The sequence below is a fragment of the Microbacterium sp. NPDC079356 genome, from assembly GCF_049545465.1.
Classification (GTDB): Bacteria; Actinomycetota; Actinomycetes; order Actinomycetales; family Microbacteriaceae; genus Microbacterium; species Microbacterium gawkjiense.
On the sequence record NZ_JBMWDN010000002.1, the window covers coordinates 169463 to 280814 of the forward strand.

The 111352-nt window shown below is 71.7% G+C and carries 106 protein-coding genes, 3 tRNA genes and 1 pseudogene (1 of these 110 only partly in view); 44 read left to right on the top strand and 66 right to left on the bottom strand.

What is annotated here, in order from left to right; genetic code table 11:
* Positions 1-685, top strand: partial view of a lactonase family protein gene (locus ACPEH0_RS05625; RefSeq protein WP_217530746.1) — the 3' portion only. It extends 350 nt beyond the left edge of the window; the window shows 685 of its 1035 coding nt (coding positions 351-1035); its start codon lies off the left edge, out of view; the stop codon is at positions 683-685.
* Positions 686-691: 6 nt separating this feature from the next.
* Here ACPEH0_RS05625 and ACPEH0_RS05630 read toward each other — a convergent pair whose 3' ends face one another.
* The 3 genes from ACPEH0_RS05630 to ACPEH0_RS05640 all read right to left on the bottom strand — a co-directional run bounded on the left by ACPEH0_RS05630 (position 692) and on the right by ACPEH0_RS05640 (position 3662).
* Positions 692-1249: an NYN domain-containing protein gene (locus tag ACPEH0_RS05630; protein WP_064002956.1), complete on the bottom strand. Its 558-nt coding sequence runs from the start codon at positions 1247-1249 to the stop codon at positions 692-694.
* Between the two features lie 68 nt (positions 1250-1317).
* Complete coding sequence (locus tag ACPEH0_RS05635) at positions 1318-3045, bottom strand: ABC1 kinase family protein (RefSeq protein WP_366213853.1); 1728 nt, start codon at positions 3043-3045, stop codon at positions 1318-1320.
* Positions 3046-3050: 5 nt separating this feature from the next.
* A complete protein-coding gene (locus ACPEH0_RS05640) occupies positions 3051-3662 on the bottom strand; it encodes a PadR family transcriptional regulator (RefSeq protein ID WP_064002954.1) in 612 nt (203 codons plus the stop codon).
* A 246-nt stretch (positions 3663-3908) separates the two neighbouring features.
* Between ACPEH0_RS05640 and ACPEH0_RS05645 the strand changes: the two genes are divergently transcribed.
* A complete protein-coding gene (locus tag ACPEH0_RS05645) occupies positions 3909-4931 on the top strand; it encodes a hypothetical protein (protein WP_217530740.1) in 1023 nt (340 codons plus the stop codon).
* Positions 4932-4998: 67 nt separating this feature from the next.
* On the opposite strand, the gene ACPEH0_RS05650 is transcribed toward ACPEH0_RS05645, so the two are convergent.
* A complete protein-coding gene (locus tag ACPEH0_RS05650) occupies positions 4999-6294 on the bottom strand; it encodes a M18 family aminopeptidase (RefSeq protein WP_366213852.1) in 1296 nt (431 codons plus the stop codon).
* Positions 6295-6394: 100 nt separating this feature from the next.
* On the opposite strand from ACPEH0_RS05650, the gene ligD reads away from it, so the two are divergent.
* A complete protein-coding gene (gene ligD / locus ACPEH0_RS05655; protein WP_366213851.1) occupies positions 6395-7627 on the top strand; it encodes a non-homologous end-joining DNA ligase in 1233 nt (410 codons plus the stop codon).
* Here ligD and ACPEH0_RS05660 read toward each other — a convergent pair.
* A complete protein-coding gene (locus ACPEH0_RS05660) occupies positions 7588-9201 on the bottom strand; it encodes a DHA2 family efflux MFS transporter permease subunit (RefSeq protein WP_366213850.1) in 1614 nt (537 codons plus the stop codon). The two genes, ligD and ACPEH0_RS05660, sit on opposite strands and share 40 nt — an antisense overlap.
* A 67-nt stretch (positions 9202-9268) precedes the next feature.
* A complete protein-coding gene (locus tag ACPEH0_RS05665; RefSeq protein WP_366213966.1) occupies positions 9269-9763 on the bottom strand; it encodes a metallophosphoesterase family protein in 495 nt (164 codons plus the stop codon).
* 115 nt (positions 9764-9878) lie between these two features.
* Between ACPEH0_RS05665 and ACPEH0_RS05670 the strand changes: the two genes are divergently transcribed.
* The gene (locus tag ACPEH0_RS05670) at positions 9879-10136 is read left to right on the top strand and encodes a hypothetical protein (protein WP_217530731.1); all 258 of its coding nucleotides are present in this window, start codon (positions 9879-9881) and stop codon (positions 10134-10136) included.
* 375 nt (positions 10137-10511) lie between these two features.
* Here the strand turns inward: ACPEH0_RS05670 and ACPEH0_RS05675 are convergent, their stop codons facing one another.
* The 5 genes from ACPEH0_RS05675 to ACPEH0_RS05695 form a co-directional block, all read right to left on the bottom strand.
* The gene (locus tag ACPEH0_RS05675) at positions 10512-10946 is read right to left on the bottom strand and encodes a hypothetical protein (RefSeq protein WP_217530727.1); all 435 of its coding nucleotides are present in this window, start codon (positions 10944-10946) and stop codon (positions 10512-10514) included.
* A gap of 307 nt (positions 10947-11253) precedes the next feature.
* A tRNA-Met gene (locus ACPEH0_RS05680) sits at positions 11254-11327 on the bottom strand.
* A gap of 23 nt (positions 11328-11350) precedes the next feature.
* Positions 11351-11422: transfer RNA gene (locus tag ACPEH0_RS05685), tRNA-Thr, on the bottom strand.
* A gap of 64 nt (positions 11423-11486) precedes the next feature.
* On the bottom strand, positions 11487-12830 hold the full coding sequence (locus tag ACPEH0_RS05690; RefSeq protein ID WP_363378781.1) for a M23 family metallopeptidase: 1344 nt from the start codon (positions 12828-12830) through the stop codon (positions 11487-11489).
* Positions 12831-13015: 185 nt separating this feature from the next.
* Positions 13016-13804 (bottom strand): inositol monophosphatase family protein, encoded by a 789-nt coding sequence (locus ACPEH0_RS05695; protein WP_253035627.1) that lies wholly within the window; start codon positions 13802-13804, stop codon positions 13016-13018.
* 31 nt (positions 13805-13835) lie between these two features.
* Here ACPEH0_RS05695 and ACPEH0_RS05700 point away from each other — a divergent pair, with 31 nt between their 5' ends.
* Positions 13836-15401 (top strand): phytoene desaturase family protein, encoded by a 1566-nt coding sequence (locus ACPEH0_RS05700; protein WP_366213849.1) that lies wholly within the window; start codon positions 13836-13838, stop codon positions 15399-15401.
* Between the two features lie 3 nt (positions 15402-15404).
* Here the strand turns inward: ACPEH0_RS05700 and ACPEH0_RS05705 are convergent, their stop codons facing one another.
* From ACPEH0_RS05705 to ACPEH0_RS05730, 6 genes are all read right to left on the bottom strand, one after another.
* Complete coding sequence (locus ACPEH0_RS05705; RefSeq protein WP_366213848.1) at positions 15405-16439, bottom strand: hypothetical protein; 1035 nt, start codon at positions 16437-16439, stop codon at positions 15405-15407.
* 115 nt (positions 16440-16554) lie between these two features.
* On the bottom strand, positions 16555-16896 hold the full coding sequence (locus ACPEH0_RS05710) for a hypothetical protein (protein WP_366213847.1): 342 nt from the start codon (positions 16894-16896) through the stop codon (positions 16555-16557).
* A gap of 226 nt (positions 16897-17122) precedes the next feature.
* A tRNA-Tyr gene (locus ACPEH0_RS05715) sits at positions 17123-17207 on the bottom strand.
* A gap of 87 nt (positions 17208-17294) precedes the next feature.
* Positions 17295-17783 carry an FBP domain-containing protein gene (locus tag ACPEH0_RS05720; protein ID WP_064002942.1) on the bottom strand — a complete coding sequence of 163 codons (489 nt, stop codon included), beginning with the start codon at positions 17781-17783 and terminating at the stop codon, positions 17295-17297.
* 43 nt (positions 17784-17826) lie between these two features.
* Positions 17827-18141, bottom strand: coding sequence for a hypothetical protein (locus tag ACPEH0_RS05725; protein WP_366213846.1), 315 nt, complete (start codon positions 18139-18141; stop codon positions 17827-17829).
* A gap of 51 nt (positions 18142-18192) precedes the next feature.
* Complete coding sequence (locus tag ACPEH0_RS05730) at positions 18193-19035, bottom strand: LysM peptidoglycan-binding domain-containing protein (protein ID WP_366213845.1); 843 nt, start codon at positions 19033-19035, stop codon at positions 18193-18195.
* Between the two features lie 64 nt (positions 19036-19099).
* On the opposite strand from ACPEH0_RS05730, the gene ACPEH0_RS05735 reads away from it, so the two are divergent.
* Complete coding sequence (locus ACPEH0_RS05735) at positions 19100-19591, top strand: YajQ family cyclic di-GMP-binding protein (RefSeq protein WP_217530714.1); 492 nt, start codon at positions 19100-19102, stop codon at positions 19589-19591.
* A 111-nt stretch (positions 19592-19702) separates the two neighbouring features.
* Positions 19703-20089, top strand: a complete 387-nt coding sequence (locus tag ACPEH0_RS05740) for a BLUF domain-containing protein (RefSeq protein ID WP_366213844.1) — start codon at positions 19703-19705, stop codon at positions 20087-20089.
* A gap of 58 nt (positions 20090-20147) precedes the next feature.
* Here the strand turns inward: ACPEH0_RS05740 and ACPEH0_RS05745 are convergent, their stop codons facing one another.
* Complete coding sequence (locus tag ACPEH0_RS05745) at positions 20148-21275, bottom strand: Gfo/Idh/MocA family protein (protein WP_217530712.1); 1128 nt, start codon at positions 21273-21275, stop codon at positions 20148-20150.
* On the bottom strand, positions 21272-22096 hold the full coding sequence (locus ACPEH0_RS05750; RefSeq protein ID WP_366213843.1) for a sugar phosphate isomerase/epimerase family protein: 825 nt from the start codon (positions 22094-22096) through the stop codon (positions 21272-21274). Before ACPEH0_RS05750 ends, ACPEH0_RS05745 begins: the two co-directional genes overlap by 4 nt.
* A 109-nt stretch (positions 22097-22205) precedes the next feature.
* Between ACPEH0_RS05750 and ACPEH0_RS05755 the strand changes: the two genes are divergently transcribed.
* Complete coding sequence (locus ACPEH0_RS05755; RefSeq protein WP_366213841.1) at positions 22206-22805, top strand: TetR/AcrR family transcriptional regulator; 600 nt, start codon at positions 22206-22208, stop codon at positions 22803-22805.
* A 217-nt stretch (positions 22806-23022) separates the two neighbouring features.
* Here the strand turns inward: ACPEH0_RS05755 and ACPEH0_RS05760 are convergent, their stop codons facing one another.
* The 4 genes from ACPEH0_RS05760 to ACPEH0_RS05775 all read right to left on the bottom strand — a co-directional run bounded on the left by ACPEH0_RS05760 (position 23023) and on the right by ACPEH0_RS05775 (position 27322).
* Positions 23023-24048 (bottom strand): alpha/beta hydrolase, encoded by a 1026-nt coding sequence (locus ACPEH0_RS05760; protein WP_366213840.1) that lies wholly within the window; start codon positions 24046-24048, stop codon positions 23023-23025.
* A gap of 7 nt (positions 24049-24055) precedes the next feature.
* Positions 24056-25429 carry an FAD-dependent oxidoreductase gene (locus tag ACPEH0_RS05765; protein WP_366213839.1) on the bottom strand — a complete coding sequence of 458 codons (1374 nt, stop codon included), beginning with the start codon at positions 25427-25429 and terminating at the stop codon, positions 24056-24058.
* A gap of 61 nt (positions 25430-25490) precedes the next feature.
* Complete coding sequence (locus ACPEH0_RS05770) at positions 25491-26552, bottom strand: polyprenyl synthetase family protein (protein ID WP_311285397.1); 1062 nt, start codon at positions 26550-26552, stop codon at positions 25491-25493.
* Positions 26553-26575: 23 nt separating this feature from the next.
* Entirely contained in the window at positions 26576-27322 is a 747-nt protein-coding gene (locus ACPEH0_RS05775; RefSeq protein ID WP_366213838.1) for a demethylmenaquinone methyltransferase, read from the bottom strand.
* A gap of 79 nt (positions 27323-27401) precedes the next feature.
* Here ACPEH0_RS05775 and ACPEH0_RS05780 point away from each other — a divergent pair, with 79 nt between their 5' ends.
* A complete protein-coding gene (locus ACPEH0_RS05780) occupies positions 27402-28646 on the top strand; it encodes an isochorismate synthase (protein WP_423719423.1) in 1245 nt (414 codons plus the stop codon).
* Between the two features lie 29 nt (positions 28647-28675).
* Here ACPEH0_RS05780 and ACPEH0_RS05785 read toward each other — a convergent pair whose 3' ends face one another.
* Together ACPEH0_RS05785 and ACPEH0_RS05790 are read right to left on the bottom strand one after the other, a co-directional pair.
* A complete protein-coding gene (locus ACPEH0_RS05785) occupies positions 28676-29368 on the bottom strand; it encodes an esterase/lipase family protein (protein ID WP_366213836.1) in 693 nt (230 codons plus the stop codon).
* On the bottom strand, positions 29365-30135 hold the full coding sequence (locus ACPEH0_RS05790; RefSeq protein ID WP_366213835.1) for an alpha/beta fold hydrolase: 771 nt from the start codon (positions 30133-30135) through the stop codon (positions 29365-29367). The genes ACPEH0_RS05785 and ACPEH0_RS05790 overlap by 4 nt, the downstream gene beginning before the upstream one ends.
* A 370-nt stretch (positions 30136-30505) precedes the next feature.
* Here ACPEH0_RS05790 and ACPEH0_RS05795 point away from each other — a divergent pair, with 370 nt between their 5' ends.
* A complete protein-coding gene (locus ACPEH0_RS05795; RefSeq protein WP_366213834.1) occupies positions 30506-31906 on the top strand; it encodes an HNH endonuclease signature motif containing protein in 1401 nt (466 codons plus the stop codon).
* Between the two features lie 197 nt (positions 31907-32103).
* Positions 32104-32892 (top strand): alpha/beta fold hydrolase, encoded by a 789-nt coding sequence (locus ACPEH0_RS05800; protein WP_311285388.1) that lies wholly within the window; start codon positions 32104-32106, stop codon positions 32890-32892.
* Between the two features lie 4 nt (positions 32893-32896).
* Here the strand turns inward: ACPEH0_RS05800 and ACPEH0_RS05805 are convergent, their stop codons facing one another.
* From ACPEH0_RS05805 to ACPEH0_RS05815, 3 genes are read right to left on the bottom strand one after another with little or no spacing between them, the layout of a single operon-like run.
* Entirely contained in the window at positions 32897-33754 is an 858-nt protein-coding gene (locus ACPEH0_RS05805) for a PPK2 family polyphosphate kinase (protein ID WP_366213832.1), read from the bottom strand.
* 56 nt (positions 33755-33810) lie between these two features.
* Positions 33811-35598: a 2-succinyl-5-enolpyruvyl-6-hydroxy-3-cyclohexene-1-carboxylic-acid synthase gene (gene menD, locus ACPEH0_RS05810; protein WP_366213831.1), complete on the bottom strand. Its 1788-nt coding sequence runs from the start codon at positions 35596-35598 to the stop codon at positions 33811-33813.
* A gap of 1 nt (position 35599) precedes the next feature.
* On the bottom strand, positions 35600-35995 hold the full coding sequence (locus ACPEH0_RS05815; RefSeq protein ID WP_253035346.1) for a PLD nuclease N-terminal domain-containing protein: 396 nt from the start codon (positions 35993-35995) through the stop codon (positions 35600-35602).
* A 77-nt stretch (positions 35996-36072) separates the two neighbouring features.
* On the opposite strand from ACPEH0_RS05815, the gene ACPEH0_RS05820 reads away from it, so the two are divergent.
* On the top strand, positions 36073-36330 hold the full coding sequence (locus ACPEH0_RS05820; protein WP_217530681.1) for a DUF4229 domain-containing protein: 258 nt from the start codon (positions 36073-36075) through the stop codon (positions 36328-36330).
* A 3-nt stretch (positions 36331-36333) separates the two neighbouring features.
* Here the strand turns inward: ACPEH0_RS05820 and ACPEH0_RS05825 are convergent, their stop codons facing one another.
* From ACPEH0_RS05825 to ACPEH0_RS05835, 3 genes are read right to left on the bottom strand one after another with little or no spacing between them, the layout of a single operon-like run.
* Positions 36334-37311: a 1,4-dihydroxy-2-naphthoate polyprenyltransferase gene (locus tag ACPEH0_RS05825; RefSeq protein WP_366213830.1), complete on the bottom strand. Its 978-nt coding sequence runs from the start codon at positions 37309-37311 to the stop codon at positions 36334-36336.
* A gap of 11 nt (positions 37312-37322) precedes the next feature.
* On the bottom strand, positions 37323-38477 hold the full coding sequence (locus tag ACPEH0_RS05830) for an AMP-binding protein (RefSeq protein ID WP_366213829.1): 1155 nt from the start codon (positions 38475-38477) through the stop codon (positions 37323-37325).
* 8 nt (positions 38478-38485) lie between these two features.
* A complete protein-coding gene (locus ACPEH0_RS05835) occupies positions 38486-39388 on the bottom strand; it encodes a 1,4-dihydroxy-2-naphthoyl-CoA synthase (protein WP_217530675.1) in 903 nt (300 codons plus the stop codon).
* Positions 39389-39483: 95 nt separating this feature from the next.
* On the opposite strand from ACPEH0_RS05835, the gene ACPEH0_RS05840 reads away from it, so the two are divergent.
* The 3 genes from ACPEH0_RS05840 to ACPEH0_RS05850 are packed head-to-tail and all read left to right on the top strand — an operon-like array spanning position 39484 to position 43211.
* Complete coding sequence (locus ACPEH0_RS05840) at positions 39484-40020, top strand: hypothetical protein (RefSeq protein ID WP_366213827.1); 537 nt, start codon at positions 39484-39486, stop codon at positions 40018-40020.
* Positions 40017-42755, top strand: a complete 2739-nt coding sequence (locus ACPEH0_RS05845) for an ABC transporter ATP-binding protein (RefSeq protein ID WP_366213826.1) — start codon at positions 40017-40019, stop codon at positions 42753-42755. Before ACPEH0_RS05840 ends, ACPEH0_RS05845 begins: the two co-directional genes overlap by 4 nt.
* A gap of 42 nt (positions 42756-42797) precedes the next feature.
* Positions 42798-43211: a glucose-6-phosphate dehydrogenase gene (locus ACPEH0_RS05850; protein WP_366213825.1), complete on the top strand. Its 414-nt coding sequence runs from the start codon at positions 42798-42800 to the stop codon at positions 43209-43211.
* Between the two features lie 7 nt (positions 43212-43218).
* Here the strand turns inward: ACPEH0_RS05850 and ACPEH0_RS05855 are convergent, their stop codons facing one another.
* Positions 43219-43974, bottom strand: a complete 756-nt coding sequence (locus ACPEH0_RS05855; protein ID WP_366213824.1) for a hypothetical protein — start codon at positions 43972-43974, stop codon at positions 43219-43221.
* 2 nt (positions 43975-43976) lie between these two features.
* Entirely contained in the window at positions 43977-44765 is a 789-nt protein-coding gene (locus ACPEH0_RS05860; protein WP_366213823.1) for a hypothetical protein, read from the bottom strand.
* A 44-nt stretch (positions 44766-44809) separates the two neighbouring features.
* On the opposite strand from ACPEH0_RS05860, the gene ACPEH0_RS05865 reads away from it, so the two are divergent.
* On the top strand, positions 44810-45616 hold the full coding sequence (locus ACPEH0_RS05865; RefSeq protein WP_366213822.1) for a zinc-ribbon domain-containing protein: 807 nt from the start codon (positions 44810-44812) through the stop codon (positions 45614-45616).
* 1 nt (position 45617) lies between these two features.
* Here the strand turns inward: ACPEH0_RS05865 and ACPEH0_RS05870 are convergent, their stop codons facing one another.
* From ACPEH0_RS05870 to ACPEH0_RS05880, 3 genes are all read right to left on the bottom strand, one after another.
* Positions 45618-46163 (bottom strand): hypothetical protein, encoded by a 546-nt coding sequence (locus ACPEH0_RS05870; protein ID WP_366213821.1) that lies wholly within the window; start codon positions 46161-46163, stop codon positions 45618-45620.
* 26 nt (positions 46164-46189) lie between these two features.
* A complete protein-coding gene (locus tag ACPEH0_RS05875; RefSeq protein WP_366213820.1) occupies positions 46190-47701 on the bottom strand; it encodes an alpha-N-arabinofuranosidase in 1512 nt (503 codons plus the stop codon).
* Positions 47702-47784: 83 nt separating this feature from the next.
* A complete protein-coding gene (locus tag ACPEH0_RS05880; protein ID WP_423719424.1) occupies positions 47785-48786 on the bottom strand; it encodes a LacI family DNA-binding transcriptional regulator in 1002 nt (333 codons plus the stop codon).
* A gap of 76 nt (positions 48787-48862) precedes the next feature.
* Here ACPEH0_RS05880 and ACPEH0_RS05885 point away from each other — a divergent pair, with 76 nt between their 5' ends.
* Positions 48863-49675: a DUF1206 domain-containing protein gene (locus tag ACPEH0_RS05885; protein ID WP_363378843.1), complete on the top strand. Its 813-nt coding sequence runs from the start codon at positions 48863-48865 to the stop codon at positions 49673-49675.
* A 21-nt stretch (positions 49676-49696) separates the two neighbouring features.
* Here the strand turns inward: ACPEH0_RS05885 and metH are convergent, their stop codons facing one another.
* A complete protein-coding gene (gene metH, locus ACPEH0_RS05890; RefSeq protein WP_366213818.1) occupies positions 49697-53323 on the bottom strand; it encodes a methionine synthase in 3627 nt (1208 codons plus the stop codon).
* Positions 53324-53409: 86 nt separating this feature from the next.
* On the opposite strand from metH, the gene ACPEH0_RS05895 reads away from it, so the two are divergent.
* Complete coding sequence (locus tag ACPEH0_RS05895) at positions 53410-54393, top strand: o-succinylbenzoate synthase (RefSeq protein ID WP_366213817.1); 984 nt, start codon at positions 53410-53412, stop codon at positions 54391-54393.
* 3 nt (positions 54394-54396) lie between these two features.
* Here ACPEH0_RS05895 and ACPEH0_RS05900 read toward each other — a convergent pair whose 3' ends face one another.
* A complete protein-coding gene (locus ACPEH0_RS05900) occupies positions 54397-54993 on the bottom strand; it encodes a TetR/AcrR family transcriptional regulator (protein WP_253036000.1) in 597 nt (198 codons plus the stop codon).
* A gap of 106 nt (positions 54994-55099) precedes the next feature.
* Between ACPEH0_RS05900 and ACPEH0_RS05905 the strand changes: the two genes are divergently transcribed.
* Both ACPEH0_RS05905 and ACPEH0_RS05910 read left to right on the top strand, forming a co-directional pair.
* A complete protein-coding gene (locus ACPEH0_RS05905; RefSeq protein WP_366213816.1) occupies positions 55100-57958 on the top strand; it encodes an MMPL family transporter in 2859 nt (952 codons plus the stop codon).
* Positions 57955-60258 (top strand): YhgE/Pip domain-containing protein, encoded by a 2304-nt coding sequence (locus tag ACPEH0_RS05910; protein ID WP_366213815.1) that lies wholly within the window; start codon positions 57955-57957, stop codon positions 60256-60258. Before ACPEH0_RS05905 ends, ACPEH0_RS05910 begins: the two co-directional genes overlap by 4 nt.
* Before the next feature lie 223 nt (positions 60259-60481).
* Here the strand turns inward: ACPEH0_RS05910 and ACPEH0_RS05915 are convergent, their stop codons facing one another.
* From ACPEH0_RS05915 to ACPEH0_RS05945, 7 genes are read right to left on the bottom strand one after another with little or no spacing between them, the layout of a single operon-like run.
* On the bottom strand, positions 60482-61351 hold the full coding sequence (locus ACPEH0_RS05915) for a metal-dependent hydrolase (RefSeq protein WP_217530647.1): 870 nt from the start codon (positions 61349-61351) through the stop codon (positions 60482-60484).
* 5 nt (positions 61352-61356) lie between these two features.
* A complete protein-coding gene (gene ccsB / locus ACPEH0_RS05920; RefSeq protein WP_366213813.1) occupies positions 61357-62385 on the bottom strand; it encodes a c-type cytochrome biogenesis protein CcsB in 1029 nt (342 codons plus the stop codon).
* Between the two features lie 27 nt (positions 62386-62412).
* On the bottom strand, positions 62413-64161 hold the full coding sequence (gene resB / locus ACPEH0_RS05925) for a cytochrome c biogenesis protein ResB (RefSeq protein ID WP_217530643.1): 1749 nt from the start codon (positions 64159-64161) through the stop codon (positions 62413-62415).
* A complete protein-coding gene (locus ACPEH0_RS05930) occupies positions 64142-64957 on the bottom strand; it encodes a cytochrome c biogenesis CcdA family protein (RefSeq protein ID WP_366213812.1) in 816 nt (271 codons plus the stop codon). Before ACPEH0_RS05930 ends, resB begins: the two co-directional genes overlap by 20 nt.
* The gene (locus ACPEH0_RS05935; RefSeq protein ID WP_366213811.1) at positions 64954-65553 is read right to left on the bottom strand and encodes a TlpA family protein disulfide reductase; all 600 of its coding nucleotides are present in this window, start codon (positions 65551-65553) and stop codon (positions 64954-64956) included. The genes ACPEH0_RS05930 and ACPEH0_RS05935 overlap by 4 nt, the downstream gene beginning before the upstream one ends.
* On the bottom strand, positions 65550-66179 hold the full coding sequence (locus tag ACPEH0_RS05940) for a histidine phosphatase family protein (protein WP_366213810.1): 630 nt from the start codon (positions 66177-66179) through the stop codon (positions 65550-65552). The genes ACPEH0_RS05935 and ACPEH0_RS05940 overlap by 4 nt, the downstream gene beginning before the upstream one ends.
* 24 nt (positions 66180-66203) lie before the next feature.
* Entirely contained in the window at positions 66204-66884 is a 681-nt protein-coding gene (locus ACPEH0_RS05945) for a DedA family protein (RefSeq protein ID WP_366213809.1), read from the bottom strand.
* 111 nt (positions 66885-66995) lie between these two features.
* Here ACPEH0_RS05945 and aspS point away from each other — a divergent pair, with 111 nt between their 5' ends.
* From aspS to ACPEH0_RS05975, 6 genes are all read left to right on the top strand, one after another.
* Positions 66996-68336 carry an aspartate--tRNA(Asn) ligase gene (gene aspS / locus ACPEH0_RS05950; RefSeq protein ID WP_363378865.1) on the top strand — a complete coding sequence of 447 codons (1341 nt, stop codon included), beginning with the start codon at positions 66996-66998 and terminating at the stop codon, positions 68334-68336.
* 87 nt (positions 68337-68423) lie between these two features.
* Entirely contained in the window at positions 68424-69587 is a 1164-nt protein-coding gene (locus ACPEH0_RS05955; RefSeq protein WP_359919913.1) for a mechanosensitive ion channel family protein, read from the top strand.
* Between the two features lie 136 nt (positions 69588-69723).
* Entirely contained in the window at positions 69724-70860 is a 1137-nt protein-coding gene (locus ACPEH0_RS05960) for an ABC transporter substrate-binding protein (protein ID WP_359919916.1), read from the top strand.
* Complete coding sequence (locus ACPEH0_RS05965; protein ID WP_423719425.1) at positions 70857-71801, top strand: ABC transporter permease; 945 nt, start codon at positions 70857-70859, stop codon at positions 71799-71801. Before ACPEH0_RS05960 ends, ACPEH0_RS05965 begins: the two co-directional genes overlap by 4 nt.
* Complete coding sequence (locus tag ACPEH0_RS05970) at positions 71798-72601, top strand: ABC transporter permease (protein ID WP_217530630.1); 804 nt, start codon at positions 71798-71800, stop codon at positions 72599-72601. Before ACPEH0_RS05965 ends, ACPEH0_RS05970 begins: the two co-directional genes overlap by 4 nt.
* Positions 72598-73704 carry an ABC transporter ATP-binding protein gene (locus ACPEH0_RS05975; protein ID WP_217530628.1) on the top strand — a complete coding sequence of 369 codons (1107 nt, stop codon included), beginning with the start codon at positions 72598-72600 and terminating at the stop codon, positions 73702-73704. Before ACPEH0_RS05970 ends, ACPEH0_RS05975 begins: the two co-directional genes overlap by 4 nt.
* Before the next feature lie 5 nt (positions 73705-73709).
* Here the strand turns inward: ACPEH0_RS05975 and ACPEH0_RS05980 are convergent, their stop codons facing one another.
* From ACPEH0_RS05980 to ACPEH0_RS06000, 5 genes are all read right to left on the bottom strand, one after another.
* On the bottom strand, positions 73710-74009 hold the full coding sequence (locus tag ACPEH0_RS05980) for a Dabb family protein (RefSeq protein WP_217530626.1): 300 nt from the start codon (positions 74007-74009) through the stop codon (positions 73710-73712).
* Positions 74006-74263 carry a glutaredoxin family protein gene (locus ACPEH0_RS05985; RefSeq protein WP_217530624.1) on the bottom strand — a complete coding sequence of 86 codons (258 nt, stop codon included), beginning with the start codon at positions 74261-74263 and terminating at the stop codon, positions 74006-74008. The genes ACPEH0_RS05980 and ACPEH0_RS05985 overlap by 4 nt, the downstream gene beginning before the upstream one ends.
* Before the next feature lie 96 nt (positions 74264-74359).
* Complete coding sequence (locus tag ACPEH0_RS05990; protein WP_003792170.1) at positions 74360-74458, bottom strand: 30S ribosomal protein bS22; 99 nt, start codon at positions 74456-74458, stop codon at positions 74360-74362.
* 81 nt (positions 74459-74539) lie between these two features.
* Positions 74540-74731 carry a helix-turn-helix domain-containing protein gene (locus tag ACPEH0_RS05995; protein WP_366213808.1) on the bottom strand — a complete coding sequence of 64 codons (192 nt, stop codon included), beginning with the start codon at positions 74729-74731 and terminating at the stop codon, positions 74540-74542.
* Positions 74732-74830: 99 nt separating this feature from the next.
* The gene (locus ACPEH0_RS06000; protein ID WP_217530622.1) at positions 74831-75235 is read right to left on the bottom strand and encodes an ArsR/SmtB family transcription factor; all 405 of its coding nucleotides are present in this window, start codon (positions 75233-75235) and stop codon (positions 74831-74833) included.
* 67 nt (positions 75236-75302) lie between these two features.
* Here ACPEH0_RS06000 and ACPEH0_RS06005 point away from each other — a divergent pair, with 67 nt between their 5' ends.
* The 3 genes from ACPEH0_RS06005 to ACPEH0_RS06015 are packed head-to-tail and all read left to right on the top strand — an operon-like array spanning position 75303 to position 78539.
* The gene (locus ACPEH0_RS06005) at positions 75303-76745 is read left to right on the top strand and encodes a TrkH family potassium uptake protein (protein ID WP_217530620.1); all 1443 of its coding nucleotides are present in this window, start codon (positions 75303-75305) and stop codon (positions 76743-76745) included.
* Positions 76738-77409 carry a potassium channel family protein gene (locus ACPEH0_RS06010; protein ID WP_217530617.1) on the top strand — a complete coding sequence of 224 codons (672 nt, stop codon included), beginning with the start codon at positions 76738-76740 and terminating at the stop codon, positions 77407-77409. The genes ACPEH0_RS06005 and ACPEH0_RS06010 overlap by 8 nt, the downstream gene beginning before the upstream one ends.
* Positions 77410-77438: 29 nt before the next feature.
* Positions 77439-78539 carry a hypothetical protein gene (locus ACPEH0_RS06015; protein ID WP_366213807.1) on the top strand — a complete coding sequence of 367 codons (1101 nt, stop codon included), beginning with the start codon at positions 77439-77441 and terminating at the stop codon, positions 78537-78539.
* Between the two features lie 28 nt (positions 78540-78567).
* On the opposite strand, the gene ACPEH0_RS06020 is transcribed toward ACPEH0_RS06015, so the two are convergent.
* Positions 78568-79065 (bottom strand): MarR family winged helix-turn-helix transcriptional regulator, encoded by a 498-nt coding sequence (locus tag ACPEH0_RS06020; protein WP_311285354.1) that lies wholly within the window; start codon positions 79063-79065, stop codon positions 78568-78570.
* Positions 79066-79129: 64 nt separating this feature from the next.
* On the opposite strand from ACPEH0_RS06020, the gene ACPEH0_RS06025 reads away from it, so the two are divergent.
* Positions 79130-80392, top strand: a complete 1263-nt coding sequence (locus tag ACPEH0_RS06025; RefSeq protein WP_366213806.1) for an MFS transporter — start codon at positions 79130-79132, stop codon at positions 80390-80392.
* 9 nt (positions 80393-80401) lie between these two features.
* Here ACPEH0_RS06025 and proC read toward each other — a convergent pair whose 3' ends face one another.
* Positions 80402-81235, bottom strand: coding sequence for a pyrroline-5-carboxylate reductase (proC, locus tag ACPEH0_RS06030; protein ID WP_217530610.1), 834 nt, complete (start codon positions 81233-81235; stop codon positions 80402-80404).
* A 42-nt stretch (positions 81236-81277) separates the two neighbouring features.
* On the opposite strand from proC, the gene ACPEH0_RS06035 reads away from it, so the two are divergent.
* Entirely contained in the window at positions 81278-82390 is a 1113-nt protein-coding gene (locus ACPEH0_RS06035; RefSeq protein ID WP_217530607.1) for an alpha/beta fold hydrolase, read from the top strand.
* A 15-nt stretch (positions 82391-82405) separates the two neighbouring features.
* On the opposite strand, the gene ACPEH0_RS06040 is transcribed toward ACPEH0_RS06035, so the two are convergent.
* On the bottom strand, positions 82406-82834 hold the full coding sequence (locus ACPEH0_RS06040; protein WP_217530991.1) for a nucleoside deaminase: 429 nt from the start codon (positions 82832-82834) through the stop codon (positions 82406-82408).
* 67 nt (positions 82835-82901) lie between these two features.
* Here ACPEH0_RS06040 and upp point away from each other — a divergent pair, with 67 nt between their 5' ends.
* Entirely contained in the window at positions 82902-83534 is a 633-nt protein-coding gene (gene upp / locus ACPEH0_RS06045; protein WP_217530605.1) for a uracil phosphoribosyltransferase, read from the top strand.
* Positions 83535-83545: 11 nt separating this feature from the next.
* Here upp and ACPEH0_RS06050 read toward each other — a convergent pair whose 3' ends face one another.
* Positions 83546-87049: a TM0106 family RecB-like putative nuclease gene (locus ACPEH0_RS06050; RefSeq protein WP_366213805.1), complete on the bottom strand. Its 3504-nt coding sequence runs from the start codon at positions 87047-87049 to the stop codon at positions 83546-83548.
* A gap of 100 nt (positions 87050-87149) precedes the next feature.
* On the opposite strand from ACPEH0_RS06050, the gene ACPEH0_RS06055 reads away from it, so the two are divergent.
* The gene (locus tag ACPEH0_RS06055) at positions 87150-89216 is read left to right on the top strand and encodes an NAD(+) synthase (RefSeq protein WP_217530601.1); all 2067 of its coding nucleotides are present in this window, start codon (positions 87150-87152) and stop codon (positions 89214-89216) included.
* A gap of 23 nt (positions 89217-89239) precedes the next feature.
* Positions 89240-89797 carry a nucleosidase gene (locus ACPEH0_RS06060; protein WP_366213804.1) on the top strand — a complete coding sequence of 186 codons (558 nt, stop codon included), beginning with the start codon at positions 89240-89242 and terminating at the stop codon, positions 89795-89797.
* Positions 89798-89809: 12 nt separating this feature from the next.
* Here the strand turns inward: ACPEH0_RS06060 and ACPEH0_RS06065 are convergent, their stop codons facing one another.
* From ACPEH0_RS06065 to ACPEH0_RS06085, 5 genes are all read right to left on the bottom strand, one after another.
* Entirely contained in the window at positions 89810-89989 is a 180-nt protein-coding gene (locus ACPEH0_RS06065; protein ID WP_366213803.1) for a hypothetical protein, read from the bottom strand.
* A gap of 25 nt (positions 89990-90014) precedes the next feature.
* Positions 90015-93017, bottom strand: coding sequence for an SMC family ATPase (locus ACPEH0_RS06070; RefSeq protein ID WP_366213802.1), 3003 nt, complete (start codon positions 93015-93017; stop codon positions 90015-90017).
* Entirely contained in the window at positions 93014-94162 is a 1149-nt protein-coding gene (locus ACPEH0_RS06075) for an exonuclease SbcCD subunit D (RefSeq protein WP_366213801.1), read from the bottom strand. Before ACPEH0_RS06075 ends, ACPEH0_RS06070 begins: the two co-directional genes overlap by 4 nt.
* Before the next feature lie 55 nt (positions 94163-94217).
* The gene (locus ACPEH0_RS06080) at positions 94218-95699 is read right to left on the bottom strand and encodes an MFS transporter (RefSeq protein WP_423719426.1); all 1482 of its coding nucleotides are present in this window, start codon (positions 95697-95699) and stop codon (positions 94218-94220) included.
* Between the two features lie 83 nt (positions 95700-95782).
* Positions 95783-96040 (bottom strand): hypothetical protein, encoded by a 258-nt coding sequence (locus tag ACPEH0_RS06085; RefSeq protein WP_423719427.1) that lies wholly within the window; start codon positions 96038-96040, stop codon positions 95783-95785.
* Positions 96041-96159: 119 nt separating this feature from the next.
* Here ACPEH0_RS06085 and ACPEH0_RS06090 point away from each other — a divergent pair, with 119 nt between their 5' ends.
* The gene (locus tag ACPEH0_RS06090; RefSeq protein ID WP_217529264.1) at positions 96160-96492 is read left to right on the top strand and encodes a hypothetical protein; all 333 of its coding nucleotides are present in this window, start codon (positions 96160-96162) and stop codon (positions 96490-96492) included.
* Positions 96493-96496: 4 nt separating this feature from the next.
* On the opposite strand, the gene ACPEH0_RS06095 is transcribed toward ACPEH0_RS06090, so the two are convergent.
* On the bottom strand, positions 96497-96796 hold the full coding sequence (locus tag ACPEH0_RS06095) for a GNAT family N-acetyltransferase (protein ID WP_217529267.1): 300 nt from the start codon (positions 96794-96796) through the stop codon (positions 96497-96499).
* Between the two features lie 423 nt (positions 96797-97219).
* Between ACPEH0_RS06095 and ACPEH0_RS06100 the strand changes: the two genes are divergently transcribed.
* From ACPEH0_RS06100 to ACPEH0_RS06110, 3 genes are all read left to right on the top strand, one after another.
* Positions 97220-97945 carry a winged helix-turn-helix domain-containing protein gene (locus tag ACPEH0_RS06100; protein ID WP_217529269.1) on the top strand — a complete coding sequence of 242 codons (726 nt, stop codon included), beginning with the start codon at positions 97220-97222 and terminating at the stop codon, positions 97943-97945.
* Positions 97946-98015: 70 nt separating this feature from the next.
* Positions 98016-98951 (top strand): DNA-3-methyladenine glycosylase family protein, encoded by a 936-nt coding sequence (locus tag ACPEH0_RS06105; RefSeq protein WP_217529961.1) that lies wholly within the window; start codon positions 98016-98018, stop codon positions 98949-98951.
* Between the two features lie 24 nt (positions 98952-98975).
* Positions 98976-99188 carry a hypothetical protein gene (locus tag ACPEH0_RS06110; protein WP_064003883.1) on the top strand — a complete coding sequence of 71 codons (213 nt, stop codon included), beginning with the start codon at positions 98976-98978 and terminating at the stop codon, positions 99186-99188.
* Here ACPEH0_RS06110 and ACPEH0_RS06115 read toward each other — a convergent pair.
* The 4 genes from ACPEH0_RS06115 to ACPEH0_RS06130 are packed head-to-tail and all read right to left on the bottom strand — an operon-like array spanning position 99185 to position 102915.
* Positions 99185-99940: an ABC transporter ATP-binding protein gene (locus ACPEH0_RS06115; protein WP_363378903.1), complete on the bottom strand. Its 756-nt coding sequence runs from the start codon at positions 99938-99940 to the stop codon at positions 99185-99187. The two genes, ACPEH0_RS06110 and ACPEH0_RS06115, sit on opposite strands and share 4 nt — an antisense overlap.
* A complete protein-coding gene (locus ACPEH0_RS06120) occupies positions 99937-100950 on the bottom strand; it encodes an iron chelate uptake ABC transporter family permease subunit (RefSeq protein WP_366213798.1) in 1014 nt (337 codons plus the stop codon). Before ACPEH0_RS06120 ends, ACPEH0_RS06115 begins: the two co-directional genes overlap by 4 nt.
* On the bottom strand, positions 100943-101932 hold the full coding sequence (locus ACPEH0_RS06125; protein WP_366213797.1) for an ABC transporter permease: 990 nt from the start codon (positions 101930-101932) through the stop codon (positions 100943-100945). The genes ACPEH0_RS06120 and ACPEH0_RS06125 overlap by 8 nt, the downstream gene beginning before the upstream one ends.
* A complete protein-coding gene (locus ACPEH0_RS06130; RefSeq protein ID WP_366213796.1) occupies positions 101929-102915 on the bottom strand; it encodes a siderophore ABC transporter substrate-binding protein in 987 nt (328 codons plus the stop codon). Before ACPEH0_RS06130 ends, ACPEH0_RS06125 begins: the two co-directional genes overlap by 4 nt.
* 110 nt (positions 102916-103025) lie before the next feature.
* On the opposite strand from ACPEH0_RS06130, the gene ACPEH0_RS06135 reads away from it, so the two are divergent.
* The gene (locus tag ACPEH0_RS06135) at positions 103026-103814 is read left to right on the top strand and encodes a siderophore-interacting protein (RefSeq protein WP_366213795.1); all 789 of its coding nucleotides are present in this window, start codon (positions 103026-103028) and stop codon (positions 103812-103814) included.
* Between the two features lie 408 nt (positions 103815-104222).
* The gene (locus ACPEH0_RS06140; RefSeq protein WP_366213794.1) at positions 104223-105392 is read left to right on the top strand and encodes an RtcB family protein; all 1170 of its coding nucleotides are present in this window, start codon (positions 104223-104225) and stop codon (positions 105390-105392) included.
* A 20-nt stretch (positions 105393-105412) separates the two neighbouring features.
* On the opposite strand, the pseudogene ACPEH0_RS06145 reads toward ACPEH0_RS06140, so the two are convergent.
* A pseudogene (locus ACPEH0_RS06145) lies at positions 105413-106189 on the bottom strand (aldo/keto reductase); the annotation flags it as partial.
* A gap of 116 nt (positions 106190-106305) precedes the next feature.
* Between ACPEH0_RS06145 and ACPEH0_RS06150 the strand changes: the two are divergent.
* The 3 genes from ACPEH0_RS06150 to ACPEH0_RS06160 are packed head-to-tail and all read left to right on the top strand — an operon-like array spanning position 106306 to position 109117.
* The gene (locus ACPEH0_RS06150; protein WP_366213793.1) at positions 106306-107577 is read left to right on the top strand and encodes a sensor histidine kinase; all 1272 of its coding nucleotides are present in this window, start codon (positions 106306-106308) and stop codon (positions 107575-107577) included.
* Positions 107565-108257, top strand: a complete 693-nt coding sequence (locus ACPEH0_RS06155; RefSeq protein ID WP_217529286.1) for a response regulator transcription factor — start codon at positions 107565-107567, stop codon at positions 108255-108257. The genes ACPEH0_RS06150 and ACPEH0_RS06155 overlap by 13 nt, the downstream gene beginning before the upstream one ends.
* Positions 108254-109117 (top strand): hypothetical protein, encoded by an 864-nt coding sequence (locus tag ACPEH0_RS06160; protein ID WP_366213792.1) that lies wholly within the window; start codon positions 108254-108256, stop codon positions 109115-109117. The genes ACPEH0_RS06155 and ACPEH0_RS06160 overlap by 4 nt, the downstream gene beginning before the upstream one ends.
* A gap of 83 nt (positions 109118-109200) precedes the next feature.
* Here the strand turns inward: ACPEH0_RS06160 and ACPEH0_RS06165 are convergent, their stop codons facing one another.
* Entirely contained in the window at positions 109201-109422 is a 222-nt protein-coding gene (locus ACPEH0_RS06165; protein ID WP_366213791.1) for a hypothetical protein, read from the bottom strand.
* Between the two features lie 122 nt (positions 109423-109544).
* On the opposite strand from ACPEH0_RS06165, the gene pgi reads away from it, so the two are divergent.
* Positions 109545-111227 carry a glucose-6-phosphate isomerase gene (gene pgi / locus ACPEH0_RS06170; RefSeq protein WP_366213790.1) on the top strand — a complete coding sequence of 561 codons (1683 nt, stop codon included), beginning with the start codon at positions 109545-109547 and terminating at the stop codon, positions 111225-111227.
* Positions 111228-111352 lie beyond the last annotated feature (125 nt).

The window sequence follows — 111352 nt, forward strand, 5'->3', positions numbered from 1 at the left end:
CGACGCGTACGGGGTGGTCAGCCCGCCCGCCGCCGAGGTCCGCTTCCCGCGACTGCACTCGGTGATCGCGAGCGGCGACGGCCGCCACACCTACTTCGTCTCGCTCGAGAGCGACCTCATCGCGCAGTTCTCGCTCGGCGACGACCTCGCGCTGACCCCGCTCGACCCGCCGGTGGCCGCAGCTCCGACCGGCAGCGGCCCGCGTCACCTCGCGTTCGGCGACGACGAGCAGACCCTGTACGTTCTGACGGAGTTCACCGGCGAAGTCCTGCGTTACCGGCGCGACCCGGCGGCGGGCACGCTCGAGCTGCTGTCGTCGACGCCCGCCCACGACCCGTCCGAGAAGCTCCGTCACAGCGTCATCGACGAGGACCCCCGCGAGAACCGCTACGTCTGGGGTGCCGACATCCACCTCACCGACGGCGTCGTGTGGGCCTCGGAGCGGACCGCGAGCACGCTGGCGGCCCTGCGCATCGCGCCGGACGGCTCCCTCTCCGAACCGACCGGCTTCGTCGTCACCGAGGACCAGCCGCGCGGCTTCGCCGTCAGCGACGACCGCACACTGCTCGTCGCGGCGGGCGAGCGCTCGACGACCGTCTCGCTCTACCGCGTCGACGGCGCGGACCTGCACCTGCAGGGCCGGTACGAGACCGGCCGCGGCGCGAACTGGGTCCGCTTCGCCTGAGCGCGCTCAGCGCAGGAACTGCTCCGGGTCGAACTCGGCGATCGGGATGATGCGCACGCGCGGCAGCTGAGCGTCGAACGCTCCGGCGTCGTACTCGAGGTCGAAGAAGCGGATGCCGGGGATCTGGGCGAAGCCGGCGTTGCGGAACTCCTCGAAGGCGAGCACGCCGACACGGCGCGAGCCGTCGGCGAGGACGCCGAGGTCGTCGACGAAGTCGCCGTCGTGGCTGACGAGGACGACGTCGTCGCCGTGGTCCTGCAGGGCGCGGAGGGTGCGCTGGATGGCGAGGTCGACGACCTTCTCGTCGGGGTCTCCCGACAGCGGCACGGGCTGGTAGCCGAGGGCGAGGAGCGCCTGCACGAACGACATCGGCAGGTTGATGGACGCGTTGAGGAAGAAGAGCCCGCGGGCATCCTGGTTCCAGCTGTCCGCGACGAACGAGAGGATGCGGTCCCACCGCGGCCGCTCATCGGGCTGCGGACGCCGGCCGAGGATCGATCCGCCCAGGGTGGCGTCGATGTTCTCCCCGTCGACGAGCACCCAGGTCCTGCGATTGCCGGCCATGCCGCCTCCTCCGCGCACCGCCACCAGCGGACCGGTGCGCCCGACTCATCCTAGGCGTCGGCGCCCGCTCACCAGCGGCGGCCGAAGACCCCCGCGAGCACGGCGTGCGCGAGCGGCAGGAGCGACCCCGTCATGAGGACACCGCCGAGCACCGGATCGTCGGGGCGGATCACCGCGCCCCCGACGAGGAGGCCGGCGAACAGCATGCCCGACAGGGTGCGACGGCCGAGTTGCTCGAGCCGCGCGACGCGACGCTCCAGCGCCGGGTCGGGCAGGGTGATGCGATGGTCCTCGACGCGGGTGATCAGGTCGTCGACGCGGTCCGGCAGGCGCGAAGCGGTCGTCAGCGAGGTCACCGCGCGCCGCAGCACGTCGGTCACGGCGTTGCGCCCCTCCTCCCGGACGAGGCGCGACGCATAGGGCTCGACGGCATCCCACAGGTTGAACGCGGGGTCGAGGGCGCTGCAGACACCCGAGGTCAGCGACATGGCGCGCACGATGAGCAGGAAGTTCTCCGGCAACTGGAACGGCAGCGTCCGCACGACGTCCTGGAACTCGATCGCGAACGCGCGGAACTCCCGCGGGTCGACCTCGCGCAGCTCGGCGAAACCCATCCCGCCGAAGCGCGCGAACAGCTGGGTCATGGCGCGCTCGAGCTCGCTCGTGTCGGCGCTCGGCAGCAGGACGCCGACATCGCGGATGCTCTGCACGAGGGCCACGCCGTCGCGCGCGGCGACGGCGATCATGAGGCGGCGGAGACCGGCGCGCAGGCTCGGCGGGACCTCGCCCATCATCCCGAAGTCGATGAACGTGAGCCGCCACGGCGGGGTCGCGGGACCCGCGGCATCCGTCGTCGGCATCGGCGTGACGAAGATGTTGCCCGGATGCGGGTCGGCGTGGAAGAACCCGTGCGTGAACACCTGGTCGAACATGACGGAGGCGAACACCTGCGCCACCTCGGCGGGATCGATGCCGGCGGCCCGGAGCGACTCGTGGTCGGTGATCTTGATGGCCGTGACGTCTTCGAGGGTCAGGGTGCGCCGCGAGGTGCGCTCCCAGACGACGGTGGGGACGCCGACGCGCGGGTCGCCGGCGAAGTCCGCCGCGAACCGCTCGCCGTTCGCGGCCTCGTGCAGGTAGTCGATCTCCTCGAGACTCGTCTCGGCGAACTCCTCGACGAGCTGCGGCGCGTCGACGCGGTCCGACACGATCCGTACGTGGCTCAGCCACCTGCCGACCCGGCGGAGTGCTGCGAGGTCGGTGTCGACGATGTCCTGGATGCCCGGGCGCTGCACCTTCACGACGACGGCGTCCAGCCCGGTCAGGGCTGCGTCCTCCGACGACAGTCGTGCGCGGTGAGCCTGGCCGAGGGATGCCGCGGCCACCGGCGCGGTCTCCATGGCGGCGAACGCGCGGTCGAGGGTGACCCCGAGCTGACCCTCGGCCTCCGCCTTGATGAGCGGGAACGGGACGGCGGGGACCTCGTCCTGCAGACCTTCGAGCTCCTTGGTGATCTCGGGCGGCAGCACGTCGAGGCGCGAGGACATGAACTGCCCGACCTTGATCATGAGACCGCCGAGGTCGATCGCGAGCGCGTGGAAGCGTCGGGCGATCCGCTGCATGCGCGCCGAACGGCCGCGCACGCCGATCCAGCCGAGACCGATCCGGGGAAGGAACAGCTCGAACCACCACGTGACCACGAGGGCCCTCGCGGCGAAACGGAGGATGCGGCGGTAGCGCGCCCGTGCGTCGCGGTCGTCGGGAAGGTCGTCGCCTTCCCGACGCCGTGCTGCCACGCGGGTCAGCCCTGCGCGAGCAGGGCGTAGAGCCGGCGGCGGGCCTCGTCGAGGATCTCGACGGCCTGTGCCACCTGCTCGGGAGAGCCGGAGCGCGCCACCTGCGCGGCGGCCTGGGCGAGCTCGACGCCCGCCTTGGGCAGCGCGGTTGCGCGGTGCGGGTGCTCCTTCTGCGGCGCGGCGGTCTCCCACGGGGCCGATCCCACGGCCTCCTCGGCGACCATCCGGCCGGCGTCCGTCAGCGAGTACGTCTTGCGACCGTTCGCCTCCTCGGCGACGATCAGGCCCTCGTCGGCGAGGAGCTGAAGGGTGGGGTAGACCGAGCCGGCGCTCGGCTTCCACGAGCCGCCGCTGCGCGAGTCGATCTCCTGGATGATCTGGTACCCGTGCATCGGCTTCTCGGCGAGGAGGGCGAGCACGGCGGTGCGGACGTCGCCGCGGCTCATCCGGGGCGATGCGGGACGCTGGTCGAACTGGGTGCGGAACTGTTCGAACGCTTCCATGAGATTCGCGCCGAGGCCGCTGAGGTCGAAGCCCTGGGACCCCGATCCGAAGCCGCGACCGCCGCCGCCGAAGCCGCCCGAACCGAAGCCCTGCGAGCCGAATGAGCTGTTCATGATGTCTCCTTCAGATGGTGACCGATACCCAACGATATATCGCTGACGGCAGCCAAGGGGCGGCGTCAGCAACTTCCCAGGGTTTGTGATCAGGCCTTTTTCGGACACCGTCGATGACGCGACTGTCCAGGTAACGTTCGGGTAACGCCCAGGAATGTGAGACAGAGTGGGCGACTCGTGCCCGCCCGAACGGACACGCGCGCTCCATCGGAGCGTGTTCTCGCTACACGGAACCTTTTCTTCTGCATGCCTACAGACACGCCATCCACCCCCACCCGCCGATCCATCCGCACGACCCGCACCGACGCACGCCGACTCCGGCGCCGTCCGGTCCTCGTCCTCACGACGTTGACCACCGCGTTCGCCATCGCCGCTAGCGCCACCGCCATGGCCCCCGCTCCGGCCACGGCACGTGCCGAATCGACCCCGGCGATCGCGCTGGCCTCGTTCACGAAGGCACTGCCCGACTCGATCACCGCCGGCGTCGCCACCTCGGTCCCCGCCTCGAAGATCCAGTCCACGCTCGACCGCGCCGACGACGCGGTCGCAGCCTCGAAGAAGGTCACCGCGGACATCGCGACCTCGAAGCTGGACGTCGGTACGGACGACACCACGGTCGAGACCGATGACCTCGCTCAGGCCGTCTCGGACCTCGAGAACGTCTCCGCCCTCCCGCTGCTGCTCGACACGCGCGACGCCACCGCCGCCGTCGAAGAGGCGGTCGCCGAGGTGAACGAGCAGACGGGCGCGCTCCAGGGCCGCCTGGACGCCGCCATCCAGAAGGAGAAGGAGCGTCTGGCCGAGGAGAAGCGCAAGGCCGAGGCTGCTGCGAAGGCCGCCGCCGAGAAGAAGGCCGCCGAAGAAGCTGCCGCGGCCGAGGCATCCCGGTCCAGCTCCTCCGGCTCGTCGTCGTCGGGCTCGTCGAGCTCCGCCGGCACGACCAAGCGCGCCGCCTCGGGCACGTCCGCCGGCGCCGCGCAGGCGACCGCGCGCAGCATGCTCGGAAACTACGGCTGGGGCGACGACCAGTTCTCGTGCCTCGTCTCCCTCTGGAACAAGGAGTCGAACTGGAACTACCAGGCGTACAACTCCTCGAGCGGCGCCTACGGCATCCCGCAGGCCCTGCCCGGCAGCAAGATGGGCAGCGCCGGCTCCGACTGGAAGACGAACCCGGCGACGCAGATCGCCTGGGGCCTCGGCTACATCGACGGCCGCTACGGCAGCCCCTGCGGCGCATGGGGCCACTCCCAGTCCAACGGCTGGTACTGACCCCCGCACGCCCCCGGATGCCGCGGGTCCCCGACACCACGTCGGCGGGCCCGCGGCATCCGCCGTTTCAGGAGGTGAAGACCGCCTCGGCGACACGGGCCAGGTCGTACAGGTCGGTGACGCCCGCGAGCTCGCGGGCCGAGTGCATCGACAGGATCGGGATGCCGACGTCGACCGTGGCGATGCCCAGTCGCGTCGCCGTGATCGGACCGATGGTCGAGCCGCACGGCACCGCGTTGTTCGAGACGAACTCCTGCGAGCCGACACCGGCGGTCTCGCACCAGCCGTGCCACGCGGCGGCCCCGGCGCCGTCGGTCGCGTAGCGCTGGTTCGCGTTGATCTTGAGGATCGGGCCGGAGCCCAGCCGCGGCTGGACGACGGGGTCGTGCTTCTCGGCGTAGTTGGGGTGCACCGCGTGACCGACATCGCTCGAGACGCACCACGACGACGCGAGGGCGCGCAGCTGCTGCTCGCGGTCGGCGCCGAGGCTCAGCTGGATCCGCTCGAGCACGTCGGCCAGGAAGGGCCCCGCGGCACCCGAGCGGGTGGCGGAGCCGACCTCCTCGTGGTCGAAGACGGCGAGCATCGCGATGCGCTCCCCGTCGAATCCGTTCGCCGCGCGCGCGAGCGCGACGACACCGGCGTGCACCGACGCCAGGTCGTCGAGCCGCCCCGAGGCGAAGAACGCATCGTCCTTGCCGAAGACCGCGCCGCGTGCGGCATCCGCCGTGACCACGTCGTATCCGCGGATGCGGGTCGCGTCGACGCCGGCCTGCGCCGCGAGCTCGCCGAGCAGATCCGACGAGTCGGCGTCACCCAGACCCCAGACCGGCTGGGTCTGCCGTTGCCGGTCGAGGGCGAGCCCGTCGTTGACCTCGCGGTCGAGGTGGATCGCGAGCTGCGGCAGGCGCAGGAGGGGTCCGGTCGCGGCGAGGACGCTCGTGCCGTCGTCGAGCACGAGGCGACCCGCGAGGCGCAGTTCACGGTCGAGCCACGAGTTCAGCAGCGGCCCGCCGTAGACCTCGACGCCGGCCTGCAGCCATCCGTGCGACCCGGTGGTGGGGCGCGGCTTGAGCTTCAGGGCGGGTGAGTCGCTGTGGGCCCCGAAGACGTGGACGCCGGTCGCGGCATCCGCTCTCTCCGGGACGATCCAGGCGAGCACCGCACCGTCGCGGACCACGAGGAACCGGCCACCGGGCTGCGCCGGCCAGGCCTCACGCTCGTCGAGCTCGCGGAAGCCGACCTCGCGCAGTCGACGGGCGACCTCGGCTGCGGCGTGGTAGCTCGACGGCGAGGCGGCGACGAAGTCGGCCAGGTCGGCGGCGTGGTCGAGTGCGGCCGTGCCGGACACGGGCGTGGACATGGGACCTCCAGGAGGGATGCCGGACGGGACCTCTCGATCGTAGACACAGCCGCGCCGCAACCCCGTGGCGGGGCCGGCGCGGGCGGGGTAAACCGGGCGCATGGCGAAGAAGGACGACGCGGTCACGCTCGAGGTCGACGGGCACGTGGTGCGGCTCTCGAGCCCCGACAAGGTGGTGTTCCCCGAGCCGGGGATCACCAAGCGCGACCTCGCCGACTACTACCTCGCCGTCGCCGACGGCGCGATCCGCGGCGTGGCCGACCGCCCGATGGCGCTGAAGCGCTTCGTGAAGGGCATCGGTCAGGAGGCGTTCTTCCAGAAGCGCGTGCCCGAGAACCGGCCGGACTTCGTGTCGTCCGCGACGCTCCGCTACGCCTCGGGGACGAGCGCCGAAGAGGCGGTGATCCGGGATGCCGCGGGCCTGGTCTGGGCGGTGGGGCTCGGATGCCTCGACCTCAACCCGCATCCGGTTCGCGCCGACGACCTCGACCACCCGGACGAACTCCGCATCGACCTCGACCCGATGCCCGGCGTGGACTGGACGCAGATCGTCGACGTCGCCTTCGTCGCGCGCGACGTGCTCGCCGACGTCGGGCTCGTGGGCTGGCCGAAGACGTCGGGTTCGCGCGGCATCCACATCCTGGTCCGCACCGACCGGGCCCACGATTATCCGCAGGTGCGACTGGCCGCGCAGGCGTTCGCGCGCGAAGTCGAGAACCGCGCGCCGGGGCTCGCGACGGCGCACTGGTGGAAGGAGGAGCGCGGCGAGAGCGTGTTCGTCGACTTCAACCAGAACGCGAAGGACCGCACGGTCGCCTCGGCCTACTCGGTGCGCCCGCTCCCCGACGCCCGCGTGTCGATGCCGGTCGACTGGGACGACCTGCGCGAGGTCCGCCCCGAGGCGTTCACGGTGCGCACGGTTCCCGCCCTGTTCGCCGAGCGCGGCGACGCGCACGCGGGCATCGACGACGCACCCGGTTCGCTGGGCCGACTGCTCGACCTCGCCGAGCGGCTCGGACCCGCCGAACGCGCGCCCCGGGGCGGCGACGGCACCGGGCGCCGCCAGTCGACGATGCCGCTCATCGAGATCTCGCGCGCCGCGACGAAGGACGAGGCCCTCGAAGGTCTCGAGCGGTGGAAGGCGCGGCATCCCGACGTCACCCGCCGCCTCTCCCCCGCCGACGTGCTCGTCGACGGCATGCGCGGATCGAGCTCGCTGTGGTACCGCGTCCGCGTCAACCTGCAGCACGTCCCCGAACCCGAACGGCCCCCGCAGGAGCCGCTCGAGGTCGACTACGACCCCTGGAGGCGCTCCGCCGGCCGCGACTCCTGAGACTCCTCGCGCCGGCGCCCCGACCCCAGGGCGAAGGTCGCGCCGAGGCCGATCGCCAAGAAGCCCGCGGCGGTCAGCGCCGAGGCGCGGGTGCCGTCCGAGAACGCGGTGCGCGCGGCATCCGCGATCTGCGCCTGCGCCGGGTCCGCCTCGAACCCGGCGATCGCGGCGCCGGCCGAATCGACGACGGCCGAGACGACGGTGTCGGCCTGCGCGGCGGGCACCCCGGCGTCGTCGAGGGATGCCGCGAGCACACCTCCGGTCGTCGTGAACAGCACGGTCCCGAGGATCGCGACGCCCAGCGCCGATCCGACCTGGCGCGCGGTGGACTGCATGCCCGACCCCTGGCCCGACTTCTCGACCGGGACATCCTGCAGGATGACGCCGGTGAGCTGCGCCGTCGCGAGTCCGACGCCGAACCCGTACACGGCGAGCGCCGGAATGAGCCAGCCCCAGGCGGCATCCGGTCCGATGATGAACCCGGCCCACGCGATGCCGACGATCTCGGCCAGGATGCCGACGCGTACCACGACGACCGCCGGGACCTTGCCGCTGAACGCGCCCGCGGCCCCGCTCGCGACGAACGAGCCGCCCGCCAGGGCGAGCAGCAGGAAGCCCACCTGCAGGGCGTCGAAGCCGAGGACGAACTGCAGCCACAGCGGCAGGGCGAGGATGAGTCCGAACTCGCCGAGCGAGACGACGAGGGCGGCGATGTTGCCGTTCCGGAACGAGGAGATGCTCAGCAGCGAGAAGTCGATGAGCGGGTCCTGGCCGCGGCGGGCACGGCGCAGGCCCCACCAGACGAAGAGCGCGAGCGCGACGAGGGTGATCGCGAAGGCGAACGGGATCGGCGAGATCGTCAACGGCCAGTCCCACCCGCCGATCGTCAGGCCGTCCTCGGCCGTCCACCACCCGAACGTGCGCCCCTCGATGAGACCGAAGACAAGCGAGCCGAAGAGGATGACGGACAGGAGCGCCCCGACGCCGTCGATCGACCGCTTGCGGGCCTCGCGGGATTCCGCGACGGTCAGCAGGACGCCGATCACGATGATGATCCCCAGCGGCACGTTGATGCCGAACGCCCACCGCCACGAGAACGCCGTCGTCAGCCAGCCGCCGAGCAGCGGCCCGACGGCGGCCATCCCGCCGATCGTGGAGCCCCAGACAGCGAAGGCGATGCCGCGCTCGCGGCCGCGGAAGGTCGAGTTGATGAGCGACAGGGTCGTCGGCAGGATCATGGCGCCGCCGATCCCCTGCACGAAACGGGCGAGGATCAGCAGCTCACCCGTCGGCGCGAAGCTCGCGAGCACCGACGACGCGGCGAAGATCGCGACGCCGAGCAGCATGATCCGCCGTCGCCCGAACCGGTCCGCGAAGGCGCCGAACAGCAGCAGCAGCGAGGCGAAGACGAGGGTGTAGACCTCCTGCACCCACTGCACCTCGGTCGAGCTGATCTTCAGCTCTTCGACGATCGAGGGCACCGCGACGTTCACGATCGTCGAGTCGACGATGATGAGCGAGACCGCGACGCTGATGAAGACGAGACCGAACCACCGCCGGGAGCCCTTCGCCATGAGATTTACCTCGCTTTTCTAGCAATCCGACAGCGATAGTACTCCTCCGGCGGCAGAGGGCACCTCGTCAGATGCTGTGGAGTCGGACAGAGCGGATGTCGCCGTCCGCGAGCTCCAGCGTCATGAAAGTGTGGTCGGGCTGCCGGCGGCGATCCGTCGGCGAACCGGGATTCAGTAGCCGCATGCCGCGCGGCGTCGTCGTGTCCCACGGGATGTGACTGTGGCCGAAGATCAGCACGTCGGCATCCGGGTACGCGGCGTCCATCCGTTCCTCCCGACGCTGCTTCTGTCCCGTCTCGTGCACGACCGCGATCCGCACGCCGTCGACCTCGCGGCGCGCGACCTCCGGCAGAACGGCGCGCAGGTCCTCGCCGTCGTTGTTGCCGAAGACCCCGAGGACGTCGCCGTGCTGCCGCAGGTCGTCGAGCACGGATGCCGCGACCCAGTCCCCGGCATGGACGATGAGATCTGCGGCATCCGCTTCTCGCAGCACTGCGTCGGGCAGGCGCCGGGCGCGGCCGGGGATGTGCGTGTCGGAGATCAGGAGCAGCCGGGTGGTCATCGCGGCAGGGTAGCCGAGGCGCCCGGTGGGCGACAGCCCCTGCGGACCGATGGCGAGGAAGCGCAGAGTGGATGCCCCGGTGCGACCGCCCGGGCACGCGAGGAAGGACCGCGACATGAGCACACCCGAGACCGGCGACAACGACGGCATCCGCCTCGACCCGGCCGATGCGCCGCTCGGCGACACGACCGTCGGCGACACCGCTGCGGCCGACGCGGAGTTCGAGGGGCGCCCCCTCGACGACGCCCCGGCGGAGGACCCCGAAGAGACGTATGCCGCGAGCGACATCCAGCCCGAATCGCAGGGTGAGGACCCCGTGGTCGTCGAACTGGGCGAGGAGGGCGAGGGCGACCTGTCGCCCGAGGACCTCTGACCCGTTCACGAATGCAAGGGATCCGGCCCGACACGCCGACGCCCGCCCCGGCGGAGCGGCGTGTCGCGCCAGATCTGTTGCATCTGCGTACGCGAGGCCGGTCAGGACTCGCGAGGACGCCGGCCGCGGGGCTGTCGACGAAGACGCGGGTGCTCCACACGAGCAGCACGCCCGTCACTGCGCGCGCCACGCCGCGACGATGCCGACCCGCTGCTCGTCCGCGAACAGCGCAACCGGTCCGACACGAGCACGCCGAGCCCGGCGCCCGCGTTGATGACGGTCTGCACGCGGTCCCGAAGACCGTGTTCCCGCCCGAGTTGGTGGTGCGGGCGTCCACCGCGGGCTGACCCCGGACACGACACCCCGAGTCTCTGCTCAGCTGGTGTCGGCGAGCTCGTCCACGAGCTGGTCCATCTCGTCGCCGCATGCCTGTTCCTCATCGGGTGGGCACATGACGATGCCTGCCCGCAACGTGTCCCGGTATGTCGTGTCCCCGATCCGGTAGGTGACCTCGACTCCTCGCCGGACGGACATCCTCGTGAGGTCGCCGCGATACCCGATCAGGATTTGATAGTGCCCCGACCCCGCGGGGATGCGTGCCCCGGCCGCCTCGAACGTGTCGCCATCGAGTCCCTCGACCGGCGGATAGGCGTCGAACGATTGCCAGATGCCGTTCTCGCCCAGAGGACCGGAGAGCAGCGTGCCGATCACAGTGACCTCGTCGGAGTCACCGATCGATCGGACCGACTCGATGACGACGTCGGAATCCTCGGGTGCGGCGAAGGTGTCGAAGCCGTCGGTGAACTCCATGGGCTGCCCCTTGGCCACATACACATAGGCGTGCGCCCCGTCCGGGACGTCCTCGAACAGAGGACCCGTCGGCGGGGAGCCGGCGCTGCATGCGGAGAGAACCGTGACCGTGAGGACCGTGGCCGCAACGGACAGCGACGATCGCCGGCTAACTATGTCGTCACCTCGCGCGTTCGATCACCCGCGCCGTGGCCGGGAAGACCCAGTGCTCGTGGAGCGCGCCCTGGCAGCATGCGGCGAGCATATCGGCCCGCGCACCCGGCACACGAGAACAACAAAACCCCCGGGTGGAGCCGGGGGTTTTGCGTAGCGGGAGCGGGGCTTGAACCCGCGACCTCACGATTATGAGTCGTGCGCTCTCACCAACTGAGCTACCCCGCCACGAGCATCCGAGAGATGCTGCGAGCCCCGAGTCAGGATTGAACTGACGACCCCTTCCTTACCATGGAAGTGCTCTGCCACTGAGCTATCGGGGCGTGCTGCCCGCACGCGGGCAACTAGAAGAGGATACCAGAGTCGCGGCATCCCCGATGTCACGGGTCAGCCCTCCGTGTGCTCCTCCAGCCACGGCATGGGGTCGATCCGGGTGGTGCCGCCGAGCAGCACCTCGAGGTGCAGGTGGGCACCCGTCGACTTGCCCGTGCTCCCCACCCGCCCGATAACGTCACCGGCGTCGACCGTCTCGCCGGGCGAGACCCGCAGCGATCCGTACTGCATGTGGCCGTACCGGGTCGAGACGAGCTTGCCGTCGATGATGTGGTCGATGACGACGGTGACGCCGTAGTCGCCGCCGGCCTCGGTCGCGATGCGGACGGTGCCCGCGGCGACGGCGTGGACTTCGGCGCCGGCGCCCGACGTGAGGTCCGTGCCGCGGTGCGGGCGCGAGAACTTCGACAGGTACGACTTCGAACCGAACTGCGCCGAGATCGGCACACCCACCGGGAACGGCCACTGCACGGCGGCCGTCTCGTCGTTCACCCACGTGCCGGCGAACTGCGTCACACCGGACTGGGCGGCCACGTCGGCCATGGACTCGATGTCGTACTCCCCCGACCGGGCGAGCGTCGTCTCACCGGCGTCTGAGCCGGCGACGTACGCCTGGATCTCGGGGGCGTCGGCGTCCGTGGCCTGGGCGGCGAGCGAGATGTCGCCGCTCACGTCCTGACCGAACGCACCGACGGCGGTGACGGGAGTGGTCGTCCCGATGGCGAGGAGACCGACGACACCCACGACGCTGATCGAGAAGGATGCCGCAGCAGCCCGCTTCAGCAGCACGCGACCACGTCGCGGGCGGCGCGGCTGCTCGGCCATGCGGACGCGGGTCGTGCGCCGTGCGTGCTCCTCGGCGTCGACGGCGGCCCGGGCGACCTGGACGGGCGTCTCACCGGTGAAGGAGAACACCTTCGCCGCCAACTCGAACTCGTCGACGGCGGGGCCCGCATCCTGCGGCGAGGTGTGGGTCGAGGACGCCGACGGCAGGACGATCGTCTCGTCGAGGAACTGGGGCACCCGCGGAGCTTCGGGGACGGGCGAAACGACCGTCGCCGTCCGCGGGGTGCGCGTACGGCGACGAAGAGGAAGGGTGGCGGCGGAGGTATCCGAGAGCGCCTCGGCGAGGGTCTCAGCGACGACCGACTCGACGATCGAGGGGGACGCGGACTCGCGGCTCGCGGATTCCGACTCGGCGACGGTGGACTCCGCCGACGCGGCGGCACGGTCGCGACGACGGCGCAGCGCCGGGGTCTCGCTCGCCTGGACCATTGCGATGACCTCGCCCATCGCCGCGACAGCCTGCGCCGCGGCGACCTCGGCCTCGCTCGCAGCCGGAGCGGCGGCGGCGCGGCGCCGAAGCTCCGCACGGGTCAGCGGCGTGGCGCCGGACACAGGGGAATGCCGGTCGCGATGCGTTGCGGGCGCGTCGGTGGGGGAGTTCTCGAAAGTCAAACGTGCGGGCTCTCGGGTAGAGCGGCGGGGGCCGCGGGCTGCAAGGTCAGAATCCTCCGCTCGGGCAGCGAAGGTAACGATCAGATAAACACGCTACACGACGGGGCTGAGAATGGCATGTCCGTTCACAACCCGATCGCAGCGACGATCCTGTGGAGGAGGTCCGGTCCGGCGGCGACCGTCATCTCGCGGCCGGGGAATCCGTCCGGCGCACCGGTTACGAGGCCGCCCGCCTCGGTCACCAGCAGCGCACCCGCGGCGTGGTCCCACGGATGCAGACCGCGCTCGAAATAGCCGTCCAGGCGCCCCGCCGCGACGTACGCGAGGTCGAGCGAGGCCGCGCCGGCACGGCGGAGGTCCCGCACGAGCGGCATGACCGCCGCGACGCGGGCGAGGTCGCCCTCGTGGTGCTTCGGGTCGTACCCGAATCCGGTCGCCACCAGCCCGCCGGCTTCGCCGACCTGCGACACCGCGAGGCGCTGCTCGCCCCGCCAGGCGCCGCCGCCGCGGACGGCGTGGAACGTCTCCCCCACCGCCGGGTTGTGCACGACGCCCGCGAGCGCCGTCCAGGTGGGCGGTGTCGGCTCACCGGAGACCGCGGCGATGCTGACGGCGTAGTGCGGCATCCCATAGGCGTAGTTCACCGTGCCGTCGATCGGGTCGACCACCCACGTGATGTCGGAGGTGCCCCGCTCGGCACCGGACTCCTCGCCGAGGAAGCCGTCGTCCGGGCGCTCGGCGGCGAGCCGCGCACGGATGAGCGCCTCGACCTCGCGGTCGGCCTCGGTCACGATGTCGGCGATCGCGGACTTCGTCGCGGCGATGGCCACACCTTCCTCGCGGCGCTGCCGGGCGAGGGCGCCGGCTTCGCGGGCGATGTCGAGGGCGAGGTCGGCGAGCGCAGCGGCATCCATCCCTCCACGCTACGCCGCTAGGTTGGGCACTATGAGCGCCAGCCGCGACGTCGTCATCATCGGCGGAGGCCACAACGCCCTCGTCGTCGCCGCGTACCTCGCCCGAGCAGGACGAACCGTCACGGTGCTGGAGCGACAGGACCACGTCGGCGGCGCCGCCGTGTCGGAACGGCCGTGGGCGGGCGTCGACGCGCGCCTCTCGCGCTACTCGTACCTCGTGAGCCTGCTCCCCCGCACCGTCATCGACGACCTGGGGCTGCGCATCCGCCTCGAACGCCGCCGCTACTCGTCGTACACGCCCCTGCCGGACGACCCGAGCCGCGGCATCCTCATCGACAACGCGGATGCCGCGGCCACCGCCGCGAGCTTCGCGCGGGCCACCGGCGACGCCGACGAAGCGGGCCGGTTCGCGCGCTTCTCGGAGCGTCTCGCCCCGCTCGGCGCGGCGCTGTTCCCCACCGTGACCGCGCCGCTGCAGCGGGAACGCGACGCCCGCGCGGCCGTCGGCGACGACGCCCTGTGGGAGGCCGTGACCGCCCGTCCGCTCGCGGAGTTCCTGCGCGACGGCCTGCAGACCGACGTCGCCCGCGGTATCGCCTTCACCGACGGACTGATCGGCACGTTCGCGCGCTCGGACGACACGTCCCTGCGCCAGAACCGGTGTTTCCTGTACCACGTCATCGGCGGCGGGACCGGGGACTGGGACGTCCCGGTCGGCGGCATGGGTGCGGTCAGCGGCGAGCTCGAGCGGGCCGCACGTGCTGCCGGCGCCGAGATCCGCACCGGCGCCGAGGTCATCGCGGCGTCGCCGGACGGCGAGGTCGTCCTCGCCGACGGCGAGCGGCTCGGTGCCCGCGTGCTCCTCAGCGGCGTCGGTGCGGCGGTCCTCGACCGCCTCCTCCGCGCGGGCGGCGCCGCGGGAACGGCATCCCCGACGCCCGAGGGCGCGCAGATCAAGGTCAACATGCTCCTCTCGCGACTCCCGCGTCTGCGCGACACGGCGGTGGATCCCCGCGCCGCGTTCGCGGGGACGTTCCACATCAACGAGACGCTGTCGCAGCTGGATGCCGCCTACGACCGGGCGGCAGGCGGCGGCATCCCGGATCCGCTGCCGGCCGAGATCTACTGCCATTCCCTGACCGACCCGTCGATCCTCGGGCCGGAGCTGCGCGCCTCGGGTGCGCAGACGCTGACCCTGTTCGGACTGCAGGTGCCGCACCGGCTCGTCACGGACGGCGCCGTCGACCGGGACGCCCTGTGGACCGCCGCGCAGCGTTCACTCGACGCGGTGCTCGCCGAACCGATCGTCGACGTGCTCCATCGGGCGCCGGACGGCTCGCCGTGCGTGGAGGCGCGGACGACGGCCGACCTCGAGCGGGATCTCGGGATGCTGGGCGGCGACATCTTCCACGGCGACCTGTCGTGGCCGTGGGCCGCGGACGACGAACCGCTCGAGACCCCCGCGGATCGGTGGGGGGTCTCGAGCGGTGTCGAGGGTGTTCTGCTGTGCGGGTCGAGCGCCCGGCGCGGCGGCGCCGTCAGCGGGATCGGCGGCCACAACGCCGCGATGGCGGCCCTGGAGATGCTGTCGCGCTGAGGCTCAGTGCTGCTGCGGCGGGACGGGCGGCGCCGGGGGCGCGTCGGGCGCGCCCGGGAGGGGCGGCACGGGCGGGACCTGCGGCGAGGGAGCATCCGGAGCAGCGGGCGCGTCCGGCGCGGATGCGGGCACCGGCGGAGCAGCGGGAGCTGCCGGGGCCGTCGGAGCCGCCTCGGGAGCCGACGCCCCGTCGGGCGTCGTGGCGCCGTAGGGCTGCTGCGGGTAGGTGGGCCACCCGGTGTAGTACGCGTTCCAGTCGGGGCTGCCGTCGGGCATGACCGGCAGGGGCGTGCGACCGTCGGCGTACGTGGGCCACGCCTGCGCGGGCGCCGTGGCCGACGCCGTGTACGCACCACCATCGGGCTGACCCGACGAGGCGTACGCCTGCGCGCCGTAGGGCGCCGCGACCTGCGGACGCTCCTTCTTCGGGGCGAAGAGGGCGTTCACGAGCGGGACGAGCGCCGTGCCCACGGCGGCGAGGATCGCGACCGACACGAGCACGCGCCAGTAGATCTCGCGGAACTCGATGAACTCCTCGAGCATCAGCGGGATGATCAGCATGACCGCGAGGATCACGACGAGGCCCATCGTCACGTAGGTGACGATGCTCGTGAAGGTGGTCTGGTAACGGGCGAAGGCCTTCGCGTAGAGGCGGATGTGCAGCAGCGCGCCCTGCAGGATCAGCAGGATCAGCAGGAACTTGAAGAAGCGCTCGGCGCCGACGCCGTAGTCGCCGGCGGCCTCCGGCATCCAGATCATGAACGCGCCGATGATGAGCGCGACGACCCACGACACGATACTCGCGAGAGCGAACCACGCGGGGCGACGGCTGGCGAGGGATGCCTCGAGGATCGAGATCCCGGCGAAGGCCGCGAGCAGCAGGATCGTCAGGAACGCTCGCCCGACGATGCCGTTCGAGTCGCCGAGGAGCACCCACACGACGCAGACGATCGCGGCGGCGATCAGGGCGCCGATCGCGACCCAGATCGCTGCGCGGAAGATCCTGTTCGAACGGGGGGCGGTGATCGGTTCGCTCATCCTCGACATCCCTTCGGCGGAGGCCTCCCCCGCACTCGCCCCCATCCTGTCAGACCGGCCGATGAGCAGGTCGGATGTCCACAGGGGTGGCGGCGCGCCACCGGGGTGTGGAGGATCACCCGGGGAGGACGACCACCGGCAGCTCGTCGGCGCTCACCTGGTCGATCTGCGCGACGTCGGCGTACGCCTCCACCACGCGGGGCGACCCCCACTCGGTGCGCCACACGGTGGCGCAGGGCCACAGGACGACGTTGTCGTGCGGGCCGATCCAGATCGTCGTGATCTCGATCTCGCGGCCGTCGGTGAGGATCAGCCGACTGGACTGGGTCTGCGCGCCGTCGAACTCATCCGGCTCGTCGGGGGTGTACGCGCTCAGCGGCATGTCGGTGAAGGCCCGCATCCACTCCGTGATGATCGCGGGGTCGCGCACCGTGAGCCGATCGACGGTGTCGGGCACGTCGGTCGAGGGGCACTCGAAGAACTCGATGGCGGCGACCTGGTCGGGGGCGACGGCGATCGAGCGTTCCGCGACCGGCGCGCATCCCGCGAACGCGACGGCGAGAGCGGCGGCTGTCGCGGCGGCGGCGCGGATCGACCGGTGCGTGGTGATCCTGCCCGCAGGCTATCGCGCGGCATCCCCCGCGGGAACGGGAAAGGGCTGCGGAGATCTCCGCAGCCCTTCGTGGTGGCGAGTGAGGGATTCGAACCCCCGAATGCAATGCAGTCTGATTTACAGTCAGATCCCTTTGGCCGCTTGGGTAACTCGCCAGATGCGCACCCGCCCGGCTTGTGCAGTCGACCGGAGGCGCGATCCCCTACTCTACCCTCCCCGCGGGCGTGACGAAAACCGCGGCGTCAGGCGGCCGACGCGACGCGCTCGACGAAGGATTCGAGGCGGTGGCGCGTGCCGTCGATGCGGCGATCCACGCTCGCCCGGATCTCGCTCGGAGCCAGCGGCCCCGCGATGCGGACGTTGTCGTGGCAGGTCAGGTCGGCGCACACGTAGGTGCCGACGCTGTCGCCGCGGTCACCGGCATCCCCGGTCCGTCGAGCGGTGAACATCGTGACCTGATTGCCCGGCTGCATCGTGTGGCAGATGTTGCACATGGCGGAGCGACCTTGCGTCGCGCCGTTCGCGGCGCGCAGCACGATGCCGGTCGGGTGCCCGTCGATCTCGGCGACGACGTAGCCGCGGCTGCGCGTCGTGGGATCGCGCCACGCGAGGAAGTCGAGGTGATCCCACTCGAGCAGCGGGAAGTCGTGGGGCGGCTCGAGGCGTTCCCGCTCGTCCTTCGTCGCATTCACCAGCACGTCGCGCAACTGGTCCTCTGTCAGCGGCCGCATCAGCCCATTGTACGAAGGGGCGGATGCCGCGGCTCCGCCGACGTCAGGCGCCGAGGCTCAGGATGAGCGAGGCGGTGCCGACGAGACCGATCCCCGCTGCCGTGCCGATCGCGGGCCACAGGAACCCGCGGCGGCGGATGGCAGCGAAGACGAGACCGACGATGCCGGTGAGCATCGCGACCGACCCGCCGCCGACCAGGAGGGCGAAGGCCGGGATCAGGAGCCAGCCGTACTGCTCGTCGACGGTCGCGGCGAGCAGCAGGACGAACAGGGTCGGCAGCACCGAGAGCACGACGAGCGCGACGGCGGCGATGCCCCACGCGCGCTGGGCGAGGAGTGGAACGGCGGGCGTGGTCACCCCGTCAGGCTACGGCTGGACGCGACGACGGATGCGGCGACGCGCGGAACGTCAGCCCTGCGCCGCGATCGTGCGGCTCGTCGGCCGCAACTGCACGCGGTCGCCGGGCTGCAGGACGTGCTCCGGTCCGCCCGCCTCGTTGAACGCCTGCACGGTGATCGCGTCGACACAGAAACGGTCGCCGATGCCGCGGTAGGTGTCCCCCGGCTGCACGGTGTAGAAGGTGGGCTTGCCGTCGACCTTCTCGACCGGGCCTTCGGCGTACTCACCCTTCCCGGTGTCGACGACCGTGCCCGACATGCTGACCGGGATCCGCCCTTCCGCGTTGGGCTCTGCGAGCGAGATGCGCGCGATCGCGTCGCAGTCCTGATGCGTGCGGTAGCCGCCCTTGGCCGCCTCGTTGAGCGCCAGCGCCTCGGGCTGCCCCTCGGCGAGGACGGCGAGGTAGTCGCCGGCGTAGATGTCGCCCGCACCGCCGAAGTTGTTCGCGCTGTTGAAGTCCGCGCTGGCGAGGCAGAAGCGCTCGACGATCGCCCAGTACGAGTCGCCCGAGACCACCCGGTAGACCGTCGCGAGGCCCTTCCCATTGGAGCGCTCGACCACGCCGGTCGCTCCAGGCGAGATGTCGCCGCGGTCCGTGCCCGCCGGCACGCCCAGGCACTTGCTCTCGGGCGCCGGGGTCGTCTCGACGGGCGTGGGAAGCGGCGCGAGCCGCGTTGGCGTTGGCGTGGGCGTGGGTGTCGCCGTCCGCGGCGGTGCCGCCGACGTGGACGGCGCCTCGGCGACCACCTCGTCGGTCGGGATCATCCCGATGACAGCGGGCGCAGCGAGAGCCAGCAGGCCCACCACCGACCCCACGGCGATACCGAGCATGATCTTCCCCCGACGATCCATACCTCGACGCTATCCGTCCCGGGTCACGGGCGCGCAACGATCCTCCGGCGGTACCCTCGAACGCATGGCCAGCGACAGCTCATTCGACATCGTCAGCAAGATCGATCGCCAGGAGGCGGACAACGCGCTCAACCAGGCGCGCAAGGAGGTCGAGCAGCGCTACGACTTCAAGGGCACCGGCGCCTCGATCGAGTGGAGCGGCGAGTCGATCCTCATCAAGGCGAACAGCGACGAGCGCGCCAAGGCGGTGCTCGACGTCTTCCAGTCGAAGCTGATCAAGCGCGGCATCTCGCTGAAGAGCCTCGACTCCGGCGAGCCCCAGCCCTCAGGCAAGGAGTTCCGCATCGTCTCGACCCTCAAGGAGGGCATCTCCTCCGAGGACGCGAAGAAGATCAGCAAGATGATCCGCGACGAGGGCCCCAAGTCGGTGAAGGCGCAGATCCAGGGCGACGAGCTGCGAGTGCAGTCGAAGTCCCGCGACGACCTGCAGGAAGTGCAGCGGATGCTGAAGGCCGCCGACCTCGACGTCGACCTCCAGTTCGTCAACTACCGCTGAGCACAGCGCCCGAGCACCACGGGAGCGCGGGCGGGTTGTCAAGCCCGCGCGAGCGTCGGAGCCCTCACCTAGCGTGGCAGGTCAGCACCACGAGCTTGTGAGGTCCCCGCTGTGCCTGAGCACCACCATCCCACCCCCGGCACGGTCTGGGCGCGCGTCGAGGACGGCTTCGTGACGGGGATGCTGCTGTACCGGAACGGCCGCTTCATCCAGATCCTCGAGGGCCCCGAACAGGCCGTCCGCGACACGATGGCGAAGATCGAACGGGACCCCCGCCACGACCACCTCCGGGTGCTGATCGACGAGTTCATCGACGAGCGCAACTTCGCCGAGTGGACCATGGGCTTCGAACCCATCACGACCCCGGACGCCGAGGCGCCGGAAGGCTTCCGTGACACGTTCGACGACCTCGAAGCGCACGGCGACCCGTCGGCCACCCTGCGGGCGGCACGCGAGTTGAGCCTCTGGTTCCGCGTCCGCGCGACTCAGCCGCGCTGACCGGACGACGAACGGCCCGGACCCCCTGAAGGGTCCGGGCCGTCGTCGCGTCAGCGGCTCAGAGCGTGCGGGCGAAGGGGTCGAAGTCGACCGGCACCGGCGGGACCGGTGCGACCGTGCTGTCGATCTCGAGGTACTGCCCGGTCTCGGCCGAGTCCTGCGCCGAGAGCAGCACGTCGAGCACGTGGAAGCCGAGCTCGCCGGTCGCGACGTGCGGCCGGTTCTCTGCCACGGCGCGCACCATGTCGAGCACGCCGAGGCCGCGGCCGACGACCGTGCCCTGCTGCTCGACCTCGATCCACTCCTGCTCGGTCTTCATACCGTCGCGGAACACACCGAGCGGCTTGACGTACGCCGTGCGCCCCTCGAAGCGGTTGGGGTCGGGCAGCACGATGGAGCCCTCGGTGCCGTGGATCTCCACGACGCCGTGACGCTCGAGCGCCGAGTCGAAGCTCAGCAGGTGCGTGCCGTGCTGGCCGCCCTCGAAGGTCGAGAGGACCTGCACCGACGAGGGCACCTCGACGGGGAAGGTCTCGCCCGCGCGGGGACCGGTGTGGATGTGACGCTCCGTGCGGAACCGCGACCCGCGCGCGGCGACGCCGGCGATGGGCCCCAGCAGGCTGACGAGGGCCGAGAAGTAGTACGGACCCATGTCGAGCAGCGGGCCGGCACCCTTCGCGAACAGGAACGCGGGCTCGGGATGCCACAGGTCGGGGCCCTGCGTCTGGAATGCGGTCTGCACGAACAGCGGGGTGCCGATGACACCCTCGGCGATCGCGCGCTTCGCGGTCTGGAAACCCGGGCCGAGGATCGTGTCGGGCGCCGAACCGACGCGGACACCCGCGGCCTCGGCATCCTTCAGCAGCTGACGAGCACCCTCGCGGTCGAGGCCCAGCGGCTTCTCGGTCCACACGTGCTTGCCGGCGGCGACCGCCTGCGCCGAGACCGCGATGTGCGACTCGGGGATCGTGAGGTTGACGACGAGCTCGACCTCGGGGTTGGCGAGGACGTCCTCGAGCGTGCCCCACGAGGGCACCCCGTGCTCCTCGGCCTTCGCCTTCGCGCGCTCGGGGATCAGGTCGCCGATCGCGACCACCTTCACGTCGGGGAACGACGTGAGGTTCTCGAGGTAGGTCTGGCTGATGACACCGGCACCGACGATGCCGACTCCGACGGGACCGGTCATGCGATGAACCCGCCGTCCTTCAGGAAGGCGTACGAGGCCGCGATGTCCTCGAAGACGTCGCCGGGAGCCTTGTCGTACTCGATGACGGCGAACTTGATGCCCGTGCCCGCCTGCAGCGACTCGGCGAGGGGCACGTCGCCCGTGCCGGCGCGCAGCTGCTCGAGCGAGTCGGAACCGAACGCGTCGGCGCCGGGCGCCCACGGGTTGGATGCCGGGGCGATGCCGTCCTTGACGTGCACGGCGACGAGCCGGTCGCCGAGGCTCTTCACGAGCGCCGGCACGTCCTGGCCGCCGGTGAGCGCCCAGAACAGGTCGAGCTCGATCTCGACGCGGTCGTCGGTCAGCTCGAGGAAGCGCTCGTAGGCGGTCTGACCGCCGAAGTCCGCCACGAACTCCTGCGCGTGGTTGTGGTATCCGACCGTCAGGCCGAACTCCGCGGCCTTCTCGGCGGCGCGGTTCATGCGCTCGGCGATGTCGGCGACACCCTCTTCGGTGAGCCAGCGCTCGGCGGGCACGAACGGGTCGATGACCGTCGTCATGCCGATCTTCGCGGCCGCCTCGAAGACGACCTCGGGAGCGGGGGTCGGGATCGAGCCGTCCGGGGTCCAGAGCTCGTCCGAGAGCAGCGGCGCGTGGCCGGTGGGAGAGGCGAGGCCGCTGGCGTCGAGGGCCGCGCGGATCTCGTCGGGACGCCGCACGAAATCGAACGCCTCCACGTTGCGCAGGCCGATCGCAGCCAGCTTGTCGAGCGATCCGGACATGTCCTCGCTGAACTCTTTCGCGAGTGTGTAGAGCTGGACAGAGGCGAGTGGCAGAGCCATGGGCCTTCCTTCGTACGTCGTTGTCGGATGCCGCGGGGCGGCGTGGCCACGACGATAGCAGAAAAACCTCCAGTTGGAGGTTTTTCGTCGACGGCCCTACTCTGTCCCCATGGGTCAGGACGACGAGGGCGTGATCGGCCGCCGCGGATCGCAGCCGAAGGGCGTCGCCCGGCGGCAGGAGATCCTCGATCGCGCGATCGAGGTCTTCCGCGAGCGCGGGGCGCACGGCACGTCGCTCCGCAAGATCGCCGAGGCCATCGGCGTCTCGCACGCCGCCCTGCTGCACTACTTCGACTCGCGCGAACAGCTGCTCGTCGCCGTCTACAAGCACGCCGAGGACAGTCGCGTCGACTCCCCCGACCTCCGCCCCGGCATCGACACCATGATCGAGGCGGCGATCAAGAACGTCGAGGTGCCCGGTCTCGTCACCCTGTACTCCACCCTGCTCGCCGCCTCGCTCGAGACGGACTCCGGCGTCGGGCGCGAGTTCTTCACGGCCCGTTTCACCGGGCTCCGCGCCACGATGACCGAGAGCCTGCAGCGACAGCAGGCCGAGGGCCTGGTGCGCGACGACGTCTCGGCCGAACACCTCGCGTCGCTTCTGATCGCGGCATCCGACGGTCTGCAGATCCAGTGGCTGCTCGATCCGGCGGTCGGGCTGGAATCGACCCTGCGCACCCTCGGCGCGCTCCTGCGCCCGCCCGCATGACCGGGCCGCACCTCACGCGCCGGCTCGTCGTCGTCCTCGGCTTCCTCTCGGCGGTCGGTCCGTTCGCGATCTCGGCGGCCACCGGCATCCTGTCGATCCCGCTCTTCATCGGCTGCGCCTTCGCCACCGGTCGGCGCGCTCATCACCCCCGTGGTGGGCCTGTGGGGCGAGGAGACCGCGGTGCCGATGGCGTGCGTCATGCTCGTCGGCGCGCTGCTCAGCCTGACGCTCGGGATCGCCTCGAACCGCGCGAGCGCCCGATCGCACCCGTCGTGAGCCACCTTTCGAGCGCACGGTAGGCCTGCTCGCGCGGGCCCGGACGCGACAGGAAGAGGTCGTGGATGCCGCCCTCGATCCGCGCGAGCGTGATGTCGCGCCCGATCCGGGTGGCGGCGCGGGCGATGTCGTCGACGACGAGCACCGAGTCGCTGCCGGTCATCTCGGCGTTCCACGCGAACGGATTCGTCGACGCGGTCGACAGCATCACGAGGGTCGGAACACCCACGTCGATGCCCGCCGACACCCGACGGTGCCCTTCGACGATCGCGGCGAGCCAGCCCGGGTGCGTCGGGAACCCGCGCTCGGGCCGCCACTCCCGCCGGTAGCCGCGGACGGGCAGCGCGCCCATCTCGGTCTGCGCGCGGGTGTAGAAGCCGAGGTCGACGACGGGGTGCGCACCCAACGGATCGACGCGCGCCCGCATCTGCACGAGGGGCGACAGCGCCTGGCGACCGAGGGTGCCGATCTGCAGCTCGAGCCACGGGCTGTTGAGGACCAGCCCCGCGAGGCGCCCGTGGTGCCGCGATGCCCAGAGCGTGGCGGTGAGGCCGCCCGTCGAATGCCCCATCATCACGAGCCGACGCCGCGACGGCGCACCCTCGAGGCCGTGGCCCATCGCTTCGAGGGCCGTGGCGATGTCGGCGTCGTACACCTCGAGCGACGTCACGAACCCGGGCGTCTGACCGGTGCGCAGGCTGCGGCCGTACTTGCGCAAGTCGAGCGCGTGGAAGCGCGCTCCGTGCGAAGTCCAGAACCGGGCGAGCTCGACCTGGAAGAAGTAGTCGGACCAGCCGTGCAGATAGAGGACGTCGACGTCGCGCAGCGGCCCCGTCAGCCGCGCGAGCGTCGGCGGCTCGAGGCGGACGAGCGTCGCGACGACCTCGCCCTCCTGGTCGGTGCCGAGGGGCAGCGTCAGGGACTGGAACGGACGCCCGAGGACATCTGTCTCCCACTCGCCGCTCATCGGAGCCTCACTCGCCGCGCGAGACCCGCACCATCTCGTCGCGGTCGACGACCTTGATCCGCTCGCGCTCGTGCGGTGCACCGAGGGTGACCTCGTGCTCGTCGAGCCGGTGCCAGCCGTCGAGGTCCGTCCATGCGACCTGCCGCTCGGCGAGGAGCGCGATGATCGCCTCGTCGGACGGGTCCTCGGGGGTCCACCACGACGCCTGGTCGTTGATGAGGTGGCGGATCGTCTCCATGGCGTCGGACTTCGTGTGACCGATGAGGCCGACCGGGCCGCGCTTGATCCAGCCGGTCGCGTACACGCCGGGGACCCGCTCGTTCGACCCCTTCTTCAGCACCTGACCCTCGTGGTTCGGGATCACACCGTGTCGCTTGTCGAACGGCACGTCCGGCAGCGGCGAACCGAAGTAGCCCACGGCACGGTAGACCTGGCCGACCGGGATCTCGCGGAGCTCGCCCGTGCCCTCGACCCCGCCGGAGCCGTCGGGACGGGTGCGCTCGGTGACGATCGCCGCGACGCGGCCGTCGGCATCCTTCTTGATCTCGACGGGACGCGCCCAGAAGTGCAGGTGCAGCCGGCGACTCGCCTCGCCGCCGGCGTTGTTGACGCTCGGCCGCTGGCGCCACGACTGCAGGACGCGGTCGATGACCATGACCTGCTTGTTCGAGGCGATTGCCGCCTTCGAGGCCTCGTCGTAGTCGAAGTCCTCGTCGTAGACGACCATGTCGACGTCGCGCAGCTCGCCGAGCTCGCGCAGCTCGAGCGGGGTGAATTTCACTTGCGCGGGACCGCGACGGCCGAACACGTGCACGTCGGTGACGGGTGAGGCCTTCAGACCCTCGTAGACGTTCGCGGGGATCTCGGTGGGCAGCAGGTCGTCGGCGTGCTTGGCGAGCACGCGCGCCACGTCGAGCGCGACGTTGCCGTTGCCGAGGACCGCGACGGATGCCGCATCCAGCGGCCACTCGCGCGGGAAGTCCGGGTGGCCGTCGTACCAGCTGACGAAATCCGCCGCGCCGAAGGAGCCCTCGGCGTCGATGCCGGGGATGTCGAGGTCGGCGTCCTTGATCGCGCCGGTCGCGAAGATGACGGCGTTGTAGTGCTTCTTCAGGTCGGCGAGGGTGATGTCCACGCCGAACCGGACGTTGCCGAAGATGCGGATGTCACCACGGTCGAGGACGTCGCGCAGGGCGTTGATGATGCCCTTGATGCGCGGGTGGTCGGGGGCGACGCCGTAGCGCACGAGGCCGTAGGGCGCCGGAAGGTGGTCGAAGAGGTCGATCGACACGTCGAACTTGCGCTCCGCCTTCAGGAGGATGTCCGCCGCGTAGATGCCGGCGGGTCCTGCGCCGACGATGGCCAGCCGGAGCTTGGTCATGGGTGTCCTTTCCGAGAGCCCGCGCGCGGGCGTGACGAAGAAGCGGCGGTTCCGCCGGTGATCAGCTGGAGCGGTCGACGACGACCTGCGCGAAGCGCGTGAGCGCCTCACGGACGAGGCCGTCCGGGAGGGGCGAGAGGGCGGCGACGGCGCGGTCCGACCATTCGTGCGCGAGACGGCGGGTGGCCTCGGTCGCGGGGTGGTCGCGCAGCTGCGCGAGCGGGGCGTCGAGGATGACGGGATCGGCGCCGTCGGAGATGCGGGCGACACCCTCGTCGATCGTGACCTTGAGCGCCTGCGAGGCCGGGTCGGTCGCACGGCCGAGGAGCAGGTAGGGCATCGTCGGCACGCCGGCGCGCAGGTCGGTGCCGGGGACCTTGCCGGTCTCCTCGGCGTCGGCCGACAGGTCGATGACGTCATCGAGCAGCTGGAAGGCGACACCCACGCGCTCGCCGAACTCGCGCACCGGCGCGGCGTACTCGTCGGAGGCGTCGGAGAAGACGACACCGGTCTCGGCGGCGGCGGCGATCAGCGAACCGGTCTTGTCGCTGAGCACCTGCAGGTAGAAGTCGACCGGGTCGTCGCCCGGCTGCGCCCCCACGGTCTCGTGCATCTGACCGAGCACGAGGCGCTCGAAGGTGTCGGCCTGCAGCCGGATGGCGCGCTCGCCCACCTGCGCCATGAGCTGGCTGGCCCGCGAGAAGAGCAGGTCGCCGGTGAGGATCGCGACGCTGTTGCCCCACACCGCGTGGGCGCTGGGAACGCCGCGGCGACGGTCGGCCTCGTCCATGACGTCGTCGTGGTACAGCGAGCCGAGGTGGGTCATCTCGAGAGCCGTCGCGCCCGCGAGGACGTCGTCGGTGACCCCGGAGCCGAGCTGCGCCGTGAGGATGGCGAGCATCGGCCGCATCCGCTTTCCGCCCGCCTCGTAGAGGTAGCGCGAGGTGACGTCGGCGAGCGAGTCCCCGACCTTCAGCTCACCGGCGAGGCGGGCTTCGACGAGGTCGAGCCCCTCTTCGACCGTGGCGAGCAGCTTGCGCATGCGCGGGCCCACGAAGATGCGCTCGGTGACGCCGAGACGGCTCGCGATCTGCGAGCCCGGAGTACCGGGACGGGGGGTCATGCCTCCAGCGTACCCGTCGCGCCTCAGGCCCGGCCCGGGGTTGCGGGCTTGCGCGCGCGGTGCAGTGCGACGATCCCGAAGCTCAGGTCGCGCCAGGCGACCTGCCCCCACCCGGCGGCGCGGATGCGGCCGGCCAGAGTGCGCTGATCGGGCCAGTCGCGGATCGACTCGTTGAGGTAGTCGTAGGCGTCGGCGTTCGAGCTGAACGCCCGCGCGACGACGGGCAGGACGCGGTCGTTGTAGAAGCGGTACAGCCCACGCATGAGCGCTGCCGGCGGGTGCGAGAACTCGCAGATGACGAGGCTCCCGCCGGGCTTGGTGACGCGGAGCAACTCGCGCAGCGCCTTTTCGGGGTCGTTGACGTTGCGCAGCCCGAACGAGATCGTCACGGTGTCGAACTCCTCGTCGCCGAACGGCAGGGCCGTCGCGTCCGCCTCGACGAAGGACAGGTTCGGGATGCCGCCGTGCCGCCGCTTGCCCTCGGCGATCATCCCCGCCGAGAAGTCGCCCGCGACGACCTCGGCACCCGAGCGGGCGAGCGAGACCGAGCTCGCGCCGGTGCCGGCGGCGAGGTCGAGGATCCTCTGCCCGCGCCGCGGTGCGATGGCGCGCGTCGTCGCGATGCGCCACAGCTTGTCGTTGCCGAGGCTGAGGATCGTGTTGGTGCGGTCGTAGCCCGCCGCGACCTCGTCGAACATGCCGCTGACGCGCGCGGGATCCTTGCCGAGGTCCGCGCGGGTGGACGGGGTGCGGGAGGGCTGTTCGGTCACGTGTCGAGCCTAATCGGGGCGGGATGCCGCGGGGCTGCGCGCGAGGCTCGGGTGGGTGCTGCCGGATTAGGCTGAGAGCGTGACTTCGACTGCGCTCGGCGCTCCCCGGCTGCGCGCCGTCACCCGCCGCATCGAGCCGGTCGACGACCCCCTCTCCTACGCCGCGCCCGACGACCCGACGGTCTGGTCGCGTCGCGGCGACATGCTCGTCGGCTGGGGCCGCGCCGCCGAGCTTCCGGCGGGAGAGTCCGCCGTCGCCTGGTGGCGGGCCGTCAGCGCCGCGGCCGAGGTCGACGACAAGGTACGGATGCCGGGGTCCGGCCTCGTCGCGTTCGGGGCCCTGCCGTTCGACCCCGCCCACAGCTCGTCGAGCGCAACGCTGACGGTGCCGAAGATGATCATCGGCCGTCGGGGCGACACGAGCTGGGTCACGCATGTCTTCACCGGCGGTGAGCCCGAGCGTCCCGAGCCGCAGTCCATCCCCTTCGGGCCGCATTGGTCGGCGGTCGTGGGGCCGGGGGCCTGCACACCCGACGGTTACCAGGCGGAGGTGCGGGCCGGGCTCGAGGCGATCGCCTCGGGCGAGGTCGCCAAGGTGGTGCTGGCGCGCGACCTGGTCGGGTCGGTGCCCGCCGGGTCGGACCTGCGACGACTCGTCCGCGCCCTCGCCTCGGCCTACCCCGACACGTGGACCTTCGCCGTCGACGGCGCGATCGGCGCGAGCCCCGAGACCCTCGTCACCGTCTCGGGCGGTACGGTCACGGCGCGTGTGCTGGCGGGGACCGCCGCGCGCGGTGCCGACGCCGACGCGGACACCGCGGCATCCGTCGCCCTCGCCACCAGTGCGAAAGACCTCGACGAGCACCGGTACGCGGTGCAGAGTGTGCTGACCGCGCTGCGCGAGCACACGACCGCGCTGGTGGCCGAGCCTGAGCCGTTCATGCTGAAACTGCCGAACGTGTGGCACCTCGCGACGGATGTCGAGGGCACGCTCTCGGGCCACGCGTCGGCGCTCGACCTCGTCGAGGTGCTGCACCCGACGGCGGCGGTCGCCGGAACTCCGACGCAGGCGGCGCTCGAGGTGATCCGTCGGGTCGAGCCGTTCGACCGCGGCCGCTACGCCGGGCCGGTCGGCTGGATCGACGCGAACGGCGACGGCGAGTGGGCCATCGCGTTGCGTTGCGCGCAGTTCGACGTGCACGGCGAGGGCGACATCGCGCTCATCGCCCACGCCGGCGCCGGCATCGTCGCGGGGAGCGACCCGGAGACCGAGATGCTCGAGACCCGGGTGAAGTTCCGCCCGATCGTCGACGCGCTCGCCTGAGGGCGGTCAGACGTCCGCGAGGAGAGGCCTTACTCTCCGGCCGATCGTGAATCCTCGGAGAGACCGATCAGCTCCGGGATGACGCGCGGGTGGGCGAGCACCCGGAAGTGGCCGCCCGTGTCGAGGCGCACGTTCTTCGCGGCGCCCGGGAGCTCACTGCCTTCCGGGATGTGCGGATCGAACCGGCCGTAGACCGACACGATGCGCCCGTTGACCTCGTGCTCCCGCGACAGAGCGAGGATCGTCGCGCTGCGGGGCGAGAAGATCCGCAGAGACGGGAGGACCATGAGTCGGCCGTACCGCGATCCGCCGAAGGGCGTCGCGACGGCGAGCATGCCGTCCACGCGGCCGGTGGGCGCGTCGACGACCATGGCGCGTTTGCCGACCAGTCCGCCCTTGCTGTGCGCGAGCAGCACGCAGCCGCGCAGGTCGTGCTCGGCGAGGTAGCCGACGACCCGGGCCGCGGCGTCGTCGACGGGTCGCCGGTTGCGCCGGAGCACCGGCAGGACGTGCACGGGATGCCCGCGGTCGTGCATCGCGCGGATGAGCGGCGTCATGAACCGCCAGGTCTCGTACCCGCCGGGGAGGATGACGATGGGCGTGAGCTCACCCGCCAGGAACTGTCGCGGATGGGTGCGCGTCAGGGTCGCGGCGACCTGCCAGCGCAGCGCGTAGAGGTAGTCGCGCGCCCACCACGCCGCGTTGCGGACGAGAGAGGTCATCGCGACTCCTGCCGTGCGCGGAACGCAACGATCGCGTCGGCGACCACTCGCGGGGCGCTGTGCTGGACGACGTGTCCACTGCCGGGGATCTCCGACGTCTCGGCATCCGCGGCACCGGCGGACAGCCGTCGACACCACGCCGCCCCCGCGATGGGGTCGCGCGCACCGCGGATCACGAGCAGAGGGCGTGCGAGCGCTCGCACCCGGTCCTCGATGCGGTAGGCGAGCATGTGGCGCAGTTGCCGCAGGTACCAGGGGATGCCGCACCGCACGTAGTCGCTGAGGACGAGCCAGTTCGCGAGCGGCGGCTCGCGGAAGATGTCGAGCGCCAGCGCGAGTGCCTGGGCTGTGGGTGTGCGGTGCCGGTCGTCGGCGACGGGACCCATCGCGACGACGTGCGTGACCAGTTCGGGACGCTGCGCGGCGAGTTCGATCACCCACTGACTGCCCATCGAGTGGCCGACCGCGACGACCGGCGGGAGTTCGAGGTGCGCGAGGAGGCGGGCGATCGCGGCGGCCATCGCCGGGACGTCGAGCTCCCGCGGGGGCTGAGGGAGCCCGCCGAACCCGGGCAGATCGACCGAGACGACGGCGTGGTCGTGCGCCAGCTCGGCGTGGAGGCGGCGCAGATAGCGGTGCGACATGCCGATGCCGTGCACCAGGAGGTACGTGTGCGCCGCGTCGGCGCGCGGCGAGAGGACGACGCGGAAGGTGGTGCCGCCGACCGTGACCTCCTGGATCGACGGCCCGTCTGGACGTGCCCTCACGCGATGCCTTTCGTCGCCGGAGAGGTTCACGGTAACCCGGTGCGGGAGATGTGGTGCGGGGGTTGACCTGGCGGTGTGGGGTTGGGTGTGGGGCGGGTGCCCGGCGGGTGGGGATTCGGAGGGTGGGCGCGGATTCGGATGCGGTGGCGGCCTCCGGTCCGAATCCGGTGACAGTGTCCGAATCCGGCGCGATTACGGAGTGCGCTGACGGTTGGATGCCGAGGCTGCGCCGGTACGGAGGGTGCGAGAGCTCTGCCGCACATCGAATCCGCGAAGAATGAGAGGACTCTCATTTCTAGGTTGTGCATAACGTGAGTTCTGGGCCCGGTTTGCCGAGATGGATGTCGGTGGCCCCTGGCAGAGTGCAGGTATGACGGATGCGGCGGAAACCCCCGGTGGCGAGGACTATCTCGCCGCCCTGGCGGGCATCGTCGCTGAGGTTGGCGACGTTGCTGTCGAACTCGCTCGGGTGCAGGTCCGGGAGCTTCGGGCGCTGGCTGCGGCGGGCCAGTTGGCGGAAGCGCAGACCGCGCAACGCAACGCGCGTGTGCAGGTCCACGACATGGCGTTGCGATCGATCGCGGCGGAGGTCGGCGGCGTCATGCGTTTCACCGACCGGACCGTGCAACGGCGGATCGGTGAAGCACGGACCCTGATCGAAGGGTTTCCCGCGACGGTCGAGGCGTGGGAGCAGGGGCGTCTCGTCCGCGGGCACGCGATCGCGATCGTGGAGACCGGGACGAGTCTGCCGGCGGAGATGTGGTCCGAGTTCGAACAGCTCGCGATCAGCCGATGCGAGAAGGACACCCCGAACCGTGTGCGAGGAGAGCTCGAGATCCTCGCCCACCGGATGCATCCCCGCTCGTTCGCGGAGCGGCACGAGGATGCCGCCGCGACGCGGTGCGTCCGGATCGTGCCGGGAAGGGACGGAATGTCCGACGTGGTCGCGACCGTCTCGACGGTGATCGCCGAGGGCATCCACGACCGACTCACCCAGCAAGCGAGGGCGATCATCGACACCCGCGACGAGCGCGCCGCTGCGCACGGCGGGGATGGTGTCGCGTTCGGGGAAGCAGCCACGGCGCACAGCGACAGCGACGATGCCGCAGCCATCGTCGCCACTGACCAGCGCTCCATCGACCAGGTCCGGGCGGACGTGTTCGCGGATTTGCTCCTCGCGGGAACACCAGCGCTCGACGACACCCGCGACACCACCGCCGGTCCGCTGGGCGCGATCCGCGCACGTGTGCAGGTACTCATCCCCGCAGCGACACTCACCGGCGAGGACGACGGGCCCTGCGACCTGACCGGGCGGTCCCCCATCGACCCCGCGACCGCCCGCACCCTCGCGGGCGGCACCCACACCTGGGAGCGGCTGTTCCACGACCCCACCACCGGGGTCACCGTCTCAACCGACTCCTACCGTGTCCCCTCCGGGATGCGCCGGTTCCTGCAAGCCCGGGACCAGCACTGCCGGTTCCCCGGATGCCGCGTCGCGGCGATCCGGTGTGAGGTCGATCACACGCACGATCACGCCCTCGGCGGACGGACAGAACTATCGAACCTCGCCCATTTGTGCCAACGGCATCACTCGATGAAGCAGTTCACCGCGTGGAGAGTGCGACAACTCAAGGGTGGCGTCCTGGAATGGACCTCACCCCTCGGCAGGACCTATCGCGAAGACGCACCCACCCCGGCCGTCGCCTTCACCCCTGCCGCACCACCACCACCACCACCACCGACCACACCAGCGGAACCCGCACCCTTCTGACGCCCGCCCCCAACGGCGACCAGGTCGGATACGTCACCACCGCTTACGACGGCGAACTCACGAGCGACGCCACCCCCGACGGCGACGAGCTGTTCGAGATCGCCTGGTTCCCCCGCGACGCGATCCCCACCCTCCCCCGCCGCGACTGGATCGACCGCGTCATCGGCGACGTCCGCGACGATCTGTAGGGTGCCGCCATGACGACCGACATCCGCGACGACCGCACCGTCGTCCTCCTGCACGGCTGGCCGGGACTCCCCTCCGACTACGACGCGGTCATCGCCGACCTGACCGACCTCCGCACCCTCACCCCCGACCTCCTCGGCATGGGGACCGGGTTCGACGGCATCCCGAGCGTCGAGGCATCCACCGCCGAATCGCACGCCGAACGCGTCCTCGGGCAGCTCGACGACGCCGGGATCACGAGCGGCGTCATCATCGCCGGCTACGACATCGGCAGCCGCATCGCCCAAGCCGCCCTCCGCGCAGACCCGAGCCGGTTCCACGGCGCCGTCCTCACCCCGGCCTACCCGGGCGTCGGCGACCGCGCCGCATCCCCCGCCCTCGCCTCCGTGTTCTGGTACCAGCACTTCCACCGCGACCCCGTCGCCACCCAGCTCATCGACGGCGACGAACGCGCCGTCCGCACCTACCTCACCCACACCTGGAACAGTTGGCGAGCGGATGCCGCACCCCCGCCGCACCTCGACGAGATCATCGCCGCCTACGCACGGCCGGGCGCGTTCGCCGCCAGCCTGCAGTGGTACGTCGCCAACCGCGGCTACACCGCCGACACGGCCCCCGTCACCGTTCCGACGACGATGCTGTGGCCCGGCGCCGACCCGCTGTTCTCGACCGACTGGACCGACAGGCTGCCCGACCACTTCACCGACGTCCGCCTCGACGTCATCCCTAGATGCGGGCACTTCATCCCTGTCGAGCGGCCCGACGCCGTCGTCCGCGCCATCCGCTCGCACCTCGACTGACCGCTCAGGTCGCCGCGAGCCGCGCCTTCTCGACCTCGACGTCGAAGTCCGCCGCCGGCCACTGCGGATCGATCCGCTCCAAGACCTCGATCAGCAGCGCCTGCACCGCCAACCGGGCGTACCACTTGTGGTTCGCCGGCACCACCAACCACGGCGCACGATCCGTCGACGTCCGATCGAACACCGCCTGATACGCGTCCATGTACGCCGGCCACAGCTCCCGCTCGTCGACGTCGCCGGGGTTGTACTTCCAGTGCTTGTCCGGCCGCTCGAGCCGCTCCGTCAGACGCGCCTTCTGCTCATCGCCTGAGATGTGCAGCATGACCTTCACGAGGTGCACACCGCGCTCCGCCAGCCGGTCCTCGAAGTCGACGATGGCGCCATACCGTCGCTGGATCTCCTCGGGAGCCGCGAGCTGCCGCACCCGGCCGATCAGCACGTCCTCGTAATGCGACCGGTCGAACACCCCGATGTACCCGGGCTCGGGAACCTCCCGCTCGATCCGCCACAGGAAGTCGTGCGCCAGCTCCTCGGGCGTCGGCTTCTTGAACGCCTTCAGATGCACGCCCTGCGGATCCGTCGCCCCGATCACGTGCCGGACGATCCCGCCCTTGCCCGCCGAATCCATCGCCTGCAGCACGAGCAGCACCGACGGCGCATCCGACTGTGTGCGACTCTGCGCGTACAGCCGCTCCTGCAACTGATCGAACTCCTCCGCCGCGGCGGCGAGATCCGCCTGCCCCGACTTCTTGTCGCCGTCGTACCCGGGCGTCGACGCCGGGTCGACGTCGGCGAGGCGGAACCCCGCCCCCACCCGCAACAGCGTCGACGGTGACCCGGTCCAGTGATCGTCAGCACTCATGCGGCATATCCTGCCCTGCCGGAGACCTGCGCGCGACGGTCTTGCGGATGCGGCGGCTACCGCGTCAGCGGGACCTCGATGATCTGGCGTCCCCCGGGCGGCGACGTCAACGCCTGGTCGAGCGCGCCGCGCGTCGTCACCCGGCGGTACTCCCACCCGTACGCGCGGGCGATCTCTTCGACACGTGCCGTCTGCGGCGTGAACTGCACCCGGTCGAACGCCTCGGCACCGGCGATCCCGGCAACCTCCAGACCGTCGAAGATCGTCCCGCCGCCGTCGTTGCCGACGATGACCTGGATCCGCGGCTCCCCCTCGGCCGGAGGATGCAGCAGCGCCCCCACGTCGTGCAGGAACGCCAGGTCGCCCAGCAGCACCCGCGTGACCCCCGGCGTCGCACCGCGCTGCGAGGCGGCCGCGATCCCGAGCCCTGTCGCGACCGTGCCGTCGATGCCGGCGAGCCCGCGGTTCGCGTGCACCGGCACCTTCTTGCCGCCGAGGATCTCGTCCGCCACCCGGACCAGCCGCGACGACCCGAACAGCAGCCGGTCGTGCGGCCACGTGGCCCGCCACACGGCATCCACCAGAACCGCCCGATCGACGGGCGCGCGGATCGCGCCGAGCTCGGCGGAGATCGCCCCCAACCGCTCGGCCGGCACCGCCGACGACAGCGCATCGGCATCGGGCGCGGCGGGACTGAGGTCGACGATCTGCTCCCGCGACGCCCTCATCCACGCTCCAAGCCACTCCCGGTCCGCGGCCGCCGACGGAGCGGTCACGCCGTCCACGGCGACCGTCGTGCCGTTGAGGTTCAGCTGCTCGCCCGGACCGCGCACCGCGAGCACCTCGACGTCCGCGCGACTCAGCAGCCGGGCGACCTCGCGGCTCAGCGTCGGGTGCCCGAACACGACCGCCCGTTCGACGCGGCCGCCGAGCTCGGGGTCGGACAGCAGCCGCCGGTACCCGTGCACGAGATGCCGACCGAACCGCGCGCCGCTCACGATCTCGGCGATGAGCGGGTACCCGCCCTCGTGCGCCAACTGCTCGGCATCAGTTCCCGCATCGGCGCCCGCGACGACGACCGTCCGCGGCCCCGCCGCGAGCACGACCGGCTCCGCACCGGCGACCTGGAGCGCCGCACCGACGCCCCCGCCGCCCTGGTAGTGGGCGCCCCACTCCGTTTCGGCGGTCTCGTCGGCGGCGTCCGCAGGGTCGGATGCCGCGACGACACCGGTCGACGACGGCAGCCACTCCGGCAGCGCACCGGCGAGCGGATCGCGGAACGGGACGTTGAGGTGCACGGGCCCGGCGACGCGGGATCCGGCGCCCACCGCGGCATCCCACCCCTCGTCGGCGGCGGCGCGGAACGGCGCCACCTCGTCGCCGTCGATCGCGTCCGCGAGCGCCTCGGCGACCGGCAGGTCGGATTCGAGTCGGACGAAGCCCGAGAACATCCCCGGCTGGCGCGTGGCCTGGTTCGCGCCGACCCCGCGCAGCTCGGGCGGGCGGTCCGCGGTCAGCAGCAGCAGCGGCACACCGGAGTGGTGCGCTTCGAGCACGGCGGGGAGGAGGTTCGCGACCGCGGTGCCGGACGTGCAGATCACGGCCGCCGGCATCCGGTCCTCGCGTCCGATGCCGACCGCGGTGAACCCGGCGACGCGCTCATCGATGCGGACGTGCAGCCGGATGAGGCCGCGCGACTCGAGTTCGGCCGCGACCAGCGCGAGGGCCTGCGACCGGGAGCCCGGCGAGAGGACGACGTGGCGCAGCCCGCGCTCGATCAACCGGCCGAGCAGCGCCGCCGCAGCGTCGGTCGCGGGCGCGCGGCCGGATCCGTCGCGCGTCATGTCAGGAACGCGACCCGCGCGACTGCTCGTCGGAGTCGTCGTCCGCCGGCGGGTCGACGGGGCGCTCGCGCGGGTCGGGCGCCTCGGAGTCGAGGGCGGCGAGCTCCTCCTCGAGGCGGCGGATGCGCTCGTCCTGATCGCTCGTGGTGTTGAGGCGACCGAGGAAGTCGGGGTCGTCGTCGGGGGCGCGGAAGACCACCCGGTTCGACGAAGCGCGCGAGCGACCGATGACGAACCAGAGGATGCCGCCCACGACCGGCAGCAGGATCACGATGAGCAGCCAGATCGGCTTGCTGACCCCGCGGTGACGGGTCGGGGACTGCACGGCGCAATCGACGATGCTGTAGACCCAGAACGCGGCCAGCAGCAGCGCCAGAACGAGGTACACGCGCGCCATTCCTCCATCCTAGGCGCGCGCCCGCGGCCCGAGGCGGCCGGGGCGAACCCCCGGGTGCACGGCCGTAGAATGGCGGTATGCGCGCCCGGTCAGCCTTCGTCTACGCGCTGCTGCGGCTGCTCGCCTTCTTCGTCCCGTTCGGGATCATGATGCTCTTCCCGGTGCTGCGCGAGCAGTACTGGCTCGCGGCGATCTTCGCGGCCCTGATCGGACTGAGCCTCTCGATGCTCTTCCTGCGTCGCCCTCTCGACGAGGTCTCGACCGGCATCGCCGAGACCCGCGCGGCGCGCAAGCGTGCCGCGGGCGACGAAGCCGTCGAGGACGCCGCGAACTGACGCTCAGGCGACGTACGCCCAGAGGATGAACGCGCTCCACGCGAGCGACGCGAGCGAGCTGAGCTGCAGCGCGACGATGAGCTCCCGCGGGGTGCGGTACGTCCAGACGATGAGCGTCGCCGACAGCGTCGCGAGCAGCACGATGAGCGACAGCCACGCCACCGGGTAGAAGACCGCCAGCACCGGCACGATGGCGAACGGCACGAGCATGAACACGGTGTAGAGCACCTGCGACGCGCGCTTGCCGATGAGCACGGTCAGCGTGCGCTTGCCGGCGACGCGGTCCTGATCGATGTCGCGCAGGTTGTTCGTCACGAGCACACCGCACGCGAGGGCGCCGACGGCGATCGAGGGCACCCAGGACTCCTGCGGCACGGACCCCGCCTGCACGAGCGTCGTCCCGATGACCGCGACGGGGCCGAAGAAGACGAAGACGAACAGCTCGCCGAGGCCGAAGTAGCCGTACGGACGCTTGCCGCCGGTGTAGAACCACGCCGCGACGATGCAGACCGCGCCCACGGCGAGCAGCCACCAGAACTGCGTGCGGATGACGATCGCGAGGCCCGTGACGGCCGCGATCCCGAAGAAGAGGAGAGCCGCGATCAGGACGGCGCGGGGCGCGACGCGTCCCGAGGCGGTGAGGCGGGTGGGGCCGACCCGGTGGTCGTCGGTGCCGCGGACGCCGTCGCTGTAGTCGTTCGCGAAGTTGACCGCGATCTGCAGCGACACGGCCACCACGAGGCAGCTCAGCGCGAGCACCCAGTGGAACCCGGCGCCGACGGCGATCGCCGCACCCGTGCCGACGAGGATCGGGCTGATCGCGAGCGGCAGGGTGCGCAGTCGCGCGGCGCCGATCCAGTCGCGCGCCGTCACCGGGGCGGGCTTCGGCGGGGCGGACGAGACGCGCGCCTTCGCCGGGTTGCCGCGCGAACCGGAGCGCTTCGCGGCGGGCTTACGGGAGGTCTTTCGGGATGCGGCCACGAGCAAGGATCCTATTCGTCCTCCGCCAGCAGCCGTCGGAGCAGTGCCCGGTCGGGCTTGCCGCTCGTCGTCAACGGCACCGCGCCGAGCACGAGCAGCTCGCGCGGTCGCGCCGGCGCACCGATCGCCGCGGCGACGACGCGGCGCGCCTCGTCGAGCACGTCGGGCTCGGTTCGGTCGGCGAGCGCCGCCCGCGAGAGGACGACGACGGATGCCGCGCCCCACCGCTCGTCCGTCGTCGGCACGATCACGGCGCCCTCGAGCCCCGGCACGGTGCGCACGGCCTGCTCGACCCGGTCGAGCGAGACGTTCACCCCGCCGGAGACGATGACGTTGTCGCGGCGCCCCGTCACCCGCAGCACGCCGTCCTCGACGGACCCGGTGTCGCCCGTGCGGTACCAGCGGGTCCCGTCCGCGTCGCGCACGAACACCTCGGCAGTGAGCTCGGGCTCGCCGAGGTAGCCGTCGGCGAGCGTCGGGCCGCTCAGCTGCACCTCGCCGTCTGCGATCCGCATGCGCACGCCCTCGAGCGGCCGCCCGTCGTAGACGCAGCCGCCGCTCGTCTCGGTCGACCCGTAGGTGCGGACGACCCGGGCGCCGAGGGCCGCGGCCCGTTCGGAGAGCGCGGGCGGTAGGGCCTGCCCGCCGACGAGCACGGCCTCGAACGAGGCGAACGCGCGGGCGACCGCGGCATCCCTCTCCCCCGCCTCGACCAGCGTCTGCACCTGCGCCGGCACGAGTGACGTGTACGTCGGGATGCGGCGCCCGCCCTCGCTCGCGGCCATCGCCGATGCGGCGGCGGTGAAGGTCTGCGCCGTGAACGAGCCTGCGAGGATCGCCGGGTCGCGCCCGGCGACGAGCGCGCGCACCATGACCTGCACGCCGGCGACGTAGGTCGCGGGCAGGGCGAGCAGCCAGGCGCCGCTGCCGATCCGCTCGGCGGTCGCGAGCGCCGACGAGGTCAGCGCCGACCGGCTGAGCGCGACCGACTTGGGGTAGCCCGTCGATCCGCTCGTCGTGACGACGACGGCCGTGCCCGCGGGGACGTCGGTCGGAAGATCGGATGCCGCGCCGAGCGCGACCGCGGGCCCCGCACCGAGCACCGCGGAGCGCAGCGCGCGCAGCACGTCGCGGGGATCGGCGGAGTCGAGCGGGCGCAGCTGCATCGCGGGACTCAGAAGTGGTACGGGTACGGCGACCAGTCCGGGTCGCGCTTCTCGAGGAACGCGTCGCGGCCCTCGACGGCCTCGTCGGTACCGTAGGCGAGCCGCGTCGCCTCACCGGCGAACACCTGCTGGCCGACCATCCCGTCGTCGATCGCATTGAACGCGAACTTCAGCATGCGGATCGCGGTCGGCGACTTGCCGAGGATCGTCCGGGCCATCGAGATCGCCTCGCGCTCGAGGTCGGCGTGCGGCACGACGCGGTTGACGGCGCCCATCTCGTACGCGCGCTGCGCCGAGTACTCCTCGGCGAGGAAGAACACCTCGCGCGCGACCTTCTGGCCGACCTGACGCGCCATGTACGCCGAGCCGTAGCCCGCGTCGAACGACCCGACATCCGCATCGGTCTGCTTGAAACGCGCGTGTTCGGCGCTGGCGATCGAGAGGTCGCAGACGATGTGCAGCGAGTGCCCGCCGCCGGCCGCCCAGCCGGGGATGACGGCGATGACGACCTTCGGCATGAACCGGATGAGGCGCTGCACCTCGAGGATGTGCAGGCGTCCCGCCCGCGCGGGGTCGTGGACCGCCCTCTCGTCATCTGAGTACTTGTAACCGTCGCGACCGCGGATGCGCTGGTCGCCGCCGGAGCAGAACGCCCACCCGCCGTCCTTCGGGCTCGGACCGTTGCCGGTCAGCAGCACGACGCCGATCCTCGGGTCCTGCCGCGCCGTGTCGAGGGCGCGGTACAGCTCGTCGACGGTGTGCGGGCGGAAGGCGTTGCGCACCTCCGGCCGGTCGAACGCGATACGCGCGATCCGCCCGTCCGTCGAGACGTGCGCGGTGATGTCGGTGTAGGCCTCGGCGCCGGGCGCCGCAGTCCACTCCGCCGGGTCGAAGAGCTCGGAGACGGTCACCCGGCCAGCCTACGCGCGGGGCCGAGCCGAGCGGATGCCGCGCAGCGTCACACGCGCCGTCGCGAGGAGCCCCACACCCCTACCCTGGAGCGGTGATGTCCCGTGCCCTCCCCACCCTCGCCGCCGCCGTGCTGGCGCTCACCCTGTCCGCCTGCGCGCCCGCCGCGCCGAAGGCCGATCCCGGCTCGCCGTCGCCGACGCCGTCCACCGCGACGTGCACCGCCGACTCCGGGGTGACCGTCATCGTCGATGGCGGGAACCTGCCGGGCGCGGACGAGGTCGCGCTCGACACGTGCGTGCCGGCCGACGAGCCGATCGCCGCGACCGACGCCCTCGCCGCCGCCGGGGTCGAGCTCGAGGGGACGACCGAGTACGGTGACGCCATCGTCTGCCGCGTGAACGGCCTGCCCGCAGCCGACGAGCCCGTCGGATCGACCGAGGACCCCGACTACGTCGAGTCCTGCGAGAGCATGCCCGCCGGCTTCGCGTACTGGGGTCTGTGGGTGCGCCCGTCCGCCGACGCGGAGTGGGGCTTCGCGCAGGAGGGCATCGCGACCCTGCAGCTCTCCCCTGGCGAGAGCCTCGAACTGCTCTTCTCGCTCGACGGCGAACCGGCGGCGCCGACGCCGTGACCGTCCGACCCGGACCGCTGCGGGCCGCGACCGCCGTCGCGGCCGGGTTCGTCGTGGTCCGGGTGCTGTACCGCGTCCTGTTCGGCGGTGCCGACGGCGGCGGGACGCTCCTCCTCGACCTGCCGTCCTGGCGCCTGCCCGCGCCGTTCGCGCATGTCGAGGTGCTCGGCCCGGTGACCGCCGGCGGGATCGCGGAGGCCGCGGCATCCGCTCTGCCCATCGCGGTGCCGCTCCTGATCGTCGGCGCGCTCGTCGCGGTGCTCGACGTGCCGCGACTTCTCGCGCGCGGCGCACGTCGCGGCCCGGTGCAGGGCCTCGCCCGCGCCCTCGCGCTCGCGTGGGCGACGCTCCCGGCGCTGGCCGACGCGGTGCGCGCCGCGCGACGGGCCGCGCGCCTTCGCGGCGAGCGCGCCGGCGTGCGGCTGCTCGCCCCGATGCTCGAGCGCACGCTCGAGCGGGCCGTCGCCCTCGGGACGGCGCTGGAGCTGCGCGGCTACGCCGGCTCGGGCGCGGTCGTGCAGGCCGACCCGGTCGTGCACCTCGACGGCGCCGCGTGGGGCTTCGGCGACCGGACGGTCGCGGCCGTCGACCGGCTCGACCTGACCGCCGGCACGCTCACCCTCGTCGTCGGTCCCACGGGCGCCGGCAAGAGCACCCTCCTGCGCGGACTCGCCGGTCTGCACTCGACGACCGACGGCGGATGGAGCGCCGGGACGATCGACGTGGTCGGGATGCCGCGCGCCGCGCGGCTGCCGAGGGACACCGCCCGGTCCGTCGGGGTCGTGCTGCAGGACCCGCGTCAGGGGTTCGCCGCCGAGAGCGTCCGCGACGAGATCGGACTGGCGCTCGACCTGCGCGGCGCGGCGACCCCCGAGATCGATGCGCGGGTCGCCGAGGTCGCGGAGCGCGTCGGGGTGACGGCGCTCCTCGACCGCCGCGTGCGCGAACTGTCAGCCGGCGAGACGACCCTCGTCGCGATCGCGGCCGCGGTCGTCGACGCCCCGGCACTGCTGCTCGTCGACGAGCCGCTCGCGGATCTCGACACCGCCGCCCGCGCCCGGATCGTCGCGCTGCTCACGGATCTCGCTCGCCGGTCGGGCGTGTGCGTCGTCGTCGCCGAGCACCGCGCGGACGAGTTCGCGGGCGTCGCGGACGGCGTCGTCGGCGTCGGGCGGCGGGAGGAGGTGCCGCTGCCCCGTGCGGGCGCGCGGCAGGTCGGGGCGACCGTCCTCGAGGCACACGCGGTGACCGTCCGCCACGGCCCGCGGACCGCGGTCGACGCCGCGGACCTCCGCGTCGCGGCGGGCGAAATCGTCGCCGTGCAGGGACCGAACGGCGCGGGCAAGTCGAGTCTCCTCACGGCGCTCGCCCTCGGCGCGCCGGGAGTCAGGGCGACGGGCCGCGTCGCGCTCGTGCCCGACGGCTCGGACGACCTCTTCGTGCGCGACACGGTCGAGGCCGAGTGCCGTCATGCCGACCGTCGGGCCCGCACGACCGGCACCGCCGCGGTGTTCTTCGGCCTGATCGGGGTGCCCGCGGAGTCCCCCGCGGCAACGGCGCTGAGCCGGCGGCATCCGCTCGATCTGTCCGCCGGCCAGCGACGGTGTCTCGCGATCGCGATTCAGAGCGCCCGGCGGCCCGCGGCCCTGCTCGTCGACGAGCCGACGCGCGGCCTCGACCCCGCCGCCCGCGCGCTCGTCGCCGCGGCGCTCGTGCGGACAGCCGCTTCGAGTGCCGCGGTCGTGTTCGCGACGCACGACGCGGAGCTCGCGGGCGTGCTGGCCGATCGCGCGGTGCGGATCGACGGCGGCGTGCTGCGCCCGGGCGGCCTGCCGTCGGATTCGGAGATCGTCGCGGGATTCGGATCGAACGTGCCCCCGGCATCCGAATCCCGCGACGTCGTCCGAATCCGCAGCCACGCGGATGCCGCGCCCGCCCGCCCGCGCTCGCGCGGCCTCGTCCTGCTCGCCGCCAACCTGCTTGCGGCCGGCGCGTTCGCGTGGCCGCTCGTCGCGGCCGCGCTACCGTCGCAGGCGCAGGCCGCGGCGCCCGTCATCGCCCTCGCGCTCGCCCCTCTCGCGGTCGTGCTCGTCGCGACGGCGGTCGACGCGTCGATCCGCTCGGCCCACACGCTGGCGCTGCTGGCGACGCTCGCCGCGATCGGCGGCGCGATCCGGCTCGCGTCGACCGGGGTCGGCGGCGTCGAGGCGCTGTTCGTCCTGCTGATCCTCGCCGGCCGCGCCTACGGCGCACGGTTCGGGATGCTGCTGGGCGCCGCGTCGCTGCTGCTGTCGTCGCTCGTGTGGGGCGGGGTCGGGCCGTGGCTGCCGTTCCAGATGTTCGCGTGCGGCTGGGTGGCGGCAGGCGCCGCTCTCCTGCCGGCGCGGGTGCGGGGGCGCGGCGAAGTCGTGATGCTGGCGGGGTACGGGGTGATCGCGTCGTACCTGTTCGGCCTGGTCATGAACCTCTGGTTCTGGCCGTTCGCCGTCGGGGCGGGGACGTCGATCTCCTACGTCCCCGGCGCGCCGCTGACCGAGAACCTCGCGAGCTTCCTGCTCTACTCGCTCGTCACTTCGACGGCAGGATGGGACACCGTGCGCGCGGTCACCACCGTCGTCGGGATCGCGCTCGGGGGACGCCCCCTGCTGCGCTCGCTGCGCCGCGTGAAGCCGGTCTCGGCGCCCGTCGCAGTGCCCGGGACGCCCGAACCCGTCGCCGTCGTGCGAAGCTTGTAGGGCGGCCCTCACCCCCGACGAGCGCCGCGGAGGGACCCCCGCATGAAGATCACGAGATCATCCGATTGGCGGGACGCTCTTCCGTTCGAGACGCCCGTGCTCGCGGCCGAGGCCGTGCCCGGCGAACCGACCCGCTGCGTGAGCTGCCCCGCCGGCAGCGAGCCGCGCGACCGCACCGAACTGTGGGTCGTGAAGCACCGGCATCCCAACAATCACGCCGGCTTCGTGCGGTACTACTGCGCCGAGCACGCCCCGAAGACCGCCCCGCCGCCCCCGCCGTCGATCGCGAGCCCCGGGCGGGCCCGCGGTTCGGCGGCCAAGGCAGGGCCCGAGCGCACCGTCGCCCCCAAGCGGCCCGCGGCGTCGCTCGACGTGGTGCGGGCGATGTGCCCGGACTGCTTCGTCGAGGTCTCCGCGACCGGCGTGTGCGGGATGTGCGGCCAGCAGGTCGCCTGACCGCGGATCAGGGCTCGGTGGGCGCGGTGTTCGACAGCCACCACTCCTCGAGGTCGTCGACCGCCGCGAGCGACAGCAGACCCGAGCGTGTGGACGGAAGACCGATGATCTCACCCTTCTCGCCCTCGGCGGCGACGGAGAGGCTCCGGAACAGCAGGACGTCGGCGCCGTCGACGGTCAGTCGGAGGTGCGGCTCGTCGCCGTCGTACAGCTCCCATCGGCGACGGTCGTCGTCCGTCGATGCGACGACGTCGTCGCACGCGGCGATCAGGCCCACGAACGGTGCGGCAGCGGCATCCGCCGCCGAGGGGAACCGCCAGGTCGACGCGGCATAGGCGAACTCCGCGCCGGTCGTCATGTCGACCCGCACGCGAGCCGAGGTCTGGCGGAGCGCCCCCGCCGCGAACATGTCATCGAAGGGTGCCGACAACGCCGGGGAGTCCCCGATCACGGGCGAGCAGACTGTCGTCGCGCCCTCCGAGGTCCCCTCCGGGGCACACGCTCCCTCGCCTCGCTCGTATCCCGCCAGGGTCCACTCCATCGACGCCACCTCATCGACGCCCGGCAGCCCGCCCGTCGAGTTCGCGACCGGAAGATCGACGCTGCGTTCGCGCGTGCAGGATGCGGGCTCCACGGGCGGGCGGTCGACCGTCCGTGTCGGCGTCGGCGACGTTTCGGATTCCAGCTCCGCCGTCGAGACGCACCCGGTGAGCGCGAGGACGGCGACGGCGGCGATGACGGACAGCCCCCGGAACAGCTGCATGGTCACCCTCGAGGCTCGCGGCTCAACGCTGCGGCAGCCTGCGCCTGCCACCACTCCTCGGCCGCGTTCACGCTCGCTTCCGGGAGCAGCGACGATTCCGTGGCGGTCAGCCCCGCATCCTCGCCCTCCGTGGTGACCGGCCGCGCGCTGCGGACGACGAAGACATCCCGGCCCTTGACCGACGCCACGACCGCGGGTTCGGTCCCCTCGAAGACCCGCACTCGACCGTCGCCGGCCTGCGACCCTCCGCACGCGGCGAGCGCGTCGAGGATCGGCGCGGCCTGAGCCTCCGCGGGCGTCGCGAACCGCCACGCCTGCATCCCGAGGACCATGTACTCCTCGGCCGTCGTGCGCCCTTCCACGTAGCCGGCGATCTGGCGCTCCGCCCCGGCGGCGAACATGTACTCGACGGGAACGCTGGAAACGGCCCGCGACACGTCGTCGAGCGGGGCATCCGGCGCGGCGCAGGTCTCGACGGTGCCGACCGGCTGCGTGGAGACCGGCGCGCAGGCGCCCTCTCCCCTCACGGTGTCGTCGCCGGACACCATCCACCCCGCCATCGGGTCCGCCGGCTCGATCACACCGAGCACCTCGTCGAGGGTGATGAGCATCGTCGTGTCGCCGGCCCATTCCGCGCACCGCGGCGGCTCGGTGACCTCCTCCGCCGCCGCGGCGGGTGTCCGCTCGGCGGTGGGTGTCGGGGTCTGCTCCGACTCGAGGCTCGCCGTCGACACGCACCCGGTGAGAGCGACCGAGGCGAGCAGCACGAACGCGAGGCGGAGGGGACGCATCCTCGCAGTATGCCGTGTCCGAGCCCCCGCCTACCGTCGGCACGGTGACGGAACCGGTGCGGTGGTGGTGGCAGCGGCGCCAGTTCTCGCGCGGCGTCGACGTGCCCTACCCCGTCGGCACCTACCGGTCGGCGTGGGCCGCCTACCCCGAGCTCGTGCGGCAGTACCACCCCGACCTCAACGAGGGGATCTCGCTGTCGCAGATCCCGCCCGCTGCCGACGTGCTGCTGTGCTGGGAGTGCACGGCCGGCCACCGGTTCGCCGCGACACCCACCGAGCAGCGTGAGCGGCCGGGACGCGTCCGGCGGCGGTCGGCTTGGTGCCCCGAGTGCACCGCCCTCGCGGCGCCGCGACCGGTGAAGGCGGTACCGAAGCGTGCGGTGTCGACCGTTTGCGAGAAGACCCCCGACCTGCCCGTTGGCGAGCCGTTCGTCAGCGCGTGCGCGCCGCGACCGTCATCCGCTGCCGAAGGGCGACTGCGCCTGCAGCTCACCGAAGCCCTGCTCTTCACCGAGGGGATGACGGCGGTGCGCGTCGGGCGACCGTTCTTCCGGCACCGCGAGGTGTGGCCCGACATCCTGCTGCCCGAACTGCGAGTCGCGATCGAGTACGACACTCCGGGCCGTCACGGGCTCGAGCACGTGGGGCGGCGGGAGGCATCCGATCGTCGGAAAGACGCCCTGCTGCGCGCCGCGCGCTGGGAGGTCGTGCGGGTGCGCACCGGCGGGCTCGAGCCCCTCGGCCCGCACGATGTCGTACTGCGGACGGCGGGCACGAAGACGGTTCCGGCGATCATCGACGCGCTGCGTGGGATCCGCGGCGACCTGGTCGTCGACGCCTACCGGCGCTGAGTCAGGTCGGCTCGTCCCAACTGATCACCCGGGCGTTGCCGAGCGGCACCGTGCCCGGTGCGAGCACCTGCGGGATGCCATGGAACCACGCCCCGCTCACGCCTCGCCGCACCATCTCCTCGAGCCACGCACGGTTGGCCGGCGGAACCTCGGTCGCCGTGATGAACGATGCCGGGTGGAACGGCGCCACCTCCGACACGTCGATCGGATCCCCCGTCGAAGTGACCGTCCGGTCGAGAACGACGGTGCCCGCGGGCAGGTCGTCGACCGGAATCGCCCAGAACTCCGCGCGCGGAAGCTCCTTGCCGCGGATCTCCCGCCACGTCCGCCAGATCGCGTGCGGGTGCACCGGGCTGAGGAACACGACCTCGGTCCACGTGCGCGCGAGCCCCGGGATCTCCGTCGCCCGCAGCCGCTGCCGCTCCGGAGTGTCGTCGTACTTCGCTATCGCCTGCGCATACCCCGCCGGGTCGAGCGCCGCCAGATCGGATGCCGGGACGAGCGCGTCCCCGACGAGGTCGACCCGCTGGTGGAAGACGAGGTTCACGACACCACGTTGCGACGACCCCCGTCTCAGGCGAGCGCGACCGCCGTCCACGACACCGGGGGCAGCGTGATCGTCAGGGTGCCGCCGTCGAGGGCGGCGGAGTCGTTCGCGCGCGGCGCGACGCGCTCCCGGTCGTCGAGCGTGTTCTTCGCGTACACGTCGTCGTCCGAGAGCGTGTGCGTCTCGGCGATCGAGGTGGCACCGAGGCCCGACACGTCGACGGTGACCTCGATCGACTCGGTCGTGCTGCGGTTGACGAGGAACACGGCGCTCCGCCCCGTGGCGTCTTCGTGCGTGGCGACGGCGTCGACGAGCGGCACCTCGCCGAACACGGCGGTCTCGTACGACGGCGCGTCGACGAGCACCCGCATCGCCTCGCCCTGCGCGAGGCGCGACGTGAGCGAGAACGGGAAGAACGTCGTCTGGCGCCACGCCGGTCCGCCCGGCTCGGTCATGATCGGCGCGATGACGTTCACGAGCTGCGCGAGCGAGGCGCTCGCGACGCGGTCGGCGTGCTTGAGCAGCGAGATCATGAGGCTGCCGAACACCACGGCATCCACCACCGAGTAGACGTCCTCGAGCAGGCGCGGCGCGACCGGCCAGTTGTCGATGCCGTCGATCTTCTCGACGTTCTCCCACCGCGACAGGTACCAGACGTTCCACTCGTCGAACGAGATGTCGATCCTCTTCGACGACCGCTTGACGGCCGCGACGTGGTCGGCGGTCGCGACGACCGACTCGATGAAGCGGTCCATGTCGACCGCCGAGGCGAGGAAGCTGCCGATGTCGCCGTCCTTCTCCTCGTAGTAGGCGTGGCACGAGATCAGGTCGACGTCGTCGTACGTGTGCGTCAGGACGACCCGCTCCCATTCGCCGAACGTCGGCATCGTCGCACCCGACGAGCCGCAGACGACGAGCTGGATCGACGGGTCGAGCTGCCGCATCCCCTTCGCGGTGCGGGACGCGAGCTTGCCGTAGTCCTCCGCCGAGCGGTGACCCAGCTGCCAAGGGCCGTCCATCTCGTTGCCGAGGCACCACATGCGCACGTCGAAGGGCTCGGTCGCACCGTTCGCGACGCGCTGGTCGCTGAGGGTCGTGCCCGAGCGGATGTTGCAGTACTCGAGCAGGTCGATCGCCTCGAGCGTGCCGCGCGTGCCGAGGTTCACGGCCATCATCAGGTCGCTGCCGACCTTGTCGAGCCACGACGAGAATTCGTGCAGGCCGACCTCGTTGGTCTCGGTCGAGTGCCAGGCCAGGTCGAGGCGGCGCGGGCGCTCGGCGACGGGACCGACCGAGTCCTCCCAGCGGAAGCCCGACACGAAGTTGCCGCCCGGGTAGCGGATCGTGTCGACCCCGAGCTCCTTGACGAGGTCGATGACGTCGGTGCGGAACCCCTCGGCATCCGCCGTCTCATGACCCGGCTCGAAGATGCCGTCGTAGATGTGCCGGCCGAGGTGCTCGACGAAGCCGCCGAAGATCTTGCGGCGGACCTCCCCGATGGGGGCTGCGGCGTCGACGATGAGGCGTGCAGAGGTCATGTAGGGCTCTCTTGGTCAGACCGGTAAACGTTGTAATTCATGATGACGGCGCGGATGCCGGTCGTCAAGGTCTCGGTCGAGCGTCAGCGCGCCGGCGCGGACTCCCGCACGCGCAGCTCGAAGGGTGCCGACACCACGCGCGCTTCGCCCGCGGCATCCCCCACCCGGCCCAGCAGCGTGTCGACCGCGGTCTGCGCGATCCACCGCCGACCCGGGTCGATCGTCGTGAGCGACGGAATCGCGTACGCCGCCTCGTCGAGGTCGTCGAACCCCACGACGGCCACCTCGTCGGGCACGCGTCGCCCCGCCTCCTGCAGCGCGCGGATCGCACCGAGCGCGAGGGTGTCGTTCAGTCCGAACACCGCGTCGAAGTCCACGCCGCGCGCGAGCAGGTCGCGGACGGCGTCGGCGCCGCCCGCCCGGTCCCAGAACCGGGTCTCGACGACGAGCTCGAGATCGAGGGGGACGTCGGCGTCCGCGAGCGCGGCGCGGTATCCCCGCAGGCGCAGCCCCGCCGCGCCTGCGTCGTCGTGCGCGCCGAGCACGGCGATGCGCTGACGGCCCGCGGTCAGAAGATGCGCCGTCGCCGCCTGCGCCGCCTCGGTGTTGCGCATGGTCACGTGATCGATGGCCGCCTCGTAGACCCGTTCGCCGAGCAGCACCGTCGGGTACGTCCGCGGGCGGTCGGCGAGGTCGGATGCCTCCAGGCCCAGCGGACTGAGGATGAGCCCGTCCGTCAGCCCGAGCCGGGGACTGCGCAGCAGCTCGCGTTCCCGGTCGCGCTCCCCGCCGGTCTGCTCGACGAGCACGACGACGCCGCGCTCCTCGGCGCGGGCGATGACCATCCCCGCGAGCTCGGCGAAGTAGCTGAACGAGAGATCCGGCACGGCGAGGGCGATGACGCCCGTCCGTCCGCTGCGGAGGCTCCGGGCGGTCAGGTTGGGGGTGTACCCGAGCTCCGCGATCGCCCGCTGCACCTTCTCCCGCGTCGACGCCCGCACATGAGGGTGGCCGTTGATGACGTTCGACACCGTCTTGATCGAGACGCCGGCCAGCCGCGCCACGTCGTGCACCGTCGGTGTCATCCGCCCTCCCGCGCGTCACTGTACAGCGGAGCGCAACCCCTGCGTGGCCGGCGGTCGCAATCCCTAGGCTGACGCCATGACCTCGACAGCCAAGAGCGCGGCCCACGACGCCAAGAACAGCCGGGCGGTCCACGTCCTCGCCCGGGCGGGCTTCGCCGCGAGCGGGATCGTCCACATCCTCATCGGCGTGATCGCCATCTCGATCGCCCTCGGCGGCGCCGGCGGACAGGAGGCCGACCAGTCGGGCGCCCTCGCGCAGCTCGCCGCAGCCCCGGGCGGCGTCTTCCTGCTGTGGGCCGTCACGATCGGGCTGGCCGCCCTCGGGCTGTGGCATCTGCTGAGCGCCGTCCTCGACCGCAGCGCCGACTCCGGCAAGGACCGCGCCGTGCACATCGTCAAGAACGGCGCGAAGGGGCTCGTCTACCTCGCCCTCGCCGTCACGGCGGGCACGTTCGCCGTCGGCGGGTCGTCGAGCTCTTCGGGCTCGACGACCTCGCTCACCGCGGGCCTGCTCTCGACGCCCGGCGGTGTGTTCCTCGTCGTCGCCATCGGGATCGTGCTGATCGCCATCGCGGGGTACCTCGTGGTCAAGGGCGTCACGCGTCGATTCGAGCGCGACCTGAGCGTGCCGGGCGGGACCGCGGGCCGCGGCGTGCGGATCCTCGGCACCGTCGGCTACATCGCCCGCGGCGTCGCGATGGCGGGTGTCGGCGTCCTGTTCCTCTTCGCCGCGGCGACCAACGACCCCGAGAAGTCCAGTGGACTCGACGGAGCCCTGCGCACGATCGCCGACCTCCCCGCCGGCAAGATCCTGCTCGTCCTCGTGGGCGCCGGCTGGATCGCGTACGGCGTCTACGCCTTCTTCCGCGCCCGCTACACGCGCCTGTGAGGCCCGCTCACCGGGCGCCCGTCAGACCGAGAAGTACTTCGCCTCGGGGTGGTGGAACACGAAGGCATCCGTCGACTGCTCGGGATGCAGCTGCAGTTCCTCGCTGAGCTCGACCCCCATCCGTTCGGGATGCAGCAGCTCGACGACCTTCCGCCGGTCCTCCATGTCGGGGCACGCCGGGTACCCCAGCGAGAAGCGCGCGCCGCGGTACTCGAGCTTGAACAGCCCGGCCGTGTCGGCGGGATCCTCGCCGGCGAAGCCGAGCTCGGCACGGATGCGGGCGTGCCAGAACTCGGCGAGCGCCTCGGTCAGCTGCATCACGAGCCCGTTGAGCTCGTAGTAGTCGCGGTACCGGTCCTCGGCGAACAGCTTCGCGGTGACCTGATCGATCCGGGCTCCCGCCGTCACGAGCTGCACGGGCAGCACGTCGACCTGCCCCGACTCGCGGGAGCGCACGAAGTCCGCGAGGCAGAGGTGCCGGTCGCGCCGCTGGCGCGGGAACGAGAACCGCAGCCGCTCAGTGCCGACCTCGCCCCCAGACCCGCCGTCGGGGGCGAGCAACCCCGGCACCCCGAGGCGACCGGCGGCATCCGCGCCGTGGTGCAGCACGACGACGTCGTCGCCCTCGCTGACGACGGGGAAGTAGCCGTAGGCGACCGACGCGTCGAGCATGCCCTCGGCGAGGATGCGGTCGAGCCAGTACCGCAGCCGCGGCCGCCCCTCGGTCTCGACGAGCTGCTCGTACGTGAGGCCGTCGTCGCCGCGCCCGGGCTTCAGCCCCCACTGTCCCATGAACGTCGCGCGTTCGTCGAGGAAGGCGGCGTAGTCGGCGAGCGCGACACCGCGCACGATCCGGGTGCCCCAGAACGGCGGGGCCGGGACGGGGTTGTCGGATGCCACGTCCGACCGCCCGGGCATCGCCTCGGGCTCGGTCAGGGTGAGCTTCGACCCCGCGGAGTGGAGGCGTTTCTTCAGCGGCGGGAGGCCGACGGATGCCGGGTCCGCCCCGCGCGCGATCTTCACGAGGGGCTCCATGAGCGCGAGGCCCTCGAAGGCATCCTTCGCGTAGCGGACCTCGCCCGGGAAGATCCCGGCGAGGTCGTCCTCGACGTAGGCGCGGGTCAGCGCCGCGCCGCCGAGGATCACCGGCCACCGGCGGGCGAGCCCGCGCGAGGCGAGCTCCTCGAGGTTCTCCTTCATGACGACCGTGGACTTCACGAGCAGGCCGCTCATGCCGATGACGTCGGCGTCGTGCTCCTCGGCGGCGGCGATGATGTCGGCGATGGGCTGCTTGATGCCGAGGTTCACGACGGTGTAGCCGTTGTTGGTCAGGATGATGTCGACGAGGTTCTTGCCGATGTCGTGCACGTCGCCGCGGACGGTCGCGAGCACGATCGTGCCCTTGCCCGACGCGTCGGTGCGCTCCATGTGGGGTTCGAGCAGCGCGACGGCGGTCTTCATCACCTCGGCGGACTGCAGGACGAACGGCAGCTGCATCTGGCCGGCGCCGAACCGCTCGCCGACGACCTTCATTCCCTCGAGCAGGTGGTCGTTGATGATCTCGAGCGGGGCGATGCCGCCCTCGCGCGCGAGGTCGAGGTCGTCCTCGAGGCCCTTCAGCTCTCCGTCGATGATGCGACGCTCGAGCCGCTCCCCCACGGGCAGGGCGGCGAGCTCGGCGGCGCGCTGGTCGCGCAGGGCGGTGGTGTCGACCCCGGCGAACATGTCGAGCATGACGGCGAGCGGATCGTAGGTGACGTTCCCCTCGGCATCCGTCTCGCGCCGGTCCCACACGAGGTCGAGCGCGACTTTCCTCTGCTCCTCGGGGATCGAGGCGAGCGGCACGATCTTGGCCGCATCGACGATCGCCGACGTGAGACCCGCCTGCGTCGCCTCGTGCAGGAAGACCGAGTTGAGCACCGACCGCGCCGCCGGGTTGAGCCCGAACGACACGTTCGAGACGCCGAGGGTCGTGTTGATGCCCGGGTACTTCTCGACGAGTCCGCGGATCGCCTCGATCGTCTCGATCGCGTCGCGCCGCGTCTCCTCCTGACCGGTCGCGATCGGGAAGGTGAGACAGTCCACGACGATGTCCGAGACCCGCATCCCCCACTCGCCGACCAGCTCGTCGACGAGCCGCGACGCGATGCGCAGCTTGTCGACGGCGGTGCGCGCCTGCCCCTGCTCGTCGATCGTGAGGGCGATGACCGCGCTGCCGTGCTCCTTCACGAGCGGCATGATCCGCCCGAACCGGCTGGTGGGCCCGTCGCCGTCCTCGTAGTTCACCGAGTTCACGACCGGACGCCCGCCGATCAGTTCGAGACCCGCCTGCAGGACAGCGGGCTCGGTGGAGTCGATGACGAGCGGAAGAGTGGATGCCGAGGCGAACCGCGACACGATCTCGCGCACGTCCGCGACCCCCTCGCGACCGACGTAGTCGACGCAGACGTCGAGCAGGTGCGCGCCGACGCGGATCTGGTTCCGCGCGATCTCGACGCAGTCGTCCCACCGCCCCTCGAGCATCGCCTCGCGGAAGGCCTTCGACCCGTTCGCGTTCGTGCGCTCCCCGATCGCGAGGTAGGCGGTGTCCTGGTCGAACGGCACGTGCTGGTACAGCGACGCGACCCCCGGCTCGGTCACGGGCGACCGCGGTGCGGGCGCGGCGACCGGGCGCAGGCGCTCGACGACGGCGGCCATGTGCTCGGGGGTCGTGCCGCAGCATCCGCCGACCAGTCCCAGCCCGAACTCGCGGACGAACTGCTCGTGCGCCGTCGCGAGCTCGTCCGGGGTGAGCGGGTAGTGCGCCCCGTCGGCGGTCAGCACCGGGAGTCCGGCGTTCGGCATGCACACGACCGGCACCGTCGCGTGCTTCGACAGGTGCCGCAGGTGCTCGCTCATCTCGGTGGGACCGGTCGCGCAGTTGAGACCGATCGCGTCGACACCGAGGGGCTCGAGCGCCGTGAGCGCCGCACCGATCTCCGACCCCATGAGCATCGTGCCGGTCGTCTCGACCGTCACCTCGACGAGGATCGGCAGACGGATGCCGCGACTCACGATCGCCTGCTTGCAACCGTTGACGGCGGCCTTGGTCTGCAGGAGGTCCTGCGACGTCTCGATCAGCAGCGCGTCGGCGCCCCCGTCGATGAGGCCCTCCGCCTGCAGCGCGAAGGTCTGCTTGAGGTGGTCGTAGGTCGTGTGACCGAGGCTCGGGAGCTTCGTGCCGGGGCCCAGGGATCCGAGCACCCAGCGGAGGCGGCCGTCGCGCGCCTCGGCGGCGTCGACGCGTTCCCGCGCGATGCGCGCCCCGGCGGCGGCGAGCTCGTGGATGCGGTCGTCGATGCCGTAGTCCGACAGGTTCGACCAGTTCGCCCCGAACGTGTTGGTCTCGATGGCGTCGATCCCGGTGGCGAGGTACTCGTCGTGGATGGCGGCGATCATGTCGGGGCGCGAGACGTTGAGGATCTCGTTGCACCCCTCGAGCTGCCGGTAGTCCTCGAGCGTCGGGTCGTGCCGCTGCAGCATCGTGCCCATCGCGCCGTCGGCGATCACGACCCGCTCGGCGAGCGCGTCCAGTAGCGCCTGCGCCCGGGCGGGGCGCGGGACGGACTCGACGTCGAGCGGGTGACGGAGGGCGAGGGGGCTGCTCACCCGCGCGAGTCTACTTCCGGCGCGGCATCGCGGACCCGCCCGCCGACCACGGGCGTCACGACCGCGACGAGGGCCAGGATGGGGGCATGCACCTGCCTCCGCTGGCCGACCTGCGCGCGAGCGCGCGGGTGGTCGCCCTCCCGCTCCACACCCGCTTCCGCGGCATCGACGTCCGCGAGGCGCTGCTGCTCGAGGGACCGGAGGGGTGGGCCGAGTTCTCGCCCTTCCTCGAGTACGACGACCGCGAGTCGGCGGCGTGGCTCGAGGCCGCGATCGAGTACGGCTGGGAGCGCACGCCCGCGGCGGTGCGCGACACGGTCCCGGTGAACGCGACGGTGCCGGCGGTGGCCGCGGCATCCGTCCCCGAGGTGCTCGCCCGGTTCGACGGATGCCGCACCGCGAAGGTCAAGGTCGCCGAGCCCGGGCAGACCCTCGCCGACGACGTGGCGCGCGTGCGGGAGGTGCGCGCCGCGATGGGACCCGAGGGCCGCATCCGCATCGACGCCAACGGCGCGTGGAACGTCGACGAGGCCGAGCACGCCGTGCACGCCCTCGCCGGCTTCGACCTCGAGTACGTCGAGCAGCCGTGCGCGACGGTGCCCGAGCTCGCCGAGCTGCGCACCCGCATCCGCTGGATGGACATCCCGATCGCCGCCGACGAGAGCGTGCGCAAGGCGGACGACCCGGTCGCCGTCGCCCGCGCGGGCGCGGCGGACCTCCTCGTGATCAAGGTGCAGCCCCTCGGCGGCGTGCGTCGTGCGCTCGAGATCGTCGCCGAGGCGGGGCTGCCGGCCGTCGTCTCGAGCGCCCTCGACACCTCGGTGGGCCTGGCGATGGGCACGGCCCTCGCCGCGGCCCTGCCCGACCTCGCCTTCGACTGCGGGCTGGGCACCGCGTCGCTGCTCGCCGCCGACGTCGCGGCGGAGCCGCTGCGGCCGCGGTCCGGCGCGCTGCCGGTCGGTCGCGTCACCCCCGACGCCGCGCTGCTCGACGGCCACGCCGCAGAGCCCGAGCGGCGGGACTGGTGGCTCGCTCGCCTCGAGCGCTGCCACGCGATCCTCGCCGAGTAGGCGTCAGGCCTCGCCGACCAGCAGCGGCACGAGCTGCTCGAGGCGCGACTGCATCGCCCGGTTCGCCTGGCGCTCCGACAGCCGCTCGAGGGCCGCCTGCACGCTGCACTGCTCCGACACGTCCAGCAGCAGCGACGCCGCGTCGGCCACCGGCATCCGCAGCGGCAGTCCGTGGCGCTCGCTCACGTCGCGGACGATCGTCTCGATGCGGCCCAGCATCTGCGCCCGCCACGCCAGGAACGCCTCCGCCAGTCGCGGGTCGCGCAGCGCCTGCGTCCGCACCTCGCTGAGCAGCTGCGGCTCCATGCGTTCCGCAAGCGACATGTCGGCGATCTGGCGGACGAGGTCGAGCGGGCTGTCGGTGCCGGAGAGCCGCCGGACACGCACCGACACCTCGTCGAGCTTGTCCTCCGAGAGGCGGGTGATGAGGGCGAGGAACAGCTCGTCCTTGGACTCGAAGTTCGAGTAGAACGCGCCGCGGGTGAACCCGGCGCGCTCGCAGATCGCCTCGACGGATGCCGCATCCAGTCCGACCTCGGCGAACACCTCGTGCGCGGCCTCGAGCAGGCGCGCTCGCGTGTTCTCTCGGCTTCGCGTCATCTCACACCCACCCCTCAGGCTCGGCACCGGAATGCGGGTCTACGATACACATGTGTATCGGATACAGCGCTGTATCGAACCCGTCCGACTCTGACCAGGAGCGCCCGTGTCCACCATCCTCTTCACCCTCGGCCGATGGGCTTACCGCCACTCTTGGCGCGTGCTCATCGCGTGGCTCGTCCTGCTCGGGATCGTCGGCGGCGGTGTGGCCCTCTTCGCCAAGAGCACCGACAACTCCTTCACGATCCCGGGCACCGAGGCGCAGCAGGGTCTCGAGCTGCTCAACCGCACGTTCCCGCAGGCGAGCGGCGCGAGCGCGCAGCTCATCGTCGTCGCGCCCGCGGGTGACACCGTCGAGGACCAGCCGCTCCGGGGAGAGATCGACGACCTGGTGACGACGCTCGGCGACATCGACGGCGTCACCTCGGCGACCTCGCCGTTCGACGAGATGGTCGACGGCCTCGTCTCCGACGACGCCCGCGCGGCGCTCGTCCAGATGCAGTTCGACGGTCAGTCCACCGAGGTGTCCGACGCGACGATCGCCGCGGTCGAGAAGGCCGCGACCGACTTCCACGACCAGCTGCCCGCCGGGGCGCAGTCGGCGCTCGGCGGAGACCTGTTCGCTGCGTCGATCCCCGCCCTCTCGATCGTCGAGGTGATCGGTGTGCTCGTCGCGCTCTTCGTCCTCATCGTGACGTTCCGCTCGTTCGCCGTCGCCTGGTTCCCCCTCGTCAGCGCGCTCATCGGCGTCGCCCTCGCGATCGCCCTCATCTTCCTCTCGACCGCCGTCACGACGATCTCGTCGACCACCCCCATGCTCGCCGTGATGCTCGGGCTCGCGGTGGGCATCGACTACGCCCTGTTCATCGTGTCGCGCCACCAGGATCAGGTGCGCGCCGGCATGGACCCCGAGGAGTCCGCCGCCCGCGCCGTGGGCACCGCTGGCTCGGCGGTCATGTTCGCCGGCGTGACGGTCATGATCGCCCTCGTGGGCCTCAGCATCGCCGGCATCCCGTTCCTGTCGACCATGGGCATCGCCGCCGCCGTCGCCGTGGCGGTGGCCGTCGCGGTCGCCGTCAGCCTGACACCGGCCCTCCTCGGGTTCGCGAAGGGCCGCGTGGTCGGCTGGGGCGGACGGGTGCTGCAGCGCGGCGTCCCGACGCGACGCCGGAAGAAGGAGGCCGACGAGACCGAGGCCGACACGACGGATGCCGCGCCCGCGGCCCCGGCCGTCATGCCGCCCAACCGCTGGGTGATGCTCGTGACGCGGCATCCGATCATCGCGACGGTCGCCGTCATCGTCGGACTCGGCGTGATGGCGATCCCCTCGGCGAGCCTGCACCTCGCCCTGCCCAACGCGGGCGTCCAGCCGCCGTCGAGCCAGGCGCGTCAGGCCTACGACCTGAACGCGGAGTACTTCGGCGCGGGGTCGAACGGCCCCCTCGTCATGACCGGGACGATCGTGACCTCCACCGATCCGCTCGGCCTCATGGAAGACCTGAAGAAGGAGGTCGAGGCGATCCCCGGCGTCGAGCGGGTCGCGCTCGCCACGCCGAACGGGACCGCCGACACGGGCCTCATCCAGATCGTTCCGACGACGGCTCCCGACGATCCCGCGACCGCCGACCTCGTGCGCGAACTGCGGTCTCACCACGACGAGTGGGAGAAGGAGTACGGCGTCGACCTCAAGGTGACCGGCTACACCGCCGTCGGCATCGACGTCTCCGATCGTCTGGGCGCGGCCCTGCTGCCCTTCGGGGTCTTCGTCGTCGGGCTCTCCTTCATCCTCCTGATGATCGTCTTCCGGTCCATCTGGGTGCCGCTCAAGGCGACCCTGGGCTACCTGCTGTCGATCCTCGCCGCCTTCGGCGCGGTCGCCGCGGTGTTCGAGTGGGGCTGGCTCGCCGACCTCCTCCACGTCACGCGGACGGGCCCCGTCATCAGCTTCATGCCGATCATCCTCATGGGCGTGCTCTTCGGCCTGGCGATGGACTACGAGGTCTTCCTCGTCTCGCGCATGCGGGAGGACTTCGTCCACGCCGTGCGCGCCCGCGGGGGCCGCGCCGACCGCGCGACCGCCGTCGCCGCCGTCCGCTCCGGCTTCACCGCCTCGGCGCGCGTCGTCGTGGCCGCGGCCGTCATCATGTTCGCCGTCTTCGCGGCGTTCGTCCCCGAAGGCGACAGCTCGATCAAACCGATCGCCCTCGGGCTGGCCGTCGGCATCGCCGTCGACGCCTTCCTCGTGCGCATGACCCTCACCCCCGCCGTCATGGCCCTGCTGGGCGAGAAGGCGTGGTGGATGCCGCGCTGGCTCGAACGCCTGCTTCCCAAGGTCGACATCGAGGGCGAGGCGGTCGAGCACGAGCGCAGCCACGCCGACTGGCCCGAGCCGGACTACCGCGGCGCTCTGGCGGCCGACGACCTCGAGGTCCGCGCTGAGACCGCCGACACCGACCTCGTGCTGTTCTCCGGCGCGAGCGTCCGGCTCGACGACGGCGGCACGCTCCTCGTGACCGCCGACGACCCGCACGTCTCGCGGGCGTTCCTGCTGACCGTCGCCGGGCGCATCGAGCCGGCGGCCGGACTGCTCCGGGTCTCCGGGCACCTGCTGCCCGGGCGCGCGCCGTGGGTCCGCGCCCACGTCTCGGTCGCCGACCTCGCCGGCGCCGACGCCCCCCTCAGCGAGCTGCGCAGCGCCCTCGCCGGGCGCACGCGCTTCGTCGTGATCGCCGGGCTCGACACCCTGACCGGGGCATCCCGCGATCAGGCCGCCGCGCTCCTCCGCGACGCCGCCAACGCGGTCGCCGCGAAGGCCGGTGCGCTGACGATCGTCGCCTCGGCGCGCGACCTCGACGCGGCGCGGGCCCTCCTCCGCGACGCCTACCGGCCGAGGCCCGAGCTCCTGCGCCTCACCGCCCCCACCCTCCGCACGACCGACGCCGACACCCAGGTGATCCCCTCATGACTCTCCCCTTCGAACGCGCACAGACCCGACGGCCCGTCTCGTGGCTCACGCTGCTCGGCGTGCTCCTGCTGCCGGCCGTGATCGGCGGCATCCTCGTCGCGGCGCTCTACAACCCGACCGAGCGGCTCGACGCGATGAACACCGCCATCGTCAACAACGACGAGCCGGTGGAGGTGAACGGGCAGACGACACCCCTCGGGCGCCTCCTGACGGCCGGACTCGTCGAAGGCTCCGACGACCTCGACAGCAACCTGACGTGGACGATCTCCAACGAGGACGACGCCACGGAGGGCCTCGAGGACGGCACGTACGACGCGATCGTCACCATCCCGGAGAACTTCTCGGCCGCCGCCACCTCGACCGCCCCCGGCGGCACGCCCGAGCGCGCGACGATCGAGCTGACGCCCTCCCCCGACGCGCGCATCGTCGACGACGCCATCACCAACCAGGTGACGAGCACCGCGGCATCCGTCCTCGGCGAACAGCTGACCACGACCTACCTCGAGAACGTGTTCCTCGGCTTCACCACCCTGAACGAGCAGCTCGGCAAGGCCGCCGACGGTGCGACCCAGCTCGCCGACGGCGCGACGAGCGCCGCCGACGGTGCCACGCAGCTCGCCGACGGCGCGACGACCGCGGCCGACGGCGGCTACTCGCTCGCCGACGGCGTGCGGCAGCTGTCGTCCGGCGCGTCCGGCATCGCGTCGGGCGCGGGGGCGCTCTCCACCGGCGCGAGCGGCATCGCCGACGGCGCCCGCGGCCTCACCGACGGGGCCGGTACCGCGGCGGACGGCATCGACCGGCTCGCGGACGGCGCCGACCAGCTCGCGGACGGCGCGGCGAAGACCTCGACGGGCCTCGACGAGTGGGCCGCCGGTGCGCGGCCGATCGCCTCCGGCACGCAGGAACTCGCCGACGGGCTCACGAAGGCGGCCGAGCAGACCGCGGCCATCCCCGCGGTCCCGAGCGGCATCGTCGACGGGATCAAGGCGCTCACCGCCGACGGCGCGCAGAACCGCGAGGCGGTCACGGCCGCCGTCGAGGCGATCTCGGCCGCCGCCGAGGCCTGCGATCCCGCGGTGGCGGGGGCCGAGTTGTGCGATTCGCTGACGGATGCCGCGGCCCAGGCGACGACGGCGCTCCCCGGCCTGCAGGCCACCGTCGGCGACGCGGAGCAGCTCGCGAAGGACATCGACACCCTCGCGAACTTCGGACCGACCCTGACGCAGGGGCTGCAGACCTCCGCCGCCGCGGCCCAGCAGCTCGCGACCGGGATGGGGCAGCTCGCCGACGGCGCCGATCAGCTCGCCGGCGGGGCGGGCCAACTGTCCACCGGAGCCGCCGGGCTCGCCGACGGGGCAGGGCAAGCCGCGACGGGTGTGCGCCAGCTCGCGGGCGGCGCCGACCAGCTGGCGGGCGGCGCAGACCAGCTCGCTTCGGGCGCGGGGCAGCTGTCGACCGGGGCTCAGGCCCTCGCCAGCGGCGCGGGGACCGCCGCCGACGGAACGGACCAGCTCGCCGACGGCGTCGGCGCGCTGGCGACCGGGGCCGGCGAGCTGTCGACCGGCGTCGGCAAGCTCGCCGACGGCACCGGTGACCTCGCCGGCGGCCTCGACCAGGCGGTCGACGGCGTACCCTCCTACACCGACGCGCAGGCGAAGGACCTCGCCGCGGTCGTGGCCGAGCCCGTCGTCGCCGACGGCACCGGCACGTCGCTGTTCGGGGCCTCGGCCGTCCCGCTCCTCGCGACGCTCGCCCTCTGGTTCGGCGGCCTCGCGTCCTTCGTCGTGCTGCAGGCGATCCCGCGCACGGCGCTCTCGTCGCGGCGGTCGTCCGCGGCGCTCGCGCTGCGCGCGCTCGCCCCGGGCGCCGCGGTCGGCGCGCTGCAGGGCGTGCTCGTCGCGGGTGTCGTCCAGCTCGCCGCCGGGTACGACCTCGGCGCGTGGGCGCTGTTCGCGGCGATGTGCGTCCTCGCCGGTGTCGCGTTCGCCGCGGTGAACCACGCGCTGGTCGCCCTCCTCGGCGGCATCGGGCGCTGGGTCTCGGTGCTCGTGGGTGTCCTTGCGGTTGCGACGGGCATCGTCTCCACCGTTCCGGGCACGCTCCTCGACGTGGCCGGGCTCCTGCCGACGGCCCCCGCCTACACGGCGATGCTGGCCGCATTGACGGATGCCGGGGGCGGCGCCCCCGCAGCGATCGCCCTCGTCGTCTGGACGGTGCTCGCAATCGCCGCGAGCGTGCTCGCCGTCACACGCCACCGCTCCACGTCCGCCCGCGCGGTGCTCGCCCAGCCCGCCTGAGCGGCGGCGCCGGCCCGCGCGCCTGCCACTGCCACTGCGACTGCGACTGCGAGCCTCCTCGCTCACATCCGCCGAATCACCAACGGGCTGCCGAATCACCACCGGATTGCGGGCAGGCCGGTGGTGATTCGGCGCTCGAGTGGTGATTCGGCGCACAGGCCGGCTCGAGCGCGCGGAGCGCGGGGCGCGGGCGCGGGCGCGGGGCGCGGGCGCGACGCGCGGGTCAGTGGGCGAGGCGGATGCCGGTGGTCATCGTCAGCTCGACGCCACCGGGGACCTCGGCCGAGGCCAGGGCGACCGTGATGGCCTCGACCTCGGCGAGCGAGGTCAGGTGCGTGCCGCCGCACGGCAGCTCGACGGCACCTTCGGGCAGCTCGCAGCGCCACGTGCGCCGACCGGCGAGGGTGCGATCCTCGCGATGGACGCCGATGGCTCCGGGCGTCTCGGCCCAGCCGGCGAGCGTCGCGTTCGCGCGCTCCTCGACGGCGCGCAGGTCGTCGAGCGCAGCGGGGTCGAAGCCCTTCCGGCGCAGCGACTTGCCGATGCGGTAGACGTCGGTCGAGCCGTACGCCGTGATGCGGGACGTCTGGATCGCGAGCATGTCGAACGCGGGGTGACCCGCGGCATCCGTCGGGGCGTCCTTCTTCCAGGCGTCCGCGAGGGCTGCGTCGAGGGCGAGGGATGCCAGGTGGCAGGCGGTGTGCCCGGCGGACAGCGCAGCGCGCAGCTCGGGATCGACGTACGCCTCTACGCTCTCGCCGACGGCGGGGGCAGGCGCGTCGACGACGTGGACGACGACGAACGTCCAGCCCTCGGCGCCCATGCGCACCGGGAGGTCCGAACCGATGACGAGGTCGCCCTCGCGGACTCCCCCGGTCAGGGCGGTGACGACGGGGAACTCGCCGGACGAGCTTCGCAGCACGCCGACGTCGGCGGGCTGATCGGGCCAGGCGGTGTCGACGGGGTGGAACGGAGTGCGATCGAGGACGATGCCCGTCCGCCCGTCGGCGAGTAGCACCGCGTGCACGACGGTCGCCGTTCCGGTGACGTCCCCGTCGGGGTAGGTCACGACGGTGGCGGGGATCTGCGTCACGAGGCTCAGCTGGACAGGCCGCTGTAGGAGTGCAGGCCCTTGAAGAACTGGTTCACGATCGTGAAGTTGAACAGCACCGACGTGAAGCCCACGATCGACAGCCACGCCGACCGGGTGCCGCGCCAGCCGCGCGTCGCGCGGGCGTGGATGTACCCGGCGTAGACGACCCAGATCACGAAGGTCCAGACCTCCTTCGTGTCGAAGCCCCAGTAGCGGCCCCACGCTTCATTGGCCCAGATGGCGCCGGCGATGAGGGTGAAGGTCCAGAGCACGAACCCGATGATCGCGAAGCGGTAGGCGAGGGATTCGAGGACGTCGGCGCTCGGCAGGGTGCGCAGGAACGGCAGGCGGGTGCGGGGCGCGGCATCCGACCCCACCGCGGCCAGCGCGAGGCGCTCGCGGCGCGACTGCAGCAACTGCACGACCGAGAGCGCGAACGCGATCGCGAAGAACGCCGACGCCAGCGACGCGACGAAGACGTGGATGACGAGCCAGACGCTCTTGAGCGGGTCGGACAGCGGCACGACCTCGACGTAGTACGCGAGGGCGGCGCCGCCGAGGAGGACGACGATGAGGCCGTTGATGAACGCGCCGAGGAAGCGCAGGTCGTACCTGACGAGCACCGTGAGGAAGACGGCGACGACGAGGAGCGTGCCGGTAAGGGCGAACTCGTAGTTGTTCGACCACGGCACCCGGCCCGCCGCGATGCCGCGCGTCACGTCGGCGCCGAGGTGGAACAGCCACGCGATCGTGGTGAGCACGACACCCAGTCGCGCGAACAGGTAGCGTCCGCGCTGCGACGGCGCGGCCTCGAGCGCGATCTTCGCGGCGGCCTCCTCCGCGCGGATCTCGTCGATCGTCTGCCCGCCGCCGGCGGCGACGAGCGCGCGCGCCTGCGTCTTGGCCTTGGCGTCCTGGGCGGCGATCGCGAGCTCGGACCGGCGCGCGAGGTCGACGGTGAAGGCGAGGAAGCCGAGCGTGTAGATCGCGATCGCGGTCCACAACAGCAGGACGGAGATGTCATCGAACGACATGGGGTCCTCCAGAGGAGATGGGTGGTTTCAGTCTACGTTCGCCGGGCTGACCGGGGCGGATGCCGGTTGCTCACCCAACGCGGTGCCGTGGCGGCGGGCGAGGTCGGCGACCGCGACGGCGATGGCCGGGTCCTCGCCGCGGGCCAAGCCCGCGTACTCGATGCGCACCTCGTCGTCGCCGACCGGGGTCGCCTTCACCCACATCCGGCGGCGCGGCACGAACAGCGCCGTGAACAGCCCGAGCATGGCGAGGATCGCGAACACGAGCACCCACGTGGCGCTCGAGTCGTTGTTGATCGACAGCGAGACGTACCGCTTGACCGACTCGGGTGCGCCGGCGCTGCGCTCATCCTCGAAGGTCACCGTGCCGCGGCCGCCGGGCAGGTCGATCGTCTGCCCGGGTGAGAGCTCGAGCGAGGGGGCGTCGGCGTTGCGGCCCGCGATCTCGGTCATGCCGCCGGTGTCGAGCGCGTACACCGAGCGCGGCGTGCCGTCGTCGATGCCGAGGTCACCCTCGTACACGAAGAAGGTCAGCCGCGGGTCGAGGAGGTCGCCGTACGCCGACGTCAGCGCACCGGTGTCGAGCTCGGCGACCGTCGGGTAGAAGAAGCCGACCATGCCGAGCTGCTCGCCGCCCGTGTCGGGGATCTTCACGACGCCCTGCGAGGTCATCGTCGCGCTCTGCGGCAGGAACGGGACCGACTCGCTGAACACGACGTCGCCGGCGCCGTTGCGCACCGTGATCGTCGGCGCGTAGCCGTTGCCCATGAGGTAGACCCGGTCGCCAGCCATCGTGATCGGGTGGTTCACCTCGATCACCTGGTCTTCGGGGTCCTGACCCGGGAAGCGGGTCGTGACGTGGGCGGCGAAGTCGCCCGCCTGCCCCGAGCCGGGCGCGTAGGTCACGTCGAACCGATCGAGGGTGATCGAGTACGGCGTCAGCGCCTCGGTGTCGACGAACCGGCCGGGGTTGAACGACGTGTAGCCGAGGCCGAGCGAGTTGACAAAGCCGTCGCCCTCGGTGATCACGGTCTGCCCCGTGTAGGTGAAGCCGCCGCCGATGCCGACGGACAGGAGCACGCCGACGAGGGCGCCGTGGAAGATCAGGTTGCCCGTCTCGCGCAGGTAGCCGCGCTCGGCCGAGACCGAGGCGACGCCGTTCCGGTCGTAGCGCTCGACGCGGTAGCGGGCCGAGCGCAGCTGCGCCTCGGCGAGGTCGACGGCGTGCGCGGCGTGCCCCGCGGCATCCTTTCCCTCGGGCACCGCGACCGTCGTCTCGCTGTGGTCGGCGAGCCGCGAGAGCCGCACGGGGGTCCGCGGCGGGCGGGCCCGCAGCGCCTTCCAGTGGTGCTTCGTGCGCGGGAGGACGCATCCGATCAGCGAGATGAACAGCAGGATGTAGATCGCCGAGAACCACACCGAAATGTACACGTCGAACAGCTGCAGCGCGTCGAACGTCGGGTACAGATCGGGGTTCGTGGCGCGCCACTGCGTGACGCCGTTCGGGTCGGCGCTGCGCTGGGGCACGAGCGATCCGGGGATTGCGGCGATCGCGAGCAGCAGCAGGAGGACGAGGGCCGTCCGCATGCTCGTCAGTTGACGCCAGCCCCACCGGAGCCACCCGACGAAACCCAGCGCGGGCTGGGTGATGCCGTCGGACTCCTCGCGCCCGCGCACGGCGGGGTCGAGGCGGTCCTCGGTGCGGTCGAGGTGGTCGCCCGGTCGGAGCGGGCCGTCGACGACGTCGGCGCGCGGGTCAGAGGAACGTCGGGACACCGGCCACCACCCCCTGGAACGAGGCCATCAGGGTCGTCCAGATCCCCGTCACCATGAGGAGGCCGAGGAGGACGAGCATCGCACCGCCGATGATGTTGACGACGCGGATGTGGCGGCGGATGAACGCGACCGACCGCGTCGCCCACGACGCACCGAGGGCGAGCAGGACGAAGGGGATGCCGAGGCCCAGCGAGTACGCGACGGCGAGCAGACCCGCGCGCGTCGGATCGGCCTGGCTGTAGGCCATGCTCAGGATCGTCGCGAGGGTCGGGCCGATGCACGGCGCCCAGCCGACGCCCATCGCCACCCCGAGCAGCGGCGCCCCGACGAGTCCGAGGTTCTGCGTGAGCGGCGGACGGTAGGTGCGCTGGGCGAGCCCGAACACCCCGACGAAGATCAGGCCCATGACGATCACCACGGCGCCGAGCACCCGCGTGATGACCTCTTCGTACTGCAGGAAGAGGCGTCCGAGGCTTCCCGCGAACACTCCCATCGACAGGAACACGACGGTGAACCCGGCGATGAACAGCAGCACGCCGACGACGAGTCGGCCACGTCCGATGGCGGGGCGGGCGGGTGCCGCGGTCGCCGTGGCGACGCCGGTGCCGGATGCCGCGGCCCGGGCCACCGGCATCCGTCGTCCCTCCTTCGGGGTCATCGCGCCGCCGAGGAAGCCGAGATAGCCGGGGACGAGCGGGAGGACGCAGGGCGAGAGGAACGAGACCAGACCGGCGAGCGCGGCGATCAGGATCGCGATCCAGAGCGCCCCGTCAGCGACGACCGCGCCGGGGTTCACGGCGTCTCCGCCAGGGTGTCCTCGACGAGGTCGCGGAGGGTCGTGGCATCCGGCAGCTCGCCGAACACGCGCGCGGCCACGCGCCCCTCGCGGTCGACGACGAGGGTCGTCGGCGCCGCCTGCAGCGAGGTCCACTCGGCGAACGCGAGCTTCAGGTCGACGTCGCCGCGGGCGAGGATCGACGGGTAGGTGATGCCGTAGGTCTCGTCGAACGAGGTGGCCTGCTCGGGGCCGTCGTAGATGTTGACGCCGAGGAACTGGGCGCCGTCGGCCTTCGTGCCCTGGAACGTCTCCTCGAGGACGGGCGCCTCGGCGCGGCAGGGGCCGCAGGCGGCGTACCAGAAGTTCAGCACGACGACGTCGCCCGCGAAGTCGTCGCTCGAGATCGTCGACCCGTCGACGGCGGTCCCCGAGAACGAGAGCGCCTCGCCGCGCTTGTCGGCGGGGATCGTCTCGACCCGCCCGTCGCTGGAGATGAAACCCTGCGTGTTGCCTTCGCGGTAGAGGTTCGCGAGGTCGTCGTTCTGCCCCGAGCAGGCGGCCAGGCCGGTGGTGAGCGCGATCGCCGCGACGGCGGCGAGGATGCGGCGCCTCATACGGCACCCACGTCCACGGCGCCAGCGGTCGGGGCGGGCTCGACGTAGTCGACCTCGCGCCACACGTCGCCCGCGAGCTCGAAGCTCGTGATGCTCGACAGGTCGCACCGGCGTCGGCGCGGGTCGTGCCGCAGCGGCAGGCCCGCGACCGAGAGGTGCGTGATCCAGATCGGCAGCTGGTGCGAGACGATGACGGCGTCGCCCGACGGGGTCCGGTTCCACGCGTCGCGCATCGCGGCCTGCATGCGCTCGACCACGTCGAGGTAGGCCTCGCCCCAGCTGGGGAGGGCGGGGGTGCGCAGGTGCCACCAGTTGAGCGGGTTGCGCAGGGCACGCTGCATCCGCTCGCCCTCGAAGACGTTCGTCGGCTCGAGGACGCGGGCGTCGATGACGGGCGTGAGGCCGAACAGCTCCGCGATCGGCGCCGCGGACTCGCGTGTCCGTTCGAGGGGCGAGGACACGAGCGACGTGACCGGTCGCCCCTGCGCCTTGAGGTGCTCGGCGGCGGAGCGTGCCATGTCGCGGCCGTCGTCGCTCAGATGGAAACCCGGGAGGCGTCCGTACAGCACGCGCTCGGGGTTATGGACCTCCCCGTGGCGCACGAGATGAAGGCGGGCGGCGGGCACCCCCCCAGTATACGTGCGGCCCTCCTATGCGGGGCCTGAGTGCCGGTCGCGCACGGCGGCGCGGATGCGGACGAACAGGAACCACGCCACCAGCAGGACGACGATGACGATGACGATGTTCTGGAACACCCCCGCGTACTGCTCGACGATGTGCCAGTTCTCGCCGAGGAAGAAGCCTGCGAGCACGAAGATCGAGTTCCAGATGAGGCTGCCCGCCGCGGTGAGGAGGCCGAACTTCCACCAGGGCATCTTCGAGACGCCCGCCGGGATCGAGATGAGGCTGCGGAAGAGGGGCACCATCCGGCCGAAGAAGACGGCCGCGGACCCATGACGGTCGAACCAGGCGACCGTCTTCGTGACGTCCTCGCCCTTCATGAGCGGCATCTTCTCGGCGACGCGCGTGAGGCGCTCGGCGCCGAGCACGCGGCCGAGCCCATACAGGAGGTAGGCGCCGGCGACCGACCCGAACGTTGTCCAGCCGATCGCCTCGGCGAGGGTGAACGAGCCGCGCGACGCGGCGAGACCGGCGACCGGCAGCACCGCTTCGCTCGGGATCGGCGGGAACAGGCTCTCGAGACCGACCGCGATCGCCGCGCCGATCGGACCGATCGTCTCCATCAGCGTCACGAGCCAGTCGGCCAGCGCGGAGAGCCAGGAGCCGCCGCCGGAGCCGGAGCCGGACGCGGCGTTAAACATGTCGGTCATCGGGTGCTCTCTCGCGCTCGGTGATCGGATGCCCGGCCGGGCCCCCTGTGGTGCTCCAGCCTAGGCGGGCGGGCATGGGCGCCGGCTGGGTGCCGCGTAGACTCGTCCCTCGTGAGTGAACGCACCCTCGTCCAGCAGCTGCAGTCCCGTGAAGACGGTCCCGTCTCGGTCTCCGGATGGGTCGAGACCGTCCGTGATCAGAAGAAGGTGCAGTTCGTCATCCTCCGCGACGAGACCGGCGCGGTGCAGCTCGTGAACCCCGCGACCCGTCCGGCCGAGGACGGCACGGAGCAGGATGCCACGGCCCTGGCGCTCACCGACCTGATCTCGAACCTGTCGACCGGCACCTTCCTGACCGCGGCGGGCGAGCTCAAGCACGACGAGCGGGTCAAGCTCGGCGGTGTCGAGATCAAGATCAGCGGACTCGAGATCGCGGCCGCCGCCCTCCCCGAGACGCCGATCGCGGCCGACTCGGGTCTCGACAAGCGCATGGACTGGCGCTTCATCGACCTGCGCCAGCGCCGCAACAACCTGGTGTTCCGGGTGCAGACGACCCTCGAGCACGCGATGCGCTCGTACTGGATCGAGCGCGACTACATCGAGGTCCACTCCCCCAAGCTCATGGCGTCGCCCTCGGAGTCCAACGCCGAGCTGTTCGAGGTTCCCTACTTCGAGGAGAAGACGGCCTACCTCGCGCAGAGCCCGCAGTTCTTCAAGCAGATGGCCCAGGTCGCCGGCTTCGGCAAGATCTTCGAGATCGCCCCCGCGTTCCGCGCCGACCCCTCCTTCACCTCGCGCCACGCGACCGAGTTCACCTCGATCGACGCCGAGATCAGCTGGATCGACTCGCACGAGGACGTCGCCCGCATGCAGGAGGAGCTCCTGCAGACCGCGATCCGCGCCGTCGCCGAGAAGCACGGCGACGAGATCAAGGCGCTCTTCGACATCGACGTGGTCGTCCCCGAGCTGCCGTTCCCCCGCATCCCGCTCGCCGAGGCGCGCGAGATCGTCGCCGCCCGCGGCTACGAGATCCCCCGCACCGACGGCGACCTCGACCCCGAGGGCGAGCGTCAGATCGCCGCGCACGTGCAGGAGACCTACGGTCACCAGTTCGTGTTCATCACCGACTACCACCCCGAGATCCGCGCGTTCTACCACATGCGCGACGACGAGACCGGGCTGACGAAGTCGTACGACCTGCTCTTCAACGGCGTCGAGATCACGACCGGCGCGCAGCGCGAGCACCGCGTCGACGTCCTCATCGAGCAGGCGAAGGAGAAGGGTCTCGACCCCGAGCACCTCGACTTCTACCTCGACTTCTTCCGCTTCGGCGCCCCGCCCCACGGCGGCTTCGGCATGGGCCTGGCCCGTGTCCTCATGCTGCTGCTCGGGCAGGACTCGATCCGCGAGGTCACCTACCTCTTCCGCGGACCCACCCGTCTGGCGCCGTAAGGCGAGACCCGCACGTTCGGCAAGCGCTCGGCTTCGGCCGGGCGCTCGTCGTATCGTGGCTGATTCCCCGATGGAAGGATCAGCTGCATGTGGGATGGATGGATGGACTTCGCGATCGCGACCCTCGTCGGGATCGCGGTCGGGATCGTCGTCGCCGTCGTCGCGACGATCGTGCTGGCGATCGTCGCGCGCCGTCGCCGGTGGGCGGGGGTCCTGAGCCGGCAGTCCCGGGCACCGTTCCGGATGCTGCTGCTCGTCGTCGCCCTCTGGGCCGCCGTGCGTGCGGCGTTCCCCGATGACACGTGGCGCGGCATCCTGGATCAGCTCCTCACGATCCTCATCATCGCGGCGAGCGCGTGGCTGCTGGCCTCGCTCGTCGTGGTCGCCACCGACGTCGCGCTCGGTCGCTACCGCATCGATGTGCCCGACAACCGGGTGGCCCGCCGCATCCGCACCCAGACCCTCGTCGTGCGACGCCTCGCCATCGCGATCATCGTCATCATGGGCATCGGGGCGGTCCTTCTGACCTTCGACGCGGTCCGGGCGATCGGGGCGAGTGTGCTCGCGTCGGCGGGGATCGCGTCGATCGTCGCGGGCCTCGCCGCACAGTCCGTCCTCGCGAACGTCTTCGCGGGGCTGCAGATCGTCTTCAGCGATGCGCTGCGTGTCGACGACGTCGTCGTCGCCGACGGCGAGTGGGGGCGCGTGGGCGAGATCACCCTCAGCTACGTCGTGCTCGATCTGTGGGACGACCGCCGCCTCGTCCTGCCGTGCACCTACTTCACGACGACCCCGTTCGAGAACTGGACCCGGAGGGGCTCGGAGCTCCTCGGCGCCGTCGAGATGGACCTCGACTGGAACGTCTCCCCCGACCGGATGCGGGAGCACCTGCACGACGTCGTGGGGGCGACCGAGCTCTGGGACGGGCGCACGGCCGTGCTGCAGGTGACCGACGCGGTCGCCGGCTACGTGCGCGTCCGCATCCTCGTGACGGCGAAAGACGCTCCGACGCTCTTCGACCTGCGCTGCCTGGTCCGCGAGGCGATGGTCACCTGGGTGCAGCGCACCCTGCCCGACGCCGTGCCCGTGCAGCGGGTGCGGATGACGGATACCGCCGGTGCGGCACCGGCCGACGACCCCGCGGCACGCCCCCACGACGGTCTTTTCACGGGCAGCGTCGAGGCCGAGCGCCGCGCATCGACCTTCACGAACGCGATCCAGATCGTGCGCGAGTCCGACGCCGAGCGCTGAACGGGCATCCGTCGCCTGGGCGTCACCGTCCGTTCATCCGCCGTGGGCCCGCCATCCATCCGGCGGTCGTAGCTTCCCCTCGTCCCCCCGTGCGCCGCGCTCATCAGCGCGCGCAGGATCACCCGAGAGGAACCGCATGTCCCGTCCCTTCCCGCGCCGCGCGTCCGTCGCCGTCGGCCTCACCACCATCGCCGCGCTGTCACTGGCGGCCTGCGCCGGCAGCCCCGACGCCGAGAACGCCGCCGGCGAGACGTCGGTGGCCGCCACCGCGACGAGCGTCACCGACTTCGGCTCGTTCGCCGACCTGGAGGCCGCGGCCAAGGCCGAGGGCAACCTGAACGTCATCGCGCTCCCCCGCGACTGGGCGAACTACGGCGAGATCCTCGACCTCTTCGCCGAGCGCTACCCCGAGATCACGATCAACGAGCAGTCGCCCGACATCTCGAGCGCCGAGGAGATCACCGCCGCCGAGACGAACGAGGGCCTCGACACCGCTCCAGACGTCTTCGACCTGGGCCTCACCGTCGCCCTGCAGAACACCGACCGCTTCGCCCCCTACAAGGTGCAGACGTGGGACGAGATCCCCGACGCGCTCAAGGAGCCGACGGGTCTGTTCGTGGGCGACTACGGCGGGTACATGTCGGTCGGCTACGACTCGGCGAAGTTCGACGCCCCCGCCGAGCTCGACGACCTGCTCGGCGACGGGTTCCGCGGCTCGGTCGCCATCAACGGCGACCCCACGCAGGCGGGCGCGGCCTTCGCCGCCGTGGGCCTGGCCGCCGTGCAATCGGGCGGGACGCTCGACGACTTCCAGCCCGGCATCGACTTCTTCAGCGAGCTGAACAAGGCCGGCAACATGCTCAAGCTCGACGTCACGAGCGCCACGGTCGCGAGCGGCGAGACCCCCGTCGTCTTCGACTGGGACTACCTCAACGCCGCGCACAAGGCCGACGTCCCCACCTGGGAGACGGTGGTCTTCGACGGTGTGGGCTACGCCGGGTACTACAACCAGGCCATCAACGTCGACGCCCCGAACCCGGCCGCCGCTCGGCTCTGGCAGGAGTTCCTCTACAGCGACGAGGTGCAGAACCTGTGGCTGAAGGGCGGGGCGCGCCCCGTCCGCATGGAGGCGATGACGGATGCCGGCACGATCGACGCCGAGCTGGCCGCCGCGCTCCCCGAAGCCCCGGCCGAGACCGTCGTACCGACCGAGGCGCAGTCGACCGACGCGGGCGAGCTGCTGGGCGCGAACTGGGCCGCCGCGGTCCAGTGACCGCCACGGCACCGGCGGGGATCCCGGCGACGGGCGTCCCGCACGGCGCCCCCGAGGGGTCGGAGCAGCACGCTCCGGCCCCTCGCGGGCGGCGCCGCATCGACTGGTCGTGGCTCGGCCTCGTGCCGTTCGCCGTCTACCTGGCGGCCTTCCTCGTCCTGCCCACCGTCCTCGCCCTCGCGACCGGGTTCGTCGACGGGGCGGGAGCCCTCACGGGGGACAACCTCGCGGCGCTCGTCGATCCGGTCGTCCTCGCCACCTTCGCGAACTCGACCTGGGTGTCCCTCCTGACCGCCCTGATCGGCGCGGTGATCGGCGCCCTCGTCTGCCTCGCGATGCTGGGGCTCCCCGAGACCGGGATCGTGCGGACGACGGTGGATGCGGCATCCGGGGTCCTCGCGCAGTTCGGCGGCGTGATGCTCGCCTTCGTCCTCATCGCGACCATCGGGACGCAGGGCGTCGTGACCCGCCTGCTCAGCGACCTCTTCGGGCTGCACATCTTCGCCGGCGGGGCGTGGATCTACGCGCTGCCGGGGCTCATCCCGGCCTACATCATCTTCCAGGTGCCCCTCATGGTCATCACCTTCATGCCGGCGCTGTCGGCGCTCAAACCCCAGTGGCTCGAGGCGCACCTCACCCTCGGCGGCACCCGGCGCGGGTTCTGGCCGCAGATCGGGATGCCGGTCCTCGCCCCGTCCTTCCTCGCCAGCTTCCTGCTGCTGTTCGCGAACGCGTTCTCGTCGTATGCGACGGCGGCCGCCCTCGCCAGCCAGGGTTCGCAGATCGTCCCGCTGCAGATCCGTACCGCCCTCACGAGCGAGACCGTGCTCGGACGCGAGAACCTCGCCGGTGCGCTCGCCCTGGGGATGATCGTCGTGGTCGCCGTCGTCATGGTCGCGTACACCCTCATCCAGCGCCGCGCCGCCCGGTGGCAGTCGTGAGCCGCGCGACCCTCGCCCCGTCGGCGGCGACGCGCTGGGCGATCGGGCTCCTCGTCGGGGCGGTCTTCGCCGTCCCCTTCGTCGCGACGGCCCTGTTCACCCTGACCGCCGCCGACGGCTCGCTCACCCTCGACCGCTGGGCGGCCCTGTTCGACCCGGCGCTCTCGGCGAAGTACCGGCCGGTGTGGACGGGCCTCGTCAACTCGCTCATCCTCGCAGCGGTGACGGTGGCGATCGTCCTGCTGGTGTTCGCGCCGACGATGGTGCTGGTGAACCTGCGGTTCCCGCGCCTGCGCCGCGCTTTCGAGTTCCTCGCCCTCCTTCCCATCACGATCCCCGCGATCGTCCTCGTGGTCGGCTTGGCCCCCATCTACCTGGAGATCGGCCGCACCTTCGGGACGGGCGCCTGGACCCTCGCCTTCGCCTACGGGGTGCTCGTCCTGCCGTTCGCGTACCGCTCGATCCAGGCCGCGATCGACGCCGTCGACCTCGCGACGCTGACCGAGGCCGCCCGCACCCTCGGCGCGGGGTGGGGCACCGTGCTGGTGCGCGTGGTCGCTCCGAACCTGCGACAGGGGCTGCTCGCGGCATCCCTCATCTCCGTCGCGGTCGTCCTCGGCGAGTTCACCATCGCCTCGCTGCTGAACCGGCAGGTGCTGCAGACCGGGCTCGTCGTCATCAACAAGCAGGATGCCTGGGCCTCCGCGATCTTCACGCTGCTGGCCCTCGCGTTCGCCTTCGTCCTGCTCCTCGTCATCGGCCGCGCGGGACGCGTCGGCACCGGAAGGAAGACCCCGTGACCCTCGAATCCGCCCCCACCGCCCGGATCCTCCCCCGCACCGCCGACAACACCCTGCTCGCCGGCGCGAGCGAGGGGACGCGGGTCGAGCTGCGCGGCATCGTGAAGGACTACGGCCCGACCCGCGTGCTGCACGGCGTCGACCTGGACGTCGCTCCCGGCGAGTTCGTGTCGTTGCTGGGGCCGTCCGGATGCGGCAAGACCACCGCGCTGCGTGTCATCGCCGGTCTGGAGGACGCGACCGGCGGGATCGTCGCGTTCGGCGGAACGGACGTCTCACGGACGCCGACGAACAAGCGCGACATCGGGATGGTGTTCCAGGCGTACTCGCTCTTCCCGCACCTGCGCGTCGTCGACAACGTCGCCTTCGGGCTGCGCCGGCGGCGCGTCGACACCGCCACCGCGCGCCGCCGATCGGGCGAGGCGCTCGAGCTCGTCGGCCTCGACCACCTCGCCGACCGCTTCCCGCACCAGCTCTCCGGCGGACAGCAGCAGCGCGTCGCCCTCGCTCGCGCCTTGGTGACCGAGCCGCGGGTGCTCCTCCTCGACGAGCCGCTCTCGGCGCTCGACGCCAAGGTGCGGGTCCAGCTCCGCGACGAGATCCGCCGCATCCAGCTGCGCCTCGGGATCACGACCGTGTTCGTCACGCACGACCAGGAGGAGGCGCTCGCGGTCTCGGACCGCATCGCCGTCATGGCAGCGGGCCGCATCGCGCAGATCGGCACCCCCGAGGACCTGTACCTCCGACCCGCCACCCCCGAGGTCGCCGGGTTCGTCGGGCTCTCCAGCGCCGTCCCGGGGACCGCCGCGGCCCGAGCGGTCGAGGTCTGGGGCACGTCCGTCCCGATCCTCGGCGACGCTCCCGACGGCCCCGTCGAGGCGCTCATCCGTCCCGAGAACGTGCGCCTGGTGGGCGCGGGCGAGGGCATCAGCGCCGTCGTCGAGGAGAGCACGTTCCTCGGCAGCATCCGCCGCACCCTGGTACGCACCGACGACGGCGCGCTGGTGCGGCTGCAGCATCCCGCCGACGACCGACTCGAGTACGGCGAACGGGTCCGCATCGCCGTGGCGCCGGTACCGGTGCCCGTCCGGCCCCGCGGCTGAGGCTCTCAGACCTCGAAGTCGACGGCCATGCGTCCGCCGGCGACGCTGCGGATGTACGCGGCGACCTCCTGATGCGCGGGATGCGTCTGGTACGCCTCGAGCGCGTCGAGGTCGTCGACGTCCATCACGAGCGAGACGTCGGCGTTCGCCTCGGGGACGGCGACGTTGGTCCCCACGCTGAGGGAGCGGATGACGGGCACGGCGGTCTCGAGACTCCGCAGCAGGCGCACCACCTCGGCGGCGTGCTCGGCACGGGTGTCCGCGTCGGTGGCCGCCATCTTCCAGATCACGACGTGGCGGATCATGCGGAGGCCTTCTCGACGAGCGCAGCGCGCAGCCGGTCGGCGGACACGCGCCAGTGCGCGTGCAGGTCGCCGTCGATGAGGACCACGGGGATCTTCTCCCACCATGTCGCGTACAGGGCCGGGTCGTCGGTGATCGACAGCTCCTCGACGTCGACCCGCCCCTCGGGGAGCTCGGCGACGACAGCGTCGACGATCTCGCGGGCGACGTCGCAGAGGTGGCAGTCGGGTTTGGAGATGAGGGTGAGTGCGGTCACGGCATCCATTCTCCCCCGCTCATCCACGCCGCGGACGCAACACGAAGCGCCCCGACGTCCGGCGGACCGGACGGGGGCGCTTGTGTGCGATGCCGCTTACTTCTTGTTGCGGCGCTGGTGGCGAGTCTTGCGAAGCAGCTTGCGGTGCTTCTTCTTCGCCATGCGCTTGCGGCGCTTCTTGATGACTGAACCCACGGTAAACCTCACTAAGTCGGGGTCTGGACGCGCGGTGTCGGCGTCCGGGAACGGCAAGACGGAAAAATGCCTCGGATCAGTCTAGCCGACGTCGGCGATGGGACGTTGCAGAGCGGCTGTGACCGCGTTTTCGGGCACCCGGTAGCTGCGACCGAAGCGCACGGCGGGGAGTTCCCCCGAGTGGACGAGGCGATAGACGGTCATCTTCGAGACGCGCATGAGGTCGGCGACCTCCGCGACTGTGAGAAAGCGCACATCCGAGATGTCCGACATCGTGTCCCCTTTGTGGTTATCAGCCCCCGTGAATCCCTCCACATTAGGGGGTGGATGAGACGCGTGTAAACCTGTGTGACTCGTGGGGCGGAAGGCGGGTCAGCGGCCCGGCAGTTTGTTGAACACGCTCGTCACGGCATGCTTCGCCGCGGCGGCCGCGCGACCCACGACCTCGGCGGCATGCGCTGCGCCGTCCGGCAGGGCGTGCGCCGCCGGCGCGTCGTCCTCGTCGACCGCGAAGAACGGGAACAGCCAGTCGTCCACGGCGTCCAGCGGCGCGGGCGACAGGCTGTAGTAGCGGTGCTGGCCCTCTTCGCGCACGGAGACGAGGGATGCCTCCCGCAGTACCTTCAGGTGCTTCGAGACCGTCGGCTGGCTGACCCCGAGGGCGGAGACGATCTGCGAGACGCTGGTCCCCTTCTCCCCCGACGCCCCTCGTTCACGGAGCAGCTGGAGGATGTCCCGACGGGTCCCGTCGGCGATCACGTCGAAGATGTCCGCCATGGCATTAGGTTAGCCCGCCCGCGCGCGGGAGTACCATGACAACGATCCGAACGAGGAAGGGGCGCGAATGACGGGCCTTGCCGTCGATGAGCGCGCCCCCCGGCGCGGACCGGCGTGGCATCGCCGCGCGTTCTCCGCGATGCGCGATCTCGCGACCGCGTCGCCCTCGCGCTTCGCCGTGCTCATCTTCTCGGTTCTCATCCTGCTGTTCACAGCGATCTTCTCGCTGCCGGTGATGGCCTCGGACGGGCAGGTGACGCCCCTGCCCGACGCCCTGTTCACGGCGGTCTCCACGATCTGCGTCACGGGCCTCGCGACCGTCGACATGGCCACGCACTGGTCGCCCCTCGGTCAGGTGGTGGTCTTCATCGGTGTCAACGTCGGCGCCCTCGGCGTCCTGACCCTCGCCTCGATCCTCGGCCTCGTGATCTCCAAGCGTCTGGGGCTCCGCGCCAAGCTGCTCGCCGCCGGCGACAGCAACCCGATGCGCGCCCACGGCGGGCCGGTCAACGAGGGCCAGGCCGTCCGGCTCGGCGAGGTGGGTCAGCTGCTGGCGACCGTCGCCCTGTCCACCCTCGTCATCGAGGCCGCCCTCGCCGTCCTGCTGTACCCCATGCTGCTCGCCAGCGGCATCGACCCCCTGACCGCACTGTGGGAGGCCCCGTACTACGCGGCCATGGCGTTCACGAACACGGGCTTCGCGCCCAACTCCGAGGGCCTGGCGCCGTTCGCGCAGAACTACCTGCTGCTCAGCGTCCTCATGGCGGGCGTCTTCCTCGGCTCGATCGGCTTCCCGGTCATCTACGCCCTCTGGAAGCATCACTGGCACGTCCGTCGGTGGTCGATCCACGTCAAGCTGACGCTCATCACGACGGTCGTCCTGTTCTTTGCGGGCGCGATCGCGTTCGTGATCCTGGAGTACGGCAACCCCCAGACCTTCGGGACGATGGATGCCTGGGACACGACGTTCCAGGCCCTGTTCCTGTCCGCGATGACCCGTTCCGGCGGCTTCTCGATCATCGACATCGGCGAGCTGCACGAATCCTCGATCGTCGTCGGGTCGATGCTCATGTTCGTCGGCGGCGGATCCGCCTCGACGGCGGGCGGCATCAAGGTCACAACCCTCGCCGTCCTCGCCCTCGCGGTGTGGTCCGAGGCGAAGGGCCGGCCGAGCGTCTCGGCGTTCGGGCGCCGCATCCCGAGCGACGTCCAGCGCGTCGCCCTCTCGGTCGTCGCGTGGGGCGCGACGATCGTGGCGCTGTCGACCATCACGATCGCGCACCTGACGAAGGCGCCCCTCGACGAGGTCCTCTTCGACGTCGTGTCGGGCTTCGCCACCGTGGGGCTGTCGACCGGGCTGACGCAGGAGCTCCCCGACCCCGCCGTCTTCGTCATGGCGCTGACGATGTTCATGGGCCGCGTTGGTACAGTGACACTCGCCGCGGCGGTGGCCGCGACCAGCCGAACGCAGCACTACGCGCTGCCCGTGGAAAGGCCCATCGTTGGTTGAGCAGTTGCGCAGCGATTCGCCCGTCCTCGTCATCGGACTCGGTCGCTTCGGCGCCGCGTGCGCGGGCGAACTCGACCGCCTCGACCGCGACGTCCTCGCGATCGACGACAACCTCGACCTCGTGCAGAAATGGTCCGAGCGCGTCACGCACGCCGTCCAGGCCGATGCGCGCAACATCGAGGCGCTGAAGCAGATCGGTGCGCAGGACTTCCAGGTCGCCGTCGTGGCCGTGGGGTCCTTGATCGAGGCATCCGTCCTCATCACGGCCAACCTCGTCGACCTGAAGGTTCCGCAGATCTGGGCGAAGGCGGTCTCGCAGTCGCACGGCAAGATCCTCGCCCGCGTCGGCGCCAACCACGTCATCTACCCCGAGCGCGAAGCCGGCGAGCGCGTCGCGCACCTCGTCAGCGGGCGCATGCTCGACTTCATCCGTTTCGACGACGACTTCGTCCTCGCCAAGATGTACCCGCCGCGGTTCATTCGGGGCGTCGGCCTCAACGAGTCGGGCGTCCGCTCGAAGTACAACGTGACGGTCGTCGGCGTGAAGAGCCCCGGCAAGCCGTTCCGCTACGCCGAAGCGACGACCGTCGTGACCAACCACGACCTCATCATCGTGTCGGGGACGAACTCCGACATCGAACGCTTCGCCTCGCTCGACCGCTGAGCCCGCTCAGGCGACACCAGGACACATCGATGGCATCATCCGATGACGCCGAGCGGGCGACCCCGCCGCACGACGCGCGGCTCCATGAGGCGCTGCAGTCGATGCGATTCGCCGCCGGCGGGCCGTCGTACGCCGAGATAGCCGCACGTGTCACACGGCTGCGCGCGAGCCGCGTCGGTGGCGCCCGCAGCGTCACGGTCGCTCGTTCGACCGTCTACGACCTCTTCCGGCCCGACCGTACGAGAGTCGACCCCGCCCTCGTCGCCGACGTGATCCTCGCCCTCGGTGGAGCGGAGCACGACGCCGCCCACTGGCGTCGCCACGCCGCGGTCGCGAACGCCCTCCGACACCGACCGGAGCAGGCCGCCGAGGCACCGGCCCCGCCCGCTGCCGCCCCGGAGACCCCGGAGCCGCCGCCGCACGATCCCACACCATCGCGCAGTCACACCGCGACGCGGCGCGACGCCGACGAGCCACGGACGCTCGATCCGCGCCCGCCGCGCACGCTGGCCTCGCGCGTCGGGGTGATGGCGATCATCATCGCCCTCTGCACCCTCGCGAACGTCGTCGGGGGCCAGCTCGTGCTGTGGTCGTCTCTCCCGCTGTTCCTCGACATGGTGGGCACTGCGGTCGCATCGATCGTCCTCGGTCCCTGGTACGGGGTGCTGGTCGCGATCGCGACCCAGCTGACCGGCGCGGCCTACCATTCGAGCCCCATCGGATTGCCGTTCACCGCCGTCGGGATCGTCGGTGCGCTGCTGTGGGGGTACGGCACGCACTCGTGGGGCCTCGGACGGACGCCCCTGCGGTTCTTCGTCCTGACGGTGATGGTCGCGCTGGCCAGCACCCTGGTGGCGACACCGATCACCCTCGCCGTCTACGGCGGCTACTCCGCACATGTCGCGACCGTCACGTTCACGGATCAGTTGCTCCACCTCGGCGATGCCCTCTGGACCGCGGTGCTGTCCGCGAACCTGATCTCCTCGCTCATCGACAAAATGATCTCCGGATTCATCGCGCTCACCGTGGGTTCGTCGCTCATCCACCGGATCGACTCGCATCGCCGAGGGCGCGGCGCCGACGCGCTGCTGTTCGACCCGCCACGTCTGAGGTTCCGCGCCTCCGCCTGAGGTCGCAGCGCCCGGCCGCCGCCCGACCTCAGGCCTCGCGCTGCGCGTTCGCCAGCAGCCGGGCGAGCAGGTCGGCGAGCGTCTGCTGCTCGGCCTCGCTGAGCCCGTCGAGCAGGCGGGCGTCGTGCGCGAGCGCGCGCGGCATCTCCCGCTCGACGACGGCACGACCGGCATCCGTCAACGAGAGCTCCACCGCCCGACCGTCGCGCGTCGACCGCTCCCGGCGCAGGAGCCCGGCGGATTCGAGCCTGCTCGTGAGCTTCGTGGTGGCCGCACCGCTGAGCATCGTCTCGGCGGTGACCTCGCTGGCACGCAGGGGCCGACCGGTGCGGGCCAGCGCGCAGAGGACGTCGAACTCCGATCGCGAGACGCCGCTGTCGGCCAGCAGCCGCTCGATCTGCGCGGTCGCCAACGCGGAGGCGCGGTTGAGCCTGCCCCACACGTCGATCGGCGACGTGTCGATCGCCGGCATCTGCTCCGCCCACGCGGCACGGATGCGGGCGATGAAGTCGGCGCGCTCGGTCACCGCTCCACTGTAGCGAGGCGAACCCTTTATTTCACTGGTGAAGCATCTGTGTATAATCGGAGGAATGACCGCGCTCGACACCGGAACCCGCCCCACCGTCCGCGCCGCGTCGACACGCGGACCGCGGCTGCTCTCGCAGCCGCCCGCCGTCTGGGCCATTGCCTTCGCCGCGATGGTCGCGTTCATGGGGATCGGCCTCGTCGGTCCGATCCTCCCGACGGTCGCCGCCGCACTGCAGGCGAGCCCCGTGCAGACCTCGCTGCTGTTCACGAGCTACCTGACGGTGACGGCCTCGGCGATGTTCTTCACGAGCTGGCTGTCCACCCGCATCGGCACCCGCGCGGTCATGATCCTCGGCCTCGTCGTCATCGCCCTCGCCGCGATCGGCTGCGCACTGTCCCCCAGCATCGGCGCCCTCATCGGCTTCCGCGCCGTCTGGGGCCTCGGGAACGCGCTGTTCCTCTCGACGGCGCTCGCCTCGATCGTCTCCGCCTCGGGCGGGCGCAGCGAGCACGCCGTGATCTTCTACGAGGCGGCGCTCGGAATCGGGCTGGCGGTCGGCCCGCTGCTGGGCGGCCTGCTGGGCCAGATCGGGTGGTTCGCGCCCTTCTGGGGCACGGCGTCGCTGTTCGCCGTGGGGGTCGCCGCCCTCCTCACCCTCGTCCGCGATCCGGGTCACGCGGCGGAGCGCAGCCGGGTCAGCGCCCCCTTCCGTGCCTTCGCCGATCGCGGACTGCTCGCGATCAGCGTCGTGGCTTTCCTCTACAACGCCGGCTTCTTCGTGACGCTGTCGTACACGCCCTACGCCCTGGAACTGCCGGCGGTCGGCATCGGCCTGGTCATGATGGGCTTCGGCGTCGGTCTCGCGATCGCGGGCGTCCTCATCGCTCCGCGGCTGACCCGGCGCTTCTCGGTCGTGACCGTGCTGCTCTGGTTCCTCGTCGCGTTCGCCGTGACGCACGTGCTGGCGGCGCTGAGCGCCGGATCCCGGCCGCTGCTCGTGGTCTGCGTCGTGCTGCTCGGCATCGAGATCGGTGCTGTGAACACGATCCTCACCGAGGCCGCGATGGAGGCGACCGTGCTCCCCCGCGCCGTCGCCAGTTCCGCCTACTCCGGCTTCCGGTTCTTCGGCGGCGCGATCGGCGCCCCGGTCGGCACCGCCCTGGCCGTCTTCGGCGTCGGCGCCCCGTACGCCGCTGCGGCCCTGTCGGCGGCCGCCGGCGCCGTGCTCCTGTTCGCGTTCCGGGGGCTCATCGGCCGCGCCGACCACACCGCCCGGCTCACCGAACGGACGACCGCCGAGGACCTGACGCTCGGCGACGCCTGAGCGGATGCCTCAGACGCCGGTCGCGAGTTCGCGGGCGCGGGCCAGCGCGGCATCCGTCGCCTGCGAGAACAGCCCGTCGAGGTTCGCGGTCTGAAGGACGCCGATCGCGCGCTCGGTCGTGCCCTTGGGACTGGTCACGCGGCGGCGGAGCTCGGCGGGGTCGTCGCCGGTGGCGGCGAGCAGAGCCGTCGCACCGATGAAGGTCTGCTCGGCCATGAGGCGCGCGTCGGCCTCGTCGAAGCCCTTGCCGCGGGCGGCCTCGGTCAGCGCCTCGACGAGCAGGAACACGTAAGCGGGGCCGGATCCCGAGATGGTCGAGAGCGCGTCGATCTGCGCCTCGGGCACCTCGATGACGACGCCGCAGGTCTCGAACAGCGCCCGGACGAGCGCGACGTGCTCCGCGGTCGCGGTCGACCCGGCGGCGAGACCGGTGACGGCCTTGCCGACCACGGCCGGCGTGTTCGGCATCGAGCGGATGACGGGGATCTCGGGCCCGACGATCGACTCGAACGTCTCGATCGTGACGCCCGCCGCCAGACTGACGACGATCGTCCCGGGGCGCAGGGCGCCGGCGATCTCGCGCAGCAGGTCGGGGACCATCGCAGGCTTGACGCCGATGAGGACGATGTCGGCGGATGCCGCGGCATCCGTGTTCGCCGACGGCACCTCCGCGAGCGCCGCACTCGAGACGGCGTCGAGCCCCTCGAGCTCGGCGGCCTTCGCGGCCGTGCGGTTGGTCACCACGACGGACGAGGCCCGGCCCGAGCGGGAGATCCCCTGCGCGATCGCACCCCCCATCGAACCGGCTCCGAGGATGGCGACGGGAGGGAGGTGGTGCGTCATGCCCCCATCCTGTCATCCACCCCCGCGGCTTATCATCGGCTCATGACCCTCCTCGACGGAATCACGTCCCGCATCATCGACACGGACCGGCTGAGCGTCAACATCCTCGAGCGCGCCGGAGATACGGTCGACGCCGCCCCCGAGCGCACCGTCGTCCTGCTGCACGGCGCCCTGTCCTCCGCCCTCGTCTGGCAGGAGCTCATGCAGGACCTCCCCGCGGAGTTCCGGGTCGTCGCCGTCGATCTGCGCGGTTTCGGCGGCACCGAGCACATGCCCGTCGACGCCTCCCGCGGGGTCCGCGACCTGAGCGACGACGTGGCGCTCACGCTCACCGAGCTCGGCATCGAGGCGCCGCACCTCGTCGGATGGGACCTCGGCGGAGCGGTCGCCTTGCAGTTCGCGCTCGACCACCCGGTGCGCACGATCCTGCTCGAGTCCCCCGTCTCGCCGTTCGGCCTCGGCGGCACGCGGCTCGACGGGTCGCGCCTGACCGACGACGACGCCGGCTGCGGCGCGGGGACCGCGAACCCCGAGTTCGTGCGCCGCTTGACCGCGCGCGAGGCGGGCGCGGAGGCATCCACCTCGCCGCGGAGCGTCTTCCGGGCCTCCTTCGTCGCCGAGGGTTTCGAGACCGAGCACGAAGACCTCTGGGTCGAGGCCATGCTCTCCACCTCCACCGCGACCGGCAACTATCCCGGCGAATCCGTCCCGAGCCCGCACTGGCCCGGCTACGCGCCCGGCCGGTTCGGTGTGCTCAACGCCCTCGCGCCGCGCAACTTCGACGTCTCGGGCATCGTCGACCTGCCCGAGAAGCCGTCGATCCTCTGGATCCGCGGCGTGCTCGACCCGCTCATCTCCGACACGTCCTTCTCGGACCCGGGTCACCTGGGGTCGCTCGGGATCCTCCCCGACTGGCCCGGCGCCGACGTCGCCCCGGCCCAGCCGATGGTGTCGCAGACCCGCGAGGTGCTCCGTCGCTACACGGATGCCGGGGGCATCGCGACCGAGCTCGCCCTGCCCGGCGTGGGGCACACCCCCCACCTCGAGCGGCCCGCCGTGTTCCGGCGCGCGCTGCTCGAACTGACGGGGTACATCGGCTCGCCCGCGTCCCCCGCGCCGCCCACCGAGGCGATCATCCTCAGCTCGTCCGACTGACGAGCGAGGGGCACCTCAGCGCTTCGCGTCGAAGAAGCCGCGCAGGAGGGTCGCGGCCTCGCCCGCACGGACCCCGCCGAGGACCTCTGCGCGGTGCGGCATCCGTCTGTCGCGGAGCAGGTCGTGGACGGAACCGGCCGCACCCGCCTTCTCGTCCCACGCGCCGAACACGACGCGCGCCACCCGCGTCTGCAGGATCGCACCCGCGCACATGACGCACGGCTCGAGAGTGACGACGAGGGTGCAGTCGTCGAGGTTCCACGATCCGAGGGCGGATGCCGCGGCTCGCAGCGCCACGACCTCCGCGTGCGCGAGGGGGTCGCCGTCGCGTTCGCGGAGGTTGCGTCCCTCCCCGACGATCCGGCCCGCCTGCGTGACGACCGCGCCGACGGGGACGTCGCCGTGGCCCGACGCGAGGGCGGCGAGCTCCAGCGCCCGCACCATCGCCGCGTCGTCGGCGGCGGGGACGGGCAGGCTCACGTCGTCAGCGTAGCCCCGGTAGCCTGGACCCATGCGTGTGCACGTCGCCGATCACCCCCTCATCACCCACAAGCTCACGGTGCTGCGCGACAAGCGCACGACGTCGCCGGTGTTCCGCCAGCTGACGGCCGAGCTCATCACCCTCCTCGCCTACGAGGCGACCCGCGGCGTGCGTGTCGAGGAGATCGAGATCGACACGCCCGTCACCCGCACGACCGGGCTCAAGATCAGCGAGCCGCGGCCGCTCGTCGTCCCGATCCTGCGCGCGGGCCTCGGCATGCTCGACGGCATGACGACGCTGCTGCCGACGGCCGAGGTCGGCTTCCTCGGCATGGCGCGCAACGAGGAGACCTTCGAGCCGTACACGTACGCCGAGCGTCTGCCCGACGACCTCAGCGACCGCCAGTGCTTCGTCCTCGACCCGATGCTCGCCACGGGCGGTTCGCTCGGCGCGGCGATCGACTTCCTCTTCGCGCGCGGCGCGCAGGACGTCACGGCGGTCTGCATCCTCGCAGCGCCCGAGGGTCTCGCGGCGATCGAGAAGCAGGTCGGCGACCGCGACGTCACCCTCGTCTTGGGCGCTCTCGACGAGCGCCTGAACGAGAAGGGCTACATCGTCCCCGGTCTCGGCGACGCCGGCGACCGCTTGTACGGCACGGTCTGACACCGCGCGGCCTATCGCGGGACCGCGACGGCCTCCGATGGGATGCCGGTGGCTCCGACGAGGCGGGCGAACGCGCTGAGCCGCGCGACGCCGTCGGGGGTGCGCGGCAGGTCGTCGAGCACGCCGGTGCCGTAGACGACGAACGCGGTGTGCATCGCGCGCGAGACCGCGACGTTGATGCGGTTCTGCAGCAGCAGGAACTCGAGCCCGCGTGGCGCATCCCGCCCCGACGAGGCGGCGAGCGAGACGATCACGACGGCCGCCTCCTGCCCCTGGAACCGGTCGACCGTGCCCACGCGGACGCCCGAGAACCCGGCCGCGGTGAGGACCTCCTCGACGAGCACCTGCTGCGCGTTGTACGGCGTCACGACGATGACGTCCTCCGGCCCGAGCGGGCGTGAGGTCGCGCCGTCGGTCCACGGGGTGCCGACGATGTCGCGGACGATCCGCAGGACCTCGTCCGCCTCCTCGGGCGACTGCGTCGCGTTGCGGGTGTGCGCGAGCGGCACGGGCACGACCCCGGCGGGGACGCCGTCGAGGCGGCGCAGCGCTGTGTCGGGGTGCGCCTCGAGCTGCCCCTCGTAGGCCAACTGCGACACCGGCTCGGCGACCTCCGGGCGCATCCGGCGGGTGCGCGCGAGGAAGTAGCCGCGGTCGGCGGGGATCACCGCGTGGTCGTCCATCACCCAGCCGAGCGCCGACGTGTCGACCGGCTCGGGGTGGGTGCCCTGGCTGACCTGCGGCAACTGCTGCGGGTCGCCGAGCAGGAGCAGACGGCGAGCGGAGGCGGCGACGGCGATCGTGGAGGCGAGCGAGAACTGCCCCGCCTCGTCGATGACGAGCAGGTCGAGCGAGCGGCGGCCCACCCGCCCGGTGTGGGTCAGGTCCCACGCCGTACCGCCCACGACGAAGCCGGCGGGCTGCGACCCGATGTAGGCCGCGAGCTGGTTCTTCGCGATCGCGGTGAAGCGCTCGGCCCCTGTTGCCGCACCCTTGGGTGCCTTGGCGACCTGGGCCGCATCCAGCCCCGCCTCGACGATGCGATCGAGCATGTGCTCGACGACGTTGTGCGACTGCGCGACGATGCCGACCCGGAACCCGCGCTCGCGGACCAGCCGAGCCACGACGTGCGATCCGACATAGGTCTTGCCCGTGCCGGGCGGACCCTGCACGGCGAGGTAGCCGTCGTCGAGGCCGGCGAGCGCCGCCGCGATGTCGGCGACGTCGTCGCCCGTGCGCGGCAGCGGTGTCTCGCGCCGCGGCGGGCGACGCAGCAGGAGGTCGGTGGCGGGATCGGCGGGCAGCGCGGGAGCGGCGGCGAGGACCGCATCCGCCCACTCGTCGATCGCCGCTTGCTGACTGCCGGCGCGCGGCGGTGCGGGCGGTGTCAGGGCGACCGGGAGCTCCTGCCACGTGAAGCCCTGGAAGGCGTTCTCCTCGATCACGACGCCGTCGTCGAGGACGTCGATGACGGACACGGAGCGCGCGGCGTGGATCCACCGCGGGCTGGTCTCGATCGGGAACGGCGCCGGCAGCTCGTAGACGGCGTACGGGTTCTGCCCCACCGTCAGCCGGGTGCCGGGGGCGAACTCGCCGCGGATCTCGACGACCCGGCGGACGGCCGTGAGCCCCTCAGGACGGTGCCAGTCCGTCAGCACGCGGCACCGGTCGCGGTCGACGACGACGACGTCGCGGGTGTCCTCCCAGACCGACACCGGTTCGCGCAGGCGGAGGAAGTGCGTCGCCCAGAAGGTCTTCGCCTCGCGCGGGTAGTAGTCGATGGCCGCCGCGCCCAGGCGCAGCGCCTGCGCGGTGACCTCGTCCTCGGCATCCGCGGCGAACCGCGAGAGCGCCTCGGCGCGCGGCGACGGCTCGTACACCGCCTCGCCCGCCTCCGGCTCGCGGGAGGGCACGAGGTTCGCCTCGCGCGCGCGGTCGACGAGCCAGTCGCGCAGGCGCCGCGTCGACACGCAGTCGTACCGGTTGTAATCGGCGAGGTCGTCGAGGATGCGACGGGCCGCCGCGTCGTCGCCGGCGTCCTGCAGCGCCCGCGCCTCGACGTAGCGGACGATCGAGTCGTCGCCGCGCTGCACGTCGCTCGTGCGGACCTCGTCGCCCATGTACAGCGGCTCGAGCTTCTTGATCGAGTACGAGCGCGACCCGACCCGCAGCGCGCGGCGCACGATCGGGTAGAGGTCGACGAAGACGCCGTCGCGCAGCAGCCGGTCGACGGCAGCCTCGCCCACACCGTGCCGGGCCGCCATCGCGAGCAGGTGCGTGGGCTCGTAGGGGGCGTAGTGGTAGATGTGCATGCCCGGGTGTGCTCGCCGGCGGACGGCGACGAACTCGAGGAAGTCCTCGAGCGCCCGCTTCTCGTCGGCGAACGAGTGCGCCCAGAGCGCGGAATACTGCTCGGTCTCGTCTACCCAGCCGAAGAGGTAGTCGATCCCCCACTGCACCGCCGCCCCTTCGGTGTAGAGCGGATCGCCCTCGAAGTCGAAGAACAGGTCGCCGTGGTCGGGTCGGGGAAGGGCACCCAGCGCCTTCGGGAAGACGACGTCGAAGGTCGGGATCGCGGGCCCCGTCTGCGCGGGGGCGTCGTCGACGCCGCCGGCGGGGCTCTCGAGCTGCAGCCGCGCCTGGGTGCGCAGCCCCGAGAAGGTGTCCCACGACATCCGCGGCGGTGCCTCGCGGGAGGCGGCGAGCGCGTCGATCGTCGTGACGTCGGCAGCCCGCAGCCGGTCGCGCTGGACCGGCCGCATCCCCGCCACCAGCAGCAGGTCGCGGTGCGCGACGACCTCGAGGTCGCACGTCGCGCACCGTCCGCACGCCACGACGCGCAGGTCGCCCCGGTCGTCGCCCCACGGGATGGGCGACCCCGCGGACCCGGCGGCGACGTCGCGGTCGGCGATGAGGGCCCGGAGGCGGGCGCGGCGCAGCCCGAACACGGGAAGGAGGTCGCGGACCGCGTGGGTCGACACGGTGCCGTCACCCAGCAGCAGCTGCACCTCGTCGGCGCGGGGGACACCGAGCCGATCGAGCTGGTCCACGTATGCCGCCAGCTGCATGAGAGCGGTCACCCGGGCGTGCCGGGCGAGCTTCGTGTCCTGCACGATCCACCGGCCGTCGTCGGCACGCACGAGGAAGTCCGCGAATCCGACGAACTCGTCGGTCGAGAACGCCGCCTGGTAGACGACGTGCACGGCGGGGTCGGCGAGCGCCGCATCCGTCGCCGCCACCGCCGCGGCGAGGCCCGCGGCATCCGACGATCGCGTCTCGGGGATCTCGACCACCGCTCCGGGGTGCGCGGCACGGTACGCCTCATACACGCGACGCTCGTGCTGCGTGCCCAGCCGACCCGCCCGCTCGAGCGTGAGGTCCTCGGGGTCCTCGACCGCCGCGATCCGGCCGAGCTTCGCGTCGATCGCCCGCAGCCAGGCGAACTCGCACTCGGCCGCGGCCTTCAGGTCGCTCGCGCTCCAGACGATCCGGCCGTCGTCTTCGATGTATCGCATGATCCCCTCTCGGAATCGACACTATCCGCGGTCACCGACACGCCTCCCGCACGCGCACAAGCCCCGTGGCGGCCGACGGGCCACCTGACAGACTGGACGCGTGACCCAGGACCTGCCCTTCGAGAACCCGTACCGGCACGGGTACGCGCGCGTCGCGGCGTGCACGGTGCCGGTCGTCATCGCCGACCCCGCCGCGAACGCCGACGCGATCCTGGCGAGCGCGCGCGCCTGCCACGACGACGGCGTCGCGGTCGCCGTCTTCCCCGAGCTGGGCCTCACCGGATACGCGATCGAGGACCTCGTGATGCAGGACGTCGTCCTCGACGCGGTCCTCGTCGCGATCGAGCGGCTCGCCGCGGCATCCGCCGACCTCTCCCCCCTGCTCATCGTCGGCGCGCCCCTGCGGATCGAGAACCGGCTCTACAACTGCGCCGTCGTCATCCACCGGGGCCGGGTGCTCGGCGTCGCCCCCAAGTCCCACCTGCCCACCTACCGCGAGTTCTACGAGTCGCGCTGGTATGCGCGCGGCGATGACGCGCCCGCGACCGTGACCCTGGCGGGCGACGCGGTGCCGGTCGGCACCGACCTGCTGTTCGAGGCGACCGACGTGCCCGGGCTCGTCGTGCACGCGGAGATCTGCGAGGACTTCTGGGTGCCCGTGCCGCCGTCCTCGCACGCGGCCCTCGCCGGGGCGACCGTGCTCGCCAATCTCTCGGGCAGCCCGATCACGATCGCCCGTGCCGAGGACCGCCGCATCCTCGTGCAGTCGCAGTCCTTCCGGTGCCTGGCCGCCTACGTCTACGCCGCCGCCGGACAGGGCGAGTCGACCAACGACGTCTCGTGGGACGGGCAGACGATCATCTACGAGAACGGCACCCTCCTCGCTGAGACCGAGCGCTTCCCCGACGGTCCGCGTCGGGCCATCGCCGACGTCGACCTCGACCGGCTGCGCCAGGACCGGCTGCGCCAGGGCACCTTCGAAGACAACCTGCGCACGACCGGGGCGCAGGTGCGCCGCATCCCCTTCACCGTCGCCCCGTCGGCGTCGGTCCGGGGCCTGCGCCGCCCCCTGGACCGGTTCCCGTTCGTCCCCGACGACCCCGCCCGACTCGACCTCGACTGCTACGAGGCGTTCAACATCCAGGTGTCCGGCCTCGAGCAGCGCCTGCGGGCGATCGGACAGCCGAAGCCCGTCATCGGGGTCTCGGGCGGTCTCGACTCGACGCATGCGCTGCTCGTCACCGCCCGCGCGATGGACCGCATGGGACGTCCCCGCAGCGACATCCTCGCCTTCACGATGCCGGGCTTCGCGACCGGCGACCACACGAAGTCGAACGCGATCGCCCTCGCCGAGGCGATCGGCGCGACGATCGAGACGATCGACATCCGGCCGATGGCGACCGAGCTGCTGGCCGGCCTCGGTCACCCCTTCGCGAAGGGCGAGCCGGTGTACGACGTGACGTTCGAGAACGTGCAGGCGGGCGCCCGCACCGACTTCCTGTTCCGCCTCGCGAACCAGCGCGGCGGCATCGTCATCGGCACCTCCGACCTCTCCGAGCTCGCCCTCGGGTGGGCGACCTACGGCGTCGGCGACCACATGGCGCACTACGGCGTCAACGCCGGCGTGCCGAAGACCCTCATCCAGCACCTCATCCGGTGGGTCATCGCGCACAGCGACGAATCCGGCACGACCCTCACCGACCGGGCGAAGGAGGTGCTGCAGGCCGTCCTCGACACCGAGATCAGCCCCGAGCTGGTGCCGGCGGACGCCGACGGCAAGGTGCAGTCGACCGAGAGCACCATCGGACCGTACGCGCTGCACGACTTCACCCTGTTCCACGTGCTGCGCTACGGGTTCCGCCCCTCGAAGATCGTGTTCCTGGCCGAGCAGGCCTGGGCGGACGCGGATGCCGGGGCGTGGCCGCCGGGCTTCCCCGAGGACGAGCGGTACGCCTTCGACCGCGAGACGATCGTGCGCTGGCTGCGGGTGTTCCTGCAGCGCTACTTCGGCTTCGCGCAGTTCAAGCGCAGCGCGGTGCCGAACGCGCCGAAGGTGTCGCCCGCGGGCTCGCTGTCGCCGCGCGGCGACTGGCGGGCGCCGTCCGACGGGAACGCCGCGGCCTGGCTCGCCGAGCTGGATGCCGCCTTCCCCCGCCCTTCGGACTGATCGCCGGATGGGATGATGGATCGGTGAAGCTCCTCGTCGCCGCTCTCGATTCCGAACTCGTCGCCTTCCCCGAGGAGCTCCCCGGCTTCGACCGGCTCGTGACGGGCCCCGGCAAGCTGCAGGCGACGTACGCCCTGACGCGCGCGCTCGACCGGGCCGGCTACGACGAGATCGTCGTCGTGGGGACGGCGGGTTCGGTGGATGCCGCCGCCGTCGGCGTGCACGATGTGACCACCGCACTGCAGCACGACGTGTCGGACGTCGACGGCATCGCCGGTCAGCACGTGTCGCTCCCGACGACGGTGTCGATCGCGGGCCGCGAGGGGACGACGATCGCCACGGGCGACCACTTCGTCGACGACGCCGACACGGTCGAGGCGATCCGCTCCCTCGGCGGCACGCTGGTCGACATGGAGGCCTACGCGTACATCTGGGTGGCGCAGCAGTTCGGCGTCCCGATCCGGGTGCTGAAGGCCGTGTCCGACAGCGCGCAGGACGACGCGATCACCGACTGGCGGGAGGCCGTCGCCGCGTGCAGCGTCCAGCTGCGCGAGCGCATCACCGAGCTCTACGGCGTCTGAGCCCCGCGGTCGTCAGGCGTCGCGGCGCGCGAAGAGCGAGCGCAGCACGAAGAAGACGATGAGCGCGACGATCGCCACGACGACCAGCTTCGCCGCAAAGAAGACGAGCTTCAGCACGACGTCGACGACGATCCACGCGATGACGATCGCGACGATGACGCCCAGGACCGTCCACATCATGCCCTTCTTCATGGTTCCAGCCTAGGGGGCGTGGCGCTCATCCGGCGGCAGGGCTCAGCGCCTCCTGCCGCACGACGCTGGGTCCTTCCGGTGTCGCCTCGACGACGAGTTGCGCGGGGATCTGGTCCTTCATCGCCTCGACGTGGCTGATGACCCCCACGACCCGCCCACCGGCGCGCAGCTCGTCGAGCGTGCGCATCGCGAGCTCGAGGGTCTCGGGGTCGAGCGAGCCGAACCCCTCGTCGATGAACAGGGTGTCGAGCCGGATGCCGCCGGCGCGCGAGGTGACCACTTCCGCCAGGCCGAGCGCGAGGGCGAGGGAGGCGAGGAAGGTCTCGCCGCCCGACAGCGACTGCGGCGAGCGGAGTCGACCGGTGTGCGCGTCGAGGACCTCGATGGACAGACCGGATGCCGCGCCCCGGGCCTGCTTCGCGTCGGAGTGCCGCAGCGTGTACCGGCCCGACGACATCTCGGCGAGCCGGAGGTTCGCGGCGGCGACGATCTCCTCGAGCTCCGCAGCCAGCACGAACGTCTCGAGGTCCATCTTCATCGTGTTCGGCGCGCGGCCCGCGACGGTGTCGGCCAGACGTGTGACCGCCGCGGCCTCCTCGGCCTGCGTCGCGACGGCACCGATGGCCGTCTCGATGCGCTGGAGGAGGTCGCGCAGCCCCGTCACGACACCCGCGGCATCGGCCTCAGCGGCGATGGCGGCGGTGCGCGCCTCGTCGGCCGCCGCAGCCGCATCCGCTGCGGCCTCGACCGCCCCGGGGTCGAGGGTCTCGTCGACGGCGGCGAGCTCGAGCTCGAACGCGCGTGCCTTCGCGGCGGCGAGGGCGGCGGCGTGCGCGTCGATGCGCTCCGAGAGCCGGGTCAGCTCGGCGGCGGCAAGGAGCGCGTCGAGGACGTCGGCCGGGCCGGCGAACGCGGAGTCCGCGAGGCGTTCGTCGCGGTCGCGATCGGCGGCGTCCGCGGCCTCGCGACGCGTCTGCTCGTGGCGTCGGGCCTCGAGCAGACGACCGGCGAGCCGACGGTGGCCGTCGTCCGCCGCGATCCGCGCGGCGACGCTGTCGTACTCGCCCCGGGCCGCGTCGACGGCCCGCCGTGCCGAGGCGAGCGTGCCCTCGGCCGCGGCGATCTCCTCACGGAGTGCGCCGGCGCGCTGTCGCAGCTGCACCGCCTCGCCCTGGGCGGCGGCCTCGAGCGCATCGATCTCGGCGGCGGCCTTCTCGAGGCCGTCGAGACGGTCACGGGCGGCGCGGGCCGCGGTGAGCTCGGCGTCGAGGTCGGCCAGCGCGGTCGCGAGGGCGTCGACGTCCCGCTCGCCGGCGGCGGCCGCGGCGGCCGCAACGGCCTCCCGCGCGGCGGTGGCCGCCTGCGCGGCATCCCGCTCCGCGGCGGCGGCGTCGTCGCGGGCGCGCTCGGCGGCGGCGAGGTCGTCGTCGGTGACGTGCGCGGTGTCGAGCGCCGCGAGTCGGGGGTGCGCGGTGGCGCCGCAGACGGCGCACGGCTCGCCGTCGACAAGCGATGCCGCGAGCTCGCCCGCGTACCCCCGCAGGCGGCGGCGGAGCAGCTCGCCCACGTGCGCGGAGGCCGCCGCGGATCGTGCGTTGGCCTCGGCGTAGGCCGCGTCGGCGGCCGCGGCGCTGGGCGTCAATCGTTCGAGGGACCGTGCCGCGTCGAGGCGGGAGGCGAGCTCGGCCCGCGCTGCGGCGAGGTCGTCGTGCCGGCCCGCGACGGCACGGGCCTCGGCGAGGTCGGTCGCCACGCGCTGGCGGCGCTCGGGCACGGCGGCGAGCGCGGCGTCGAGGGCGTCGAGTGCCGCGTCGACCTCGGCCAGCTCCTCGCGGCGCAGCCGCTGCGCGTCGGCGAGGGCCGCGGCATCCCGCTCTTCCTCGGCGGCGGCCTGCGCGCGGGCGATGCGGCCGGTGAGGTCCTCGATCACGGCGGGCAGGTCGTCGTCCGCGGAGCCGCCCGCAGCGACCCACTCGGCCTCGGCCGCACGGCGCGATTCCTGCGCGGCGGACCATTCGCCCGCGGCACGGACGGCAGATTCGACGGGAGCCCGCAGCGCATCGGCGGCGCGGGCCCGCTCGACCCGGGCGCGGAGGGCAGCGACCTCGGGGGTCTCCGCCTCGCGGGCGGCGAGGTCGTCCCGCGCCGTCTGCAGGTCGGCGAGCCGCCGGGCGACCTCGACGAGTCGTCGGTGTTCGGCGACCGCGGCGTCGGCGCGTGTGGTCGCGAGCGCTCGTTCGTTGCCGCGGGCCTCGACCCGGTACTCCGCCCGGACGAGCGCGCGCTCGACCGCAGACGTCCGCGCGATCACGTCCGCCTCGGCCGGCGGCTCGCCGCCGTCGGCGGGATGGAGTCCGTGCTCGGTGATCTCGCGCTCGGCGACGTCGAGCAGCGTCCGGACGCGGGTGCTGCTCTCGTCGAGCCGCTTCTGCGCGTCGCGGCGGCGCTCCTCGAGTGCCTCCTTGTAGGCCTCGAACCGCCGCGTGCCGAACAGGGTGCGCAACAGCTGCTGCCGCTCGGCATTGGGCGCGAGGAGGAACCGCGAGAACTTGTTCTGCGCGAGCAGGATCACCTGCTGGAACTGCTGCGCGCTGAGCCCGAGCACCTCGTCGAGGGCGAGCCCGACCTCGCGCTGCTTCGCCGCACGCCCCACCCACGCGCCGTCGACCCACTCCTCGAGTTCGGCACGCGCCGGCTCGAGGGTGAGACCGCCGCCGCGTTTGGCGGGACGCTCGTACTCCGGCGCACGCGTGACGCGCCACCGCGTGCCGCCGACGGTGAACTCGAGCCGCACCTCGGTCGGGTCGGTCAGGAAGCTGTGGTCGCTGCGCAGCCGGCGGTCGCCGCCGTCGTACCGGGGCACCGAGCCGTAGAGCGCGAAGCTGACCCCGTCGAGGATGCTGGACTTGCCGGCGCCGGTCCGCCCCGAGATGAGGAAGAGTCCGTCGTCGTCGAACGCGTCGAAGTCGACGCTCTGGCGCTCGCGGAACGGCCCGAAGCCGGTCAGTTCGAGGCGATGCAGCTTCACGCGAGCGCCTCCTGGCGCACCCGCTCGTCGAGCACGTCCTCGAGGATCTCGGCCTCGCGCTCGGTCGCCCCCTGACCCTCGCGCACGTGCGAGAGGAAGGCCTCGACGAGCTCGCGGTCGGTGCGCGCCGCGCGCACCCGCTCGACGTAGCTCTGCCGGTCGCCCTGTCGCACCACGGCGGGGGCGTGCACGACCTTGGCGCAGAACGGGAAGCGCTGCTGCAGACGACGCAGCGGGTCGGCTTCGGGGAGGTCGTCGGTGTACTCGACGCACACCCAGGCGTCCTCGGCGTCGGCGTACGCCTCGTCCGCCAGGATGTCGGCGAACGGGCCGCGGAGGGTCACGAGCCCGCGCGGCACCGGCAGCGCCAGCCACTCGACGGTCGAGAGTCCGTCGGCGTCGAGGTCGACGAGCCACGACCCGCGGGGCTTGTCGCCCTCGCCGAAGCTGTAGTGCAGCGGCGCCCCGGCGTAGCGGACGTTCTCGGCCAGTCGCTGACGGCCGTGGATGTGTCCCAGCGCCATGTAGTCGACCCCGTCGAAGGTCGACAGCGGCACCACGTCGAGCCCGCCCTGCTGGATGTCGCGCTCGAGGTGCGGCGTCGGCTCGACGCCCGCAGCGAAGCAGTGCGCGATCGCCACCGAGCGGCCACCCCGCTCGGCGAGGTCGGCGCGGACGAGGTCCATCGCCCGGCCGAGGACCGCGGCCTGGGTGCGGACCCCCTCCCACCGGTGCCGCAGCAGCGCGGGCTCGAGGTACGGGATGCCGTAGAAGTGCACCGGCCCGTGGGCGTCGTCGATCGTGAGCGGGGTGCCGACGGCATCCGGATCGGTCAGGACGTGGATGCCGTCGCGCAGCAGCCCCGCCTGGAAACCCAGCCGCGCGGCGGAGTCGTGGTTGCCGCTCGTGACGACGACCCGGGCGCCGGCGTCGGCGATGCCGCGGAGCGCGTCGGAGAGCAGGGTGTAGCACGCGGCGGCGGGAGTCGCGGAGTCGAACACGTCGCCCGCGACGATGACGACGTCGACGTCGTGCGCGCGCACCTGGGCGGTCAGCTCGTCGAGCACGCCGCGGAGGGCGTCGAGCGTGGAGTGACCGTGGAAGGTCCGCCCGATGTGCCAGTCGGAGGTGTGCAGGATGCGCATGCTCACACGGTAGATCGGGCCTCGGACATCGCCCCCGAGGCGTGCCGGGACCGCGTCAGTCGGTGCCCGGGACGAGGGTGCCGCGGCGTCGCAGCCCGATGAGGTCGACGACCGAGACGAGCGTCGCGATCGCCAGGAAGACGCCGACCGCGGCCATGCCGTAGGCGTACGCGTCGTGGTACACCGCGAGGGAGTCGAGCCCGGCATCCTTCTCGCGGTAGATCGACGCGTAGAACAGCGACAGACCGATCGCCGTGCCCACCGCCGTCCCGACGCGCTGCCCGAGCTGTCCGACCGAGCCGGCGAGGCCGCCCTCGCGCACGGCGATCTCGGACAGCGTCAACGTCTGGTTGGGCGAGACGACGAGCCCGCCGCCCGCCCCGGCGACGAGCAGCGCCGCGGCCATGCCGTAGGCGACGGTCTCGCGTGGCATCGTGTAGGCGACGATGGTCAGCGCGACGACGCTCACGAGCACCGTCACGAGCCCGATCGTCACGAGCTGCCGGCCGAGTCGGTTCACGAGCAGACCGCCGTAGTACGAGCTCGCCGCGCTCGCGACGGCGAATCCGATGGAGACCATGCCGGCGAACACCGGCTCGAGGCCCACCCCGAGCTGCAGGAACAGCGTGCCGAGCCGGAACATGGGCGGGATCGCCGTGAAGTAGGCGACGACCACGAGCGTGCCGTTGCGGAACGACCGGATGCGGAACATCCGGAACGGGATGAGGGGCTGACGACCGGATGCCGCGTACCGCCGCTCCCACCAGAAGAACAGTGCCGCGAACAGGACGAACGCGGTCAGCAGCCACCACCGGTTCGGGTCGTCCTCGGGTGAGCCGGTCGTGAACAGGAACGGCCACATCAGCGAAACGATCATCAGGCCGAAGAGCACGATGCCGACGGGGTCGAGCTGGAGGGGCCGGCCGCTGGCCTGACGGGTCTGCGGCAGGATCCAGATCACCCCGGCGAGCACGAGCAGGCACAGCGGCACGTTGAACCAGAAGATGCCGCGCCAGCCGTCGGTCTCGCCGCCGATCGCGATCATGAGTCCGCCGAGCGTCGGCCCGAAAGCCGTCGCGATGCCGATCGTCGCGCCGAACAAATCGAACGCGCGGCCGCGCTCCTTGCCGGTGAAGAGCTGCTGGATCGTGCCCATGACCTGCGGCATCTGGATGCCCGCGGCGATGCCCTGGACGAGCCGCGCGGCCATGAGCACCTCGATGCTCGGGGCGAGCGCGCAGACCGCGCTCGTCACGGTGAACAGGCTCAGCCCGACGATGAACAGCACCTTGCGGGACCGCTGGTCGCCGAGCCGGCCGAAGGGCACGAGCGCGAGCCCGAACGTGAGGATGTAGCCCGAGACCACCAGCTGCAGCTGCGTGGACGTCGCGCCCAGCGACGCCTCGATCGCCGGGAGACCGACGTTGACCTTGCTGAGGTCGAGAATCGTGAACGCCGCCACCGAGACGCAGACCCAGAAGGCCCGCCAGCGCTGCGAGGAGGAGAGGGGGATGCTGGCGGTGGCAGGGGACGTCATGACCGTCCCACGCTACCGGCCCGGCGGTGGCCCGAGGCGGGCGCACTCAGGATGCCGCGGCGCGCCCGCCCCCGCCACCAGGGTCACTCGGCGCGACGCTCCGCCTGCTCGTCGGTCAGCACATCGGGGTCGAGCCCCTGCTGGATCTCGGCGCTCTCGACGAACGGGTCGGGGGCGGCATCCGGCATGGGCGCACCCTCGCCGCGACCGCGGTCGGCGGCATCCTGCTGTTCCTTCTCCTCGTTCGTCACCGCGCCTGCGGCGATGATGGAGGACTCGTCCTCCGACCAGCCGCCGACCGGGGCGGCCTCGCTCGTCCGGTCGTCCGCGTCGTGTTCCATGGCCGTCTCCTCCGTCATCTGGTGCAGCCATCGTCCGGTGCGGCGGCGTCGCCGTCGACGGGCTTGACCTCGTCGCCGCGGGACGGCTACGAACGAGGAGGACACGGAAAGGGAGCAGGATGTCGGGACACGGGCGCGACACGGCGGGAGGGCCCTTCGTGGTGACCCTCGTCGTCGATCTGCCGATCGCGAAGCCGGATGCCCTCGAGACGATCGCGTTCGCGTGCGACGGTGTCGTCGAGCATGCGCGCACCGCCTACCCGCGCGTCAGCCTGTCGCCGGGGGCATGGGCCGAGGTGCAGATCCCGAAGTTCGGCGATCCGCCGCCCCTCGCGGTCGACGTGTGCTCAGACGAGTCGGGCGAGGTCGCACGGGCCGCGGCCGACCGCCTGAAGGGCGCACTCGAGCGGGTCGGGTGGCGGATCCGCGATCCACGACCCGGCGAGGCCTGATCACTCAGGCGGTGCGACGCTCCTGCAGGAGCGTCTCGTGGCCGGGGTTCGCCTCGAACCAGTCGGCGACGTACCAGCAGACCGGGATGACACGACGGTCGCCGCGTCGCTCGAGGTCGTCGACCGCGCGGCGCACCAGCTCGCCGGCGTAGCCCGACCCCCGGAACGTGGGGATCGTGTAGGCGCGCGTGAGGGCCACGGTGCGGCCGTCGTCGTTGTAGTCGAGGGCGCTGACGAGGTCTTTGCCGCGGTGCAGGGTGTAGCGCGCGGCATCCTTCTCATCGGTGAAGATCAGGTCGCTCATGCGATCACGCTACGCCGATCCGGCGACGTGCGGACAACGCCCAGCGGATTGAGCAATCTGTCACATTCCGTCATGCGGACGTCGCCCGGGGCGGGCGGTTTGACACATGGCGACGCGCTTCGTCATAATCGGCCACATGACTGACTTCGCACGCACTCTGTCCGCCCGGGAGGCGAACGGAACTGCCGGCATCATGATGCCGCAGCGTGCTGTCATGTGTTGCCGAATGTGTCGCTGACACGGTGATCCCCGCCGGGTCGCGCCGCCGTTTCTGAACACGGCGTCGTCCGACCCCCGAGGCTCCGGCTCCTCCGCCCACAACGCGGATGCCGGTGGCCTCGCACATCGGCCCCAGTGAGGCCATCCGCGCAACACTCCCGAACCCGCGTCCCGCTCCGGGTTCCCCCTTCGAAGGACATCGCCATGTCGACCTCCGCTCTCCTCTCCGCTCCCACCGCCCCCCGCCACCTCCGCGCCGTCGAGGACATCGCGCCGGCCCGTCCCGCCGCTCCCCGCCCCGCGCCGTCCGCGAGCGGACTGCCCGCCGGCACCGCGCCGCGCGGCTTCGCCCTCTACGTCGGCCTCGACGAGCTGAAGGCCGCCGCCGACGGCGTCAGCCTCTCGGTCATCGTCGACGCGCTCCGCCGCACCATCGCCGAGCTCGCGCCCTCCGCCGAGACGCACGCGACCGTCGCCCTCGCCCCCGTCGGCGCCGGCGGCCGCGACGTCGACGTCGTACGGCTCGCGCTGCACGAGCCGGCCGCCGTGGCCCGCACGAAGCCCGAGGAGCCGCTCGACGAGCACGTCCCCGGTGGCGTCACGATCGACATCTCCCGTCGTCGCGTGCACATCGACGGTGAGACCGCCGCGCTCACGTTCAAGGAGTTCGAGCTGCTGCAGTACCTCGTGCTGCGCGAAGGCCGCACGATCGAGCGCACCGAGCTCGTCTCGTCGCTGTGGAGCCACGCCGACGGCGACGACGCTCCCGGCGAGCGCACGATCGACGTGCACGTGCGCCGCCTGCGCTCGAAGCTCGGCCGCTACGAGGACATCGTCCGCACCGTGCGCGGCATCGGCTACCGGTTCGACCGCCACGCCGACGTCGTCATCCGCTACGGCCACGGCACCCCTTCGCCCGACCGCTTCTGACCGCCGCGCCGGGTGCGCTGTCAGCACCCGGACGTAGGGTGTCGGCATGAGGACGGGACTGCGCGAACGGATGCCGCATCCGCCGCCGCCCTCGTCGGTGAAGCCGCTCGAGGCCGAGTACCGACCGAAGGTCCCGACCGATGCGGCGGGCGCGATCCGCTATCAACAGCGGGGCGCGCACGACCCGTCGCAGACCACGGTCGACGGCGTGATCTGGCGCGCGACGCGGACACCGGAGGGCATCGCCACGATCGCGATCCGGCCCGGGCTCCGGACGGTGCGTGCGGCGGCGTGGGGTCCCGGCGCGGCGTGGACGCTGAATCAGTTGCCGCGGCTGTGCGGCGCGGACGACGACCCCGAGGGGTTCGACGCGTCGCGGCATCCGCTCATCGCGGCGACCCACCATAGGCGACCCGACCTGCGGATCGGCGCCACCGACCTCGTCTTCGACGCGCTCGCGAGCAGTGTCTTCGAGCAGAAGGTGACGGGGCTGCAGGCGTTCGGCGCGTGGCGCTGGATCCTGACGCGCCACGGCGAGCCCGCCCCCGGCCCGACGCCGCGGCCGATGTACGCGCCGCCGGCGGACTGGCGCATGATCCCGAGCTGGTCGTGGCATCGTGCGGGGCTCGAGCCACCGCAGTCCCGAACGATCGTGGATGCCGCCCGCCGCCGCACCTCGATCGAACGCGCCGCCGTCGCGGCGACCACGGGCGACGAACGCGACCGGGTGTTCACGAGCCTGACCGGCGTCGGCGTCTGGACGAGCGCCGAGACCCGCATCCGCGCCTTCGGCGACCCCGACGCCGTGAGCTTCGGGGACTATCACGTCGCCCACCAGGTCGGGTACGCGCTGACCGGATCTCGCGTCGACGACGACGGGATGCGGGAGCTGCTCGAACCGTGGAAGGGCCACCGGCAGCGGGTGATCCGCCTGATCGGCGCGAGCGGCGTCGTGGAGCCGCGGCGCGGTCCGCGCCTCGCGCCGGAGGATCACCGGGCCCGCTGAGGACCCCGCCCGTAGGCTGGGCGCATGGCGCAGCGGCAGCGGGGACGACGGTTCTGGGTGATCGGCACGGTGCTGCTGTTCGTCGGCGGCATCCTGTTCGGACTGATCCTGCAGAACGTGTGGATCGGCCTCGTCCTGGCCGCCGCGATCTCGATCGGCTGGCTCATCGCCTACGAGTCGCGCCGCGGGCGCAACGAGGGCATCTACGACCGCGACGACGACGGCGCGCAGCTCTAGTAGTAGACGGCGAGGGGCCCGCGCGGGCCATCCACGACATCGACCGGTGTCTCGAAGATGTCGGTGAGCACGTCGGCGCGGATGATCTCGCCCGGCGTGCCGAAGGCGGCGACCCGGCCGTCCTTCATCGCGCAGACGCGGTCGGCGTAGTGGCCGGCGAAGTTGATGTCGTGCAGGACGACGACGATCGTGCGTCCGAGCTCGGTCGCCGCCCGCTGCAGGTGGCTCATCATCTGCACGGCATGCTGGATGTCGAGGTTGTTGAGCGGCTCGTCGAGCAGGACGTACTCGGTGTCCTGCGCGAGGACCATCGCGACGTACGCCCGTTGGCGCTGTCCGCCCGAGAGCTCATCGAGGTACCTGCCTTCCAGCCCGCGCAGGCCGAGGAAGTCGATCGACCGATCGATGATCTCCTCGTCGACGACGGTGAGGCGACCCTGCGAGTGCGGATAGCGTCCGAAGCCGACGAGCTGACGCACCGTGAGCCGGGTGACGAAATGGTTCTCCTGCCGCAGGATCGCGATGACCTTCGCGAGCTCACGGGACTTCGTCGCGGCGACGTCGTGTCCGCCTACCGAGATCGATCCCTTGTCTGCGGCGAGGAGGCGTCCGACCATCGTGAGGAGCGTCGACTTCCCGGCGCCGTTGGGTCCGATGAGGGCGGTGATGCCGCCGGCGGGCAGGTCGAGGGTGACCGGGCCGATCGCGACCTCGGTGCTGTAGCGCTTCTCGACGGCGGTGAGCGAGATCACAGGCGTCCCTTTCGGAGCAGGTGGATGAGGAAGAGCGTGCCGCCGACGATCTCGACGATGATCCCGACCGAGCCGGCGGCGTAGAAGACGTGCTTGAGCACGACGTAGGCGCCGCCGAGCACGACGAAGCCGACGAGTCCGGAGAGGGCGAACATCCGCCGATGGTCGAAGGTGTCGGCCAGCTGATACGTGAGCATCGCGACGAGGAATCCGAAGAACGTCATCGGACCGATGAGCGAGGTCGACACGGCCATCAGAACCGAGACGAGCAGGAGGGCCAGGATCGAGTCGCGCCGCTGGGACGACCCGAGGCTCAGCGCGACCTCGCGCCCCAGGCCGAGGAGGTTGAGTCGCCCGCCACCGAAGGCCAGGAGGCCACCGGCGGTGACGACGAGCGGCAGCGCGATGGGGAGGTCGGTCGCGTCGGCGTTCGCGACGCTGCCGATCAGTCGCGCCGTCAGCAGGTCGAACTCGGTGGGCGTCAGCAACCGTTGCAGGAACGTCGAGAAGGCGGCGAGCGCGCCTCCGAGGATGATGCCCACGAGGAGCATGATCTGCACGTTGGCATAGCGCCCCGACAGCAGCCATCCATACAGGGCTCCCGAGAAAGCGAGCATGGCCGCGACCTGCAGCAGGTAGGGACCGGGCCCCTGCACGAGGAGCGCACCGGCGGCCCCGAAGAAGAAGATCGCCGCCGTCGAGATCGCGGTGTAGAGGGACTCGAAGCCCATGATCGACGGCGTGACGATGCGGTTCGCGGTGACGGTCTGGAAGGTGATGGTGGCGATCCCCTGGCACACGGCGACGATCGCGATCACGATCACACTCGTGACGCGCAACTGTGCGATGCGCCAGAAGCCGTCGCTGCCCGTGGAGGCAGGGTTGTCCCAGAGCAGAATGCCGGCCGCCACCGCCACGGCGAGGACACAGAGCACCGCCACGGTCACGGCGTAGCGGCGCGCGCGGGTCGCCGTCGGGAAGGCACCGGAGAGGGCGACGACCTCAGCCACGGCGACGCTGCCTCAGCAGAAGGCCGATGAACACGACGGCGCCGACCATCGCGAGGATCAGCGAGACGGGTACTTCGAAGGGTGCGTTGACGACGCGGGCGAGGATGTCGCAGGCAGTGATCAGTGCGATGCCGCCGAGCGCGACCCACGGGAGGTTCGACCGCAGATCATCCCCCCGGATCAGCGAGACGACGTTCGGGACGATGAGTCCGAGGAAGGGCAGGTTGCCGACGACGACGGTGACGACGCCGGCGGCGAGGGCGATGAGCACCGTGCCCAGCAGAACGATGCGCCGGTAGTCCAGTCCGACGTTGGTCGCGACGTCCTCGCCGAGCCCGGCGATCGTGAAGCGGTCGGCCGCGATGAAGACGGCGATGACGACGACGAGCACGATCCACAGCGGTTCGTACTGCCCCCGGAGGACGGAGGTGAACGAGCCCGTGAACCAGATCGCCATGCTCTGCAGCAGGTTCGTCGACAGCGCGAGGAAGGTCGAGACCGCGCCCACGACAGCGCCGAGCATCATCCCCACGATCGGCACGATGATCGAGGAGGTCAACATGACCCGGCGCAGGAACAGGAAGAAGAGCATGGTCCCGACGAAGGCCATCGCGACAGCGCCGATCATGCGCACCACAAGGGGCGCGTCGGGGACGAGCAGCATGACCAGCAGGAGTCCCAGGCCCGCCCACTCGGTGGTCCCGGTGGTGGTCGGTTCGACGAACCGGTTCTGGGTCAGCAGCTGCATGACCAGTCCGCACATGGCGAGCGCTGCGCCGGCGAGGACGAGGCCGACGGTCCGAGGGATGCGCGTGATCGCGAACATCTCCGCGCCATCCTCCTCGCCGATCACGTCGTAGACGCCGACGAAGAGGGAGAGCGCCACGAGCCCGGCGACGACGACAGCGCCGAGCAGAAGCTGCCAGGTGAACAGGCGCCCGCGCGGGCGCCTGTTCACCGGGTGCTCGAGAGTGAGGGTCACCGGCTCTCGAGGGCGTCCGCGAGGTCCTCGAAGAACGTCGTGTACGTCTCGATCCCCTCGTTCAGGTAGGTGCCCTGCGGCATGTAGACGATGTTGCCCTCGCGGACGGCGGTCACGTTCTGCAGCGCTTCGGATCCGGCGAGGATGTCGTTCGCCGGGGTGTAGGCCTCATCGGTGTTGACGCTGACCGCGGCATCCCGATCCATCACCAGGAACCAGTCGGGGTCTGCGGCGGCGAGCGCTTCGACCGAGATGTCGTCGCCCTGGTGATCGGTCGAGCCGTCGGACTCCAGCGCCGGCGTCAGCCCGAGGATGTCGTAGACGGGTCCGAGCGTGCGACCCGTGGTCGGCGCGGCGTAGTTGATCTCACCTCCGGACGTGATCACACCCATGACGGTCTCGCTGTCGTCGTAGGCGGCCAGGACCCGTTCGATGGCAGCGTCGAAGTCGGCGACGAGGGCGGCGGCCTCCTCCTGCTTGCCGAAGATCTCGCCGAGGGTCGTGACCTGGCGACGCAGCTCCTCATCGAGAGGCTCACCGTCGCGCGGATCGAGCTCGACGATGGTGGCGTCTGGGACGAGCGTCTCGAAGTCGGCGTAGTAGCTCGAGAAGCGCTGCCCGTTGACGATGAGGTCGGGGTCGGCGGCCACGACCGCCTCGAGGTCGGGTTCGTTGTGGTTGCCGAGGTTCGCGACGGCGGGGTCGTCCTTGAACGACAGACCGTCGGGGAAGATTTCGAGCGGCGCCCCGACGACCGGGACCCCCCAGGAGTCGAGCATCGAGATCGTGCGGTTGTCGGTGGCGACGACCCGCTGCGGCGGGGTGGTGACGGTCTGCTCGCCGTGGTTGTCCTCGACGGTGACCGTCTCGGTGTCGGTCTCGACGGCCGGCTCGGCGTCGGCGGCGGTGCCGGCGCACCCCGCAAGGGCGAGTGCCGCAAGGGCGACCAGCGGAGTGGCGGTCAGGGGACGGATGCTGCGCATGTGACTGCTCCTGTCGTCGACGGAGCGGGCGTGTATGAGCACGCTGGCGCCGTCGGTCGGAAGGGGATCGCCGGCGAGTGCCAGGCAGTTTTTAGGTTAGCCTTACCTGTGTGAGCTTCGTCAAATCCGCCCCCTCTTTCCGGCTGGAGCGACAGCCGCTCGACCTCCGCTTCCGCCGCGCCGCCCTCGCGGCACGGACGTGGGAGACATCGACGTACGTGCGCGTCCGGCTCGAGGGTGACGACCTGCGCGGTTTCACGTCGCTCGGCAGCGACGATCACATGCGCCTGTTCTTCCCCGCCGAGTCCGCCGTCGACCTCGACGCGATCCGACAGTCACCCAGCCGCGAGTACACGCCGCTGGCGTGGGATGCCGAGGCCGGATGGCTCGAGGTCGAGTTCGCCGTGCATGGGGACCAAGGCATCGCGGCGCCGTGGGCGGCATCCGCTCCCCTCGGCTCGACGATCGGGGTCGGTGGGCCTCGCGGCTCGATAGTGATCGCGGGCCGTCCCGACGCCTGGTTCCTCGCCGGCGACGAGACCGCCGTGCCCGCGATCCGTCGGTTCGCCGGGCTGATGGACGCGGACGCGGTCGGCCGCATCCTCATCGAGGTGACGGATGCCGCCCACGAGCTGCCGGTGGCGGCGCCGCGCGGGGTGGACGTCGGCTTCGTGCACCGTGGCGACGCGTTCCCGGGTGTGGCCCTCGCCGCCGAACTCGACCGCTTCGCGGAGCAGGATCGCCCCGACGGCGACGTGTTCGGCTTCGTCGCCGCCGAACAGGGGATCGTGAAGTCCGGGCGACGCCTGCTGCTCGAGCGGTGGGGCCTGGCATCCGACCAGGTGGTCGTGAAGGGATACTGGAAGAGCGGCGAGGCCGAGTACCACGCGCCCCACTGACGACGCCCACGGTGAGCACGTGCGGGGCGGTCAGCCTCCGTGACGGATGCTGGGGCTACCGCGCTCAAGACCTACCCCACGCGGGAGCGACGGTCCATGCGGCCACCCTGCCACACGTCGCAGGCATGCGCACGATCGACCTTTGACGCGACACGCCCGGGCCGCTAACGTAGCAGGGCTGTGCCGACCGGCACGGCGAGAACCCGGAGGACGCCATGACCACGCAGCAGCGTGATCTGCTCCAGCGGAACGAGACCAAGGTCCCGTTCCGCTACGAGCCGTACCCTCCGGCGCGCGCCGTCTGACGCCATCACCGTCCGACGCCCCGCACCGCACAGGTCCGGGGCGTCTTCTCGTGTGTTCCTCTCCACACGAAGGCTCCCGGGCCCTCCACGAAGGAAAGGAACCATGGAGAAGCTCACGAACAGGCTGCTGTCGTGGGCGAGCATCATCGACGACAAGACCGTCGAACAGGCTCGCACCTCGTCACGCATGCCGTTCATCCACCCGCACCTGGCGCTCATGCCGGATGCGCACCTCGGCAAGGGGGCGACCGTCGGCTCGGTCATCCCGACGCTGGGCGCCATCATGCCGGCGGCCGTCGGCGTCGACATCGGATGCGGCATGATCGCCGTCCGCACGCAGTTCACGAAGGCGCAGCTCGTGGAGCGCGACCTCGCGGGCCTGCGGGAGCAGATCGAACGCGCGGTCCCGCTGTCGGCAGGCCGCGACAACCGCAAGATCGTCGCCACCGCCGAGCCGCGCGTCGCCGAGCTGGAGGAGCTCGCTGCGAAGAACGGGTTCGACCCGGCATCCTACGCAGGGCACTGGCGGAACCAGCTCGGGTCGCTCGGGTCGGGGAACCACTTCATCGAGATCTCGGTCGACGAGACCGACGCGGTGTGGATGTTCCTGCATTCCGGCTCGCGGGGCGTCGGCAACAAGATCGCCACGCATCACATCGCCGTCGCGCAGCGGCTGGCGACGCAGTGGTGGATCGACCTGCCCGATCGCGACCTCGCCTACCTCGTAGAGGGGACGGACGAGTTCTGGGAGTACATCCGCCAGCTGCGGTGGGCCCAGCGCTTCGCCCTCCTCAACCGGGAGGAGATGATGGACCGGGTCTCGCGGCAACTCTCCGAGGTGATGGGAGAGGACGTCGTCGAGCACGAGCGGATCAACTGCCACCACAACTTCACCGAGCGCGAGAAGCACTTCGGCAAGGAGGTGTGGGTGTCGCGGAAGGGCGCCATCCAGGCGGACAAGGGACGGCCCGGGCTCATCCCGGGGTCGATGGGCACGGCCTCGTACGTCGTCTCCGGACTCGGCAACCCGCTCTCGCTGAACTCCTCACCGCACGGCGCAGGGCGGGAGTACTCGCGGTCGGCAGCCCGTCGGACGTTCACGCACGAGCAGCTGCGGGAAGCCATGTCGGGCATCGAGTTCCGTGACACGGACGCGTTCATCGACGAGATCCCGCAGGCGTACAAGCCGATCGACCGGGTCATGGCCGACGCGGCCGACCTCGTCGAGATCCGGCACACGCTGCGCCAGCTCGTCAACGTGAAGGGCGACTGACCGGCGCTCTCTCCGGGCGGCGCCGAGATCGCCGCCACCTCGTCGTCCGTGAGCGAGAAACCGAAGACGTCGGCGTTCTCGATCTGGCGGACGGGATCGGCGGACTTCGGGATCGGGGTGCTGCCGAGCTGCACGTGCCAGCGCAGCACCGCCTGCGTCGGCGTCACCCCGTGGGCGGCGGCGACGTCGAGCACGATCTGCTCGCTCAACAATTCGGAGCGCCGCGCGAGCGGGCTCCAGCTCTCGGTGCGGATCCCCTGCGACGCGTGGAACGCGCGCAGGTGCGCCTGCGGAAAGTACGGGTGCAGCTCGACCTGGTTCACGGCGGGAACGACACCGGTCGCCTCGATGATGCGGGCGAGCATGGGCTCGGTGAAGTTCGAGACGCCGACCGATCCGACGCGACCCTCCTTCTGCAGGTCGACCATCGCACGGTAGGTGTCGACGTACTTGTCGACGCTCGGGTTGGGCCAGTGAATGAGGTACAGGTCGATGCGGTCGAGTCCGAGGCGTTCGAGCGAGCCCTCGGCGCTGCGACGCGTCTCGTCGTACCCGTGGTCGCGTCCGGGGACCTTCGTCGTGACGATGAGGTCGTCACGGATGCCGCTCTGCCGCACGGCCTCGCCGACCTCGCGCTCGTTCTCGTAGTTCACGGCCGAGTCGAGCAGGCGGTACCCGCCCTCGATCGCCGCGACGATGGCATTCGTGCCGTCCTCGCCGCGGAGGTTGTACGTGCCGAGACCGAGCTGCGGGAACGCGGTGCCGTCGTTCAGAGAGACGGTGGGGATGCTGACCATTCCGCCACCGTACGCCGGATCCCGCACCCGAGGGCAGCGACTCCGGGGGATAACCCGAACGGAGGTCTCCGGACGGCCCCGATGTGGCCCGCGGACCCCGCCCCTAGCGTGGTGACATGACTTCCGACACCTCCGTCCCGCCCCGACGGCTGCGGCCGCTGCGGCGCCTCGGCGCCTTCGCGCAGCTGGCCGCCGTCGCGGTGGCGGGCACCGGCATCCTCACCACCGTCGTCACCCTGGTCAGCACGGGGATCGGCACAGTGCTCGTCCTCGGCATCGGCATCCTCTTCCTCGTCGCGGCGCTGTACCTCGCGTGGGCGGCGTCGTGGCTCGAGCACGAACGCGCCGAGGGCCTGTACCGGCACGGCATCCCGCAGCTGCGGATCCGCACGAGCGGGGAGCCCGGGTTCCGCGGGCTCATGCGCACCCTGTGGCTGCAGTTCACCGACGGCGGCATGTGGCGCGGCATCGGCAGTCTCGCGATCGCCACCGTCCTCGGCTGGATCGTCATCGGGGCGACGTGGGCGGTCATCGGCTCCGTCGGCCTCGCGTTCTCGCCGCTGACCGGGGATGCGGGCGGCACGCTGCCCCTCACCGGGATCGCCGTCGCGGACGGCTGGGCCGTCGCCGGGGGCGTCGTCGCGGCCCTGGTGAGCCTCGGCATCCTGTTCGGGATCTCCCTCCTCGACGACCTGCTGACCCGGTCGATCCTCGTCCCCTCGCGCGAGGCCGTCCTCGCCGAGCAGGCGCGTGCCGCCGGCGCGCAGCGTGCCGGCGCGGTGCGCGCCAGCGAGGTCGAGCGCACCCGCATCGAACGCGACCTGCACGACGGCGTCCAGCCGCGGCTCGTCTCGGTCGGGATGACCTTGGGGCTCGCGCAGCAGAAGATCGACTCCGACCCGGTCGCCGCGAAGGCGCTGATCGACGAGGCACACACCTCGACGAAGGCCGCCATCACCGAGCTGCGACAGTTGGCCCGCGGCATCCATGCGTCTGTCCTCGACGACCGGGGACTGGATGCCGCCCTCTCGGCCCTCGCGGCACGGTCGCACGTGCCCGTCGCCCTCGACGTCCGCCTCGACGAGAGGTGCAGCGCCACCTCGGAGGCCGCGGTCTACTTCGTCATCGCCGAGTCCCTCACCAACGCCGCCAAGCACGCCCGCGCCACCGAGGTGCGCGTCGTGGTCCGCAGCCGCGGCGACGCCCAGACCGGCCGGCTCATCTGGGCGCGCGTCGAGGACAACGGCATCGGCGGAGCGCGTGTGCTCCCCGGCGGCGGCCTCGACGGGATCATGAACCGGGTGCTCGCCGCCGGCGGCACCGCGACACTCGACAGCCCGGCCGGTGGGCCGACGTCCCTGGAGGTGACGGTCCCGTGCGCATCCTGATCTGCGAGGACTCCACGCTGCTGCGCGAAGGCCTGGTGCGCGTGCTCGAGGACGCCGGTCACACCGTCGTCGCAGCCCTCCCCCACGCCGACGCCCTCGTCGACACGGTGACCGAGACCGGGCCCGAGCTCTGCATCCTCGACGTGCGGCTGCCGCCGACCTTCACCGACGAGGGCATCCGGGCCGCGCTGACGCTGCGGGCGCAGCATCCGACCCTCCCCGTCCTGGTGCTCAGCCAGTACGTCGAGGAACGGTACGCGAGCGACCTCATCACCGGCCAGAACGCCGCCCTCGGGTACCTGCTGAAGGACCGTGTCGCCGATGTGCGGGACTTCCTCGACTCGATCGATCGGATCGCCGCCGGCGCGACGGTCCTCGACCCAGAGGTGGTGGCGCAACTGCTGACGCGCCGCGCCCGGGATGAGAGGATGTCGCGCCTCACCGATCGCGAACGCTCGGTGCTCGCGCTCATCGCCGAGGGCAAGAGCAACGCCGCGATCGCGGCGGCGCTGTTCGTCTCGGAGGCGAGCGTCGAGAAGTACATCACCTCCCTCTTCCAGAAGCTCGGCCTCGAACAGGACGAGCACGGCAACCGACGGGTGCTCGCGGCGCTCGTCCACCTCGAACACAGCGCACCGCCCGCCCCCGGGCATCCCGATCAGAACGGAACACTTCGATGAGCATCGACCTCACTCCCCCGCCCACCGCGTCGGCACCCACCGGCACGCAGCCGCCGCAGCCCCAGCCGCCGCGCCCGTCGGCGCAGATCGTCGCCATCATCGCGATGTGCCTGGGCGGCGTGCTGCTGCTCGGCGCGCTGGTGTCGGGAATCGGCTCGATCGCCTACGCCGCGTCCGTTCGCGGCACCGGCGGCGGAACCGCCGACACGAGCGGGGTGGACGCCCTGTCGCTCGACGTCTCGGCGGGCCACGTGGTGGTGCAGTACGCCGACGTCGACCAGGCGATCCTCGACGTCGCCGGCGGCGACGGGAACTGGAGACTCGAGCGTCGCGACGCAACCCTCAGCCTCAGCAACGACCGCCCCTGGTGGGCGTTCCAGGTCGGGTTCGGCTGGGACGACAACCGGGCCACCCTGACCCTCCCCGCCGCGATGGAGCAGCAGCGGCTCGACGCGGACTTCGACGTCTCGGCGGGCTCGCTCACCGCCGATGGCACCTACGGGCGCCTGGAGCTGCACGTCGGCGCGGGCGATGCGGACGTCTCGGGCACCGCCGACGACGTGCGGGTCGACGTGAGCGCCGGCGAGGCGGATGTGCGCGTCGACGGCGCCGCGCGCGCGAACCTCACGATCGGCGCGGGCCAGATCATCGCCGACCTGACGGGCACTGCGCTCGCCGAGATCCGGGCCGACGTCAGCGCCGGCACCCTCGTTGCGACCGTCCCGAACGAGCCGTACGACGTGAGCTCCGACGTCTCGGCGGGCTCGTTCGACAACCAGCTCGACACGTCCGACGGCGCCACCCGCACCGTCGACGTGCAGGTCTCGGCCGGCTCCGCCACCTTCCGCCCCGCCGACTGACCCGCTTCGCGCCACGAGCCGACGCGACGTGCGCTCCACACCCCGTGGAGGCAGCACTTCGCGTCGGCTCGACGCTGTGCGGGTCAGCCCACGACGGCGATCTCGTTGGGGACGTGGTCGAGGGCGACGGTGTGCACGATCTCGTCCGTCTCGAGGTCGACGACGACGAGGCCCTCGCGCAGGACGCGGCTCTGCTGCTGCTCGACGAGCCGACGAGCGGTCTCGACGACGCGTCGCGGCGGGCCGCGGCATCCGCTCTGCGCGTCGCGACGGGCAGGGGCGCGGCGGTCGTCGTCGTGACGCACGACCTCGGCGAACTCGGGGAGGTCGATGAGGTGGTGACCCTGGCGGAGGGCCGGATCGGCGGGCGCCGCGGGGAGTCTGTCATGCGTGGACGGAGCCTCGAGAACGTGAGTAGCGTTGAGGGGTGACCAACGCTCCGATCGATGCCACCACCACCTCCGCCTGGGCTGAACTCGAATCGCTGAAGGCGGGCTTCACCCCGGACCTCCGCGGCTGGTTCGCGTCGGACCCGGAGCGCGTCGCCAAGCTGACGCACGACGTCGCGGATCTGCACGTCGACCTGTCGAAGAACCTCGTGACCGACGAGGTCGTCGCCGCGCTGGTGCGTCTCGCCGAGCAGACCGGTGTCGCCGAGCGGTACGCCGCGATGCTGGCGGGCGAGCACATCAACACGACCGAGGACCGCGCCGTGCTGCACACGGCGCTCCGCCGTCCGGCAGACGCCGTGCCGTCGCTGACGGTCGACGGCCAGGATGTGGACGCCGACGTGCAGGGCGTGCTCGACGCGATGGCGGAGTTCGCCGGACGGGTGCGGTCGGGTGAGTTCACCGGCATCACGGGCAAGAAGGTCGAGACGGTCGTCAACATCGGCATCGGCGGGTCGGACCTCGGTCCGGTGATGATCTCGGCGGCGCTGGAGCCGTATGCGGATGCCGGCATCTCGGCGCGCTTCGTCTCGAACATCGACCCGTTCGACATCGCGTCGAAGACGAAGGACCTCGACCCCGAGACGACGCTGTTCATCGTCGCGTCGAAGACGTTCACGACGCTCGAGACGCTGACGAACGCACGCTTGGCACGGGATTGGCTGTGGGAGGGCCTCGCGTCGACGGGGGCGATCGACGGCAGCGACGAGCAGAAGAAGGATGCCGTTGCCCACCATTTCGTCGCGGTGTCGACGGCGCTCGACAAGGTCGCGGAGTTCGGGATCGACACGGCCAACGCGTTCGGCTTCTGGGACTGGGTGGGCGGCCGCTACTCGGTCGATTCGGCGATCGGGCTGTCGCTCGTGATCGAGTTCGGACCCGACACCTTCCGCGAGCTGCTCGCCGGGTTCCACGCCGTGGACGAGCACGTGCGGACGACGCCGCTGACGCAGAACGTCCCGGTCCTGATGGGGCTGCTGAACGTCTGGTACACGAACTTCCTGGGCGCGCAGTCGCACGCGGTGCTGCCGTACGCGCAGCAGCTGAGTCGGTTCGCCGCGTACCTGCAGCAGCTGACGATGGAGTCGAACGGCAAGTCGGTGCGGTGGGACGGCTCCCCCGTCACGACCGACACCGGCGAGGTGTTCTGGGGTGAGCCGGGGACGAACGGGCAGCACGCGTTCTACCAGCTGATCCACCAGGGGACGCGGCTGATCCCGGCGGACTTCATCGCGTTCGCGAACCCCGCCTACGCGCTGACGGACGGCGACCGGGACGTGCACGGGCTGTTCCTGGCGAACTTCCTGGCGCAGACGAAGGCGCTGGCGTTCGGCAAAACGGCCGAGGAGGTCGAGGCCGAGGGCACGACCGGCGCGCTCGTCGCCGCGCGGACGTTCCCGGGCAACCGTCCGACGACGTCGATCTTCGCGCCGTCGTTGACGCCGCGGGTGCTCGGCGAGCTCGTCGCGCTGTACGAGCACATCACCTTCACGCAGGGCGTGATCTGGGGCATCAACTCGTTCGACCAGTGGGGTGTGGAGCTCGGCAAGCAGCTCGCCATGCAGATCGCACCGGCGATCGAGGGCGACAGCGACGCGTTCGAGTCGCAGGATGCCTCGACCAAGGCGCTGCTGGAGTACTACCGCGACCACCGGGCCTGAGGGTCCGGCTTCATCGTGACGGTCGACGTCGCGGACTGAGGTCGCACCGCAGGGCGGGCAGCGTCGTTCGCCGGCCCGGTGGCGTGGTGGCTCGGTGGCTCCGTGGCCTGGTGGCCTGGGAGGCC

Excerpts from the sequence above, each read along its gene's own strand:
- ACPEH0_RS06005 (WP_217530620.1), top strand. The coding sequence starts at position 75,303 with ATGACGGGCCTTGCCGTCGATGAGCGCGCCCCCCGGCGCGGACCGGCG.
- ccsB (WP_366213813.1), bottom strand. The coding sequence starts at position 62,385 with ATGTCGTTCGATGACATCTCCGTCCTGCTGTTGTGGACCGCGATCGCG.
- ACPEH0_RS06015 (WP_366213807.1), top strand. The coding sequence starts at position 77,439 with ATGGCATCATCCGATGACGCCGAGCGGGCGACCCCGCCGCACGACGCG.
- ACPEH0_RS05770 (WP_311285397.1), bottom strand. The coding sequence starts at position 26,552 with ATGACCCCCCGTCCCGGTACTCCGGGCTCGCAGATCGCGAGCCGTCTC.
- ACPEH0_RS05815 (WP_253035346.1), bottom strand. The coding sequence starts at position 35,995 with ATGGCGCGCGTGTACCTCGTTCTGGCGCTGCTGCTGGCCGCGTTCTGG.
- proC (WP_217530610.1), bottom strand. The coding sequence starts at position 81,235 with ATGACGCACCACCTCCCTCCCGTCGCCATCCTCGGAGCCGGTTCGATG.
- ACPEH0_RS05955 (WP_359919913.1), top strand. The coding sequence starts at position 68,424 with ATGTGGGATGGATGGATGGACTTCGCGATCGCGACCCTCGTCGGGATC.
- ACPEH0_RS05885 (WP_363378843.1), top strand. The coding sequence starts at position 48,863 with ATGACCTCGACAGCCAAGAGCGCGGCCCACGACGCCAAGAACAGCCGG.
- ACPEH0_RS06035 (WP_217530607.1), top strand. The coding sequence starts at position 81,278 with ATGACCCTCCTCGACGGAATCACGTCCCGCATCATCGACACGGACCGG.
- ACPEH0_RS06105 (WP_217529961.1), top strand. The coding sequence starts at position 98,016 with ATGCCGCATCCGCCGCCGCCCTCGTCGGTGAAGCCGCTCGAGGCCGAG.
- ACPEH0_RS05745 (WP_217530712.1), bottom strand. The coding sequence starts at position 21,275 with ATGACCGGTCCCGTCGGAGTCGGCATCGTCGGTGCCGGTGTCATCAGC.
- ACPEH0_RS05800 (WP_311285388.1), top strand. The coding sequence starts at position 32,104 with ATGACGACCGACATCCGCGACGACCGCACCGTCGTCCTCCTGCACGGC.
- ACPEH0_RS06130 (WP_366213796.1), bottom strand. The coding sequence starts at position 102,915 with ATGCGCAGCATCCGTCCCCTGACCGCCACTCCGCTGGTCGCCCTTGCG.
- ACPEH0_RS06050 (WP_366213805.1), bottom strand. The coding sequence starts at position 87,049 with ATGCGATACATCGAAGACGACGGCCGGATCGTCTGGAGCGCGAGCGAC.
- ACPEH0_RS05750 (WP_366213843.1), bottom strand. The coding sequence starts at position 22,096 with ATGGCTCTGCCACTCGCCTCTGTCCAGCTCTACACACTCGCGAAAGAG.
- ACPEH0_RS05945 (WP_366213809.1), bottom strand. The coding sequence starts at position 66,884 with ATGACCGACATGTTTAACGCCGCGTCCGGCTCCGGCTCCGGCGGCGGC.
- ACPEH0_RS05660 (WP_366213850.1), bottom strand. The coding sequence starts at position 9,201 with ATGGCGAAGGGCTCCCGGCGGTGGTTCGGTCTCGTCTTCATCAGCGTC.
- ACPEH0_RS05860 (WP_366213823.1), bottom strand. The coding sequence starts at position 44,765 with ATGCGTCCCCTCCGCCTCGCGTTCGTGCTGCTCGCCTCGGTCGCTCTC.
- ACPEH0_RS05650 (WP_366213852.1), bottom strand. The coding sequence starts at position 6,294 with ATGTCCACGCCCGTGTCCGGCACGGCCGCACTCGACCACGCCGCCGAC.
- ACPEH0_RS05855 (WP_366213824.1), bottom strand. The coding sequence starts at position 43,974 with ATGCAGCTGTTCCGGGGGCTGTCCGTCATCGCCGCCGTCGCCGTCCTC.
- ACPEH0_RS05640 (WP_064002954.1), bottom strand. The coding sequence starts at position 3,662 with ATGAACAGCTCATTCGGCTCGCAGGGCTTCGGTTCGGGCGGCTTCGGC.
- ACPEH0_RS05980 (WP_217530626.1), bottom strand. The coding sequence starts at position 74,009 with ATGATCCGCCACGTCGTGATCTGGAAGATGGCGGCCACCGACGCGGAC.
- ACPEH0_RS05895 (WP_366213817.1), top strand. The coding sequence starts at position 53,410 with ATGCACCTGCCTCCGCTGGCCGACCTGCGCGCGAGCGCGCGGGTGGTC.
- ACPEH0_RS05880 (WP_423719424.1), bottom strand. The coding sequence starts at position 48,786 with ATGACACCGACGGTGCACGACGTGGCGCGGCTGGCCGGCGTCTCGATC.
- menD (WP_366213831.1), bottom strand. The coding sequence starts at position 35,598 with ATGACGCGCGACGGATCCGGCCGCGCGCCCGCGACCGACGCTGCGGCG.
- ACPEH0_RS06100 (WP_217529269.1), top strand. The coding sequence starts at position 97,220 with ATGTCGACCTCCGCTCTCCTCTCCGCTCCCACCGCCCCCCGCCACCTC.
- ACPEH0_RS05875 (WP_366213820.1), bottom strand. The coding sequence starts at position 47,701 with ATGACCTCTGCACGCCTCATCGTCGACGCCGCAGCCCCCATCGGGGAG.
- ACPEH0_RS05900 (WP_253036000.1), bottom strand. The coding sequence starts at position 54,993 with ATGACGCGAAGCCGAGAGAACACGCGAGCGCGCCTGCTCGAGGCCGCG.
- ACPEH0_RS05840 (WP_366213827.1), top strand. The coding sequence starts at position 39,484 with ATGTCCCGTGCCCTCCCCACCCTCGCCGCCGCCGTGCTGGCGCTCACC.
- ACPEH0_RS06075 (WP_366213801.1), bottom strand. The coding sequence starts at position 94,162 with ATGCGCATCCTGCACACCTCCGACTGGCACATCGGGCGGACCTTCCAC.
- ACPEH0_RS06065 (WP_366213803.1), bottom strand. The coding sequence starts at position 89,989 with ATGAAGAAGGGCATGATGTGGACGGTCCTGGGCGTCATCGTCGCGATC.
- ACPEH0_RS05705 (WP_366213848.1), bottom strand. The coding sequence starts at position 16,439 with ATGAGCGAACCGATCACCGCCCCCCGTTCGAACAGGATCTTCCGCGCA.
- ACPEH0_RS06085 (WP_423719427.1), bottom strand. The coding sequence starts at position 96,040 with ATGGAACACGACGCGGACGACCGGACGAGCGAGGCCGCCCCGGTCGGC.
- ACPEH0_RS05665 (WP_366213966.1), bottom strand. The coding sequence starts at position 9,763 with ATGACCACCCGGCTGCTCCTGATCTCCGACACGCACATCCCCGGCCGC.
- ACPEH0_RS05735 (WP_217530714.1), top strand. The coding sequence starts at position 19,100 with ATGGCCAGCGACAGCTCATTCGACATCGTCAGCAAGATCGATCGCCAG.
- ACPEH0_RS05670 (WP_217530731.1), top strand. The coding sequence starts at position 9,879 with ATGAGCACACCCGAGACCGGCGACAACGACGGCATCCGCCTCGACCCG.
- ACPEH0_RS05795 (WP_366213834.1), top strand. The coding sequence starts at position 30,506 with ATGACGGATGCGGCGGAAACCCCCGGTGGCGAGGACTATCTCGCCGCC.
- ACPEH0_RS05910 (WP_366213815.1), top strand. The coding sequence starts at position 57,955 with ATGACTCTCCCCTTCGAACGCGCACAGACCCGACGGCCCGTCTCGTGG.
- ACPEH0_RS05765 (WP_366213839.1), bottom strand. The coding sequence starts at position 25,429 with ATGACCAAGCTCCGGCTGGCCATCGTCGGCGCAGGACCCGCCGGCATC.
- ACPEH0_RS05630 (WP_064002956.1), bottom strand. The coding sequence starts at position 1,249 with ATGGCCGGCAATCGCAGGACCTGGGTGCTCGTCGACGGGGAGAACATC.
- ligD (WP_366213851.1), top strand. The coding sequence starts at position 6,395 with ATGGCGAAGAAGGACGACGCGGTCACGCTCGAGGTCGACGGGCACGTG.
- ACPEH0_RS05805 (WP_366213832.1), bottom strand. The coding sequence starts at position 33,754 with ATGAGTGCTGACGATCACTGGACCGGGTCACCGTCGACGCTGTTGCGG.
- ACPEH0_RS05760 (WP_366213840.1), bottom strand. The coding sequence starts at position 24,048 with ATGAGCGGCGAGTGGGAGACAGATGTCCTCGGGCGTCCGTTCCAGTCC.
- ACPEH0_RS05960 (WP_359919916.1), top strand. The coding sequence starts at position 69,724 with ATGTCCCGTCCCTTCCCGCGCCGCGCGTCCGTCGCCGTCGGCCTCACC.
- ACPEH0_RS05645 (WP_217530740.1), top strand. The coding sequence starts at position 3,909 with ATGCCTACAGACACGCCATCCACCCCCACCCGCCGATCCATCCGCACG.
- ACPEH0_RS06080 (WP_423719426.1), bottom strand. The coding sequence starts at position 95,699 with ATGACGTCCCCTGCCACCGCCAGCATCCCCCTCTCCTCCTCGCAGCGC.
- ACPEH0_RS06095 (WP_217529267.1), bottom strand. The coding sequence starts at position 96,796 with ATGAGCGACCTGATCTTCACCGATGAGAAGGATGCCGCGCGCTACACC.
- ACPEH0_RS05820 (WP_217530681.1), top strand. The coding sequence starts at position 36,073 with ATGCGCGCCCGGTCAGCCTTCGTCTACGCGCTGCTGCGGCTGCTCGCC.
- ACPEH0_RS06140 (WP_366213794.1), top strand. The coding sequence starts at position 104,223 with ATGGAGAAGCTCACGAACAGGCTGCTGTCGTGGGCGAGCATCATCGAC.
- ACPEH0_RS05675 (WP_217530727.1), bottom strand. The coding sequence starts at position 10,946 with ATGGAGTTCACCGACGGCTTCGACACCTTCGCCGCACCCGAGGATTCC.
- ACPEH0_RS06160 (WP_366213792.1), top strand. The coding sequence starts at position 108,254 with ATGAGCATCGACCTCACTCCCCCGCCCACCGCGTCGGCACCCACCGGC.
- ACPEH0_RS05935 (WP_366213811.1), bottom strand. The coding sequence starts at position 65,553 with ATGAGGCGCCGCATCCTCGCCGCCGTCGCGGCGATCGCGCTCACCACC.
- ACPEH0_RS05730 (WP_366213845.1), bottom strand. The coding sequence starts at position 19,035 with ATGGATCGTCGGGGGAAGATCATGCTCGGTATCGCCGTGGGGTCGGTG.
- ACPEH0_RS05720 (WP_064002942.1), bottom strand. The coding sequence starts at position 17,783 with ATGCGGCCGCTGACAGAGGACCAGTTGCGCGACGTGCTGGTGAATGCG.
- ACPEH0_RS06025 (WP_366213806.1), top strand. The coding sequence starts at position 79,130 with ATGACCGCGCTCGACACCGGAACCCGCCCCACCGTCCGCGCCGCGTCG.
- ACPEH0_RS06000 (WP_217530622.1), bottom strand. The coding sequence starts at position 75,235 with ATGGCGGACATCTTCGACGTGATCGCCGACGGGACCCGTCGGGACATC.
- ACPEH0_RS05755 (WP_366213841.1), top strand. The coding sequence starts at position 22,206 with ATGGGTCAGGACGACGAGGGCGTGATCGGCCGCCGCGGATCGCAGCCG.
- ACPEH0_RS05700 (WP_366213849.1), top strand. The coding sequence starts at position 13,836 with ATGAGCGCCAGCCGCGACGTCGTCATCATCGGCGGAGGCCACAACGCC.
- upp (WP_217530605.1), top strand. The coding sequence starts at position 82,902 with ATGCGTGTGCACGTCGCCGATCACCCCCTCATCACCCACAAGCTCACG.
- ACPEH0_RS05830 (WP_366213829.1), bottom strand. The coding sequence starts at position 38,477 with ATGCAGCTGCGCCCGCTCGACTCCGCCGATCCCCGCGACGTGCTGCGC.
- ACPEH0_RS05695 (WP_253035627.1), bottom strand. The coding sequence starts at position 13,804 with ATGGATGCCGCTGCGCTCGCCGACCTCGCCCTCGACATCGCCCGCGAA.
- ACPEH0_RS05995 (WP_366213808.1), bottom strand. The coding sequence starts at position 74,731 with ATGTCGGACATCTCGGATGTGCGCTTTCTCACAGTCGCGGAGGTCGCC.
- ACPEH0_RS06150 (WP_366213793.1), top strand. The coding sequence starts at position 106,306 with ATGACTTCCGACACCTCCGTCCCGCCCCGACGGCTGCGGCCGCTGCGG.
- ACPEH0_RS06040 (WP_217530991.1), bottom strand. The coding sequence starts at position 82,834 with ATGGTGCGGGCGCTGGAGCTCGCCGCCCTCGCGTCGGGCCACGGCGAC.
- ACPEH0_RS05785 (WP_366213836.1), bottom strand. The coding sequence starts at position 29,368 with ATGACCTCTCTCGTCCGCAACGCGGCGTGGTGGGCGCGCGACTACCTC.
- ACPEH0_RS06110 (WP_064003883.1), top strand. The coding sequence starts at position 98,976 with ATGGCGCAGCGGCAGCGGGGACGACGGTTCTGGGTGATCGGCACGGTG.
- ACPEH0_RS05850 (WP_366213825.1), top strand. The coding sequence starts at position 42,798 with ATGAAGATCACGAGATCATCCGATTGGCGGGACGCTCTTCCGTTCGAG.
- ACPEH0_RS06090 (WP_217529264.1), top strand. The coding sequence starts at position 96,160 with ATGTCGGGACACGGGCGCGACACGGCGGGAGGGCCCTTCGTGGTGACC.